The 115343-nt window shown below is 44.4% G+C and carries 94 protein-coding genes (1 of these 94 running past the window's edge); 47 read left to right on the top strand and 47 right to left on the bottom strand.

All coding sequences use genetic code 11. The features are described from left to right. The 4 genes from RID53_RS17330 to lepB form a co-directional block, all read right to left on the bottom strand. Positions 1-451 carry the beginning of a 5'-nucleotidase C-terminal domain-containing protein gene (locus RID53_RS17330; RefSeq protein ID WP_446389325.1) on the bottom strand. It extends 1988 nt beyond the left edge of the window, so the window shows 451 of its 2439 coding nt (coding positions 1-451); its start codon is at positions 449-451; its stop codon lies off the left edge, out of view. 596 nt (positions 452-1047) lie between these two features. Beyond that, complete coding sequence (locus tag RID53_RS17325) at positions 1048-1488, bottom strand: hypothetical protein (protein WP_446389275.1); 441 nt, start codon at positions 1486-1488, stop codon at positions 1048-1050. Then, positions 1485-2777 (bottom strand): AAA family ATPase, encoded by a 1293-nt coding sequence (locus RID53_RS17320; RefSeq protein ID WP_446389274.1) that lies wholly within the window; start codon positions 2775-2777, stop codon positions 1485-1487. The genes RID53_RS17325 and RID53_RS17320 overlap by 4 nt, the downstream gene beginning before the upstream one ends. Positions 2778-3290: 513 nt before the next feature. After that, positions 3291-3920 carry a signal peptidase I gene (gene lepB, locus RID53_RS17315; RefSeq protein WP_446389273.1) on the bottom strand — a complete coding sequence of 210 codons (630 nt, stop codon included), beginning with the start codon at positions 3918-3920 and terminating at the stop codon, positions 3291-3293. A gap of 194 nt (positions 3921-4114) precedes the next feature. On the opposite strand from lepB, the gene RID53_RS17310 reads away from it, so the two are divergent. Together RID53_RS17310 and RID53_RS17305 are read left to right on the top strand one after the other, a co-directional pair. Next, positions 4115-5434: a dihydroorotase gene (locus tag RID53_RS17310; RefSeq protein WP_446389272.1), complete on the top strand. Its 1320-nt coding sequence runs from the start codon at positions 4115-4117 to the stop codon at positions 5432-5434. A 148-nt stretch (positions 5435-5582) separates the two neighbouring features. Continuing rightward, a complete protein-coding gene (locus tag RID53_RS17305; protein ID WP_446389271.1) occupies positions 5583-6098 on the top strand; it encodes a DUF1499 domain-containing protein in 516 nt (171 codons plus the stop codon). Between the two features lie 484 nt (positions 6099-6582). Here RID53_RS17305 and RID53_RS17300 read toward each other — a convergent pair whose 3' ends face one another. Then, entirely contained in the window at positions 6583-6846 is a 264-nt protein-coding gene (locus RID53_RS17300; RefSeq protein WP_446389270.1) for a hypothetical protein, read from the bottom strand. Positions 6847-6988: 142 nt separating this feature from the next. Between RID53_RS17300 and RID53_RS17295 the strand changes: the two genes are divergently transcribed. Both RID53_RS17295 and RID53_RS17290 read left to right on the top strand, forming a co-directional pair. After that, complete coding sequence (locus tag RID53_RS17295; protein ID WP_446389269.1) at positions 6989-7942, top strand: UPF0175 family protein; 954 nt, start codon at positions 6989-6991, stop codon at positions 7940-7942. After that, on the top strand, positions 7939-8328 hold the full coding sequence (locus tag RID53_RS17290) for a hypothetical protein (protein ID WP_446389268.1): 390 nt from the start codon (positions 7939-7941) through the stop codon (positions 8326-8328). Before RID53_RS17295 ends, RID53_RS17290 begins: the two co-directional genes overlap by 4 nt. A gap of 9 nt (positions 8329-8337) precedes the next feature. On the opposite strand, the gene RID53_RS17285 is transcribed toward RID53_RS17290, so the two are convergent. Beyond that, positions 8338-8772: a KGK domain-containing protein gene (locus tag RID53_RS17285; protein ID WP_446389267.1), complete on the bottom strand. Its 435-nt coding sequence runs from the start codon at positions 8770-8772 to the stop codon at positions 8338-8340. Between the two features lie 400 nt (positions 8773-9172). Between RID53_RS17285 and rd the strand changes: the two genes are divergently transcribed. The 4 genes from rd (at position 9173) to lpxD (ending at position 12599) form a co-directional block, all read left to right on the top strand. After that, positions 9173-9334 carry a rubredoxin gene (gene rd, locus RID53_RS17280; RefSeq protein ID WP_006099872.1) on the top strand — a complete coding sequence of 54 codons (162 nt, stop codon included), beginning with the start codon at positions 9173-9175 and terminating at the stop codon, positions 9332-9334. 26 nt (positions 9335-9360) lie between these two features. Continuing rightward, positions 9361-10584, top strand: a complete 1224-nt coding sequence (locus RID53_RS17275; protein ID WP_446389266.1) for an NAD(P)/FAD-dependent oxidoreductase — start codon at positions 9361-9363, stop codon at positions 10582-10584. A gap of 515 nt (positions 10585-11099) precedes the next feature. Further along, positions 11100-11486 (top strand): hypothetical protein, encoded by a 387-nt coding sequence (locus RID53_RS17270; RefSeq protein WP_446389265.1) that lies wholly within the window; start codon positions 11100-11102, stop codon positions 11484-11486. A gap of 72 nt (positions 11487-11558) precedes the next feature. Further along, the gene (gene lpxD / locus RID53_RS17265; protein ID WP_446389264.1) at positions 11559-12599 is read left to right on the top strand and encodes a UDP-3-O-(3-hydroxymyristoyl)glucosamine N-acyltransferase; all 1041 of its coding nucleotides are present in this window, start codon (positions 11559-11561) and stop codon (positions 12597-12599) included. Between the two features lie 101 nt (positions 12600-12700). Here lpxD and RID53_RS17260 read toward each other — a convergent pair whose 3' ends face one another. The 4 genes from RID53_RS17260 to RID53_RS17245 all read right to left on the bottom strand — a co-directional run bounded on the left by RID53_RS17260 (position 12701) and on the right by RID53_RS17245 (position 21497). Continuing rightward, positions 12701-14692 carry a hypothetical protein gene (locus RID53_RS17260; protein ID WP_446389263.1) on the bottom strand — a complete coding sequence of 664 codons (1992 nt, stop codon included), beginning with the start codon at positions 14690-14692 and terminating at the stop codon, positions 12701-12703. A 516-nt stretch (positions 14693-15208) separates the two neighbouring features. Then, entirely contained in the window at positions 15209-16405 is a 1197-nt protein-coding gene (locus tag RID53_RS17255) for a hypothetical protein (protein ID WP_446389262.1), read from the bottom strand. 546 nt (positions 16406-16951) lie between these two features. After that, positions 16952-19966, bottom strand: coding sequence for a PAS domain S-box protein (locus RID53_RS17250; RefSeq protein ID WP_446389261.1), 3015 nt, complete (start codon positions 19964-19966; stop codon positions 16952-16954). A gap of 1408 nt (positions 19967-21374) precedes the next feature. Further along, on the bottom strand, positions 21375-21497 hold the full coding sequence (locus RID53_RS17245) for a hypothetical protein (RefSeq protein ID WP_446378589.1): 123 nt from the start codon (positions 21495-21497) through the stop codon (positions 21375-21377). A 354-nt stretch (positions 21498-21851) separates the two neighbouring features. On the opposite strand from RID53_RS17245, the gene RID53_RS17240 reads away from it, so the two are divergent. After that, positions 21852-23465 carry a helix-turn-helix domain-containing protein gene (locus tag RID53_RS17240; RefSeq protein WP_446389260.1) on the top strand — a complete coding sequence of 538 codons (1614 nt, stop codon included), beginning with the start codon at positions 21852-21854 and terminating at the stop codon, positions 23463-23465. Between the two features lie 36 nt (positions 23466-23501). Further along, positions 23502-23834 carry a hypothetical protein gene (locus RID53_RS17235; RefSeq protein WP_446389259.1) on the top strand — a complete coding sequence of 111 codons (333 nt, stop codon included), beginning with the start codon at positions 23502-23504 and terminating at the stop codon, positions 23832-23834. A 105-nt stretch (positions 23835-23939) separates the two neighbouring features. Here the strand turns inward: RID53_RS17235 and RID53_RS17230 are convergent, their stop codons facing one another. Further along, positions 23940-24119 (bottom strand): hypothetical protein, encoded by a 180-nt coding sequence (locus RID53_RS17230; protein ID WP_446389258.1) that lies wholly within the window; start codon positions 24117-24119, stop codon positions 23940-23942. A gap of 105 nt (positions 24120-24224) precedes the next feature. On the opposite strand from RID53_RS17230, the gene RID53_RS17225 reads away from it, so the two are divergent. The 7 genes from RID53_RS17225 to RID53_RS17195 all read left to right on the top strand — a co-directional run bounded on the left by RID53_RS17225 (position 24225) and on the right by RID53_RS17195 (position 35049). Further along, on the top strand, positions 24225-26603 hold the full coding sequence (locus RID53_RS17225) for an NACHT domain-containing protein (protein ID WP_446389257.1): 2379 nt from the start codon (positions 24225-24227) through the stop codon (positions 26601-26603). A gap of 426 nt (positions 26604-27029) precedes the next feature. After that, the gene (gene acnB, locus RID53_RS17220; protein ID WP_446389256.1) at positions 27030-29636 is read left to right on the top strand and encodes a bifunctional aconitate hydratase 2/2-methylisocitrate dehydratase; all 2607 of its coding nucleotides are present in this window, start codon (positions 27030-27032) and stop codon (positions 29634-29636) included. A gap of 401 nt (positions 29637-30037) precedes the next feature. Beyond that, entirely contained in the window at positions 30038-30895 is an 858-nt protein-coding gene (locus tag RID53_RS17215) for an HNH endonuclease (RefSeq protein ID WP_446389255.1), read from the top strand. 206 nt (positions 30896-31101) lie between these two features. Further along, the gene (locus RID53_RS17210; RefSeq protein WP_446389254.1) at positions 31102-31518 is read left to right on the top strand and encodes an endonuclease domain-containing protein; all 417 of its coding nucleotides are present in this window, start codon (positions 31102-31104) and stop codon (positions 31516-31518) included. 65 nt (positions 31519-31583) lie between these two features. After that, a complete protein-coding gene (locus RID53_RS17205) occupies positions 31584-31967 on the top strand; it encodes a hypothetical protein (protein ID WP_446389253.1) in 384 nt (127 codons plus the stop codon). An 8-nt stretch (positions 31968-31975) separates the two neighbouring features. Then, positions 31976-32431 carry a type II toxin-antitoxin system VapC family toxin gene (locus RID53_RS17200; protein ID WP_446389252.1) on the top strand — a complete coding sequence of 152 codons (456 nt, stop codon included), beginning with the start codon at positions 31976-31978 and terminating at the stop codon, positions 32429-32431. A 23-nt stretch (positions 32432-32454) separates the two neighbouring features. Continuing rightward, complete coding sequence (locus RID53_RS17195; RefSeq protein WP_446389251.1) at positions 32455-35049, top strand: DEAD/DEAH box helicase; 2595 nt, start codon at positions 32455-32457, stop codon at positions 35047-35049. A gap of 83 nt (positions 35050-35132) precedes the next feature. On the opposite strand, the gene RID53_RS17190 is transcribed toward RID53_RS17195, so the two are convergent. Beyond that, entirely contained in the window at positions 35133-35378 is a 246-nt protein-coding gene (locus tag RID53_RS17190; RefSeq protein ID WP_446389250.1) for a hypothetical protein, read from the bottom strand. 167 nt (positions 35379-35545) lie between these two features. On the opposite strand from RID53_RS17190, the gene RID53_RS17185 reads away from it, so the two are divergent. The 4 genes from RID53_RS17185 (at position 35546) to RID53_RS17170 (ending at position 37844) form a co-directional block, all read left to right on the top strand. Beyond that, the gene (locus RID53_RS17185; protein WP_446348247.1) at positions 35546-35767 is read left to right on the top strand and encodes a helix-turn-helix domain-containing protein; all 222 of its coding nucleotides are present in this window, start codon (positions 35546-35548) and stop codon (positions 35765-35767) included. A gap of 126 nt (positions 35768-35893) precedes the next feature. After that, complete coding sequence (locus tag RID53_RS17180; protein ID WP_446389249.1) at positions 35894-36238, top strand: hypothetical protein; 345 nt, start codon at positions 35894-35896, stop codon at positions 36236-36238. 11 nt (positions 36239-36249) lie between these two features. Then, complete coding sequence (locus RID53_RS17175) at positions 36250-36702, top strand: nucleic acid-binding protein (RefSeq protein ID WP_446389248.1); 453 nt, start codon at positions 36250-36252, stop codon at positions 36700-36702. A gap of 323 nt (positions 36703-37025) precedes the next feature. Beyond that, the gene (locus RID53_RS17170; RefSeq protein WP_446389247.1) at positions 37026-37844 is read left to right on the top strand and encodes an alpha/beta hydrolase; all 819 of its coding nucleotides are present in this window, start codon (positions 37026-37028) and stop codon (positions 37842-37844) included. A 222-nt stretch (positions 37845-38066) separates the two neighbouring features. Here RID53_RS17170 and RID53_RS17165 read toward each other — a convergent pair whose 3' ends face one another. Further along, complete coding sequence (locus tag RID53_RS17165) at positions 38067-38684, bottom strand: TMEM165/GDT1 family protein (protein ID WP_446389246.1); 618 nt, start codon at positions 38682-38684, stop codon at positions 38067-38069. 1081 nt (positions 38685-39765) lie between these two features. On the opposite strand from RID53_RS17165, the gene gap reads away from it, so the two are divergent. The 6 genes from gap to RID53_RS17135 all read left to right on the top strand — a co-directional run bounded on the left by gap (position 39766) and on the right by RID53_RS17135 (position 50355). Then, positions 39766-40788, top strand: coding sequence for a type I glyceraldehyde-3-phosphate dehydrogenase (gene gap, locus RID53_RS17160; protein ID WP_446389245.1), 1023 nt, complete (start codon positions 39766-39768; stop codon positions 40786-40788). A 556-nt stretch (positions 40789-41344) separates the two neighbouring features. Continuing rightward, entirely contained in the window at positions 41345-44746 is a 3402-nt protein-coding gene (locus RID53_RS17155) for a PAS domain S-box protein (RefSeq protein ID WP_446389244.1), read from the top strand. 114 nt (positions 44747-44860) lie between these two features. After that, the gene (locus RID53_RS17150; protein WP_446389243.1) at positions 44861-46480 is read left to right on the top strand and encodes an ATP-binding protein; all 1620 of its coding nucleotides are present in this window, start codon (positions 44861-44863) and stop codon (positions 46478-46480) included. 80 nt (positions 46481-46560) lie between these two features. Next, positions 46561-47868 (top strand): SWIM zinc finger family protein, encoded by a 1308-nt coding sequence (locus RID53_RS17145; protein WP_446389242.1) that lies wholly within the window; start codon positions 46561-46563, stop codon positions 47866-47868. 245 nt (positions 47869-48113) lie between these two features. Then, positions 48114-48722, top strand: coding sequence for a hypothetical protein (locus RID53_RS17140; RefSeq protein ID WP_446389241.1), 609 nt, complete (start codon positions 48114-48116; stop codon positions 48720-48722). Between the two features lie 97 nt (positions 48723-48819). Then, entirely contained in the window at positions 48820-50355 is a 1536-nt protein-coding gene (locus RID53_RS17135; protein WP_446389240.1) for a DUF5691 domain-containing protein, read from the top strand. A gap of 11 nt (positions 50356-50366) precedes the next feature. Here RID53_RS17135 and RID53_RS17130 read toward each other — a convergent pair whose 3' ends face one another. Beyond that, positions 50367-51338, bottom strand: coding sequence for an Rpn family recombination-promoting nuclease/putative transposase (locus tag RID53_RS17130; RefSeq protein WP_446389239.1), 972 nt, complete (start codon positions 51336-51338; stop codon positions 50367-50369). A 221-nt stretch (positions 51339-51559) separates the two neighbouring features. Between RID53_RS17130 and RID53_RS17125 the strand changes: the two genes are divergently transcribed. The 5 genes from RID53_RS17125 (at position 51560) to RID53_RS17105 (ending at position 60563) form a co-directional block, all read left to right on the top strand. Next, positions 51560-52666 carry an ATP-binding protein gene (locus RID53_RS17125; protein ID WP_446389238.1) on the top strand — a complete coding sequence of 369 codons (1107 nt, stop codon included), beginning with the start codon at positions 51560-51562 and terminating at the stop codon, positions 52664-52666. A gap of 66 nt (positions 52667-52732) precedes the next feature. Then, entirely contained in the window at positions 52733-53164 is a 432-nt protein-coding gene (locus tag RID53_RS17120; protein WP_446389237.1) for an FHA domain-containing protein, read from the top strand. A 1670-nt stretch (positions 53165-54834) separates the two neighbouring features. Further along, positions 54835-57453 carry an MHYT domain-containing protein gene (locus RID53_RS17115; protein ID WP_446389236.1) on the top strand — a complete coding sequence of 873 codons (2619 nt, stop codon included), beginning with the start codon at positions 54835-54837 and terminating at the stop codon, positions 57451-57453. Between the two features lie 501 nt (positions 57454-57954). Further along, entirely contained in the window at positions 57955-58143 is a 189-nt protein-coding gene (locus RID53_RS17110; protein ID WP_446389235.1) for a hypothetical protein, read from the top strand. 38 nt (positions 58144-58181) lie between these two features. Further along, positions 58182-60563 carry a DUF5682 family protein gene (locus RID53_RS17105; protein WP_446389324.1) on the top strand — a complete coding sequence of 794 codons (2382 nt, stop codon included), beginning with the start codon at positions 58182-58184 and terminating at the stop codon, positions 60561-60563. A gap of 196 nt (positions 60564-60759) precedes the next feature. Here the strand turns inward: RID53_RS17105 and RID53_RS17100 are convergent, their stop codons facing one another. Then, the gene (locus RID53_RS17100; RefSeq protein WP_446389234.1) at positions 60760-63138 is read right to left on the bottom strand and encodes an NACHT C-terminal helical domain 2-containing protein; all 2379 of its coding nucleotides are present in this window, start codon (positions 63136-63138) and stop codon (positions 60760-60762) included. 569 nt (positions 63139-63707) lie between these two features. Here RID53_RS17100 and RID53_RS17095 point away from each other — a divergent pair. From RID53_RS17095 to RID53_RS17075, 5 genes are all read left to right on the top strand, one after another. Then, a complete protein-coding gene (locus tag RID53_RS17095) occupies positions 63708-63974 on the top strand; it encodes a hypothetical protein (RefSeq protein ID WP_446389233.1) in 267 nt (88 codons plus the stop codon). Between the two features lie 48 nt (positions 63975-64022). Next, positions 64023-64271 (top strand): DUF1816 domain-containing protein, encoded by a 249-nt coding sequence (locus tag RID53_RS17090; protein ID WP_446389232.1) that lies wholly within the window; start codon positions 64023-64025, stop codon positions 64269-64271. Between the two features lie 352 nt (positions 64272-64623). Continuing rightward, a complete protein-coding gene (locus RID53_RS17085; protein WP_446389231.1) occupies positions 64624-64938 on the top strand; it encodes a hypothetical protein in 315 nt (104 codons plus the stop codon). A 44-nt stretch (positions 64939-64982) separates the two neighbouring features. Then, positions 64983-65165 (top strand): hypothetical protein, encoded by a 183-nt coding sequence (locus RID53_RS17080; protein WP_446389230.1) that lies wholly within the window; start codon positions 64983-64985, stop codon positions 65163-65165. Next, on the top strand, positions 65146-65514 hold the full coding sequence (locus RID53_RS17075) for a DUF1830 domain-containing protein (RefSeq protein WP_446389229.1): 369 nt from the start codon (positions 65146-65148) through the stop codon (positions 65512-65514). Before RID53_RS17080 ends, RID53_RS17075 begins: the two co-directional genes overlap by 20 nt. 46 nt (positions 65515-65560) lie before the next feature. On the opposite strand, the gene RID53_RS17070 is transcribed toward RID53_RS17075, so the two are convergent. Together RID53_RS17070 and RID53_RS17065 are read right to left on the bottom strand one after the other, a co-directional pair. Further along, positions 65561-66376: a PhzF family phenazine biosynthesis protein gene (locus RID53_RS17070; protein WP_446389228.1), complete on the bottom strand. Its 816-nt coding sequence runs from the start codon at positions 66374-66376 to the stop codon at positions 65561-65563. Next, positions 66373-67263 (bottom strand): Rpn family recombination-promoting nuclease/putative transposase, encoded by an 891-nt coding sequence (locus tag RID53_RS17065; RefSeq protein ID WP_446389323.1) that lies wholly within the window; start codon positions 67261-67263, stop codon positions 66373-66375. Before RID53_RS17065 ends, RID53_RS17070 begins: the two co-directional genes overlap by 4 nt. 255 nt (positions 67264-67518) lie before the next feature. Here RID53_RS17065 and RID53_RS17060 point away from each other — a divergent pair, with 255 nt between their 5' ends. Continuing rightward, positions 67519-67866 carry a hypothetical protein gene (locus RID53_RS17060; protein WP_446389227.1) on the top strand — a complete coding sequence of 116 codons (348 nt, stop codon included), beginning with the start codon at positions 67519-67521 and terminating at the stop codon, positions 67864-67866. Between the two features lie 102 nt (positions 67867-67968). Here the strand turns inward: RID53_RS17060 and RID53_RS17055 are convergent, their stop codons facing one another. Then, complete coding sequence (locus RID53_RS17055) at positions 67969-71541, bottom strand: NACHT and WD repeat domain-containing protein (RefSeq protein ID WP_446389226.1); 3573 nt, start codon at positions 71539-71541, stop codon at positions 67969-67971. After that, positions 71541-72053 (bottom strand): hypothetical protein, encoded by a 513-nt coding sequence (locus tag RID53_RS17050; protein WP_446389225.1) that lies wholly within the window; start codon positions 72051-72053, stop codon positions 71541-71543. The genes RID53_RS17055 and RID53_RS17050 overlap by 1 nt, the downstream gene beginning before the upstream one ends. Positions 72054-72495: 442 nt before the next feature. Here RID53_RS17050 and RID53_RS17045 point away from each other — a divergent pair, with 442 nt between their 5' ends. Continuing rightward, on the top strand, positions 72496-72651 hold the full coding sequence (locus tag RID53_RS17045; RefSeq protein WP_446354715.1) for a DUF928 domain-containing protein: 156 nt from the start codon (positions 72496-72498) through the stop codon (positions 72649-72651). Between the two features lie 166 nt (positions 72652-72817). Here RID53_RS17045 and RID53_RS17040 read toward each other — a convergent pair whose 3' ends face one another. Together RID53_RS17040 and RID53_RS17035 are read right to left on the bottom strand one after the other, a co-directional pair. After that, positions 72818-73201: a response regulator transcription factor gene (locus tag RID53_RS17040; RefSeq protein ID WP_006099434.1), complete on the bottom strand. Its 384-nt coding sequence runs from the start codon at positions 73199-73201 to the stop codon at positions 72818-72820. Positions 73202-73469: 268 nt separating this feature from the next. Then, a complete protein-coding gene (locus tag RID53_RS17035; RefSeq protein WP_446389224.1) occupies positions 73470-74093 on the bottom strand; it encodes a hypothetical protein in 624 nt (207 codons plus the stop codon). 682 nt (positions 74094-74775) lie between these two features. Here RID53_RS17035 and RID53_RS17030 point away from each other — a divergent pair. Then, the gene (locus RID53_RS17030) at positions 74776-75126 is read left to right on the top strand and encodes a Mo-dependent nitrogenase C-terminal domain-containing protein (RefSeq protein WP_446376396.1); all 351 of its coding nucleotides are present in this window, start codon (positions 74776-74778) and stop codon (positions 75124-75126) included. 38 nt (positions 75127-75164) lie between these two features. Here the strand turns inward: RID53_RS17030 and RID53_RS17025 are convergent, their stop codons facing one another. The 3 genes from RID53_RS17025 to RID53_RS17015 all read right to left on the bottom strand — a co-directional run bounded on the left by RID53_RS17025 (position 75165) and on the right by RID53_RS17015 (position 81093). Next, entirely contained in the window at positions 75165-77228 is a 2064-nt protein-coding gene (locus RID53_RS17025; RefSeq protein ID WP_446389223.1) for a prolyl oligopeptidase family serine peptidase, read from the bottom strand. A 648-nt stretch (positions 77229-77876) separates the two neighbouring features. After that, on the bottom strand, positions 77877-79220 hold the full coding sequence (locus RID53_RS17020; RefSeq protein WP_446389222.1) for a TMEM143 family protein: 1344 nt from the start codon (positions 79218-79220) through the stop codon (positions 77877-77879). 127 nt (positions 79221-79347) lie between these two features. Beyond that, positions 79348-81093 (bottom strand): LIC_10190 family membrane protein, encoded by a 1746-nt coding sequence (locus RID53_RS17015; protein WP_446389221.1) that lies wholly within the window; start codon positions 81091-81093, stop codon positions 79348-79350. A 772-nt stretch (positions 81094-81865) separates the two neighbouring features. Here RID53_RS17015 and RID53_RS17010 point away from each other — a divergent pair. After that, complete coding sequence (locus RID53_RS17010; protein WP_446389220.1) at positions 81866-83425, top strand: hypothetical protein; 1560 nt, start codon at positions 81866-81868, stop codon at positions 83423-83425. A gap of 91 nt (positions 83426-83516) precedes the next feature. Here RID53_RS17010 and RID53_RS17005 read toward each other — a convergent pair whose 3' ends face one another. The 23 genes from RID53_RS17005 to pyk form a co-directional block, all read right to left on the bottom strand. Then, positions 83517-84578, bottom strand: a complete 1062-nt coding sequence (locus RID53_RS17005; protein ID WP_446389219.1) for a glycosyltransferase family 2 protein — start codon at positions 84576-84578, stop codon at positions 83517-83519. A 57-nt stretch (positions 84579-84635) separates the two neighbouring features. Further along, complete coding sequence (locus tag RID53_RS17000; RefSeq protein ID WP_446389218.1) at positions 84636-85550, bottom strand: glycosyltransferase family 2 protein; 915 nt, start codon at positions 85548-85550, stop codon at positions 84636-84638. Between the two features lie 63 nt (positions 85551-85613). Further along, positions 85614-86462 carry a glycosyltransferase family 2 protein gene (locus tag RID53_RS16995; RefSeq protein WP_446389217.1) on the bottom strand — a complete coding sequence of 283 codons (849 nt, stop codon included), beginning with the start codon at positions 86460-86462 and terminating at the stop codon, positions 85614-85616. Beyond that, on the bottom strand, positions 86459-87634 hold the full coding sequence (locus RID53_RS16990; protein WP_446389216.1) for a glycosyltransferase: 1176 nt from the start codon (positions 87632-87634) through the stop codon (positions 86459-86461). The genes RID53_RS16995 and RID53_RS16990 overlap by 4 nt, the downstream gene beginning before the upstream one ends. A gap of 65 nt (positions 87635-87699) precedes the next feature. Then, entirely contained in the window at positions 87700-88509 is an 810-nt protein-coding gene (locus RID53_RS16985; RefSeq protein WP_446389215.1) for a class I SAM-dependent methyltransferase, read from the bottom strand. Positions 88510-88530: 21 nt separating this feature from the next. After that, on the bottom strand, positions 88531-89436 hold the full coding sequence (locus tag RID53_RS16980) for a hypothetical protein (protein ID WP_446389214.1): 906 nt from the start codon (positions 89434-89436) through the stop codon (positions 88531-88533). A gap of 8 nt (positions 89437-89444) precedes the next feature. After that, positions 89445-90404, bottom strand: a complete 960-nt coding sequence (locus RID53_RS16975) for a glycosyltransferase family 2 protein (protein ID WP_446389213.1) — start codon at positions 90402-90404, stop codon at positions 89445-89447. A 67-nt stretch (positions 90405-90471) separates the two neighbouring features. Next, positions 90472-91809, bottom strand: coding sequence for an ABC transporter ATP-binding protein (locus RID53_RS16970; protein ID WP_446389212.1), 1338 nt, complete (start codon positions 91807-91809; stop codon positions 90472-90474). Between the two features lie 69 nt (positions 91810-91878). Next, a complete protein-coding gene (locus RID53_RS16965) occupies positions 91879-92733 on the bottom strand; it encodes a sulfotransferase family protein (RefSeq protein WP_446389211.1) in 855 nt (284 codons plus the stop codon). 149 nt (positions 92734-92882) lie between these two features. Continuing rightward, positions 92883-93641 (bottom strand): sulfotransferase family 2 domain-containing protein, encoded by a 759-nt coding sequence (locus RID53_RS16960; protein WP_446389210.1) that lies wholly within the window; start codon positions 93639-93641, stop codon positions 92883-92885. A gap of 76 nt (positions 93642-93717) precedes the next feature. Continuing rightward, positions 93718-94584, bottom strand: coding sequence for an FkbM family methyltransferase (locus RID53_RS16955; RefSeq protein WP_446389209.1), 867 nt, complete (start codon positions 94582-94584; stop codon positions 93718-93720). Positions 94585-94643: 59 nt separating this feature from the next. Next, entirely contained in the window at positions 94644-95354 is a 711-nt protein-coding gene (locus RID53_RS16950) for a methyltransferase (RefSeq protein WP_446389208.1), read from the bottom strand. A gap of 61 nt (positions 95355-95415) precedes the next feature. After that, complete coding sequence (locus tag RID53_RS16945) at positions 95416-96294, bottom strand: sulfotransferase family protein (RefSeq protein WP_446389207.1); 879 nt, start codon at positions 96292-96294, stop codon at positions 95416-95418. Positions 96295-96352: 58 nt separating this feature from the next. Next, positions 96353-97669 carry an ABC transporter ATP-binding protein gene (locus tag RID53_RS16940; RefSeq protein ID WP_446389206.1) on the bottom strand — a complete coding sequence of 439 codons (1317 nt, stop codon included), beginning with the start codon at positions 97667-97669 and terminating at the stop codon, positions 96353-96355. 98 nt (positions 97670-97767) lie between these two features. Continuing rightward, a complete protein-coding gene (locus RID53_RS16935; RefSeq protein WP_446389205.1) occupies positions 97768-98670 on the bottom strand; it encodes an ABC transporter permease in 903 nt (300 codons plus the stop codon). A gap of 31 nt (positions 98671-98701) precedes the next feature. Then, positions 98702-100156: a hypothetical protein gene (locus tag RID53_RS16930; RefSeq protein ID WP_446389204.1), complete on the bottom strand. Its 1455-nt coding sequence runs from the start codon at positions 100154-100156 to the stop codon at positions 98702-98704. A 123-nt stretch (positions 100157-100279) separates the two neighbouring features. Continuing rightward, a complete protein-coding gene (locus RID53_RS16925; protein WP_446389203.1) occupies positions 100280-101215 on the bottom strand; it encodes a glycosyltransferase in 936 nt (311 codons plus the stop codon). Between the two features lie 27 nt (positions 101216-101242). Further along, positions 101243-102325 carry a glycosyltransferase family 2 protein gene (locus RID53_RS16920; RefSeq protein WP_446389202.1) on the bottom strand — a complete coding sequence of 361 codons (1083 nt, stop codon included), beginning with the start codon at positions 102323-102325 and terminating at the stop codon, positions 101243-101245. Positions 102326-102347: 22 nt separating this feature from the next. After that, entirely contained in the window at positions 102348-103619 is a 1272-nt protein-coding gene (locus RID53_RS16915; protein ID WP_446389201.1) for a glycosyltransferase, read from the bottom strand. 64 nt (positions 103620-103683) lie between these two features. Then, complete coding sequence (locus RID53_RS16910; protein WP_446389200.1) at positions 103684-104607, bottom strand: glycosyltransferase; 924 nt, start codon at positions 104605-104607, stop codon at positions 103684-103686. Positions 104608-104767: 160 nt separating this feature from the next. Beyond that, the gene (locus tag RID53_RS16905) at positions 104768-106228 is read right to left on the bottom strand and encodes an NAD(P)/FAD-dependent oxidoreductase (RefSeq protein WP_446389322.1); all 1461 of its coding nucleotides are present in this window, start codon (positions 106226-106228) and stop codon (positions 104768-104770) included. Between the two features lie 43 nt (positions 106229-106271). Next, positions 106272-107399: a glycosyltransferase family 2 protein gene (locus RID53_RS16900; protein WP_446389199.1), complete on the bottom strand. Its 1128-nt coding sequence runs from the start codon at positions 107397-107399 to the stop codon at positions 106272-106274. 739 nt (positions 107400-108138) lie between these two features. Then, positions 108139-109566 carry a pyruvate kinase gene (pyk, locus tag RID53_RS16895; RefSeq protein ID WP_446389321.1) on the bottom strand — a complete coding sequence of 476 codons (1428 nt, stop codon included), beginning with the start codon at positions 109564-109566 and terminating at the stop codon, positions 108139-108141. 98 nt (positions 109567-109664) lie between these two features. Between pyk and RID53_RS16890 the strand changes: the two genes are divergently transcribed. From RID53_RS16890 to RID53_RS16865, 6 genes are all read left to right on the top strand, one after another. Continuing rightward, on the top strand, positions 109665-109835 hold the full coding sequence (locus tag RID53_RS16890) for a hypothetical protein (protein ID WP_446389198.1): 171 nt from the start codon (positions 109665-109667) through the stop codon (positions 109833-109835). Between the two features lie 358 nt (positions 109836-110193). Next, positions 110194-111345, top strand: a complete 1152-nt coding sequence (gene tal, locus RID53_RS16885; RefSeq protein WP_446389197.1) for a transaldolase — start codon at positions 110194-110196, stop codon at positions 111343-111345. A gap of 538 nt (positions 111346-111883) precedes the next feature. Further along, positions 111884-113851, top strand: a complete 1968-nt coding sequence (locus RID53_RS16880; protein ID WP_446389196.1) for an AMP-dependent synthetase/ligase — start codon at positions 111884-111886, stop codon at positions 113849-113851. Positions 113852-113860: 9 nt separating this feature from the next. Beyond that, entirely contained in the window at positions 113861-114154 is a 294-nt protein-coding gene (locus tag RID53_RS16875) for a hypothetical protein (protein WP_446389195.1), read from the top strand. A 203-nt stretch (positions 114155-114357) separates the two neighbouring features. After that, positions 114358-114528: a helix-turn-helix domain-containing protein gene (locus tag RID53_RS16870; protein WP_446389194.1), complete on the top strand. Its 171-nt coding sequence runs from the start codon at positions 114358-114360 to the stop codon at positions 114526-114528. Positions 114529-114715: 187 nt separating this feature from the next. Further along, positions 114716-115060, top strand: coding sequence for a hypothetical protein (locus RID53_RS16865; protein WP_446389193.1), 345 nt, complete (start codon positions 114716-114718; stop codon positions 115058-115060). The last annotated feature ends 283 nt before the right edge of the window (positions 115061-115343 follow it).

The following is a 115343-nucleotide window of genomic DNA, read 5'->3' as shown; positions in this document are numbered from 1 at the left end:
CACCAACAACACCAATGCGTTCCCCATTAACGGTAATAATGGTATTGCCAGCAATACTGTTCGGAATGGTATCGGCTTCTTGTCCATCCTCAACCACAAGGGGTGCTAAATTTTCATCACGGCTAAAATCCAGGTTGGCGCTGAGATAGGGAAACTGAGTTCCCGGATAATCACCATCCGCCGCAATCACATCCGCGATCGCACCCGTACCCAGGTCAAATTCGTGGTTACCAAAGGCGATCGCTTGAAAGCCTAACTCATTTTGGATTAAGATATCGCCTCGTCCAGCACCACCAAACGCGGTTCTACTGGCGGAGAAAAAGGGACCCGGAATATAGGCATCTCCGGACGATAAAACCAGGGTATTGGGAAAGTCAACCCCAGGAATACCATCAATATCTTGCGTTTTCAGGGCGTTGAGAACAGCCGAAAAGCGGGGCGCGTCGTCTATCGCTGGGATTCCCCCTTCTTGGTCAGCCGCATGTAGTAACTGGAGTGTAAAGTTAGCCATGTTTAATTAACAAAAAACTCAGGTTGTTCAGGTGTTATCCTCAGCTAGGGCATAAAGGGGAAGAGAAAGCGAATCGAGGAATTTATGCACAGCGCTATCACGGCGGAATTGACCTCTTCTCGTTTTCCCGTCCTTTTCTGTAACCTAAATTACAGATGCCAAGCCGCTTACTTGGTAATATTTCTATTTTTTTTGAGTACAAATATACTTTGCCAAAGTTTTGTAAAGAAATGGTTAATTACTTTTTAAGAATTTACATCTTTATCAAGTCTTTATGTTAAGTGTTTAATCTTTACAGAATCTTCACATAAGTCAGGGTGGGCGCGAGTGCTAGCTTTCGCACCAAGGTGCAGGAGTATCGCCCAAATCCGGGAAGTACACCCTTGGTAGGGTTAGCCGGATTTTGGCTTGACAGGTGCGATCGTAACCCTTGAGGTATATTTCGTCAATATACAGAACCGTCAGACTCGGATTCACTACCCAATGATTGAGGCGACGTAGGGGCGCATAGACGTGCGCCCTTTTCCAGACGTGCGCTATGAATTCCCCTCATAAGTATAGGAAATTTCTCCATTCTTTATAAAGAGTTTAGCATTATATTTTTGTTTAAACTTTTTCTTTAGATTCTGTATTTCAGTTGAGTTGATGGGACATCTTGTGCTTGAAATAAAGCAGAGTTTAATCAGAGATTTGCAATTACAAGACAACACCTCAATCGCTCTTTCAATTTGCTCCACCGCATGCTGAACATTAGAACCTTTTAACTCAATATAAACCTCTTGTTCATTGGGCAATATGAGTAAATAGTCGCATCTGATACCGTCTTTAATCACACAATCATCTACCTGAACAACTTTTATGGTAGCCCGATTTGGATTATGTAATCGGAATTTACTTCGTTTATTTCGACTCCCAGGATCAGTAACAACAATATAGGTATCACTCTTAATCGTTTCACACTCGGCAAAATTTCTCATGGATTGATATCGAGAAGTTGATCAAACTGAATGGCTAGTTCATTCGATACGTCATCAATAATATTCGTATCTATTAATCCTGTTTCAAGATCGAGAATGGAATGGCAATAACCATCGGCTAAAGAATATACAGCCAGATCATTAGGCTCAAGTAATCTTGATGTAGGAACATAACGAGCTATTTCTTTTTTCTTTTCTTCAGTAGCATTAGCCGCCAAGAATCCGGCTTGAAGCAGATTATTGAAAGCCGTTAATATATAAGGACTATGAGTTGTAATAAAAAACTGCAAGTTATCTTTGCCAGAGTTATAGACTGTAGAAATTAGCTCGACCATATCTCTCTGAGCGGCTGGAAAAATATGTGCCTCTGGCTCCTCAATATATATGGATTGACCCCCTATTTTGGGTTTTGATAATGCAACTGCTCTAAGAATAAGAGCTAATGGCAATACTTCTTGTTGTCCCGAAGACGAATTTGAAACACTAATTTTTCTGCCTCTATCCATTGCCAGATAATCTTCCCCGTCTTCTTGAAAATACTTGCCGCAAAGAATTTTTGTGCTAAGTTTATCTATCTCCTCGTTTAATTGTTTGTTATTGACTCTTCCTCTCAACCTTTCAAGTCTAATCGGATTTTTCACGCTTTCATAGTAATTCCCGAACTCAACCAGAAACGGATCGACAGCTTTGTTCTCAGATAAAAAAGTGAATATACTACTTTTGAGATTGGCAAAAAAGGATCGTCCTGCTGGAATATATAATTGTGAAAACGTGACAACTTGAGGAACTTTTTTAGCTACATCCCGTAAAAAGGATCGCTGTATATCATAGATAATATTGAAACGAGAGAGAACACCAACTGGCATATCTTGTTCAGCGGCTTTCTCATTTTGTTTCTGAATGATATTTCTCAAATAAACAAATTCATCTTTAAAAAATTCTGAATAGTTAAGTACCACTTCCGGTGAGCTTTTCTTGTTTTTTCGTTTTCGGTAAATCTCAATAAAATCTTCACCGACATAATAACAAATTTTAAAGTTTGCGTTTCCCCAGGATGATGACGGGAAATATTCATAAAATCTGCTTTTGAAATCTTGATCAAGCTCTCTTTTATGTTTTGATCGTTCTGCGGCGTTAAGAATTTCAGATATAAAGCTTTTGAAGTAGAAGAGTAACTTGGCGACGACACTCTTCCCGCTGGCTTGGGGACCGATCAAAATATTAATGGGTTTGACATCTAGCGTAATATCTTTAATTCCCACAAAATCTTTAATTTCAATTCTTTCCATAATTCAATATCAGTAATATACTCTCAGCTTAGTGACAAAAGTGTTATCAGATAAGAGGTTCAGCCATCGCAGCCGAAGATTGTATCCAGTAGGATTTTAACCGATCATCGTTCACACTATTACTGGATAAGGCGTTAAGCTAATTGTAGTACATCAGCATCAGAGAAACTTCAGTATAAAAATTTCACCCAAATACAGCAAATTTCTCTGCGTACCTATGCGCCATCCTTTGCGTACCTCTGCGTTAAAAAAATATAATATGAGTGCGAAGTCTCATGTACGGTTCTCAGGGGAGGGGAGAGGGGCGACCCTCAAACTTTACCCGACCATTACGCCCAGAAAACATAAGAAATTAGGGCTAAGGTTCCCTACTACGAACCCAAGCTAATCTACCCAATTAGGTGTGCCACGCCACTACAAAAGTGACATGCGTATCAGGTCATACAGAAAAGGGGAGAAATTTCTCCCCTTCCCCTGTTCCTCGGCTCTCCTGCAAGCTTCACCGAAAACGTTTTAGTCTACTGGCTGTTGCATCTGGGTTGAAGGAGAGGCGTCTGGAGCCACAGATTCAATCACATCGACTTCACCTACCCGATCCAGGGGCCAAAAGCGGACGATCGCTCGTCCAATAATATTGTTACGGGGGACAAAACCCCAATAGTGAGAGTCGTAGCTATTATTGCGATTATCTCCCAAAACCAAATAGTTGTCCTCAGGCACAGTCACGGGTCCGTAGCTGTATTCGGCTTCCTCTTCGATATATTGTTCCCGCAAGACTTGACCATTGACATAAACTCGTCCTCCCTTCACCTCCACGGTTTCGCCAGGAAGACCAATCACTCGTTTGATAAAGGCGTCTTTGAAATTTTGTTGCTTGAGCGCATCTGTGGGAGAAAAGACAACAATGTCTCCGCGCTGGGGTTGACGGAAGTTATAGCTGATCTTATCAATAATCAGGCGATCGTTAATCTGTAGGGTGGGTTCCATAGAACCCGAAGGGATATATCGCGCTTCTGCCACAAAGCTGCGAATCCCGATCGCGAGAAAAATACTTAAGCCAATGGTCTTAAATCCCTCTACCCAGGGATTTTCCGTCTTTTGTACCGATTGTTTTTCAGAGTCTCGATTTTGGGCACGAGTCATAGCCGTTGAATCACCTTAAGCAATCACGAGTTGGACGATGGGGGAAAATCAGCGGAGGAAAATCAGCCGATTAGTAGGCTCATCTCTTCCAATGTAACCGAAGCGGTTGTAACCGCAGTGGTTCCTCTAGTAACTGGACAAAATTCGCTTTAAAGTAGGAATACTGAAGCTATTGGGAATTTTAGCATTTTCTTATGTCCTCTGACTCAAGCTTACTCATCCGCCATGCTCGTATTCTCATGCCCACAGGGGACATTTTGCTGGGAGATGTCCTCACTCGTGGTCGAGAAATTGTCCAGATTGCCCCAGACATCTCAGCTTCGGCAGATAGGGAAATCGACGCAACAGGGTTAACATTGTTGCCGGGAGTTATCGATCCACAAGTTCATTTTCGCGAACCGGGCTTAGAACATAAGGAAGACTTATTTACCGCCAGTTGTGCTTGTGCCAAGGGAGGCGTTACCTCCTTTCTGGAAATGCCCAACACTCGCCCCCTAACCACAACTCAAGCCGCCTTAGACGATAAGCTGAAACGGGCATCCGAGAAGTGCTTAGTCAACTACGGCTTTTTTATTGGCGCGACGCCAGCAAATTTGCCCGATCTGCGTGAGGCACAGCCGACCTGTGGGATTAAAATATTTATGGGTTCGATGCGTGGGGGGCTATTAGTGGATAGCGAGGAAGCCCTCGACCCAATTTTTGCCGAGGGAAGCCGACTAATTGCGGTTCATGCTGAAGATCAACAGCGAATCCGGGAACGGCGGGAAAAATTTGCTGGAATTAATGATCCGGCAATTCACTCCCAGATTCAGGATAATCAAGCCGCCCTAAATGCGACTCAACTGGCGCTGAAACTCTCGAAAAAATATCAGCGACGCCTGCATATTCTGCATCTGTCTACCGGGGAGGAAGCCGAGTTACTGCGTCGAGATAAACCCAGTTGGGTAACGGCTGAAGTCACCCCTCAACACCTGCTCCTCAATACCAGCGCCTATGAGGAAATCGGCACCTTGGCGCAAATGAACCCACCCTTGCGATCGCCCCAGGATAATGCCACCCTTTGGCAAGCGCTATTAGATGGCGTCATTGACTTTATTGCCACGGATCACGCCCCTCATACCCTAGAGGAAAAAGCCCAAACCTATCCCAATAGTCCCTCAGGAATGCCGGGAGTAGAGACATCCTTAGCCTTAATGCTCACCCAAGCCATACAAGGACGCTGTACTGTTGCCCAAGTCTCCAACTGGATGTCTACGGCTGCTGCTAAAGCCTATCGCATTCCCAACAAAGGCGCGATCGCTCCCGGTTATGATGCCGATTTGGTCTTAGTAGACTTAGAAAATTACCATCCGGTGCGGCGAGAGGAACTCTTAACTAAATGTGGTTGGAGTCCCTTTGAAGGCTGGAACTTAACCGGATGGTCGGTGATGACGATTGTTGGAGGTAAAGTGGCTTATGAACGGGGCAAACTGCACACAGATGTACGCGGTCAAGCCTTGAGGTTTGATGGGTAAAACTGTGACTCTTTTCTTGGCTCAAGAAGTAATAAACCGTCTGCCTTGAAGCCTTCTAGCCTCTGCCTTTTGCTATCCCTCAAACCCACCCTGTCTAAATGATTAATTAAGGCAAAGGACAAATAACGAATGACAAAGGACAAACACTATGACATTAGAAGCGCAAAAGCGATCACCACTTAAAGCTATTTTGATCGTCTTGATTGCTTTAATCTTCATTGTTTCTGCCTCTATAGGCGTAACCTTAACTGTTTCAGGAGGAGAGATGTTTGCTGGAAAACGACCCACGAATCTTGGTGTTGAGTCAGGGAAGTTAACTACCTGTCCCGAAACGCCAAACTGTGTCAACAGTCAAGCTCAAGATGCCCAACATAAAATTGATCCGTTAACCTACAAATCAGCACCAGCTAAGGCAATAGCTGACCTAAAAACCCTGATTGAGAACATGGAAAGAACCAAAATTATCACGGAATCAGAGAATTATCTTTACGCCGAATTCGCGACTAAGCTGATGGGGTTCGTCGATGACGTAGAATTTTTCCTAGATGAAGGAGCGAATGTTATCCATGTTCGTTCAGCATCGCGTTTAGGACAATCCGATTTAGGCGTCAACCGCAAACGGGTAGAAACTATTCGCGCCAAATTCAACGAACTGCAAACCTAAGTGCAAATTCTCTGATGGGGTGACAAGCCGATCAAAATTTTGCTGAATTTTTTTACAACAGAAGCATCAGTGAGGTACTTCAGATCCCCGACTTAGGATACTGCTGGCAAATCAGGGATCAGTCTGGTAGGGTGGGTTAGGCGGGACTCAATTGTAAGACATAACCATTTAATTAGATATCCGCCGTAACCCACCAATCCTTAGCTAATACAGTTTGTAGTAAGGGATGCGAGCCTATCAAATGCTCGCCTAGTCTGCTTTCAGTGCGATCGCACCAAGTTCCTAGTTCGTAGTAAAGGATGCAAGCCTATTGGCTTGACACAGCTAAAATTGTGGAATAGATTTTACCATTGAATCGGGCGCAAAGCTTTGCGCCCCTACGGTTTCCGGGCGTAATTCTAATTCATCTTGCTTAGGTGTACCAAGCCGCCATCTTAATTAATTAGATATCCGCCATAACCCAGCCATCCTCGGCGCTGAACCGTTAACTGTTGGAATTAAAAGTACGCATAAAGGCTGCGATCGCGCCTCTACCCCAAGGTGTCAACTTACCCTGAGTCGATCCCAGCGTTTCCCCAGGATTTGATTGTTGGCGTAACATCACCGGACGCAAGACCCACAGTAGAATAGCGATACTCAGAATAATCGCCGTCGGATTATCCCCATACTGCAATAACGGCGTCGGATCGATAGGTGGAGTCGTTGGGTTAGTTTGGCTGGTGGAAATCGTAGCTTGTTCCTTGGACATGAATTTGTCTTTCCTTTGCGTTCAACATCTTTATGATTCCTTAGCTACCCATATCTAAAAGCTGCACTTTCAGCTCATTCTTGCTGCTACCGTTGAAAGTGAGCCAAAATTGAGCCATCAACCGGACATTCAATAGATAAGCATGGCGGTTACTCTCAAAGCATCTAAACCCGGACTGGAAATAGTCGATCAGGCAAGACGAAAGAAAGGCTGGACAGCGACAGCCGCCGCTTGGTATCAAGATGCCAACACGACACAAGCAACCCTGAAGCGGTTCCGGCGGGGATTACCCATTCAGCAAGATGCCTTTATTGGAATTTGTCAGGCTGTCGGGATAGAGAATTGGCAAGAGATTGTTGATGATAGTCCACCGTCGCCGACAGATTCCAGACCCGAATTTTTTGCTTATGACGAAGCCTGGGTAGGTCGAGAACAGTTAGTTACTCAACTGAATCAGAAACTGCGAGGGACGTATCGGCTATTACTGCTGGTGGGTATCACCGGAATTGGTAAAACCGCCTTGGCTGAACGCTTGACGGTGGAACTACAAGACTGGTTTCAGGGGGATTGGAAAAATAACCTGCGGAGAGCTAATTTTGATTATCAAGACAAAACCACAGATTTTGCCAGTGTCGCCGCCAGATGGTTGGAAGAGTGGGGAGAAAGACTCTCAGCAGAAGAGAAACAGCCAGAACGATTGCTGTACAGATTAGTCAAACACCTGCACAAGAATCAGGTGCTGGTGCTGATTGATTCTCTGGAAAGATTGCTAACGGGAAATGAAGAAGAAGGTTGGGGGAATTTTGCTGATAAGTGGTGGCTCAAATTATTTTTGAGCTTGTTATCCGCCGAATCTTGTCAAAGTCGGTTAATTGTCACCTCACAAGATTTGCCAGTTCAGTTGGTAGATTCCCGTTATAGTAATTTTTGGCATTTACTCATGATTAAACTCTTTGAAACCGGACACCTCTCCCTTGGACAAGCGGCAAAATTAGCAGGCTATTCCAAAGCCACCTTTATCGAATTACTTGGCAAACGAGGAGTTCCTGTAATCGATTATCCTCCAGAAGACTTGCAAGAGGAGGTTAATCTTTGACCCAACCAGCCGTTACTAATAGTACTTGTCTGATTGGCTTAGAACGCATTGGACAGTTAGATTTACTCCCCCAAGTCTTTCCTGTTATATTTGCACCTCCCACCGTAGTTGTTGAAGTCAGAAGCACATTAAGCTGGCTGAGAGTTCAAGCTAAACAAATTGGATTAAAAGTAATTGGCAAAGTGGGGATGCTTTTATACCAAATCCGGGTTAGCTACCCCCGTTATAACCCAGTCCGCGCAGGCGGACTTTGTTTGTGTAGCAGCGATTTTAATCGCCTCTTCAAAAGGCTAGGTGGCTGGGAAGATGAACCCCAAGTCGTTGGTGATATAATCGCAGAAATTATGAGCGATCGCGCCGCACACCCATTGAATCAAAAATGTTGACTATCTGATTTATTGGTTTTCTGGCTGACTCTCATCCTGATGAACAATCTGACGCAGATTCGTAAGTGGGGCTTCAGATGGCTCAAGTTTTAAATTATTTCGGCGATAGGTTTCTACAGCACTCTGTTCTTCTATATAAAATTCCAGATTAATTTTCAGTTTCACCTTTCCTTTTTTCCAGCGATCCGCACCTAACTTGAGAATTTCACAATCGATTCCCTGGCTAAACCATTTCCCTGAGTCATTATCATCACCTGCGGATTTCAGAATAGTTTCATCGATAGTCACTCCATTATCACTTAAACTATCGTTGAATTTCGCTCCGATATCTGAAGTCAAGGATTGATTTAAAGCCTTTTTCAATTTATGAACCTTGTATGTATCCTCTCCAAACGACAGAACATCATTATCCCCACACTCTAATAAATAAAATTTACCGTTCATCTTACTCTCCAGTTGTCGTTGGCAAAATTCTCACTATAACTATCGCAATGCTAGACATGCGATACCACCCGATCAGATAGTATAGGTAGACAAAACTCCCTGGCTACCGACTGAATCAGGGAGTTCAGTCGGTAGCCATTATGCGCTTTCATCGCTTCAACGTCGCGAAGTTGACGCTCTAAATTTCGTTGAATGCTTAGATCCTGTTACTTTAGACGACTACTCAGCGGTTGTCAATCATCCCCTAGATTCGCCAACCCCTAAAAGCATTTTTCTTCGGTAAAATAGCAAATAATTGCTGTGCCAAACTCTTCCATCCCACTATAGCTAGCCTGAATCAGTTGTGCAATACGGTGTACGATACACTGTACGACGGAATCAGATAATAGGAGAAGACAATATGAAAAAATATGTTTGCACCGTTTGCAACTACGAATATGATCCCGAAAAAGGTGATCCCGATGGCGGTATCGAACCCGGAACCGCCTTTGAGGATATCCCGGATGACTGGGTATGTCCCGTCTGTGGGGCGGCTAAATCGGATTTTGAACCCTTAGAATAATCATAACCCTGACTACTGCAAGCACCTTGTCTCTTAGAATTGTCGTTATCGGTGGGGGTGCGGCTGGTTTTTTCGGCGCGATCGCATCTGCATCCGCCCATCCTCACACCCAAGTCATCCTGCTGGAAGCCTCGAAAACACCTTTAACTAAGGTGCGGATTTCTGGTGGGGGGCGCTGTAATGTTACCCATGCGTGTTTTGACCCCGCCCTTTTGGTACAAGCCTATCCCAGGGGGGGGAAAGCCTTGCGCGGCGCGTTTACGCGGTTTCAACCCAAAGATACGATCGCCTGGTTTGAGGCGCAGGGGGTACAGTTGAAAACCGAAGCGGATGGGCGGATGTTCCCGGTTACGGATACGTCGCAAACCATTGTGGATTGTCTCATCCACGCGGCTATAAGCGCAGGGATTCAGATTCGCACCGCGACTCCGGTTAAATCCATTCGCTTTACCTCTGGGTTTCAACTCCAGTTAAAAACCGGAGAAATAATTGAGTGCGATCGCGTGCTTTTTGCGACAGGGAGTAATCCCCTTGGTTATCGCTTTGCTAAGGATTTGGGTCATTCGATTCAAGCCCCTGTCCCCTCTTTATTTACGTTTACGATATCAGACCCACGCTTACAGGATTTAGCCGGAATTAGTGTGAATGATGTTTGCCTTAAACTACCAGAAGCGGGGAAAACTGTCAAGGAACAAACGGGTTCCTTACTGATTACTCATTGGGGATTAAGTGGTCCAGTCGTCCTCAAACTGTCGGCGTGGGCGGCTCGATTTTTCCATGATTGTCGCTACCAAACTCCCTTGATTATCAATTGGCTTCCCCAATACAACCAAGACTATCTACGCCAGCTATTACTATCGGTTAAATCTCAACTTCCGCACCGTCATATCAGCACGAGTTGCCCAATTCCGATTCCGAAACGGTTATGGCAGAGTTTAATTAGCTATGTTGGTATTGACCAAAATAAACGCTGGGCAGAACTCTCGAAAAAAGCTCTAAATCAATTGGTACAAGAATTAAATCAGGGACGTTATTTGATTCAAGGGAAGGGTGTTTTTAAGGAGGAATTTGTCACCTGCGGCGGGATAAGTTTAAAAGAGGTGAATTTTAAAACAATGGAAAGTCGCTGCTGTCCAGGGCTTTACTTTGCGGGTGAAATCCTGGATGTTGATGGAATTACGGGCGGATTTAATTTTCAGAATGCTTGGACAACGGCTTGGTTAGCAGGTCAAGCAATGGGGACAATGTAGGGGCGGGTTTAACCATAATTGTAGGGGCGGGTTTAGGGACTCAATTCGGATATCCACCGATAAATGAACAACAAAACCCGCCCTAATTCCTAATTCAGATCAAATCCGTTACAAAATTATATTTTTTCAACGCAGAGGAACGCAGAGGTTTACGCAGAGTAACGCAGAGGGGGTAAGTAGGTGGGGACAATTAAAGTTAACGGCGGAGATCGTCATTCGTCATTCGTCATTTGTAAGGGTTTGAGGAACATTCACAGAACTTAACATAATTCGGTTTATTTCCACCAACCTACTTAGAGGACTTGAGGGACAAATTTATAGGATTTATAACCAAACAGAATGATATTAATTTTTTAATTTATGGAATATTTTTTTGTGCTGGTAAATAAACAATAAAACTATCCCTGTCTCACGTAGCCTCACAAGGCTTGCGCCCTCAAAGTTTGCATACCCTAGTTCTTATAAAAAACGCTATAATATATAATCTATGTCTTCAAACTGGTGAGGATAGAAGTATGTATAAAATCCTAATAGTTTCTGCCCTAAGTTTGATAACGTTTACAGGAAATACCGTCAATGGCATAGCCCAGACATCCCCGCGATCGCCTGCATCATCTCCAGATATAGATCCCGGATATTACATTGACCTGAATCGGGCGAAAAATCTAGCCCGACAAGCGGCTGAACGGATTAATGGTGGATTGAGGCAATATCGGGCGGAAGCGGCGATGCATGGTCCGGTACAAGATGCACCTTATACAGAGAACGACGATAATACCATAACATTTACCTTTAAAGGACGTCCTCCCGGTGCAAATGTGTTTACCGTAGAAACCAGCGTCACTGTCAATCAAACCAATGGCAGGGTAACGGTTAACTATAATAGACCGATTAGCAATTAATTAAATCCTTTGCTAAAAACGTCCATGGCTGAACCATGAACCATGAACGATCAACCATGAACCCTGACGACGATGAAATTTAGTGAACTGGTAGAAAAGCTTAATATAGACACCGATCGCACAAGTCTATTAGCTAATCCAGAGGGTGATCCAGAGATTCAGGGGATCGCCCCAATTGATCAAGCCACCCCCAGTACGATCAGCTATATTGAGGGGGCTAAGTTTGCCGCTAGGGTGAAAACTACCGAGGCGAGGGCGTTAATTTTACCCTTGGATGACGGGTTACAACGACAAGCCACAGAACGCGGTATTGCTTGGATTGGCGCATCGGAACCCCGACTATTATTTGCCCGGGCGATCGCACTTTTCTATCAACCCTGGAAACCTGCACCGGAAATTCATGCTAGCGCTGTGATTCATCCAGAGGCGCAGGTAGGGGATGGGGTTTATATTGGGGCGCATGTGGTGATTCAGGCGGGGGTGAGGATTGGTGATGGGGTTTGTATTCATCCGAATGTGGTGATTTATCCCGATGTGCAAATTGGCGATCGCACAATTTTACATGCTAACTGTACGATCCATGAACGTAGCCAAATTGGGGCGGATTGTGTGATTCATAGCGGTGCGGTAATTGGTGCGGAAGGGTTCGGTTTTGTCCCCACCAAAGAGAGGTGGTTCAAGATGGAACAATCGGGGTATACCGTATTAGAAGATGGGGTGGAAATCGGCTGTAATACGACGATTGATCGTCCGGCGGTGGGAGAAACTCGGATTGGTGGTCATACTAAAATCGATAACTTAGTCCAAATTGGTCATGGGTGTCAAGTGGGAAGTGCTTGTGCGATCGCGGCGCAAGTTGGTTTAGCTGGAGGTGTGAAAATCGGGAATCGGGTAATTCTCGCTGGTCAAGTTGGGATTGCCAATCAAGCTAAGATTGGAGACGGCGCGATCGCCTCGGCAAAATCGGGGATTCATAATGATGTCGAACCCGGGGCGATTGTCTCGGGTACTCCTGCTGTTCCCCATAAATTATTTTTGAAAGTATCCGCGATTTATAATCGGTTACCGGAAATGTATCAAACATTGAAGCAATTACAGAAAAACAAAGGGTGATATTATGCCCGCCCGGACAAGATTCCCTGTTCCCTGTTCCTTATTGGGATCAACTGATGTCCTAACCTATCCCCATAGTGCTATAAAAAGGGGTGAATCCATTACCCCTCTTTATGACGGCTCAAGTCGATCACAAAAATTTCGCCGTCGTCATAGATTCTTTCTCTTAAATTACCCAGCTTTTTCAAATTGTCTTGGAAATCTAATGTGTACTGAACTTCGCTTCTGAGAGAAGGACGAAGAACGTTTATAATCCGATCAGGTTCAACCCAGGGATAAATCTCGTCTCCCAGTTTTCGCACCCAATAGTCTCTTTGATGTGCGGGTTCGGGATTATAAGAATAGGCGACATATTGAATGGATTTGGACGCTAAATAGTCACTCAGGGCTTCAGCACCTTTAAATAAAGGCATACCTGGTGGTAAACTCGCATGACCTGGACTATCTACAATGTAAATTGTATTACGACTAAAATCCAGTAGAAATGGTTTATCGAGTCGGGTTAAAAGAAGTTCACCTTCGGGAATTGACTCCTGTACATTTTTATATTGCTCAGCTTCCTGTTTTGGCGCTAAAACTAAAGGCGTACCCGATAAGCTGCGCCGGATATTTCCTACATGACTTTGATAAAACTCTCGGCTGGCATTCCAACCACTGCCTTTACCAATAAGCATACCCAGTACCAGCATAGCAACGAGGGCGGAGGTATATTTAGTAAATTTGTGATCATTCTTCTCTTTGTCTTTGACTTCAATGTTGCTGATTATTTTCACCACCAAAACGATAATCGTTACGTATGCGAAAGGAAAGGTATAACGTTCAGCTACTACCCCAGCCAAACCCAATAAAAGGGCGATCCCCACCGCCGAACTAATTAGTAGTGATAAAGTTGCTCCGCGTTCTTCCTTCTGCCATGTTTTCCCAGGGTTCAATCGTAGATAAGCCCCAGCCACCAATAGAAATCCAATGTGAGTTACTTCCAGCGCTGCTTTAATCATTTCCGAGAACCCTTTTAAGGTCAGCATATCGCCAGTACGCTGCGTATAATGATCGTAATAGATGGCGGCATGATAGCCTTTGCCTAAGAAAGGATAAAGCAACGTTCCGGATGATTGGTATAATGAAATCATCCAGGGTAAAATAAATAGTAAAGTCAATGCTCCGGCGGCACACAACTCATAGAATGCTTTTTTGATAGGGCGATAATTCTTAATATAAAAGTAGTAACTTGCTGCCAATAAAATAACAGCGGCTATAAGCAGAGTATATTTTGCTGAAAAAATAGCGGCTGTAATCAATGCAATAATAGATGCCCTCTTTAAAAAGTGGTAAGATTTTAATTTTTGCCAATCTAGAGTACGAAAAAGACTCAAAAATAATACAGAACCTACAACAATACTGGTCGTATTCCGTGCAGGGGGAATCACCAGTAGCAATGGGCATAAAATTAAAAGTCTTTTTTTAGGGGGAATATTGTTATCTTTAAAAAGACCTAAAACACCTAAAAATAAGATAAGCCAGGAAATTCCCGGATCAATGATCCGAATATTACGTTCAGGTAAAATGCTTAAAACAAACGTATGGAGAAAAGACTGAGCGCCTAGGGAAGATTCTAGCCTCCTACGACTGAAAGGATCAAGACCCATTGAACCCATATCTAGCATTTTATTGGGAAAAACCAAATAAGCAAAATAGTCATCAACTGAATGAAATTTATCCGTAGCAACCCACCCGGCATATTGGATGATAAGCAATCCGAAAATTAGACAAGCTACGATGATTATCCCAATGTTATTATTCAATTTTATTTTGGCTTTATTTAAAGAATTAAATCCGATAAACTTGGATTGATAAATATCAAGTATAAAACCAATAATACCTAAACCTAAATAGAGCAGTATGCTAGTTGTTGAAATTGTCCATGTCAGATTTAATAATCCGCCAATGACCATACTGAAAGCCATGCCCCACGCCGCTTTTTGCCCCCAATCAACTTGATCTTTGGGAAACAAAATGCGATTAACAGTTCCGCCCCAACCGCTGAGGGATAACAGAATAAAAATTTCCCAGAAAAATGCGATACAGTATGACATCACTCCTCGTTAGTTTTCTTATCGTGTATGTTGGTGATTCAACTATTAATTAGGTCGGCATAATTAAAGTCCGAATGAACGACCGTGACTCTACATAGGTGATGAATCAATATTATACAGCAAACTGGAGAAACTTATTCATCTCTGTTTCATGTATTTGTCCTGAGTGCAGTACATCTGTATTACGAAACTTTAGATTAATAGTAACCTTTGTACAAAACCTGCCCTGACCGAGTTTTGAATTTCTATAAAATTATTTTTTGAGAATTCATCTATAGCGCTTCGCGCTAGTATATTTACACATTAGAGCATGGATGCTTGATCAGGAGTGCATTAGAAAATTTATCCTGTAACTACACCAGAGCGAACAGCTATATAGCACTACGGAGATACGTTAGGACATTTCTCTGTTGCCTGTTGCCTTTTTACCCAATTTTATTGTCCTAACCTCAATGCGTAGTGCCATATAGATTATATTGACTAGGTTTGCCTATGGCTTTTATCCGTTTCCAATGATCAATTCCCATTGTCAGATTTAGCCGAGTATTTCATTGTCAGTCGCATTGAATCGTCAACGAATTTATACAATCCTTGACTAAGTTCATCGGCTTTCTGCTCAAGATTGGAGAAGATTTCATTCATGGTGTGAGCATAGGGTTGTACTAGATACTTTGAGTTTGCTGGAATACGATCGAGGACTTCATCTATGAGTAATTGGGTCATATCCGCTACCAGATCCCAAGCTACATCTACGCTAGGAAAAACCATCACACATAAAGGCACGAGTTCTTGTTCAACGGCTGCCATACTTTCCTCTAGCACACATAACCATAAATAGCTTTGGAACATATTCAGATCTCTGGTTGTCGAGGCTGTTACACCTGGGTCAATTAGTCCACCTCGACGGCTTTGATGATGAGGGAATAATTCGATGCATTGATTGTAAACTTTGTTGGCAATTTCGTGACTGAGCGGTAGCATCTGTTCGACAATGGCTAAGATAGGTGAACTTGGCTCATGCTGGGCAGCAGCTGAACACACCCGTCTCCAGGGAATACAAGCTTGCTCTTCGATAAACTTCAGATAGGGGCTGACTAACACTTGCTCGGCAAGGGTGAGTTTGTTGAGGATTAATGCGGCACTGAAGTGAAACTGGGTATTGATAAAGCCAATTGTGCGCGGGTCTTTTGAGACTAAATGTTGCTGTTGAAGTTCCAATAATGAGGGTTCAAGTTCTGTGTAGAGCTGTTCAATGGCAGGTAATTCTAAGGCTTGTTTCGCCCAATTTGCAAAGACTTTGCTTGATAAATCAATTACTTTTTTGGAGTTATTTTGAGTCAGTGTCAATCGCATTGCAGCTAGGGATGAGGTAGATGGCGATTGCTGCAAGTAAACATCCATTGCCTTGGAATAAGCCTTTGCTCCAAACAGAGCCAATCGCCGAGCTTCAGCTAAATTCACAACATTAGGGACATAAGAGAAAAGAGCATTGGTTTTCATCCCAGCGCGTTCACAGTGGATCTGGACTAAGCGCCGTATTTCGGCAACGGTTTGAATTCGCCCTTCTCTAGAAGATGCGGCGATCAAATCAGTGGGAGTCAACCCCCCTTCTATTGAGGATAGAGTTGACAAGTCTGGCATGTAACGCTGCGCCCATAGCTTGACGAGGCGTTCGACTGAACTTTTTTTGACCAGTTGGGTAGTTTTCAGCATAATTCAGGAGTCGGGTTATCAGAGCAATGGTTGTGAGCAAGCTGTCCTAATTTCAACTTCGCCGCATTTCAGATTGTTTTTTTATATCCACATCATAACTTCAGCGCAAAAAAGTGATGTAAAGCCTATTTAAATATTTCTGTGTGTTTTTTTTAATTCCGGTTAAATCTGTGACGGATGAAAAAACTGCCTGACTTAACGTGGCGATTAGCGCGGATAGTATTGCCATGATGGGTAGTGGCTAGAGCGTATAAGCTGTCATGCATTTAAATTGGGTATTAGTAGCGAGCAAGATGCTCGCACTACAAGGGAGCATCCCAATTTGGCACGTTGGCTCTTTGAATGGGGCTGAAACCCTTGCAATTGCGTTACTTGAATAATGCTTTGTCCAAAACGGGATGCTCCCCACTACAAGGCTTTCGCCGTTATTGATATTAAGGTTTAAATGCCGAACAGCTTATTATACCAAATCCGATGAAGTGACACTCCCTTTATCTCTTAGGTAGTAGATTTGTAGAGACGTTCCGGCGGAACGTCTCTGCTAACTCATGCTGACGACTGCACAAACTTTGGTGGTAAGGCTAAAGATTCCCCAAAGGAAAACTTAAGCGGAGACGAGAGCAATTGTTGCTTTATTGGTAACTCAATTACAAACTCTGTCCCTTGATCCGGTTGGGAAAGACAGGTCAATTGACCCCCATGTTTATCCACCACAATTGAGTGAGAAATCGATAACCCTAAACCTGTCCCTGTGCCAATGGATTTGGTAGTAAAGAACGGATCAAAGATTTGTTTTTGAATCGCTTCGGGGATACCTGGACCATTATCCTTGATCCGAATAATTACCCGTTCAATCGGTTGCGAGTTCTGGGGTTCCTTGTCTGGTGACTCCTCCAATGGGACAACGGGTAATTGAGAACTCACTGCCGTAGATATCGTAATCCTGCGGGGTTCCGGGTGGGTGTCTAAGGCATCAATCGCATTCCCCAGGATATTCAAAAACACCTGATTAAGCTGACTGGCGTAGCATTCCACCAATGGCAAGTTGCCATAATGTTTGTCAACCTGAATTTCTGGACGATTCAGTGTTGATTTGAGCCGATGCTGTAAAACGAGTAAGGTGCTTTCCATCCCGTCATGGATATCCACCGGCTTAATTTCCGCCTCATCCAAACGGGAGAAATTCCGCAGGGATAAGACAATTTGGCGGATGCGATTGGCACCCTCTTCCATGGAGTTCAAGAGTTTGGGAAAATCTCCCCTAACAAAGTCTAAATCAACAGCCTCAATCTCGTCTTGAATTTCGGCAACGGGTTGGGGATAGTGTTTGGCATAGAGTTGCAACAACTGCAACAATTCCATCCCATATTGACGAGTATAGGTAATATTCCCGGCAATAAAACTAATCGGGTTGTTGATTTCGTGGGCAATACCCGCCACCATCTGACCCAAACTAACCATTTTTTCCTGTTGAATCAGTTGGGTTTGCGTCTTTTTGAGTTGATCTAAGGTGTGCTGGAGATCCTGGTTTTTGACTCTCAACTCCTGTTCTGATTTCCGCAAGGCTTCCTCGGCTTGTTTGCGATCGCTAATATCCCGGATAATTGTGGAAAACACCTCCACCTCTCCCGTTGCGCCGGGATGCGCCATCACTACTTGAGACACAGGAATTTCCCAATCCTGTTGGTGCAGGAGTGAGGTTTCACCTTGCCATACTTTGTCCTGGATCACGGTGGGTAAGGCTTCGGCGAACAACCGTCGGTTCACTGACTGGGGATGGAAATCCCACATCCGTAGATGGCTGATCTCCTGATCTGGATCAAGTCCCACTAATTGCCGCCCCGCCTTATTAATATAGAGGAGCGTCCCATCTGATTCACACATACTGACAAAATCGGTGGTACTTTCCAAAATCGCCGTCAATCGCGCCGTTTTTTGTTCCGCTTGCTTGCGCTGGGTGATGTTGGTACTGGTACTTACTACCCGATAGATCTGTCCGTGTTGATCGCGCAGGGGGGTTAAGATAGTAATCCACCACCGTTCTTGTCCCTGTACACAAAAACATTCTTCATAGGATAGGGATGTTCCCGTCTGGACACAGGTTGTGTAATGATCGGTCATCGTGATTGCCCGATCCGACGGTAAGATCGCACCGAGGGGTTGATTCCGTAACTGTTCGGCGGGGATACCGATTAACTGTTCGTAAGCGGGATTCACATCCACATAACGAAATTCCCAGGATCGATCAGGTTCACTCTGGTGTTGATGAACATCGACGACACTAATCGAGTTTTCCACACCATTGAGGATGCTGCTTAAAAATTGTTCTCTCTCCTGTAAGGCTTCCTCAGCTTGTTTGCGATCGCTAATGTCGGTAATCATTCTTAGTACGCCGACAAACCCCCCTTGATCATTAAACAGTGGCGTCGCCGAAATAATCGCCCATAGATTTGATCCATCTTTGCGGCGAAACTTGAAATCGTAGCGTTCCTGGATTCCTTGACGGCGACGATCTAAGTAGGTTTGGATTAGCGCTTGGGATTCGCTGTCAATAAAATCAAACAGCGATCGCCCCTGCATTTGTGAGATCGTATACCCCAGCATTTGCGCCATGCGACTATTGGCGAAGGTGATTTGGTTATTCTCATCAAACACCCAAACCCCCTCGGATGCGGTTTCCACGATACAGCGATAATGACGTTCCGATTTTCGCAAAGCGGCTTCGGCTTGCTTGCGTTCAGTGATGTCTTCAAAAATCCCTAGTAGATACTGAGGCGTACCCGTTTCGTCCAGCAACGGGACTTTTTTGGTATTGACGATGCGTTCACCGCGATGGGGTGTGTTCAAGGGGGCTTCAGGAATATCGACTAATGTACCCCCCATGAGTATTTGTCGATCCTTCGCCCGTAAGAGTCGGGCTTCTTGGTAGGGTAAAAAATCATAGTCACTCTTACCCAGAACTTGGGCTTTCGAGTAACCCAAGAGTTCTTCGCTGGTTTTGTTCCAGTACATTACCTGTAACGCTTTGGCATCTTTAATAAAGACACCCACCGGGAGATTCTCGATCACGGAGTTGAGGAAGGCTTGCGTCTCTCGCAGTTGCACTTCTTTTTGTTTGCGATCGCTAATATCCAGGATCACGCCATCCAGCCATTGGACGACACCATTCTCATCCCGCGTCCCTTGACCTTTATCATAGACCCAAGCGATTTTGCCATCGGCGCGGACAATCCGGTACTCCAGCACGTAGGAGTGCTGGTTGTCAATACTTTGTCCCACGCTTTCTTTCACACGACGGCGATCGTGAGGGTGGATAATACTGTCAAAGGAACGAATGCGATCGTGAATAAACTCTGACGCCTCATAGCCAGAAATATCCTGAATCGCTGAACTCAGAAACGTCATCGTCCCCGTCGAGTCCCAGGTACAACGATAGACAGCGCCTGGAATATTGGCAACTAACGCCTGAAATTGGGCTTCGCTGTGTTGTTGCGATTCCGGTGTCTGTTGGTCTTTGGTGGAGTTGGGGGTAGATTCAAGGGAATTGGGTAAAATAGCCATGATTTTCTCCACACTCAGATGCGTGGCTCAACTATTGCGAGGGTTTTGCGGGAGTGAACGGTTGAATGCTTAAAATTTTATTAAATTTTCTCGCCTTTAACATAAAAAATGTTAATAGATGTTGCTGCTTGCTATTATCCACATTCATGTAACTAATTGTAAAGTCCTTAGCTCAAATCGCCTGTCATCTACCACACACACCCAGTTTCCTCAGTGGTAGGTGTTGTCAGTGCCAGGAATGGTCAATGGAAAGATTCTGATTCGAGGAGAGGTTGACCATTAGACACGAACCAACTCACTCATGATAAGGCAAGTTCTTAAATCGAGCTACATCTACTGATTTTTCTCTGATGAAAGCGATTTCACCGTCGGAAAGCCCACCGGATTTTCCAGACGTGCTGTCATTTATCGTTCGTCATTTGTCATACTCGCTCTTCGAGAAGCAAGCTACGTCCTATGTAGGGTTGGCTGCACAACCCTCTAACCCTTATCTATCAAGAGTTAGAGGACGAAAAGCACTACTGTTTCCTCATCTCCCCCTCACCCCCTCACCCTCTCACCCCCTCATCTCATCTCCCCAATACTTATTCAGCAAGCCCTATGTAAGGGTTTGAGGAATGTTTACATAACTTAAAATAGTTGGGGTGATTTTCACCAACTACTTGCTGGCTGTCATTAACGACCTGGACATAAATTCTGTCCGCTGTACTAAAACATCTTAACCGTCTAATCTTTCCTGTTCCCCGTTGAGCGTTTCCAAATCTCAACCGTCAACTTTAATTTTGTCTGACTCCTTACAGGTAACAATTAAACAAGGATGATCGGGTAGCTTTTGTGACGTTGTTTTTGCGCTCGTCTGAAAGCTAGAGGGTTGATTGCGATTTTCCCCCTAATCTTATTCAATTCCACTTCACTATTATCCTAAATCTCGCCTAAATTTTGTTAAAATTGATACCAAAGGTTGTTCAATAAAAATCAAACTTGAACCTCATAGCTTGTTTTGTTATATATTTCAGTTAATTAGACTACAAAACAACCCTATTTTTACAGAAAAATATTCCTCTATCTAGAGATAGACAACTTGCCACGCTCGGACTGTTTGATTGGTGGATCAGTCAACGATTTAACAAAACCAATAGTGTTCTACAAACTCTGAATCCTCTGTATTTATACAGTTCAAGAGTGGCAAGCTGCCAATGTAATGGGATCACTATCTTGTCACTGTTTAGTAACCTACAAGTCAGCTTTGCATAAAACTGATGCAAGTTTCAAATCGCTGAATATGACGCTTCATCGCCAAAATCAATCAGTCGAGATCAAAATAGGTCAAATCCTCCTCTCAGACATTAAAATTGGGCATTTACTAGCAAAAACAGCAATTTTGAGCCAGGATTGAGATTTACCTGGCTTAGAGTAAGCCAAGTTTCACTTTGATATAGTTTGACAGCGTTCGCTTGTCTTTCTCTGCTTCCTGTTTAAGCTGTTGCTTTTGCTCGACAGTCACCTTGATCGTAATTGTGGTTCGTTTCATCTACGTCTAGCCATCTCAGATTCTCTACAGTAATACTTTAATATAAAAAAGTATTAAAAAGTGTTACCTAATAAAAGAAATCTTAAGAAATCGATAATTGCTCAGGTTGAACAAATATCCTGAACATAACAAGCGAAAATTTGATTATAAAGATTTTTGATAAGCATAAAGAAAATGCCATGAATCCATCAGTGATTTGAGGCAAGGCTCTATAGCTAGTCATCGGTGGCAGTTGTCTATTGTCGGATCGACCGTTACTCAATCCCTATCAAATTAATAAACAATCTAAAGGTTCCGCTGGAGTCCAGAATTTTACCGATTAAAGATTAAAGTTTGCAGTAGTTTCCTAGCATTATGGCTTACAAACTCTCACAAAGTTGTACTGGGTGTGATATCTGTCGTACTCAATGTCCAACGGGTGCAATCAAAGTCAAGGATAACCAGACGTGGATTGATCCGAATCTGTGTAACAACTGTGAAGGATATTATCCTGAACCTCAATGTGTGATTCACTGTCCCATCAGTTCTCCCGTTCCTGCCCATGGGAAAAAGGGACGATACAAGCTGAATCAAAGACCTCCTACCAGTCCGGACTTATTTGCCGATGACAAAACCAATCCCTTTGCCTCCTCCATCGTTATCTGGGAAGCGTGCAACCTATTGGCACAGCGCCTTTCTCTCCCTTGGCACACTGATGCGTCTGGAAAACTCTGTTATCAGCGCCAGGTGCGTCAAGGTAAAGGGAAAGTGGACTTTTGGCTAACCCCTACCCTCGATGCCGACTCAACGGATACGTTATCGGCTGACGAAGCCCAGGCGACGCTTGAGGCGATGGATATCAAAGCCACCTGTCTCCATTTAATATATGCCGCACACGCCACAGGGTTAGAGAAACCGTGGCAGGAAGAGTTTACTGTCAACGATGTGCAAATTGAGAACTATTTAGGATTAGAGAAACGCACAGATTTGAGTAAAGCGGCTAAATTGAGTCTAATCAAACAGCTTGCCCAGCAGCCCTGCCAAATTAGCATCGGCGCTCATTGGTCAAAGCAAGGTAAAGTCCCAGAATTTAGCCTTCCCCAAAGCCGTTTGTGGCATCTGCAGCCAATTGAACATCATTTTCAAGAAGACGAACAAGGATATAAACATTTGGTTGGTTTAACCTTTCGGATTAGGGCAGGCATTTGGGCAAAATACTTCTTAAATAGGCAAGGCTGTCAAAACCGAACTGCCTTCTATCAGTATGGTAATCTGCCTCAAACTTTACTCAGCGCTGTGATGAGTAACTGGCAACATCATGAAGGGGCGACGCGGATGATGTTGTGGTTGCTGTTTAAAACCAGAATCGGCAAACGACAACGGATTACTGTACCCACATTAATGCGGGTGGCGTATGGAGAGGACAAACTTCTGCGGGCGTCTTCCCAGCGAGATGAACGAAAACGTCTGGTGCGGACATTTGAAACCGATTTAGAAGTTCTCAGTCATTATGGACTCAAACCTGTGTTTGATCCGGTGACGTACTTACCAGAGATTCAACCCATGTGGGCGAAATTAGGGGAACTTCCCGACGATGCGGATGCGGCGTTAGAGTTTTGGATTCAAGATGGAAATAGTAATAGGCGGTTAACGGATGCAGCGCCCCGTGGTAAATGGAACCTGTTAATGAAAGCCCGGATTTTATGGTTTGAACTGAAAGCAGAATGGGAACATGCGCTGACTACCGTTGAGCCGAATAAGGTACGATTGACCAAACGCAAAACTAAATCCCAGTCATCTATACTTTCGGGCGCAGATGTTATCGCAGCGAGACAACGTAACAAACTCAGTCAACGCGACTTAGCGCAATTGACGGGTAAAAGCCAAAGCTGGATTCGAGATATCGAGAAAGAACGGTTTCGGATAAAATTAGAAGACCAACGGCTGTTGCAGGAAGTGTTGGGTTTGGCGGAGTTGAGTTCTGGATAAGGGTTCAGGGTTGATGGTTTATCGTCTATAAAAACTATGATACTAGGACAACGCAGACGGAAAGTTATTGGTCTAATTGCTCGTTCTGGCGGTGCGGCGATTGCCGTAACCCTTGCTGGGGCGTTTGTGAACTGGGTAGGTGTAGCGGGAACTGGGGCAGTTGCTGTGGCAATTAGCCGTGCGGATACGGGCGTATTGGCTGGGGTATTGGCTGGTATTTCAGCCGTCGTTGGTTGTGAGGGATTGGTTCGGTTATTTCAAGGAGAGATTGGGCGAGGATTGGCTCTGAGTATTGGTTCTGTTATTGGGTTAGGGTTTGCCGCGATTATCTTTTTTGAGGTGGTTAAAGGGATTGAAGCGTCTGAATAAATAGTGAGGGAATTGGGTAGAACATTATCTCTCTAAAATTTTGGAATAGATTTATCGTTAAACCGGGCGCACGTCGGTGCGCCCCTACAGACGCGCTAGGTTCTTCTACTCAGAACGCCTATCAATCAACACTTCACCCCCATCGCGGTTTAACTTCAATTGAATCACTCCCTGGAAATCAGAATTAATTACCCAATAACTAACCGTTCCCAGTACCACAGGAGTCAGCAGAATATTCAAGGAAATAATAATTTTAGCCGCACTCAAATTCCTTTGTTTGGTCATTTCGATTAACCTTTGAACTCAACTGCTTCTTACTATCGCCCTTGCAGTTAAGAGATTACGCTGAAACTTAGGCTAACATAGCTAACATAGGCTAACATTCGTCTCATGCAACTGCTACCCCCCGACTTTCTAACCAAAATCGCTCGCGACTATGACCTTTCCCTGGAACAGGAAGAGGCGTTTGTGGCACGTTTCAGTCGTCAAGAGAATGTAGACGCGATCGCGGAATCTCTTCATATCTCTCCCGGTGCCTTTCGCACTCGTATGAGTCATGTCTATAAGAAGTTCAGCATTGGCGGTAAGAGTCCAAATAAGGTTCCGAAACTGAATCATTTTCTCATCCAGAAGTATCAAGCCTCTCGTCCAATTTCAACTCCTCAGACTCCTACTCATGAGGTAGACATTGATACCCTGGTGCAAGAAATACGCCAGAAAATCAAACCCAGCATTCAAAAGCAGTGCGGCACAATGAAAGTGCTGGATATGACTCAACCTATTGGGTTGAAGGATATTTATACCAAGGTCAATATTCTGGAAAAAGTCATTGGACGTAGGCGGTTACCGATTAATGAATTGATGCAAGGTTGTAATCTAGACGTCGAAAGCTTTGACCGTCTGGGATTTGGTAAAGTAAAAGAGGAACGAATACCGGGACTAGAAGCCGTCCAAAACTATGACAAGTTGATGGTATTCGGTAAACCAGGTGCGGGAAAAACAACGTTTCTTAAATATTTAGCGATTCAATGTGCTAAATCTAAGGTTTTAACGGATAAGGTTCCTATTTTTATTACGCTGAAGCAATTTGCTGAAACTCAAAACCAGCCAAGTCTGACAACCTACATTAATCAAATTTTCGATAACTGCAATGTTACCGAAGCCCAAGTTGCTGAAATTCTTCAACAGGGAAGCGGGTTAATTCTGCTGGATGGCTTAGATGAAGTTAGGGAAGAGGATGCTGATCGGGTTTTAAATCAGATTCAAGCCTTTACCGAAGACTATGATGCTAACACCTTTGTCATTACTTGTCGGATTGCTGCACGAGAATATATCTTTAAAAAATTCACCGATGTTGAGGTTGATGATTTTGACGACAAGCAGATTCGTACATTTGCTACCAAATGGTTTCAAGCTAAACAATTAGATTTAGCTAACTATTTTATAGAACAGTTAGAAGATAACGAACCCATCAAAGAACTGGCAAGTAACCCGCTGCTGTTGACGCTACTGTGTATAGAATTTGAAGATTCTGGAGAATTTCCAGCTAACCGGGCTGAATTGTACAGTCGAGCCATTCATACACTTTTGCGAAAATGGGATGCGAAGCGGCGGATTGTACGAGAGCAGGTTTACAAAAAATTGTCAGTCCAGCGTAAAGAGGATTTATTGAGTGAAGTTGCTTTTGTTACGTTTGAGCGGGGAGAGTATTTGTTTAAGCAAAGAGACATTGAACAGTATATTGCTGATTACATTCGGAATTTACCCGATGCTAAAACAGATCCAGATGCGTTGTTATTAGATAGTGAGGCAGTTCTGAAATCGATTGAAGCCCATCATGGGTTGTTAGTAGAACGAGCTACAGGCATTTATTCGTTTTCTCATCTGACGTTTCACGAGTATTTTACGGCTAGAGAAATTGTGGCTAAATCGGACATTGGTTTGTTAGTCAGTAAGATTATGGAAAAGCGTTGGCGTGAGGTATTTTTGCTGACGGCTGGCATGATGCGAAATGCTGATGAACTGGTGCAGCAGATGAAGCAAAAAATTGATGGGTTGGTGGCTAGTGATGAGAAATTACAGCAATTTTTAACATGGTTGGATGAAAAGGCGCGATCGGTTAAAAGTTCTAAGAAATTAGTCATTGTTAGAGCAGTCTATTTAAACCTTTTCTATTCTGTAGAGCTTGATCGGAGAATCAATTCTGTTTTTCACCCAATAATAATTGATTTTCCCATGATTAATAGCGAATCAAGTCAGTTATTAGAGAAAGAAATCTACTCAAGTCATGATATGATGTCTCTGGATTATTGGTTGACGACTACTCTTGAATGTGTAAGAATAGGTATTCAAGAATACTTGGATGAGGCAGTATGGTGTCTCTCAGATGCATCACTATGTAACTTAAGTACAGAATTACAGAAGGCACTTTGTAAGCTCAGTAAAGCACTTCCTTTTTCTGGTGACAAAGATGCTTTTAATAAATGTAATTTATTTTTAGATTCTGACAGATATATCTGGATTAAAGGCTTGAGAGATGTGATGATGCAGTATTGCAATTTTGGTCACAATTGGCAGTTTAGCAAGAAACAGGAGCAATTATTTCAGCAGTATTACGACGCCAATAAACTGCTAGTCGATTGCCTCAACAGCGATTGTTACATCAGCCAGGAAGTACGACAGGGAATAGAAGACACCTTACTATTACCCATCGCTGAAATTAAGAAGCGCAAATCCCATTGGAAGCCAGGAAATAAATTTCCGGCTTAAAGCTCAAGTAAGCTAAAGCTTACTACATGATAGGGGTTTTCAAGTTGGTGAGGTACATTATTTAATTTATACCTTATCCCTGAGTAATCATCCTTTTCTCGTCGTCCAACTGTATCTGATAAACCGACAATCTGCTGTCAAGGCTCTGAACCCGTTTTAACGGGTTTTAGCTTTTAGCCCGAACTTGAGTTCCGGGCTTATGTCTTGGAAGCTATGATTTAGCCGTGAGCGAAAACGCCAACGATACGTCAAATCAGATACAGCACCGAGAGAAATTCTATGGTAAGCGTTCACTGCCAACAATAAACAGCTTGAGAAGACAGTACCCTTTACCTATACACCAGGCAGAACAGAACAACCCCACTTGAAAAATTCTAACCTGAACTGCCAAAATGCCAGCAAACGCTTAGAGAGGAGACAACTAGAATGCTAGAAGCCTATCGCCAACACGTTGCAGAACGCGCCGAACTCGGCATTCCCCCCCTACCCCTAGACGCCAAGCAAACCACTGAACTGTGCGAACTGCTGAAAAATCCGCCACCGGGGGAAAAAGAAACCCTAATGCACCTAATTCGCGATCGCGTTCCTCCCGGTGTTGACGAAGCCGCCTACATCAAAGCAGGCTTCCTCACCGCCATTGCCAAAGGCGAAATCACCAGCCCCCTAATCAGTCACCAAGGTGCCGTAGACCTTTTGGGGACAATGGTAGGCGGTTATAACGTCCAATCCTTAGTCGATTTACTCAAATCCCCAGACAACCCCTTAGGGTATGAAGCCGCCGTGGAACTGAGTAAAATTACCTTGGTTTATGACGCCTTCAACGATGTCCTCGCCCTCTCAGAGGTCAATCCCTACGCTAAACAGGTGGTTGATGCTTGGGCAAATGGGGCATGGTTTATCCGCCGTCCCAAACTTCCCAAAGCCATCAACGTCACCGTCTTCAAAGTTCCCGGAGAAACCAACACCGATGATCTTTCTCCCGCCACCCACGCCACCACCCGCCCGGATATCCCTCTCCACGCCTTAGCCATGCTGGAATCCCGGATGCCGGATGCCTTAGAAACCATTGCCAAGCTCAAAGAAAAAGGCTATCCTGTGGCTTACGTTGGCGATGTTGTCGGTACAGGTTCCTCCCGTAAATCCGCGATTAACTCCGTACTTTGGCATATTGGCGAAGATATTCCCTGCGTTCCCAACAAACGCGCAGGCGGGTATATTTTAGGGAGTGCGATCGCGCCTATCTTCTTTAACACCGCCGAAGACTCCGGTGCATTACCCATCGAGTGTGATGTCACCAAGATGGAAACGGGAATGGTGATTACCATCCATCCTTATAAAGGCGAAATCACCAACGAAGCCGGAGAAGTCATTTCCACCTTTAAACTCAAACCCGAAACCATCCTGGATGAAGTTCGCGCAGGTGGGCGTATTCCTCTATTAATCGGGCGGAGTCTCACCGATAAAACCCGTGAAGCCCTGGGATTAGCCCCCAGTACCCTCTTCACTCGTCCCACCTTACCAGAGGATAGTGATAAAGGCTTTACCTTGGCACAGAAAATGGTGGGCAAAGCCTGCGGCTTACCCGGCGTGCGTCCCGGAACCTCCTGCGAACCCTTAATGACTACCGTTGGTTCCCAAGATACCACAGGTCCCATGACACGAGACGAACTCAAAGAACTCGCCTGTCTGGGATTCAGCGCCGATTTAGTCATGCAGAGTTTCTGCCATACCGCCGCTTATCCCAAACCCGTGGATATTACCACCCACAAAGAACTCCCCAACTTCTTCTCCACACGCGGCGGTGTCGCTTTGCGTCCAGGGGATGGGATTATCCACTCTTGGTTAAACCGGATGTTATTACCGGATACGGTAGGAACAGGTGGCGACTCTCACACCCGTTTCCCCTTAGGGATTTCCTTCCCCGCTGGTTCCGGGTTAGTCGCATTTGCAGCAGCGTTAGGCGTAATGCCCTTAGATATGCCCGAATCTGTCTTAGTCCGGTTTACGGGTGAATTGCAACCCGGCGTCACCCTGCGGGATATTGTTAATGCAATTCCTTATGTGGCGATTCAACAAGGCAAATTAACCGTTGCGAAAGAGAACAAGAAAAACGTCTTCTCTGGACGGATTATGGAGATGGAAGGCTTACCGGATTTAAAAGTCGAACAAGCCTTTGAACTCACCGATGCCACAGCCGAACGGTCTTGTGCCGGATCAACGATTAAGCTGGGGAAAGAGACAATTTCCGAGTATCTGCATTCCAACATTGTGCTGTTGAAAAACATGGTAGCGCGAGGCTATCAAGATGCCCGTACCCTGATGCGCCGTGTCGCTAAAATGGAGCAATGGTTGGCAAATCCAGAGTTAATGTCAGCGGATGCCAATGCCGAGTATGCCGATATTATCGAAGTCAATTTGAACGAAATCAAAGAACCCATTGTCGCCGCCCCCAATGACCCCGATAATGTTAAATTAATGTCCGAATGTGCCGGAGACAAAATTGATGAGGTGTTCATTGGCTCTTGCATGACCAATATCGGACATTACCGGGCGGCTGCCAAAGTCTTAGAAGGTGCAGGAAAAGTAAAAGTTCGCCTCTGGATTTGTCCGCCTACCCGGATGGATGAAAAACAACTGCGGGAAGAAGGAGTTTATGATACCTTTGCGGCGGCGGATGCACGGACAGAAATGCCGGGATGTTCGCTATGTATGGGGAACCAGGCGCGGGTTGAAGATGAGGCGACGGTTTTTTCGACATCAACTCGGAATTTCAACAATCGCATGGGCAAGGATGCGCGAGTTTATCTCGGTTCGGCAGAATTAGCTGCCGTTTGTGCGCTGTTGGGACGGATTCCCACGGTTGAAGAATATACGGCGATTGTGACGGAGAAATTGAATCCTTTTGCTGGTGATTTGTATCGCTATTTGAACTTTGATCAAATTGCTGGGTTTGAGGATGAAGGACGGGTGATTCCGTTGGAAGAGATGCCCAAGATTGAGGATATTTTGGGGATGCCGACAGCGGCGCGATAGGTTGAAACCTAACCCCCTAACCCCCTTCCCTGCCAGGGAAGGGGGAACAAGAACTCCCCTCTCCTTGCAGAAGGTAGGGTGGGCAATTGCCCACCTTATCCATTGTTAAGGTAGGGGAAGAGTAGAAGAAGGTGGTGTTTCTATTTAAGGTGATTTTGCCTGAATTGCCTGTGAGCTATATTGGCTATTGAAATATATAGGACTAAACCATGGCTGTCACAAAGTTGACCCCAGTCAGTAAGATAGTATTTTAGCAAAGAGACTCTGAAATATTTAAGATACCTGATACAAGAACACGTCTCGACACTTTACAAAAGTATTTCTTTCCTCGCCTAGAAGTATTACTTAGACATACTTTAGATGTAATACAAACAGTCTATGATGTAAATCCCTATGAGCGAATGACCTTTGTTTACGCTCCAAGTCATAGGAAAACAGCACGTCAGAATTTTGACTATGGTCAAGTGCATATTGGATTGTCTGGGAAGCGTAGAACAGATAGGACACTTACAATCAAACGTCGAGACGGAAAGCCATTTTTCCTCCATCCAACTTATTTGACATACAACATAGATTTAGATTTACAAGGTGGGATGTTTGTCAAGCTGCTTCCCTTTCGCCAAGGAGTAGATTCTCAATTTGTCTCTGCTGTAGCTGATTTAATTCGCGATAATCTTGATGCACTTTCTCCAATTTTTGCACTTACCCATATTTCACACAGTAGTGCTGAACAATTCGTTCATATCAGGGATGCTTTTACAGATGAAGAAGTGGGATCTGACGGAATTAGGCTATTATCTCCTCTGTACTACTTTCCGCTCGATATAAATCGCGGTCTGGTTAATCTAATTTTGGCATTTATAGCTCTCTATCCTGTGCTGGATTCCCTGTTCTCTATTGCAGAAGGTGAACCACCTAAACTATCTGAAATGTTGGAAAAGTTTAAGAACTGGTATCTATCGGATGAGGAAGAATATGAAGATCAGATAGACTCTGATTACAAAAGCAGCGATCTCACTGACTTACCAGAGCTGGACAGTTATTCCTTTGTAAGAGCAGGTCTATGGTGGTCTGTTCTGGCTCGTGATAAATGGAAGTGTTGTAGTTGTGGGCGCTCAGCAAAAGATGGAATAACGCTGCACGTCGATCACATTAAGCCTCGTTCACTAGGCGGTACGGATGATATAAAAAATCTTCAAACATTATGCTTAAAATGTAACATTGGTAAGAGTAATAAAGACAGTACGGACTTGAGATGAAAGAAAAAAGGGTAATTAAATGGAAGAGATAGAGGTGCGATTACACTCCCCCATATTCCGAAAAAACCTAACCCCCTAACCCCCTTCCCTCGCAGGGAAGGGGGAATAAGAGTTCCGGCATTCCGGCTCCCCTCTCCTTGCAGGAGAGGGGCTGGGGGAGAGGTCATTTAAAATGTAACGATAAAACCCTATCTTAATCCTTTATTATGAATAACCCAACTCCCTCGCCACCCCCCATACCCAAAAAGGTGTCAACCCATAATATTGTTATCGGACAAAAAGTTACCTCAGCTAAAGTGCAGCGTGCCAAGGAACTCCGTTGCCAAATGACCCCAGAAGAAACCATCCTCTGGCAACACCTTCGCACTAATCGCTTGAATGGTTTTCATTTCCGTCGTCAGCAAATTATTGATGGATTTATTGCCGATTTCTATTGTCATGGGGCAAGATTAGTTATAGAAGTGGATGGAAAGATTCATCAACACCAAGCTGACTATGACGCCGAACGCGATCGCGTTTTGTCTGCACGGGAACTGCGATTGCTGCGAATTAAAAATGAAGAGGTGAGACAGAATCTCGATAGTGTCTTGGGGCGTATTTCTCAAATTTGTGGAGAAACCTAATTTACCCCCATTCCATACCTTACTTATTGTTAAGCTAGGGAAGAGAAGAGATAAAGGAGAACACTATGTCTAAGCAAGATTTAAGCAGCATAACCAATACACCGAGTACCGAAAGCGCATCTTCTAAAGAAAACACTCCTGTCAAGGAGAATCACGCCCTAGCCAAGCTAATTCTTGAAATTCAGCAAACACCGGAAGACCATTTGCCGAATTTACTGCAAATCGTGCGCCTATTCCGTGAAAGCGTCACTACGAAGCCAGTGCGATCGCAGGTTTCGGAACAGGCAATGGACGAAATAAAAAATCCTGATCCTGTAAAGAAATCAGTACGACAGATTGCGCTGAGTGAACTGCTTAGGCAATGGGAAGAAGAGGGAGATGAACAGGAGCAAACGGAAACGGCTGAAATTCTCCGTAAGGCACTAGAAGAAGATCCGGTATCTATCTAAACCATTCTATGAGCAGAATAGTATTGTTAGATTCTGGCCCTTTAGGAATGGTGACAACTCCTAAAGCTAAATCCCCTATATATCAGGAGTGTAAACGTTGGTTCAATTCTTTGGAACCAAAGGGCTACACAGTAGTGTTGCCAGAAATCGCAGACTACGAAGTTCGGCGTGAATTGCTTCGCGCAGGTAAGGTGGCAGGTATCAGGCGACTTGATCAACTCAAAGCTGCAATTACCTACCGTCCCATTACTACGGAGGTAATGCTCAAAGCGGCTGAACTTTGGGCAGAAGCACGAAGGAGAGGAAAACCAACGGCAGATTCCAAAGCACTAGATGGGGATGTGATTTTGGCGGCTCAGGCTATATTGGTGGAAGAGGAGGGAAATGAAGTGATAGTTGCTACGACTAATGTGAGGCATCTGTCTCAGTTCGTTGATGCCCGTGAATGGCGACTAATTCAGTAATGTTTTTGTAAAGGTAGTGAAATATGCCATTTAAACTGACACGTCACTCTCAAATTTCGACTGAAACCCCTGAAGCGCTTTACCGAGACTACAGAAATCGCAAAATTCAAGGTCTACTTGCCCACCAAGCCGATATTATTCGGGAATATCATAAGCAGGCTGTAGATGAACCAGATGTAGCCCTACAGCTTTCAACTGGCAGTGGTAAAACCCTAGTTGGGCTTTTGATTGGAGAATGGCGTCGTCAGCGTTTTCAGGAAAAAGTTGTATACCTCTGTCCAACGCGCCAACTGGTTAATCAAGTCGTTGAAAAAGCGGTAGATGAATACGGTATAAAAGCAAATGCCTTTATCGGAAAGCAAGCAGAGTATGCTCCTAATATTAAAGCTGAATACCGTAATGCAGAGACTCTAGCTGTTACCACTTATAGCGGTCTATTCAATACTAATTCCTTTTTTGATGATGCAAGTGTAATCATTCTTGATGATGCTCATGCGGCTGAAAACTATATAGCTAAATACTGGTCTCTTATGATTGAGCGTAAAGCACACGAACTTCTCTTTAATAGCGTAGTTTCAGTCATTCGCTCAATCATATCACCTTCGGATTATTCTAGATTAAGTTCCACGTCTCCTGATTTAGACAGCCAGTGGATCGAAAAAATTCCTACACCAGACTTATATGACCTACTACCAGAGTTGATAGCGTTACTTGATGCACAAACTGGCAACTTTAACCTCAAGTATCCTTGGTCTGTCCTTCGAGATCATCTTCTGGCTTGCCATATATATATCAGCTTCAATTGTATATTAATCAGACCTGTAATACCGCCCACAAGAACACATAAACCATTTTCACAGGCAAAACAACGCCTCTATATGTCTGCAACATTAGGCGAAGGAGGGGAGTTAGAGCGCCTTTCGGGTGTAGATAAGATAGTCCGTTTGCCTGTTCCAGAAGGCTGGGATAAACAGGGTATTGGTCGTCGATTATTCTTTTTCCCAGAGAGAGCGCTTGATGAGGAATCGGCGCTAAATCTGACAATCGAGATGATTAAAACAACAGGGCGATCTCTTGTTCTGGTGCCATATAATACCATAGAGAATGACCTAAGTAAAGAGATTTCGGAGAGGACAGGTTACGAAATTTTTAATGCAGCTCAAATTGAGGAATCGAAAAAGACTTTTATATCTAAGGAGAAGGCAGTTGCCATTGTTGCAAATCGATATGACGGCATCGACTTGGCAGGAGATGAATGCCGCATTCTCATTGTCAAGGATCTTCAACGAGCAACAAATCTTCAAGAAAAGTTCCTTGTAACTCGTTTGGCTGCTGGTGTCCTGCTTAATGACCGAATTCTCACTAGAATTGTCCAGGCAGTAGGACGGTGTACAAGATCCGCTACGGATTATGCAGCAGTAATTATCCTTGGGAACGATTTAAACAAAATTCTCCTCGATCGGGATAGAAGGAAGTTCTTACATCCTGAGTTTCAAGCTGAGATTGAATTTGGAATTGAAGAATCTAAGGGGGTTGAAGAATCTGCTTTTCTCGACAACCTTCGCATATTTCTTGAACATAAGAAAGAGTGGAATGGTGCGGACGAGACGATTGTCTCGCTTAGAGACTCATTGCAGCAAGAAAAGCTTCCTGCTATGGACAAATTAATAGACGCAGTTCCTCATGAAGTGAGATACCAGTATGCTCTATGGAACCGCAACTTTGAAGCAGCAGTTGATGAGTGTCGAGATGTTTTAACCTCTCTTAGCGGAGATGATGTTCGCGGCTATAGAGCCTTCTGGAATTATCTTGCTGGTAGTGCAGCGTGGATGGGAGCAAAAAATGGAATTACTTCTCTGGAGAGTACAGCAAGAGACAACTTTAAGAGGGCTGCTTCCACTGCTCCCGAAGTTGTATGGTTCTCACGGCTTTCTCGGCTATCTCTTGAAAATGACAGCAACTCCCAAGTGGATAATAGACTCATTAGAGTAATTGAAGGTCTAGAGACGCAACTTGAGAAACTCGGCACAACAAATAACAGAAAGTTTGAATCAGAGGTAAAGGTAATTATTGAGAATTTACACAAGGATAGTGAAGAAGACTCCAAAAAGTTTGAGGATGCACACGAAAGATTAGGTAGACTACTAGGATACGAGGCAGGTAATTCTAAATCGGATGCCGATCCAGATCCTTGGTGGATTGCTGGTGATGACCTGTGCATAGTATTTGAGGATCACTCAGGTGGGAGTAAAAAAACTATACTTGGAGCAAACAAAGTTAGAGAAGCAGCTTCACATCCGAACTCGATTAAAGCTAAATTTGCTCATCTCCAAAATGCGGAAATTATTCCGGTAATGATCACCCCTTGCAAAAAAATAAAAGATGGTGCATTACCTCATGTTCAAGATGTGTGTTATTGGAATATAGAAGAATTTAGAAATTGGGCAAATAGCTCAATTTCTGTTGTGCGAGGATTGAGGCGTAGTTTCCCAGGTGAAGCTAATTTGGAATGGCGAAAACGCGCTATCCAAGAGTACCAAGATGGTGGTATTGATCCAGCCTCTTTAGTGGAAAAGTTACGTAAGCAGAAATTACGTGATCTTCCAATACAAAATTAAATATATTTAGCGATCGCACCTCTACTCTCTCCAAAGGCGATCGCACTCTCATATCCAGAACATGCGATCGCCTCCCCTCATCCTCAAATAACTGCTTTTTGCGCCGTTGTAACAGACACAGATACCGTTTCTTCATCCGGTTGCGGGTCAAATACCACGACAAAGGACGCATGGGGTATAAGCTGACGCAGACACCGCAAATGACCATCCGCATCAGACCGACTGCGGAACCGACCCACAATAGTTCGTTGCATATTCGGTAGGAGTTGAGCGATCACCCAGGGAGTTAGTCGTTGTCGGTAAGTGATTTGATTGGAATTGTATGGCATGATTAGATAGTCCGTAAGGAACAAAGGAAAGGGCGTTAGTCAGTCTCTTGGTGGGGATGTACTAACGCTTTTTCTTTTATGATTAAAGAGCCATACACAATATTTGTCAATTGTCAATACTTGACGCTAAGTTTTAACGCTACTTTAGTGGGAACATTCAGTCACTTATGAACCTGAGAGCCTTGAGAAAACGCGCAGGGCTGATTATCCGTAATGTCGCTCGTGAACTAAAATGCTCCGAATCTTCAATCCGCAACTGGGAAAAGGGGAGAACAACACCAATGATGGAAGTTTGGCAAGTATTTCGCTTGCGTGACTTGTATCAATGCACGGAAGAAGAGTTAGTGCAGGCGGTGAAAGAGTCGATGCTAGAAGAAACACAGCCTTGATGTTTAGGAAGTGTGATCGCATCTTACCCTTCCCGCCTCTGGGATTGAGACAGGGTGTGTGTAATGAACTCTGGCTCACCTTACTTATTGTTAAGGTAGGGAAGAGAACAGATAAAGGAGAACAGTATGTCTGAGCCTGATTTAAATAATACGATTCTAGCCACTGAAATTGACTCAACAGAGGCTTTAGAACAGATAAGCACTCTCGTCGCCAAAATTCCTCAAGCATACTTACCCAAATTACTTCAGATGATTCGCCTGTTTCGGGAAATTGTGGTTGTGGAGCAAGAATCATCAGTTTATGCTAAGTTAATAGCTTTTAGTCAATTACCGCAAGAAGAACGAGTCAAAAGAAATCAAGCCGCGATCGCACTGCTAAATTCATGGGTAGAAGAGGGCGATGAACAGGAGCAAAAAGAAACTTGGGAAATTCTTAATCAAGCTCTCAATGAAAGCGGCGTTTCTATTTAAATTGTCTTGCCATGAGTCGATTCATAGTTTTGGACTCAAGTCCATTGGGAATGGTAACAAATCCTAAAGCTACACCCCTGACGTTGGAGTGCAAGCAGTGGCTAAATTCTTTACTAGCAAAAGGGGAGATAGTCGTTATACCTGAAATTGCTGACTATGAAGTGAGACGTGAATTGCTTCGGGTGGGTAAGGTAGCAGGTATCCGACAACTTGATCAATTGAAGAATGCTCTGATGTACGTCCCCATTGAGACACCTGCGATGCTTCTGGCGGCTCAGTTATGGGCGGAAGCACGCAAGAGAGGACAACCAACAGCCGATCCTAAAGCACTTGATGGGGATGTAATTCTGGCAGCTCAGGCTACATTGATGGTAGACGAAGGAAATGAAGTTATAATTGCTACAACTAATGTAGGGCATTTGTCTCAGTTCGTTGACGCCCGTGACTGGCGGTTTATCATTTAATTTTAAGGGAGTTGGCATAAAGTTTAAAAGCGAAATACGAGATAGTCAAATTAATCGTCTCTTAGAAAAGGTACAAAAGAAGCGTTATGAAAGTTTTAAGGGCGCATAGCGATGCGTCCCTACGATGATGTCTGTGCAAGAAAATGTACTCCCCTCCCCGTGTCGGGGAGGGGCTGGGGGAGGGGTCAATCCCTGGAATTCCCACTCCGCGATCGCACCTAACCCTCCCAAACTCTGTAATTGAGTCAGAGCGAGTAAAATAGACTCTTCCCCGCCTTATTGAAGAAAGATAAAATATCTACAACGTCGCCAACTGCTATATAATGCATCCCATTCTCGACAAACCCGATATTTTGCAAATCCTGTTCCATCCTAAACCGGACACAACAGGAAAACCGCGATCGCCTAATATCCATCTCATTGATGTTGAAATCGAACCGAGACTCTTTCTCAGAGGACGATTATACGCCGCCGCTAGCAATTCCCCTGCGATTCTATTTTTCCATGGCAATGGTGAAATTGCGGCTGAATACGATAGTATTGCCAAAGTTTTCACTGTCTTGGGCATTACTATTTTAGTCATTGACTATCGAGGCTATGGTCAAAGTGATGGCACATCCACCGCGTCTAATCTCCTAGCTGATTCCCTCAAGGTATTCGACGCTTTTAGTAGCATTTTAACGGCGCATCAACTGTTTCCCCAACGACTTTACGTAATGGGGCGCAGTTTGGGTAGTGTCCCCGCCATTGCGGTTGCTAATCACGCTCAAGATCAATTAGCTGGATTGATTATCGATAGTGGTTTTGCCGATACCTTTGCTTTGCTCAAACGTCTTGGCTGGCAGGTTAGAGATTATGAGGATGAGCGTTTTGGATTTAGAAATACTGAAAAAATTAGCCACATTCTTGTGCCAACGTTGATTATTCATGGTGAGAAAGATTCGTTAATTCCTATCCAACAGGGAGAAAAGCTCTATCATTCTTGTGCAGCCGCAAATAAGCAGTTGATACGGATTAAAAATGCGGATCATAACACCTTGTTTCGCATGGGTATGTGGCAATACTTTGAAGCGATCCAGAAATTTGTTATCGGTAAAATAGTGTTAGACGAAGCCTCACTATTTCAGTTGCTATTAGATTAAAAAGGCGGGTCACCCTATCAGAATCTCCCTGGATCACAACCATTTTTTTAATGCCATTCAGCAATTTGTTGGCAATTCAGAGTCCTAAGTAGGGCTTGCTGCAAAAGCCTCAAACCCTTACAAAGGATGTAGCTTGCTTCTTGCTTGCGCGAGTATGACGAATGACGAATGACAAATGACGAATGACGATTCCCGCCGTTAACTTTTATTGTCCCTACCTACCTAAACTTGTTCTAACATCGCTATGACACCGAAAATCAGAAATAATACGCCTCCTAATGCTGTTACCAACCGTTCAGAAATTCGTCCTGCAATTAATCGTCCACCAATTACTGCGATCGCGGTGCAAATCCCATGACCTAAAATTGCCCCCACAGTAACGCCAACAGGTTGATGGGCGGCGGCTAAAGCGATGGTGCTAATTTGAGTGCGATCGCCCCACTCCGCCAGAAATGTCATGGTAAAGGCTTGCAGTAGAATCGCGAGATTGGCAGACTGTAACTTATCTTTCTTATTCTGTTTGGCGACTTCCACCGCCGCTTCCTTTGCGCCTGTATTTTCTGCTTGAGCTGGCATTTTACTGGCATCATACAACAGTTTAAAGCCAAATCCTAAAAATAAGGCAATTTCCCCATAATGGATATAATAGTCAGGCAGCAACGACACCACCTGTCCCAATAATACAGATAGTACTGTCATCGCTGCTAACGCCGCTAGGACTCCCAAAAATACCAGCCGCCGCGAATAACGCATGGATAAGATAACGCCAATAAAAAACGTCTTATCCCCTAACTCAGAAATCGTAATTAGTAATAATCCGGCGGTAAATGCAGTTAACATTTTTACAAGCTCCTTAATCAATTGCCGTTGATGGAGCTTGATGAGAAAAGGCAGACCCCACCAAGCTCACATCAACTTGTGAACTTAGTGAAAGTCTCGCTACCAAGGAACTAACTATTCAGCTCAGATTCTGTAGATTCAAATGACCTGAAGCTTCAATCCCTTGTCACCTGAACCAGGCTCATTACCAGTATGTTGATTCAGGTATCCTGGTAATCTTTGACCAGGAGCTACTCCCTTTCATTCTTTTTTAAGATAGCACAATTTAATTGTTTTATCGAGTCTTCTCAGAGATTCAATTCAGAAGCTATTTTCCATATCTATTCATTTTTTATTCATATTAATTTCATTTTTTCGAGTAAGTAGTCTGACAAAATTCCTTAATATACAGTAGGGTGGGCATTACCCACCCGTCAAAATATCAGTAACATTCTATGTAAGGTAGCTTTGAGTTAGATATTCGACATCTTGAAGAAGTCAGGAATCTGATCAAACCCGATCCAGTTAAGAATGAGTACGACTTGCACAGAAGCGAAAGATTACCTTCTCTTAACGTTATCCATCAGGATTATTTGTTATAGTATAGAGTTTTATCCACCATCCAGATTCCCGTTCCCCAGAGAGTAAATCGGTAGACAACTCTCTTCCAGAAGGATAATGGAGCTACTCAACGGCTCAGGGCAAGCTGATCAATCAAGTTTTTCAATCGTAGAGATAGACACAGGCAACATCTGTCTATACCTGATCAGCTTGACTAATTTTTCAGTATCAGTTGTAGCAAATTTAGGTTCAAAGTCCTGGACAATGATTCTGCAAAAACCAATTGACGAATCTTGCCGAAACCTGCAAGCTTGAAAAGAACTGACAATCCGTCTATAAACAGTAAGGGATAGCTAACCGTTAATTAGGGAGCAGTCTAAAGAAAACCTAAAGCAGACGCGGGTACAGTTCATGTCAGATGGTCAGACGAATGCTACGTCAGAAGGCTGACACTGGCTAATAGTAGTAGGCTTCCCTTTGACGCTGTACCCAATAGCATTCCCTGGCATACTCTGTACAACTTAACCAAAAGGAGAATTTTATGGCACCTATCAAAGTTGGCATTAATGGATTTGGTCGCATTGGACGCCTAGTTTTCCGGGCTGGACTAGAAAACCCCAATATCGAGTTTTGCTGCATTAACGACCTGGTTCCGCCAGAGAGTATCGCCTATTTGTTAAAGTACGACTCCACCCATGGTCGGTTCAACGGTACGGTAGAAGCCAAACCCGATGCCATTGTGGTCAATGATAAGGTAATCCCCTGCGTCTCGATCAAGAATCCAGAGGAACTACCCTGGGGGAAATATGGCGTCGAGTATGTGGTTGAGTCCACCGGTCTATTTACCACCTATGACGGTGCATCCAAGCACCTCACCGCCGGAGCGAAGCGAGTCGTCATCTCGGCTCCCACCAAAGAAAAAGACCCGGAAAAAGTCCCCACGCTCTTGATGGGTGTGAATCATGAGAGCTACGATCCCAACAAGCATACGGTTGTATCCAACGCCAGTTGTACCACCAACTGCCTCGCTCCTGTGGCTAAAGTCATTCAAGACAACTTTGGTTTGGCAGAAGGTTTAATGACCACCGTTCACGCCATGACTGCTACCCAACCCACCGTAGACGGACCGAGTAAGAAAGACTTGCGGGCTGGACGCAGTGCGGCGCAAAACATTATCCCCGCCTCTACGGGTGCAGCCAAAGCCGTTACCCTGGTTCTACCGGAACTCAAAGGTAAACTCACTGGGATGGCATTCCGCGTACCCACGCCCGATGTCTCGGTCGTTGACCTCACCTTCCGTACTGATAAAGCCACCAGCTATCAAGAAATCTGTGACGCGATGAAGAAAGCCTCGGAAGGAGAACTCAAAGGGGTTCTGGGATATACAGATGACTCCGTGGTGTCCACAGACTTCACCACTGATCCCCGTTCTAGCATCTTTGACGCGGGGGCGGGTATGGAACTCAACTCCAACTTTTTCAAAGTTGTGGCTTGGTATGACAACGAGTGGGGCTATTCTAATCGCATGATTGACCTAATCCTGTCCATGGCAGCGAAAGGGTAGAACCACCTCAACTTCACGGGGTGACAAGCTAGCTGAAGTGTTGAGCTATCCTGCTTTTAGCCCATTTCTTCTTGTCACAGATAGGGTCAAAGATAGCGGTTGTTTCTGGGGAACCAGCCCCCCAGACCCTAAAAGAAAAGTTCCTCCTTATCTTCCCCCCGCGTCGGGGGGATTGAGGGGGGTGGGGGGACGAGCGCCTCCCCCATACCCCCTGTGCAACGCTTCGCTAATCCCATATCTCATGGCTGTGGTCTTCATCTGTCAATAAGGGTGTCAATAAGGCTTCATCTTTGGAGATACTAATGTCACTCAAAGCCAGATTTTTAAAGGTTTTAGACGGCTTGTCACCCCTTCAGCTCCTCGACAAAATCAACATAATTCGCGGCAATCCCCGCCTTCCCGAGGTAAGGCGGGGTTAAGTTTGGTTGACAGTCCCGAACCGGATTCCGTAAAATCGTATTTTTTTATTAGGGCTGCCGAAGACAACCAACCGGGTTGTCTTTAAAATTTTTCTAGGCAGATCTTTTTTAGCCAGATCCAGATCAAGGATACAGTGATGACAGAACCTTTTGCGGATGTCTTTTGGTTGACCTCGGTAAATCGGCATCAATTATTATACGCTAATGCGGCGACTGAGCAGATGTGGGGTCACACCCCTGACCAATTATCCAGTCATCCGGGAGGGTATATGCCGTGTATCCTGGATGCGATCGATCGCCGGGATCGAGAGCGAGTAGCGGCGGCTTGGATGCAACACCCCACCAGTGAATCTCCACAAGAGTATCGCATTATCAAATCCGATCGCTCAATCCGATGGGTGCGATCGCGCTCTTTTCTCATCCCGAATCCCTGGGAAGAAAGCCAGCCAAATGCTCCTCAAACTCTCCTCGCCACGATTACTGAAGATATTACCGAAGACAAACAGGTTAAGGACACGCTCAATCAACGAGAACAGGAATTTCGAGTTCTACTGGATCATTCTCCGGATATTGTCGCTCGGTTTGATCGCCATCTGCGTCATGTCTACGTCAACCCTGTCATTGAACAGGAAACGGGTATTCCCTATCAAGAGTTTTTAGGCAAAACCCACCGGGAATTAGGATTACCAAAAACTCTTATTCCCATCTGGGAGGACTCCTTACAAACGGTGTTCCAAACGGGTGAGGAAAATGAGAGTGAATTCACGTTTTTGACTCCCCATGGACAACGGTATTATCAATCGCGTCTGGTTCCCGAATTTGCCCCGGATGGTTCCGTTGAATTTGTCCTCAGCGTGTGCCGCGATATTACCGACATTCACCAGGCTCAACAAGCGGTGCGGGAGAGTGAAGCCCGTTTCCGCACGGTATTTGAGTTGGCACCCATTGGTATGGCGATCGCGAATACTCAAGGGCGGGTTCTGCATACCAATCAGGCACTGCAAGATATCCTCGGCTACAAGGCTAACCAATTATTAAATCAGCCGTTCCATCTGTTTATCCATCCCGATGAGATAACCCAGTGCTATCAAGACTTACATAAACTGATCACCGGGGAAATCACTCACATAAACGCCGAAAAACGCTATATTCATCACCAAGGTCATCTGGTCTGGGTGCATGTGTCAGCGTCAGCCGTTCGGGGCGCGAATGGGTTATCTGAGTACACGATTGCTCTGATTCAAGATATTAGCGATCGCAAACAAGCGGAATGCCTGCTGCAACAGGCTCATCTCCATTTAGAACAACGAGTCAGCGAACGCACCGCCGAACTTGAACAAACGAATACTCGCCTCCAGCAAGAAATTACTCACCGTCAAACCATAGAGATACAATTACAACAAGCCAAAGAGCAACTGCAAGCAGTTTTGGATGCAGTACCCGGTTGTGTCTCCTGGATGAGTCGCCAAGGACGATATCTGGGAGTGAATCAATATTTGGCAGATATGTTCAACCTGTCACCGGACGACTTTGTGGGTCAACCCCTCGGCTTTCTCAATAGTAATCCGACGTTTGTCAACTATATTGAACAGTTTATCGCAAGTTCGGCTCAAACTGACCAAAATATCCTGGAAATCAATATCAATGGTTCCTGTCACTATCACTTAATTGCCACTCAAAAATATCAGCAAGGAACCCATATTGTTTGTGTGGGCATTGATGTAACTCAGAGCCAAAAAGCCCAGCAAGCCTTGCAGAACCAAAAAGACTTCCTGCAAACCATCATTGACACCAACCCCAATATCATTTATGTCAAAGACCAAAACGGTCAGTATATTTTAGCCAATCGCATGTTTGCCGAACATCGGGGGATTCCTGTCGAGGAAGTGCTGGGAAAAACAACCGCCCAACTCCATGATGATGCGGCAGATGTGGAACGCTTTATGGCTGAGGATCAAGAGATATTGACTACCTTACAGCCGAAATTCATTCCCGAAGAGTTTTCCTGGGATCAAAACGGTAAAATTCGCTGGTATCAAACCATTAAAACCCCGTTGGTGGCTCCCGATGGACAGGTGACTCAAGTCCTCGGCGTGAGTACCGATATCACCGCCCGTAAACTGGCAGAGGATCTCTTACAACAAAGTGAAGCCCGCTTACGGCTTGCCCTCGATGCCGCACAGATGGCAAAGTGGGATTGGAATTTGCAAACTGGAATGATTACTTGGTCTTATCGCTTGGAACAACTCTATGGATTGGCATTTGATCGTCCAGAAATTCCCTATAAAACCTTTTTAGAAAAGGTTCACCCGGAAGACAAAGAACTGGTTAAGCAAAGCATGGAATGGGCGATTCAAACTGGAGAGGATTATGACCTTGAATATCGGATTATTTGGCCCGATCAGATTGTGCGCTGGATTCAAAGCAAAGGTCAGATTATTTATGACAAAACCGATCAGCCTATCTGGACAATTGGATTGAACCTAGATGTGACAGAACGTAAGCTGGCTGAAGAACAGTTACGCCAGCGTGAAGAACAATTACGGTTAGCCCTAGATGCGGCGCGTATGGGATTCTGGGATAGAAATCTGGAGACGGAACAAATTACCTGTTCCTATCACCTGCAACACCTATATGGGTTAGATGCCAAAACCACGCAGATTAGCTACAAAATGTTTCTGGAAATGATTCATCCTGAGGATCGCGATCGCGTTCACCAAGCGGATCGCCGAGCGATTGATGAGCAGGAAGATTGCTATGATATTGAATTTCGGATTATCAGAACTGATGGGAACCTGCGCTGGGTGGAAAGCAAATCTCAAGTATTTTATGATGAAACCAGTCAGCCTGTGCGGATGATGGGAATTAATCTGGATATCACAGAGCGCAAGCAAGCGGAAATCCAAATTCAAGCCTCTTTGCGGGAAAAAGAAGTCTTGCTCCAAGAAATTCACCATCGGGTTAAAAATAATTTGCAGGTGATTTCCAGTCTTTTGGATTTACAATCTCAGTACATTACCGATCAAACGACAGTGGAACTGTTCCAGGAAAGTCAGAATCGGGTGAAGTCAATGGCGTTGGTTCATGAAAAATTGTATCAGTCTCAAGATTTTGCCCGGATTAATTTTGCTGAGTACATTGAGAATTTGACCAGTTATTTGTTTCAGATCTATATTTTTGAATATAACCAAGTTAATTTGGAATTTCATATTCATGAGGTTGATTTAACGATTGATGCTGCTATTCCCTGTGGTTTGATTATTAGTGAATTAGTGTCTAACGCGCTTAAATATGCCTTTCCGAATGGTCAGGAAGGGACGATTGAGGTGATCCTGACCGCAGAATCTGAGGATCGATGTCACCTAACGGTCAAAGATAATGGCGTTGGATTTCCACCCGACCTAGAATTTGCCAACCCTAAGTCATTAGGCTTACAATTAATTAATGTTCTGACTGAACAATTGGAGGGTGATCTCAGTTTTAACCTGGATAAGGGAACAGAAGTGAATATTAGTTTTCCAATCGAAAGCTGTAACTAAACTGTAGAGACGTGTCATGGCACGTCTATCTTACTTATTGGACATAGCTGGCTCTGGTGTTAAATGCCGAGTTGATTTAATTTTATTATCTATGTGTGGTTTTCAATTAAACAAATGGTTAAAGCAAAAATTTTAGTCGTTGAAGATGAAAGAGTTGTCGCTCTCAGCATTCAAAATCGCCTGGAATCCCTCGGATATACTGTAACCGCCAATGTGATATCTGCCGAAGCCGCGATCGCGGGAATTCCTCAAAATCCTCCCGACTTGGTGCTGATGGATATTCGGCTCAAAGGTAAAGTCGATGGCATTGAAGCGGCGGCTCAAATGCGCCAGCAGTTTCAACTCCCTGTTATCTATCTGACTGCCTATAATGATCAGGAGACGTTGGAGCGGGCTAAACTCACCGAACCCTATGGTTACTTGCTCAAGCCCTTTGAATCCAAAGATTTAGCAACCACGATTGAAGTAGCGCTCTACAAACATAAAATGGAGCAACAGCTTCGGGAGCGAGAGCAATGGCTAGCCACGACGTTAAAAAGTATCGGTGATGCAGTTATTACCACTGATCCGCAACGGGCAATCACGTTTATGAATCCGGTAGCTGAGGCGCTAACAAAATGGACACAACAAGACGCCTTAGGTCAGGATTTGAATCAAATCTTTCTGACCATTCATGAAATGACACGAGAAGCCATTCCGAACCCCGTCACGTTGTCTCTAGAACGGGGGACAACCGTAAACCTAGAAAATCATACGCTGCTGATTAATAAAGAGGGTGAAGAAATTCCCATTGATGATAGTGCGGCTCCCATTAAGAATGATAGCGAACAGATTCTGGGAGCTGTATTGGTGTTCCATGATGTCATTGAGCAACGACAAATCCAAGCCTTGCTCAAGCAGACTAATGCCGACTTAGAACAAAGAGTCGCTGAAAGTACCGCCCAATTAAGACAGCAAAACCAACAACTAGAAGCCGAAATTGCCCGACGCCAGCAGCTAGAAGAAGAGTTACGGGTAGCGTTAGCTAGAGAACGAGAATTGAGCCAATTGAAATCTCGAATTGTTGCCACAGTTTCCCATGAATACCGGACTCCCCTGACGACAATCTTGTCGTCTACGGAAATGTTACAAAGATATAGCGATCGCTTGACGCCGGAGAAAAAACAGAAACATTTCCAACGGGTGAAACAGTCGGTTGAGCATCTGACGAATCTAGTCAACGATATGATTTTCATTGAGCAAGCCGAAATTCAAGCCCTGGAATTTAATCCCACTCCAGTGAATGTTGAGGAACTCGTGGGCGAGGCGATTGAAGCGGTGCGCCCCAAATCCGCCGGAAAACATACCCTGAACCTGATCTGCCCAAGTGAGTGCGATCGCGTCGTTTTAGATGGCAGTTTGCTGCGACTCATTCTCGATAACTTATTGTCTAATGCGATCAAATATTCTCCAGAGGGAGGATTAATTGAGGTCGAACTAAGTCCTCAAGCCCAGGAAATACGGCTGCGGGTTTCTGACGAAGGCATTGGTATTCCCCCGGATGATCAGGGGAAATTATTCAAGGCATTCTATCGCGCCAGTAATATTGGCATTACTCCTGGTGTGGGCTTGGGATTAGTGATTGTGAAAGAATGTGTAGAATTGCATCAAGGTAGAGTGGAGGTTGAGAGTGAAGTTGGCGCAGGAACCACGTTTACGATAATCTTGCCCGTGGCGGAATCAGTTGAAGGATGAAAGAGGGCAATGGGCAATGGGCAATAGCCTGATCCTTCCTAATCTCAACCGTTAACTTTAATTGTGTCCACCTACTCAACATGCCTATTACCTGGACTCCGGAACAAATCCTTGCACTCGCCCCCGATGCTAAGTCTGCCCAAAATGGTCAAGGCTTGGCACGTTTATCGAAATGGCAAGGATTGGGACGAAATCAGGAGGCGGTGTGGGGAGAGTGTAAAGGAAGTGGAAGTAACCCCTATCAAACCCAAATCGATTTAGGTGAAACGGCGTTTAAATGCAGTTGTCCGAGTCGTAAATTTCCCTGCAAACATGGACTCGGACTCTTATTACTCTTCGCCAATCAACCCGATAGGTTTAACCAAAATCAATCTCCTGATTGGGTAAACGATTGGATTAGCACTCGCCGTCAAAAACAGGCGAAAAAGGTAGAAAAATCAGAAAACGTTGCTGATCCCGCAGCTAAAGCCAAACGCGCCGCCAAACGGGAGGAAAATGTTACCGCCGGGGTGCAAGAATTAGACCGTTGGTTGCGTGATTTAGTCCGTCAGGGATTAGCCAACTTACCGGAAAAAGACTATCAGTTTTGGGATACGGTAGCCGCCCGGATGATTGATGCTCAAGCCCCAGGATTGGCGCGTCAGTTACAGGAGATGTCGGGGATTCCCTATACGGGAGTGGGTTGGCAAGAACGCCTCTTGGCACGGTTGGGACGTTTGTATCTGTTACTGCAAGGATTCCAACGCCTAGAAACATTACCCCCAGACAGGCAAGCCGATATCCGCACGGCGATTGGGTGGGGGCAAAAAGAAGAAACCGCTACCTCGATGATCCGCGATCGCTGGTCAATCTTAGGACAGTGCATCGAAGACCAGGATAACCTGAAAGCGCAACGGATATGGTTACAAGGACAACAGACGCATCGATTCGCCTTGATCCTGACCTTTGCCCATCATACTCAACCCCTAGACACCAGTCTCATCCCCGGAACTCTCCTCGACGCCGATTTGGGATTCTTTGCCAGCGCTTATCCGTTGCGGGCAATTGTCAAAACCCGTAACGCCCCAGCCATACCGTTTACAGAAATGGAAGGGGAACGCGCGATCGCAACTGCTCTAAATCAATACACAAATGCGTTAGCTTGTCAACCCTGGTTAGACCAATTTCCCCTCAGCTTACAAGGAGTTATTCCCCAGAAATATAACCAAGGATGGGCATTGCGCGACGATTCTAACCAGGTATTACGCCTCACCCCCAGATTTACAGAGGGTTGGCAGTTATTTGCCCTGAGTGGGGGACATCCCATCACCGTATTTGGTGAATGGAATGGTGATCACTTTTTTCCCTTAAGTGCTTTTTCCCAAGAGCAGTTTATTGTGTTTCGATAATGTTCGTAGTAAAGGCTTTAGCCTTATATAGCACTACGCACACACGTTAGGACAAAATGAAGAAAAATTAAAATCGCTCAATCCCTTTTCAGGTAAGCTTTTGTCTTCACTATTGCCTATTGCCTATTGCCTATTGCCTAGCGCGTAGCGCTATATTTTGTTAGGTTTGCTGGCTTCAACCTAAATCCTGTTGGGTTTTGCTATCGCTCTACCCAACCTACAATACCTAAAACTCAGGAGTATTTATGTCTAAGCCCAAAATTTTGCAAGAGGGAACCAGCTATAGTTTTCGTTCCTACTTTGAGCTACCCAATGATACCGATGAAATCCTGGCAGAGTTTGGCTATAAGTTTGAACGCCAGCGCATTCACTTACCCAAAACCACTCGTGAGATTGAGTATCTTTCGGAGTTACAGCAGCAGTTAGAAGACACGATTCCTTATGTCACTCTCAGTAGTGAAACAGCCAAGCGGGAAATTTTGATTGCGCCAGTGTTGGCGCGAGTGGCGGTAATGTGCCGCCGTTTGCTACGCATTGAGTACCCGTTGAAGGTTAATGAGCAACTTCAGGGGAATTTAGATTATTTTATTGAGTCGGAGATGGGATTAATTGTTATTGAAGCGAAGCGGGATGATTTGACGCGGGGGTTCACTCAACTAGCGGTGGAGTTGATTGCGTTGGCAATGCTCCAGGAATCACCGGAGGTGTTGTATGGAGTGGTGACTATTGGGGAGTTGTGGGTTTTTGGTAAGTTAGAGCGAAGTACGTTAACAATTATAAGAGATATTGGGTCTTATACGTTGCCCGATGATTTGAGAGAGTTAGTAAATATTTTAGTGGGAATTTTAGAGTAAAAGGGTAGAAGGGTTAACTAACAGTAATAGAGTAATCAATTCAGAGGAACCTGTTCGATTAAAATCGGTTTAATATCCTATCTTCGGTAAAGCCTCAATGAGTCTCTGGCAAGACGTAATCACCACCGCCTTAGTTGGCACCGAGAGACGAACTCTCACCCTTACTCCAGCCACTAACCCACTCAGTCAACTTTTATGCCAACTTAATTCTACTGACCCAGAAGCCACATTACTCAGCGCGGCTGGGACAATTTCTCTCTATCACCGCGCCGGACAACGCCCGATTACCGATAACCAACCTTTACCCCAACCTTGTCCACCTGAGGATAAACCCCCTTGTAGCCCCCGCGCCGCCCATTATCTGAAATTGATGTTACAAAAAGACCGGGCAAAACTCTTACCGGAATGGTTAGCCGCCGCCGCTACAGCTGGATACCGTGTGCCCGACTATTATTTGCCAGAGTTACTGGAAGTTGGACGCACCTCACCTCAGTTACGCCCCGCCATTCTCCCGGTTTTAGGTCAACGGGGACGGTGGTTAGCCGCCCATAATCCGGATTGGAATTATGTGGGAGATGAGGATATCGAACAAACGTGGACAACTGGAAGTCTAGACGCCCGCAGACTTCTATTGCAACATCTACGGCATGAACATCCCGCCTCAGCACGGGAACGACTTGTGGCTGTGTGGCAACAAGCATCGTCAGATGCCAGAATCGCGTTGTTAGACACCTTGCAAATTGGCTTAAACCTGGAGGATGAGGCATTTTTAGAGGTTGCACTGGATGACCGTCGTCAAGAGGTGCGACGCCAAGCGGCTACTTTATTAGCACAGTTACCGGAATCGGGGTTATGTCAGCGGATGAAACAACGCATCCAATCGGCTATCACATTTCGGCGCAAGCGTAACCGTTTGCATCTAGATTTTCTCCTCCCGGATAATCATGACCAAGAGATAACTAGAGATGGGATTGATAGCAAACAGCCGCCTCAGTTATTAGGCAATAAAGCCTGGATGATTTTACAAATCGTCGCCGCGACTCCCCTTTCTCTGTGGTCAGACCTTCAGGAAGAATCCCCGACTGAATGGATACAAGCCGCAAAACGGAGTGAGTGGGATCATTCCGTGGTTGAAGGCTGGGCGGTAGCGGCGATGCGCCAACAGAATCCGGACTGGGCAGAGGCTTTACTGCCGTTTAATGGTACGTTTAAGGGCTATTTAATCCCGCAAAAGCAATTAATTTCTGGATTAATTAATGTCCTCTCTCATGAACAACGAGATAGTTTTTTCCTGAATTTATTCCCATCCAGTAAGGTTCCCTTTAATAGTAAACATCCGGCGTTTACGTTATTAACCCATTGCCATGTTCCTTGGAGTATAGAACTAACCGAGATTGTTTTAGACGGTGTGCGCCGCTATCTGAAGAAGACGGATAATCCTTACGATTGGTCGCTGTCTACTGGATTAAAAGAGTTTGCTTATTTTATGAGTCCTGATATTGTCCCCGAACTCTCGACCCGTTTCAGCAATATTGTACCCGAACGGTTGGCTTTAGCCTCCTATTGGACGGAGGTGATTGATGAAGTATTGGCAATTTTGCATTTACGCTATGAAATGGGCAGAGAAATTTGAGCGTCAACAGTTTATTGGTCTATATCTGCCAATAAAGTTAACAAATCATCCCAATTATTCAACTCAAACATAGCATCGCTTAACCCTTCTAAAGCTGACAACGACAAACCTTCTACTAAGCTATTGAGTTCCGCTGTCTGGTCTGGAAATCGCTTGTTCAGCAGACGCAGGACTAAAGCGCGTGCTTCTGTAATGCGACCTTCTTGGCGACCTTCTTGGCGACCTTCTTGACGACCTTCTTCCCGCGCCTCCTGCGATGCTTCTTCGGTAGCATATTTGAGGCGTCCTATCTCATCTCGCAACTGCATGGCTCTACGACTGACTTCCTCAGCTTCTGCTGGTGTCAGGTTCGCTTGATTGGCTATCGTTAACGCTTTTTCTATTGCCCTAACTTCTGCCAAACTTTCTGGGATTTCTTCTAAGTCTTGAGCTTGCGTCATAAAATAAATCCATTTCTCTGCCAAGGTCTGTAACTCTGGCAATTTTTTCACAAATCTCGGTAATTCTACAAAAATTAGCTGCAATTCATGTTCAGGATATTCCGATGAGTTTTCTTTGTCTTTGAACACAAAATGATGAATACATTTATGGCTTTCTTTGAATAGAATGAAATCAGTGATTGTTACGGCAATAACTGGCGTAATCTCCAGGTAATAGTCTTTTGATGTCAACTGATTAGCATAAGCTTTGCAGAGATTGTAAATCCCTCGCTTATGAAAAGCGGCTATCCGTGCGACCTGGATTTCAATGAGGACAATTTCTCCACTGTTTAGAACAGCCCTGATATCCAAGTAACTATCTTTTAAGGTTTCAACCTGACCAGGGTTGTAAGGGTTAACAATGGTTAAACTAGAAATGACACTCTCTCCATTGTAGACAATTGCATTTAAGAAGCTGATGAGAATATCTTCACTTTGGTCTGAACCAAATATTTTCTTGAAAGCATAATCAATCTTTGGACTAATAAATTTTTTCTTAGTCATAAAATATTACTCTTTTAAGCTATTGGCTTTAATTGCCTGAATACAAATTTTGTAGGCGGTACTAAGTTTTGCAAATAGTCCTCAAAGGCTGACAAAGGTTGTAGCTTGCTTGGCGCTTCATGAGGATGACAAAGGGCGAATGACAAGTGACAAATGACGAATAGGGAGAAAGTTAGTTTAGTATAGCAGGTACGGAAGAGTCTTTTTCAGGACAAACAACTGTGAATCGTGCAAAGCTAAACAATCAAAACTTTTTATTGCGTGAACATGCGGAACAACAGTTTGCCGAAGAATTAGCGGAATTGGCAAAAGCAGATCAACGCCAGCGCCCGCCGAACTGGAATTTATCCCCCTGGGCAGTCACAACATATCTATTGGGAGGTACACTAGAGAACGGGTTTGTGGTATCGCCCAAGTATATTGGCGATCGCAGACTGATTGAAATAGCTGTAGCCACTCTCACCACAGACCGCGCCTTATTACTGATGGGGGTTCCGGGAACGGCTAAGTCTTGGGTATCAGAACATTTAGCCGCCGCTATTTCTGGGGATTCAACGTTACTGATTCAAGGAACAGCCGGAACCAGTGAAGAATCCATTCGTTATGGGTGGAACTATGCCCGATTACTCGCCCAAGGTCCTTCGATGGAGGCGTTAGTGGCAAGTCCACTGATGGTGGCGATGGAAGCGGGGAAAATTGCCCGGGTGGAAGAATTAACTCGGATTCCGGCAGATGTCCAAGATACCCTAATTACCCTTCTCTCAGAAAAGATGCTACCAATTCCCGAATTGGGGGATGAGGTGCAAGCGATTAAAGGCTTTAATATTATCGCCACAGCGAATAATCGCGACAAGGGGGTCAATGACTTGTCTAGCGCCCTGAAACGCCGCTTTAATACTGTTGTCCTTCCTTTACCGAAAACCATCGAAGAGGAAGTCGAGATCGTTCAACAACGAGTCGCAAGCTTAGGACGTGCTTTAGAACTCCCGGTGCAAGCCCCCGCCTTAACTGAAGTCCGCCGGGTGGTGACGATTTTCCGCGAACTGCGTAGCGGTATCAGCGAAGATGGTAAAACTAAACTAAAATCTCCCAGTAGTACCCTGAGTACAGCTGAGGCAATTTCGGTGGTGAATAGTGGGTTAGCCCTAGCCGCCCATTTTGGCGATGGACACCTCAGCGCTAAGGATATTGCGTCTGGATTGGTGGGGGCTGTGGTTAAAGATCCGATTCAAGATACGTTAGTGTGGAACGAGTATCTCGAAACTGTGGTCAAAGAACGCAAAGGCTGGACAGACCTGTATCGTGCTTGCCGAGATGTTGGATCTTAGGATCAAGTTGTTTCAGTCGGCGACTCCTGTCGCTACCATTACCTGTAGTGCTTGAGCATAAGTGAGATGTTGCCCATAGAACCTTCTCCAGATTCCCCACCCTCATCGGATCAGTCATCTACTGACGCGGTGAGTTCTGATACGTCCGATTTTGCAGAGGGACATGTTCTCATTGTTCAAGATGACCGAGGACGACATCGGTTTGTTTTAGATGGTGAACTCTATTCCATTGGCAGAGACCATGATTGTGATATTCGTCTGTTCTCACAGTTTGTCTCCCGTCACCACGCCACGTTAATGCGAGTAGAGGGTGAGGATGGGCATGATGCCTATCGCATTGTTGATGGTAATCTCAAAGGGAAGTTAAGTTCTAATGGCTTGTTAATTAACGGTCAAAAGCACCAAAGCTATGAACTGCAAAATGAAGAGGAGATTGTCTTTGGTCCTAATGTGAAGGCGATTTACTACCGAGTGCGTCGGGATCAGGTGGAGGGTTAACTGGTCATTGGTCATTGGTCATTGGTCATTGGTCATTGGTCATTGGTCATTGGTCATTCGTCAGTGTTTGAGGACTATTTGCAGAACTTAATCTCAGTCTAAATAAGTCAAACCTTTTGGACATAAGGGTTCTGTTTTAATTTTCTCAAGTTTATTCGGTTTTTCCTGACAATGTTAAGTAAAGTAAACACCTGGAAACCTTTATCTTGTCGTGAGATGGCGAATGTAGTACGATCAGATTTTCGGTTAGCTTAAGATAATTTGGGGTTTTATTGACTTCTTTCAGGTATTTGTGTCTAACTGTCGCTTCAAACCCTAACTATTGGTTATATCGGACAGTCCTCAGGTCAGACAACAAAAATACTACATCTACCCCTCAATGACCTAATTTTGGCAACGAATTCTGTCGCGGAATTGACAAGAATAAGGTTGTATGCATTAGAAGCCAAAATCAGAACTATTGATGCTAAAAAAAAACGAATTAGCCCTTGACTTTTCGGTACATTTTAGGTACTTTTATATCATGGGAAAATGTGCCGTCCTATAGACCCCGATCAACCGTAATTCGTAGGGTGGGTTAGGCGGTAATTAATTCACAACACAAACCCTTTAATTGGCGCTTCGCCGTAACCCACCACCTTATTCGTGCCAACGGGTGAACTAAGGATGAGAATTCCTCAACGAAATAATGGATTTCCCGGTAACGATAGTGGGGCGAGTCGAGATAATTAATGGATTTCCTCGTAACGATAGTGGGGCGAGTCGAGATAATTAATGGATTTCCTCGTAACAATATGCAGCGACTCGCCCCTACAGCCCATACAGCGTCGATAGGAATAAATGTAATACTAAGTTGCGTTCAAAGATAGCAGATAGAGTAGATGGGGTGAGGGGGAGATGGGGTGAGGGAGAGATGGGGGAAAAAGAAAGTTCTACATTAGACTGCAACTTGGTATAAGGTCGAAAATTATCTCAATCTTAAATTGTCGCTTGGTGCTATATTTATAGCTTTACCAAGGCAGGTTAAGACATTTTCTACTGTTAAAAGTTCTTGGTTCCCGGTTCCCGGTTGGGATTAACTGATATCCTAACGTATCCTCGTAGTGCTATACCCTCAATAAAGGCGAGAGAGTGTATAGGAGATTGAAGGCGCGATCAGGAGATTGAAGGCGCGATCGCAACATTTCCCGCCAGATCGCAACATTCTCCTGCCATCCCCGATAACCCTGTTCTCATGTACGTAGATAACGGTTATTTTACGCCTTAAGATACAGTCTCATCTAAATCTTAAGAGTCATGGCAAGAACGGGTTTTTTTTCTTACAGTTAGATATAGTCAGTTTTACTGAATAGCTATCCCCATTGTCTCTAAACTTAGTTGTATCGAACCGCATCAAACAGATAGCCAGGTTCAACATAGATTTTGGGATTCAACGTGAGGTTGTAGGCAATAGACAGCAGCAAACCTGTCATGATTTCTTCTGCTGAGGCAAAAAAAGCAGGGGTGATTGGCGTTGGTGAGTCATTTGAAACCCTACTGCACGAACCGCCGTGATTCAACGCTTTAGTGAATGTTGGATTCGTTTCACCCTTAACAACGATTAAAGCTATCGCTATTTTAGACCCCTACCAACGGGATAAAACCTAATCTAACTCACATGGATATAACTTATGAATGCTACCTATAACTTCAACCTCGTTTTTCTTTCTATTGCTATTGCCATTATTGCGTCTTACACCGCACTCGATTTGGTGGGGCGAGTCACCGTGGCAAAAGGGCGAACTCGCCAGTTTTGGTTAGCTGGGGGGGCTGTGGCGATGGGGATTGGCATCTGGTCAATGCACTTTATCGGTATGTTGGCGTATAACCTGCCTATCCCGATATCATACAACCTTTCTCGTGTCTGGGTGTCAATGCTGGTGGGAATTCTGGGTTCTGGAGTGGCGTTGTGGCTAGGTTCTCGTCCTCATATAAGGTGGCTGCAACTATTCTTGGGTAGTGTATTTATGGGATTAGGGATTGCCGCGATGCATTATACGGGGATGATGGCAATGAAATTAGAAGCAATCGCCCATTATAACCTGACACTGGTGGCGGTTTCAATAGCGGTTGCGATCGCGGCGTCTTTTGTGGCGTTAGGGTTAGCGTTTCAATTGCGGCATATCCAGACTGATGCGAGAACCTTACCCAAGCTGGCGAGTTCGATTGTTATGGGTTTGGCGATTTCGGGGATGCATTATATAGGGGTGGCGGCGGTTCACTTCCAAACAACAGATTCCGTTGTTCTGCCTTCATCTTCAATGATTGATAACGTATTGCTGGCTCGATTTATCGGTGTGGCGACGTTGTTTATCTTAGCATTACCCCTAATTGTCTTCTTATTTGATCTACGCCTGAATGTGGAGAAGGCAAAAGCCGAAACCTTGCGCCAAAGTGAAGAACGGTTTCAGGCGTTGCTGCAAAATGCTTCTGATTTCATCACCGTGGTGACAGGCGAGGGGATGATTCGCTATACCAGTCCCTCCTTACCGCGTGTGTTGGGGTATGACACGGAGGAGTGGTTGGGTAAAACCATCGGGGAATTTGTCTTAAATGAAGATAATCCCATCGCTGATAGTCTGTTAACCCAAGCCCTGGATTCCCCCAACCGTAATGTAACAGTGGAACTGCGTGTACCTAACGTCTCAGGTGAGGTGCGCGAGTTTGAAGTCATCGCCAATAACCTGTTGCGTTTGCCGAGTGTGGCGGGGATTGTCCTCACCTATCACGATATTACCGACTGTAAGCAGACGTTTCAGGCACTGCAAGCGTCGGAACAGGAAGCTCATTCCCTTGCCCAAAGGGAAGCCTTACTCAATTATCTAGGGCGAGAGATTCGTAATTCTTTGGATGTGAATACGATTCTGGATACGGCTGTTTTCTCGGTTCGCAGCTTGTTAGATCTCGATCGCTGTCAATTCCTCTGGCGTACCCAAAACCAAGAAAAACTCAGTATTGCCATCACTCACGAGGCGCGAAAATCGAATTTACCCAGTCGGTTAGGGTACTACTCGAATCCCGAAGTCCTCTCTTTGATCCAATCCATCCAGGATTTAGAGATGATTCAGATTAATGATGTCACCAAAGACCCAGACTTGGATACCGCTCAACGGCAACTCCTAACTCGGTCTCAGGTTACAGCGCAACTGATTCTCCCCCTGAAAACGAATTCCGGTCAAATTGGTGCTTTAGTTTGTACCGATTATCGAGAACCCCATACCTGGAGTCAAAGTGAAGTCGAACTCCTGACGGCGGTTGTCGATCAACTGGCGATCGCGATCGACCAAGCCCAACTGTATGCCTCTGCCCATAGCACCGCAACGACGGCGACGGCGCAAGCGAAGGAATTGCAGCAAACCTTGCAGAAGTTACAACAAACTCAGGCGCAGTTGATTCAAAGTGAAAAGATGTCCAGCTTGGGTCAAATGATTGCCGGGATTACCCATGAACTGAATAATCCGGTGTCGTTTATCTATGGGAATATCAAACCCGCTAATCAATATGCTCAAGACTTGCTGCGGCTATTAAAGCTTTATCAGCAGTATTATCCAGAACCCCCGGCTGCTATTCAGGAACAAGCTGAAGCAATGAATCTGGAGTTTGTGATCCAAGATTTTCCCAAACTTTTAGGGTCTCTGAAAATGGGGGCGGTGCGTATCCGAGATTTGGTGAAATCTCTGCGTAATTTCTGCCGCTTGGATGAGGCGGATATCAAGTCGATTGATATCCATGAAGGAATTGAGAATACGTTATTGATTTTGGGTAATCGACTCAAAGCCAAGGAGACACATCCTCCGATTGAGATTATCAAACAGTATGGTCAATTGCCCCAGGTGGAGTGTTATGGCGGGCAATTAAATCAGGTGTTTATGAATCTCCTAGATAATGCGATTGATGCCCTGGATGATCAATCCCCGCCGTTACAAATCACGATTACCACTGAGGTCCTAGAAGAGACGGATCAGGTACGGATTCGGATTCAAGATACGGGTCCGGGTATCCCTGAGAACGTTAAAACTCATTTGTTTGACCCGTTTTTCACGACTAAACCCGTGGGTCAGGGTACGGGGTTAGGATTGTCGATTAGTTATCAAATTGTCGTGGAAACACACAAGGGTACATTACAGTGTTTCTCCCAACTTGGCGAAGGAACAGAGTTTTGTATCGATATTCCCATTTCTCAAACTCCAAGCCGAAAATCAGATATTTCAGTACCTCCCAAACGGGTACGTGAAACCTGTGAAGTTTAATTGTCATTGGTCATTGATCTTATGTCATTTATTTCTCATTGATCATGACATCATTCAAGTCAATCAATAGAATCTAGAGGTTGCATCCATGAAGATATTACTGTTTAGCCACAGCATACAATAGTTTAACCCAGCACACTCATTTAGAGTTGGCGTATCGGGGTGATCAGGTTTCGATTGAATTAGGCTTAAATGATCAGGTAATGATTGAAGCTGTGAAACTCTATCAGCCGGATTTAATTTGTCTATCTACTCCTCGACATTTTCCCCCTCATCCCCTAACCCCAACTCCGAACCGTGGGGAGAAGGGGAACAAGATTCACCAATGACGATCCTCCTATTTTATTTTGAAAGGGTATTAGTATAAGTGAAACTTTATAGTCTGTCGGTTAACCGTTTAAATCTGTCAAGTAAAGCAAATGATACGTTTTATGTTAAGGAATGTGAACAGCTAAAAAACAACTGGAAACCCTTATCTTGCCGTTGTGCGGGGACTGTAGTATGATTTATGAAGATAAATTAACCATGAGATATTGGGTTTATATTCGCTTTTATCAATATATTGAGTCAAAAAATCCTCTAATTGCTGATTCTGCCAACAATCTGGCAGTTTTAAGGATCAAGCACTACAAATATTACACGCCGATCTCAACGACACAATTTTGGCAACGCCATCGGTTGCTGATTTGACAAAAAAAACGCTATATGCAGGGGAGTCAGACGAAAACATGAGCATCCATATCTTTGGTATACGTCATCATGGACCCGGATGTGCGCGATCGCTCTGTCATTCTCTGCATCGTCTTAACCCGGATATCCTTTTGGTGGAAGGTCCCCCGGATGGGGATGGGATGCTCCCGTTAGTCACCCATCCCCAGATGCAACTGCCTGTAGCGTTATTGGTTTATAGACCCGACCAACCCCAACGGGCGGTTTATTATCCTTTTGCTATTTTTTCCCCAGAATGGCAAGGGATTGATTATGCCTTAACTCAAGGGATTCCGGTACGGTTTATGGATTTGCCTTTGGTGCATCAGTTGGCTGAGGGAGATGAGAGTTGTAGGGGTTTGGTCTCCAAACCCCATTTCATAGATGGGGGAGAGGATGAGATTTACTATGATCCTTTGGGTTATTTGGCAAGAATTGCTGGGTATAGTGATGGGGAACGCTGGTGGGAACAGTTAGTTGAACATCGCCAGGAGAGTACGGATGTATTTGAGGCGATTTTAGCGGCAATGACGGCGTTGCGCCAAGAGATACCCCCTAGAGATAACCCTAGGGAAGCGCAACGGGAAGCCTATATGCGGAAACAGATTCGGGCGGCGCAAAAAGAAGGATTTCAACGCATTGCTGTCGTCTGTGGTGCATGGCACGCTCCCGCTTTGGTGGATATGCCTGCGGCGAAAGCGGATAATGCGTTGCTGAAAGGATTGGCGAAAACGAAAGTTGAAGCCACTTGGATACCTTGGACTTATGGGCGACTGGCATTTAAGAGTGGCTATGGGGCGGGTGTTGAATCGCCGGGTTGGTATGGTCATTTGTGGGATTGTTATCAGGATGGGGGAGATGAGGGAGATGGGGAAGATGGGGAAGATGGGGGAGATGAGGGAGTTGATTCAACCCTGATTCAGGGCGGGTTTTGTACCAACGTTACTATCAATCGTGACCAGAAAGTCCCTAAACCCGCCCCTACACTATCAACAATCAACCATCAACAATCAGCGATCGCGATTCGGTGGTTGATTAAGGTGGCGCAGTTGTTGCGTCAGGAAGATTTAGATGCCTCATCTGCCCTTATGATTGAAGCGGTACGGTTAGCGGAATCTTTGGCAGCATTGCGCGATCGCTCGTTACCGGGTTTGCTTGAGTTAAATGAAGCCACGCAAACGGTTCTCTGTTTTGGCAGTGATCTGCCGATGGGTTTAATTCAGGATCAACTGATTGTGGGTGAACGATTGGGAGAGGTTCCTGATGATACGCCCATGGTTCCCTTACAACGAGATTTACAGCAGCAGCAGAAACGCTTACGCCTCCCCGCTAATCCCACCGAGAAACAGTATGAACTCGATTTACGCAAAACGAACGACTTAGCGCGATCGCATCTTCTCCATCGTCTCAATTTACTCGGTATTCCTTGGGGGATACGGCAATCGACAAGGGGGAAAGGAACCTTTAAAGAAGGATGGCGGCTGCAATGGCATCCGGAATTTGCGGTGAAACTGATTGAAGCCGGGATTTGGGGGAATACGATTGATACAGCGGCGACAGCATACACCCGAAATCAGGCACAACAGGCGCAAGCGTTACCCAGTCTGACTCAGTTAGTCGAAACTGTTTTATTGGCAAACTTACCTGATGCCTTACCGGAGGTGATGCATCGCCTGCAAACTGAAGCCACCCTTAACCGAGATGTCGCCCAATTAATGGAGGCGTTACTCCCATTGGCGCAGGTATTACGCTACGGAAATGTGCGCCAAACCGATACCCGGATGATTACCTCGGTGGTGGATGGGTTGGTGACGCGGATTTGTCTGGGTTTACCCCTGGCTTGTGCGTCTCTGGATGATGACGCGGCGCGACATATCGATCAGCGTATCCAACAGATGAATTACGCGATTTCTCTGTTAAATAATCAGGAGTATAAACAATCCTGGCAACAGGTGTTATTGCAACTGGCAGATCAAGCCAACCTGAATGGGTTACTCGCGGGTCGAAGTTGTCGATTATTATTAAATGCTGGGGTATTTAAGGGAAATGACGCCTCCCGTCGGTTAGAATTTGCTCTATCTCACGCCAGTGAACCCCCTCAAGCGGCGGCTTGGATAGAAGGGTTTTTGCAGGGGAGTGGATTGTTACTCGTACATGACCATACCTTGTGGCAGATAATTGATGATTGGATTACTCAGCTTCCGGGGGAAACCTTTACCGAGATATTACCCTTATTACGCCGCACCTTTGCCAGCTTTTCTACGGCTGAACGACGACAAATCGGTGAACGAGTTAAACGGGGAACCTCAGTTGAGACACCGGGGATAGGGGAAGAGGAATTGGATAGCGATCGCGCGAATGCAGTTTTACCAATTGTGGCGCAGTTATTAGGATTGAAATAGTAGGGGCGGGTTTAGGGAATCACGTTTCACTATTGATAATATCGTTAGTACAAAACCCGCCCAAATGACCAAATTGTGATGGTGTAGGGGCGGGTTTAGGGAATCACGTTTTACTATTGATGCTAACGTTGGTACAAAACCCGCCCTGACTCAGGGTTGAATCATCTCCCCCATCTTCCCCATCTCCCCTATCTCCCTATTCCCGATACATAAATAACTCGTCCTCAATGTGTTGCTGCACCTGAGTATTGAGATCATCACTGATCCTTAAACAATCCACCAATAATTGATTGGCGTCATAATAATCCCATAGCGATCGCCTCTGGTTTCTGCTAAACTGCCAATCATGTTCCCCTTGGTGATGTTGTCCCAGGAAAAAGCAGACTCGCTCGATCCAAGAGTGACGATGATTCGACCACCATTGGTTCAATATCTCCAGGTTAGATTGAAACTCAAACACCGGATGGAGTAAAGTGTTGAGCGATCGCGCTAATTGACCCAGACGCTCAGGATTAAGAGCGAGGTTAAACTTGAGACTATAATCCAGGGTAGCGTTAAGGATTAAAGCCCGATATAACGGTGGCGGAAACGACTCCTTGGGTAAATATTCCTTCGTTTTAAACGCTAACGCCTCCGGTAATGTAAACTCAACGTCCAATTTTTGGGGTAAGGATAAGCATGAGGGTAATTGCTGTAACGGTGGCGCTTCCAAAGGTTGATTAAGCCGATATGAATTGAGTGTTTGGACTAACGCCTGATCCAAAATTAAAGCCAGGGCAAAATCAAAGGCACGCACGGCGGCTGACTTGTGAGATAATGGGCTAGATTTGGAGCGATGATCTATCCAGTTCACGAATTGCCCTAACCGCTGATCCGGTATCAATAACTGATCCACCCCTTGTTTCATCGCCTGGATTAATCCTTCAGGGTGACGCAATCGGGTGACGGTGAATAAAAACACCTCCCGCCAGGATTGTTCGGTCAAGTGCGTCACTAATTCCGCGATCGCGTCGGGGTTTTGGGCTGTTTTCGTGGTAAACTCTCTAGCGGTGAGGTATTGCTGAATACTCCAATTCGCAAAGGAATAGAGTCGCCGCGATCGCTCTACCAATACTCCATGGTGACATTCAATCGCGTTTAAAATCCCTTGACTCTGTATTTGTAAGCCAACTGGATCAACGTCTTGATAATCTGGGAGTGTTTGCAGATAGTCACCAATATAGTGTTCCACCTGAGATTGAGCAAAGCAATACCGCTGTTGAGTAAAGGTAACAGACGCCACTTGATCCAACAACTTCAACCGATTCACCAAAGACAAGGGTTGTTCAGCGGAATCTCGCTCAACCCCTTTGCCATCATCCCATTTCTGGAGCAGAATATCCAATCCTTCCTGATAGAGTCTAGCCTGTTGGCGAGGAAAATGGGCTTGGGATTGGAAGACATGACAGATGAAACTGAGTAATAGAGGGGTTTTTGCCATGTCCTGAATCGTCCGGTTTTCCGGATACTCCAGTTGTACCCTAAACTCAGCCGCTTTCGCTAACCCCTTCTCCCAATTCACACCAGCCACCGCCACAAAGTACTTCTGGGCAAAATCGCTAATTTGAGTCAACGTCCAATCGGCGAGTTCCACCTCAGTAAATCGACCAAACCGATACAAATCCGCCCCAGTGCGACAGGTGATCACATAGCGATTTTTAGGATAACGATTACAGAACCACCGCAGTTTGTTAAAGAGGGAAAAACGCCTCGACGGGGAGACTTCATCCCAGCCATCTAGCAAAATCAGCAGTTTTCCCGCTTGGAGTAAGGTTTTCACCGTTTCCCCAGAGACACCGCGATCGCTAAAGTCTTGGCAGATATAATCCAGCAAACTCAGCGTATTGGCATCTTGCACCAAATCCCTCAATTCAATATAAATCGGCACCCGATCTGGGGCAAAGTTGCCGTGATTACACTGAGTCGCTACATACTGCAAAAACGTCGTTTTACCCGTTCCCGGTTTCCCCCATATAATCAGGTTGGTAAGTCTAGCCAATACCGCCATTGCCAACACTCGTTCCTGAGAGGTTCCATCCGGACTCAACTCATAAAACTGATCCCGATTCACCTGAAAATGTCGCCGCCAATCCGCCAAGTCGAACCAGCGTCGGTTGGGGATATCTTGCCAAACCTCTACATCAATATAAATATCCGCTAGGGAAATTGGTTGAGGCACATCCCATAATTGCACGGTATCCAATTGAGTCTCAATCTGATCCTGGCAGCAAGCACGAACCTCAGCCACTAAGGCGTTGAGTTCAACAGGCTGATTTGCCGCAGGATTCCTCGCCGGGGATAGCCTCTCGTCTGGAACCTGAGTCGCCACCTCTTGCCAGGATAAATCCAGTTGTCGGCAAATCTCAATGAAAATCCGTCGCTCAACGGGACGACCCGCAAAAAATTTACTGATGGATAGGCGAGTCTTCACGCCAACTTTTTTCGCCAGCACTTGATGAGTCCACTGTTTCCGCGCCATGGCTTCTTTGGCTTGGATGATACCCTGTGCATTTGCCGACAGCGATCGTTTACCCATATCATACCTCCACCGTTCTCAACTTCCGATTCCGCGATCGCATCCTGTTGGGGAGGTTCTGAAGAAACGGTAACACTGCTATACAATAATCCCTTTGTTGATGTTGAATGGACGCGACAAGGTGCATTTCAACATCCAATCTGGCTCTCCTAAACTGGGATGATTGAATTGGTAGTTGATGAACCTCAATTCGGTTATCGGATTGGCGCTAGTTATGTAGGTGATCTAGAAAAAACACGCCAAATCATACTAACTTATACATATTGATAATCAATCTCAACGCGATGTTGATAGATCACCCTATAGACTAGGATAAATCGGCTCGAACTGGAGTCTAGCATAAGTTTACCTAAAGTAGCACTTTGTTAAATCCATTAAAAAACAACCTAATAACTATTAAGTTATGTGAAAAAAAACAAATGCAAACGTTTTTAATTTAAATTCAACAAATTCAGAAAGAAAAAACAAACAAAAACCTTGACGAATTCTGGGGATCATGTAGTCTATAAAACAGAAAAGGATTACAAGCTTCCAAGCTTTTGAAAAATGAGAAGGTAGGTTTTCAGAAAATGGAACTCTTGCAACAGGTAAGACCGACTAACTCCCCTCCAACTAACTTGAGTCACTTAAAGTATGGATTTACCTATAAAATCTCCCAAGAGCTAGAAGAGCAGATGCTCCTGATCAAGATTTTCCTCAAACTCCTAGAAGATTCCCAGGGACACCTGAGCGACGATCAACAGTTAGAGTATCTGCAAATGATTCAAGACTCGGTACACCAGATGACTCAAGCCTTACACGAGGCGATCGAGGATTTTGTCGCCGAAACTACTTAACCTTTGCTTAACCAGTCCGCCGATAACATTGAGGGAGATAATCATGATATGAACTTAAAAACAGAACTGTCTTTAGAAATCTTATCCAAACTGGGATTAGCCTATTGGTTGGAAGTCATCACCGATCATCCTTGGTGTGTTTACTACTTTGGTCCCTTTGGCACAATCCAAGAAGCTGAATTATCCCAGTTCGGTTATCTGCAAGATATTCTCGAAGAAAGTGCCCATCTCATGAGTGTCACAATCAAACAAGTTTGTCCTCAAAACCTAACCCTTTTTGAAGATAGTCTGGATTGAGGTTTGGGGGAACCTGAGTCAGTTGTCTCTGAATGTATGGCATTGATTACTGTTTAAACATGAGGCAAGAGAGCCAAAAATACAGTGTTCTTTTGCCATTTTGATAACTCAACCATTTTTAATAAATCAACCCGTTTAAATTTTTGCCCAAATTCCCAAACAACTGGCTCAAGTTCTCCAAACAAGTCCGCCGTCGATTCAGGTAACTACCATTAGGGATGACCAGCTATCCAGTATAGACATGAGATACTGTGTCTATTCAAGGGAATTTTAGGCTTAAAATCAACGACTGAATCGCTGTGCTTGACTTGTGTTAAAACCTAAACACCCGAATCAATTTTGGAGTATAACCATGATCAAAAATTTGCCAGTTGAAAACCGCCTGTTGAAAGTAATCCAAGAAGAAATTGAAAACGCCTTAGACGCTTATCCAGACAAATTTTGCCGAATTTTTTTCACCTGTCCCAATCTACGCCAGGATTTACTATTCTACGTTTTGTGTAAACTATCGAATGATCCCCAGACTGTAGCTGTTGAACAAGGCAAAAAACTGTGCAGTAAGCATACGTTTCCCTATTATTCATTGGAAATGCGATTACACATGGAATCGTATATTCGTGAAGGCATGAATTATTTATTGTCAGATAGCTGCCACTGTCTCAACTAATTTTTAATCAACCCATTTTAATAAAATCATGAGAACCATCAACCATGCAGTATCAATCTGTCGTCATTGTGGTCACTATCAACCCCAAAAAGGCTGGGGAGGTTACTTGTCAACAGCTAGGCGTGGCTGTACAGGGAAAATGGAAAGCTTGTCCTTTAGCCATTTCCCCCTTTACCACTTATGCTGAACACCTTGATGGGGTGGACTGTGGCTTCATTCATCGATAATTGGTTCCTTCCTGTGGTATCACTTCCCATGCTTAATTCCTTACCGACTGAATACACCAATCGAATTCTCTGTTACTATACAAATACCAGCCAACAGATTCAGCTCATTCGGATCACTGATATTCCCAATTGGTACTTTGAACGGATTCTATTTCCCCAACAGCGCCTCCTGTTTGAAGCCATTCCCCACGCTCATTTAGAAGTCTATAAAAAGAGATTTGGTGTGGCGGATTTAGCGGCTACGATTCTGTGCGATTTTTTGCAAGTGCAACAGGAAACAGAAACGCCTTCTCCTTTATATCAGAGCGATCGAGGTTATCAAGTAAGCCGTTCGGCAGCCAAACCGTAATGTCAATCATAACGAAATCTTCGTAGTGCGAGCATCTTGCTCGCTACTAAGTCCTCTGATTCTCCATTACCGTCAATTCCCCCCGCATCACGGTAACCGCTTGTCCGCCCAAAATGACGCGATCGCTTCCGGTATAGCGTACCTTGACGACCCCTCCTCGATGGGAGGCTTGATAGGCTAAGAACTCATTTTTACGGATGCGATCGCGCCAGAAAGGTGCTAGACAACAATGGGCTGCACCCGTCACCGGATCTTCATCAATCCCTAACCCTGGTGCAAAGAAACGAGAAACAAAATCATACTCCGAACCCGAATCAGTCTGACTGGTAACCATAACATCAGATATCGGTAAAGTTTTGAGTAAGCCAAAATTGGGCTGTAGATGTCGCACCCTCTCTTCCGATTCCACTTCCACCAAATAGCCCAAAGAATTCTGCCAAACGGACTGAATCGGTACACCTAAGGCTGACGCAAGGTTTGGGGGGACGGTTGTGGGTTGGGAATGATTCACCGGGAAGTCTAACTCAATCCATTCACCCTGACGCTGGGCGATGAGTATGCCGCTTTTGGTATAAAAACGGGCGGGTTTCTCCGGGGACAGATGACCCTCTGACCACAAAACATGGGCGCTAGCTAAGGTAGCGTGACCACAAAGAGGGACTTCTACTGTCGGGGTAAACCAACGCAGATTAAACCCATCCTCTTGAGGAACCAAAAAGGCAGTTTCAGACAGATTCATCTCCTGTGCCACATTCTGCATCCAGCTATCCGGTTGGGGAGTCGGTAGAACACAGACAGCGGCTGGATTACCCGTAAATGGGGTACAGGTGAAGGCATCAACTTGAATGATTGGCTGGTTCATAGTTCCTCAATCTCTTCCCTAGTCAGTCCGGTTGCTGCTGTGATGGTATCAATATCAGTCCCTTGTTGTTTTAAGATTCTGGCTATGTTCGTCTTTTCCTGCTGTTTACCTTGCTCCATACCCTCCTTGAGTCCCTCTTCTAAACCCTCCAATCTTCCCTCTGAGCGAGAACTTTCTATTAGGCTAATTTCGTAGCGTCGATTCTCCATAAATCTCAGGTAGTTAGCTCTTTCTGCTTCACTCAAACTATCGACTAGTAATTTTTCCTTCGCTTCCGCTAACCCTTGGGCAGTAAATTCTTCTTTGATTTGGCTCTTTTTCAGGAAATATATCCATTCATCTAGGGTATCGGAAGCCACCTCGTTAAAGTTGTTGATTTTAATCACATAATACTCCGGGAAAATCTCATAAACATCTTGACTATTAAACAACTTCCGCTGATTAATTGATAGACCTAATTTATCATCTAAATGAAGCCCCCGAAACTCTAATGTCCCGTGGTAAATATAATCATCTCCCTGTCCCAAAGAAAAGTAGACGATATTCACTGAATAGACTTTTTTGACGTTCCCGTAGGGTTCTCCTTTTTCCAGAAAGTCGGTAATTAATCTGGATGTGCCGTAGAGCATCCGGTGAAAATAATCTTGCTCTGTACTGTTTTGCACTTCAATGAGAATTAATTCTCCCTGGTCATTTTTCGCGAGAATATCGACTCGATTTAGCTTGTCATCCTCGGCTTGTTGATTGCTTTCACCTTCGAGTATTGATTGAATCGTAATTGGTTTCCTCAACAACTCACTCAAGAAACCTGCCAAAACACCATAATTGGCTTTGTTTCTCAGTAATTTTTTAATCGCCCAATCAAATCGGATGTGTGTTTGGGGCATAACGGCATCGATGGGAACGTCTACTGCATCTATTTTGACAGATTTTGTCCTATGTTGATACATTGGATATCAAAAAGATAGAGTTGATAATTCTCAACACAATATACTGTAAAAGTATATAGGTGCAATCTTATCAAACCTCTATCACAAGCACAATCGTGAGGAATTATACCCAATAACGGGTCGTTCAAAAATCTCGACAACTAGCCTTGTAGCAATCTTGAGCATCATTTTTCTGATAGGTAATTCAAATAAATGTACAAAGACAAACCCAGTAACACAGCGCGTAAGGTAGCACTGAACATTGTCACTCTGGGCGCGAAGCCCGGAATGGAAAAGATACTGCCAGCCGGAATTGTCAACGCGACCGCAGATTTACTGGTAGCATCGGGTGCGGTTAGTGCCACTGCCGTTCAATGGTCTCGTTCCCGAAGAATGGTTTGGGTGTACGAGGCTTTTGACTTGTTAAACGTTGATCAATATATATATAGATGCGTTGATATTCATGTAGTAGCTACCTATTCCGTTCAAGACGAAGTCTGGAGTCTAGTGAGTTATGTAGGAAAAGTACAGGACTTGATGCAAAGCGAAGAACTGTTTTGAGGCTAGCATACAATGCCAAACTTCATTGAAGCGGCGATGATTGCCTAGTCAATCCTTACTACCTCACCCGTTCTAGCATAATAAATTCCTTACCTCTTACAATCACTTGGCTTGCCAGCTTGGAGCATAACTCTGACACGTTTCCCTGGCACCTCTGGCAATCTCGTCTTGGGGATTAGTCAAGACAGGATGATGACGAAGGCGATCGCAGAGAATTTCTAAGGAGGCTTGCCAATTAGCAGGAAATAAATGAATTTCACCGAATTTCTCAGTTATAACGTGTCTGCTGTCAGAACTAAATCCTAACACGCTTACTATACCTTCATTCTCAAAGTTTGCTATAGCTTTGCCTTTCATATCAAAGAGTTGTAAAGCAGTAGCGCGGAAACCAGGACTAAAATGCTCTTTAGCTATTGCGAACATTCTCCCATCGGGGCTAATGGCAGCAACATTAGCTTCTTTGTCGTTTGGGAATGAATCTAATTGTGTCCCTTGGAAGTTGAAAATCTCAATTTTGTCTGGTTTGATTACTATGAGCTTATTCTGTTTATGATTAGCGGCTGCAAACCAAACTTCACCCGACAGCTCAATTTTTCCTAATTGAGAATTTGTTTCTCTTTGATTGATTAGAATTAATTGTTGGAGAGTAGCAGGAGTACCTGGTGTTTCGCTTGAAGATGCTGAGATAGTTTCTACTGTTATCACTGTCTGACCATCGTACCCGAAAAACTTCTTGGGATATCGTTGCTGAGAAACAAATGGAGTGCTTTTACCATCTGTCTTAATTAGACTTTCGCTTTTCCCTTGAATTTCAATTGCTTCGTCTTGTTTCTTTAGATTTAACTGACGACCAACTAAATCCCAAACCTCTAACTGCTCATTGAATTGATTCCTAAAAAGACTAGCAACATCGTTAGGAAAATTTTCTACGCTCCACAGTCTAACTGTGCCATCACTACCTGCACTGACAAGATGCTTTTTATCGGAACTCATTGCCAAGGCATTCACCCTGCCTTTATGACCAATAAATGAAAATAAATCTCTCTCTTTCCATGAGATGAAGGTAACTAAATTACTACGATCACCCCGATCATTACCACCGCTAATAATCCTGTCAGTCTCAGAGTCTACTAAAACAGCGCGAGAACAGTCTTCATGTACTGTGAATCCTTCAGGAGTTCTAAAGTCACTATGAGATTTATCGAGTGTTTTAATCGTTATTGAATTACCCTCTGCCCATTCACCAATACAGATACTGAAGAAGATACGATTTTTAAAAGATATCGACTCAACTGGTTCTGCAGATCTTCCTTCCCATAAAACTTGGGTGGTCTCATTTAACAGATCATGTAATATTAATCCAGAATCATAGCCAATAGCTAATTGTTGTCCATCAGGGCTAAATGCGATAGATCTCGCTAATGGAGGATATACTTCGTAATCGTGATTCTGATCTACATTTTTATCTTCTAAAGTCAAAATATTTTGTTTCTTGCAATTTCTATTTCTTAGTTGTAATTGATGTATCTGATTGTTGGGACCTGCATTAACTAAAAAAGTTTCATTTTTAGGATTAAATTCCACTATTGTCTTAAGGTCAAGACCGTATATTGATTGATAATAAATGTTATCATCCTCGCTTGGAGAGTCACACACAAGAGAGTGATCTTCCAATCGACGAATTTTTACATTTCCATTGCTATCAGCACTTGCTAAAAATTGCCCCTTGTGACTAAATGCCACACTTGTAGCTGAAGAATCCTGAAAATTTTCTATGACTTCTTTTGAAAAGTCTAGAAGATCAATAAGTATTACCTTGCCATCTGCCCCAGCACTAGCGATTGTTTGACCATCAGGACTCATGGCAACAGATAAAACTTGTCCTTCATGTTCATTGAAAACATTTTCCTCTCTTGCTCTCTGAATACCATCCAACAAAACACTCTCTGTTGAACTCAAAAGATTTGTGTAGTGAGCTGCGCTTTGTCCTGCGACGTAGATGGATCTAACTGCTGCTTGAGTTGGGTCTGTGGTCAATAGATTTCTTGCCGTGGCAATATTTTCTCTCAATACTGTCTCTTGTCTTAATCGCTCAGAGCGCCACCAGAAACCTCCTAGTAAGACAGCAACACTGATCGCCGTTATCACCGTCAGTTGAGTTCTTCTAAGTTTTTCTTTTTCTAGCTGATCGCGCTTATCCCGACTTTGCTCTAAAAACTGATTGGCTGTTGGACTAAAACCACCAAGAACCTGATTAAAGGTTTGATTCTGCCTCAGTTCTAAAGCCTGCTCTAAGCGAGATCCCGACCACAAGTCCTCAGATGATGTTGTCTTTTGCCACTGAATCACATCATCATTTAAACGATTCCGCAGGGCGATCGCCTGACGGTTTTCCGCGATCCAAATATTCAGCGTTTTCCAAGAGGTAAGTAATACTTCATGGGCGATCTCGATTGTGCTGTCTTGAGACTCTTTTACCCGATTACTCACCAGCAGGTTTTGATTCACTAACTGAGTTAAAACAGTCTGCTCTAGCGGCTCACTAAATTCCGAGCGGTTAGCACGTCGTCGTACAGGTTTCCAGTCTGTTCCAGATTTTGTATCTGCACCAATATCAACTAACTTGAGACAAATTCTCCGGGTAGCGACTTGTTCGGCGTCAGACAAAGCACTGTAGATGCGATCAACATGCTGCTGAAGTGCGCCCCGCACCCCACCTAACTTGTGATAGTTGCTGAGATTGAGCGTCCGATCCTCAATGCTCTCAGTCTGAACTTCCATCTCCCAGAGCAAATTCAAGGTGTATTGCAACAGGGGTAAATATCCGGCTTGTCCCTGTACATCATCAATAATTTCCTTCACTAATCCTGATTCAAACACCACGCCATGATGAGCAGCAGGTTGCTCAATAGCTAGGCGTAACTCATCTGCTTGCAAATCAGCAATCATCGGACGATGCTTATCCGTCAGTTTAATCAGAGCCGGATAGGGACTCAAGCGATCTAGAAAGTCTGTCCGCATGGTTGCTACCAGTTTAACTGAGTGATCGCTCTTTTTACTTAGGGTATTCACAAGGTTGACTAACCCTTGGATAAAAACATTCCGCTTGTCTGATTCAGTAGTAGTAAATAACTCCTCAAACTGATCGATCAGGATAAACCAGTAGTCATCTTGATGTTTGAGCGATCGCACCACTTGAGTTAATGTTTCCGGCTTGACAAGACGAGCAAGCTGTGAATCTGATTGTTTATACCTGCCCAACAAACTGGCATAGAGTGAATCAAAGGGGTCTCGATCCGGCGTAAAGACTAGACTGACAAAATAACTGCCCCACTTTTGAGCCAACCAAGGAATTAAACCGGCTCGAATGACTGAAGACTTGCCACTTCCCGATGCTCCCAAAAGCAAAATCAGATTAGTTTGTTCTAGCTCGTTCACCAAGCCAGTAAGACATTGATCTCGCCCAAAAAACCGCTCCTTATCCTCTAACTCAAACGTTTTCAATCCCTTATAGGGTGATGTCGTAATGAGTGTCCGAGTCTTGATCTCTTCCACTGAGATCTGGATAATTTGCGTCTGATTGAACGTCACATTTTGACTATTGACCACAGATACATCGTGGATAGCCTGTTCACTACCGCCGTCACCGGGATTTAGGGGAACTTCCTGTATCATCAGACCACCATCCAAGCTTTCGCCACTAAACTAGCCACTTTAGTTACGGGTTCTGCTAGTTCTTCCACCCCTTCCAATCCTTTTTTCAAGGTTGAAATTGCTTGGCTGACTAAATCTTTATCAGGTTGTGCTTTTTCTACTTCTTTCTGGATAGTCTGGATCTTTTCCTCTGCCGCTTCTTTGACCAGAGGATTAAGTTTATCATGGCAGGCGATCGCCTGCTTCAACCTTTGTAACAGCTCCAGGGCTTCCTGCAAATCAGCATTTGGCAATGTTGCTTGAGCCTTGCTTTGGTTGATCTGGCTCCCCCCATCAGCTTGAAGTTGACTCAGATCAATATCACTACTTCCCGTAATATTGACTCCACTCATGCTTTGACTCTTCGCAGGACGTGTTGAGTCCGACGGGATAGTCGCTAAAACACTAGGGAGTTGCCCCTGTAATTCTAGCTTCTGTTCAGGAGTTAAAGTTTTGATGATGTCTAAAACATCACCGACACTGTAAGTAGGCATAGGTCAAGTAGGCATAGGTCAAAATCTTGGAAGCATTTACCGAAAAATAACTCATCTTCCTCTCAAAGACTTCTAGAGGGTGTATGCAACTTACTTTTTAAGGAAAAATGGTCTGCCCCGTGAATTGTTAAGCTTGGAGCTAGGATTTACAGCACTTTCTAACACAGTGTAGTCCAGTCACCAGGGAATAGTTTTTTCCTACTCTTGTGTTGGTGGATTATAAGCTGTCATGCATTTAAATTGGGTATTAGCAGCGAGCAAGATGCTCGCACTACAAGGATTTTGCCATTCTTGGCATTTATAAGGTTTAATTAAATGCCGAACAGATGAGCAAGTCGGAAAACGCTGTATTTAGAGCGGTGCTACTTATACTTATTATATTCTACCTCTTCAAAAATAGAGTAGCGTCGAGAATTAGCCACAGAATTAGTCCGTCAGTCAGTTGGAGACAGGAGATTTCCTCCAGCAAGCCCAACTCTATGCAGAAGCCGGAATTTGGCATGAGTCACTCGCTATCGCGCTACAATTACGTCATACTCATCCTGATGTGTTGGCAGGGCTTTTGCAATCTGTGGGGTTAGGACGTTTTGAGTGTTGAATGTAGAGATGTGCCATGGCGCGTCTTTCTGGCGCTTCTTTCTGGGGCGGTTTTACTCCTATCATTGTCTTCCCAGATGTGACGAAACCCGCCCTGACTTAATGTTAAGTTCTAGAATTAGTTAATTGTAAATATTCCTCAAGCCATGACGAATGACGATTGCCCATCAGCTTGCCGCTTGATGATGGGACTTTAATAATTTCTTTACAGTCTCGACAATTTCTTGGGGATGACAAGGCTTGGCTAAGTAAGCATCCGCGCCTTGCTTCATTCCCCAGTAGCGGTCAAAATCCTCTTTTTTCGCCGAACACATTAACACCGGAATATTCTCAGTCTCAGGTTCCGATTTCAGACGACGACAGACTTCATAGCCATTCATCCGGGGAAGGACAATATCCAAAATCACCAAATTTGGGTGAAATTGCTGAATTTTCTCCAGCGCCTCCACGCCATCCCCAGCCACAATCACTGTCAGCCCTACACGCTCAAGCAGCTTAGAGAGCAAATGTTGTTGGGTGAGATCGTCCTCTACGACTAACACTGTACTCATAACAACCTATACCTACTATGGCTCTCTAGCTTTTAGGTATTATAACATTTACTCTGAGCGGCAAAATATCGTCATAAGGCTGATTTCAGGTCACTCAAGTTCCGCAATCTGGCTGAATTTGGGAGTGCAGGGTGCAGGAATGATCGTGACGTACCCAGCACCGCTGTTCCTTCGCTTCTCTCAGGAGGATAAGGGAGATGGGGACGTTCCAGAGGTAGCCGACTACATCTGGAACCGTCACTCAGGCATCCGTTAAATAAACTTAAGATTACCGAATCGGCGGACAATTCAAATCAATTAAATATCCCCCTGCCTCAATCACAAAATCATCGAAATCATCATCATTGCCAACCTCTACCCGTCCTCCATCTTCCCAAGACACGCGACTTCCTGTAATATTACCCTTTCTTCCCCCGTCCAAACGACCATTAAACTGAGCCAAGTTTTGGGTCGAAACAATACGGCGTCGGGTTTGACCCGTAGGACTTACCGATTCAAGAAAGAAAACATAGCGGTTATTGGCTTTAAACATAAACTCGTTGAATTGATTTGATATCGTTCCCCCCTCAACTGTTCCGACAAAATCCGCTTGCGTCCCCAGATCGTTTTGACCACGAGAGGGTTGTATTGGCTGGTTTGTGCCAAAAGCATCATAGGGTTTGACTTCCTGAAACAGAATCGTTTCTTCTCCGGTTGTTTCATTCCGTACACCAAACGCGGCTTGGTATGATCCATGAGATTGCAGGAATTCAAATTCCACAATCGTATCCTCTGGGAATTGCACAGCCCGATTATCAAAGATATCCTGAGCTTGCACAGACGTTGCCAAGGTACTCATTAATCCAGTCGCGATCGCGCCAATGAACCAAGATTTGCTGTAGAGTTGTCTCATTGCGAATTATCCTTATTATCAAAACCCTGTTCTTGAGCGAAGCGAAGGATCAAAACTTAATCCTTTACCACGCCAACAGCGCCAGATTTGACCAAGAACATGTCGCCTCTAGTCCGGTATTCTGAATCATCTTTTAGCTGTAGTTCTCAGTGTTCTAACGCTGACAAGCAACAGGTACTGGTAACGTTAACATCATCATCGCGCACCCTAGCTTAATAACTACTATTATAAAGTGTTGCGATCAGTACAATATTCCACGGAAATATAAACACTTAAAGTTATAAACACTTAAAGTTGGCGACTCGCCCAACTTTTAATTCATAGGAGATTTTCTACTTAGGGTTTACTGCACAACTCCAAAACCATTATCTATCAAGGCTTTGAGTAACATGGAAATTGGATCATCTTCAAGGACATAAGGTAAAACTTTTTCATACCCTTACACCGCTATCAGGGAAAATGTATCATTGCTCTCTCAGCTTCCCCTGCTCCCTCAGCTTCCCCTGCTTCCCCTGCTCCCCCCGCTTCCCCCGCTTCCCCCGCCGCCAATCTGCCCCCAACAGGACGATGCCTACAAGCAGAGCTAATCAATGATAATAGTTTTTTATATTTGTGCTGTCGCTAAATTGGGTTAAATTATGAATAGAGACAAATAAACCACACATACGGAGCAAATCAAACCATGTATACCACCTACCAAAACGGACTGATCAATTCTACCCCTGTTGAAGCCAAGACAAACCCCATCACCCCTCCCACCTCGCCCCAACAACCCATCAAGCCACTGCAAACCATCAAGCAATGGTTAGAGAACATCGAAATTCACAACCCCACCAAAGCTAGATTCTTCTGCAAAATGATTCCCGCCCAATGTCCTTTTGAACGCGATATTTGCCTCTTTGGGCGTCGGGTTGCCCACATTCCTCCCTTGTGCAAACTCAATCCTTTCTACGACGAATTTGTTAGCCTTCGCTTTCGCGCCCTTTGCTACTTGGCTGACCAATGTGGGGAAGATATCAGTGCTTATTGTTAATCATTTGTCATTGGTCATTCGTCATTGGTTATTCGGGACTAGACATCCATAACTCGCTGCAAAAATGCCCACTTATCGGCAATTTCTTCAATAATCTTAGCCGTCGGTTTTCCCGCACCATGACCCGCCTTAGTTTCAATGCGAATTAAGACCGGATTATCCCCAGCATGTGCCGCTTGTAACGCTGCAGCAAACTTGAAACTATGGGCTGGAACCACGCGGTCATCGTGATCCGCCGTCGTAATTAATGTAGCTGGATAAGCCGTCCCTGGCTTGAGATTGTGTAACGGAGAATAGGCATAAAGCGCCTTAAATTCCTCCAGATTTTCCGGTGAACCAAAATCAGAACACCACGCCCAACCAATCGTAAACTTATGGAAGCGCAGCATATCCAGAACCCCAACTGAAGGAAGGGCAGCACGGAATAAATCGGGACGCTGAGTCATACAAGCCCCGACTAATAAACCGCCATTACTTCCGCCACCGATTGCTAGTTTTTGCGGGCGAGTATAGTTATTCTCAATTAACCATTCCGCTGCGGCAATAAAATCATCAAACACATTTTGCTTGTTCAGCTTTGTTCCCGCTTGATGCCAATCTTCGCCATACTCTCCACCGCCTCGGAGATTCGGAATCGCATACACGCCTCCCATCTCCATCCACACCAGATTACTAATTGAAAAGCTGGGAGTTAGGGAGATATTAAATCCACCGTAACCATAGAGATAGGTGGGATTATTGCCATCTAATGCCAACCCCTTTTTGTGGGTAATAAACATCGGCACTTGTGTCCCATCTTTACTCCGGTAGAACACTTGTCGCGTTTCGTATTGAGTCGGATCAAAGTCTACGGTCGGTTGGCGAAATAGGGAACGTTCCCCGGTTACCATATCGTAGCGGTAAATCGTGGCTGGGGTGGTGAAACTGGTAAATACATAGAAGGTTTCCGTATCATACCGCTTCCCGCCGAATCCCCCGGCTGAACCAATTCCCGGTAATTCCACTTCTCGGACAAAGGCACCATTGAGGTCAAAAATCTTAATCGAAGAACGGGCATCTTTGAGGTAATCGGCGACAAACTGGTTATTCAGAACACCGACATCTTCTAATGTTTCTTCAGATTGGGGAATCAGTTCTTGCCAGTTCTCGCGCCCTGGGTTATGAATATCAATGGCAATCACCCGACCTCGTGGTGCGTCTAAGTCAGTTTGAACCCAAAAGATTGACCCGTCATTGTCAATCAGACTGAAATTCGCTTCAAATTCTGAAATTAATTCGACGATAGGAGAGTCGGGAGTTTGTAAGTCTTTGTAGAAAACCAGATTCTTGGGATCAGTTCCTTGACTGACATAAATAATCAGATAATGTCCATCTTCTGTCACCGACCCATTAAACATCCATTCCTTCTGGTCAGGGCGATGGTAAATTAACAGATCATCGGATTGGTCTGTGCCGAGTTTGTGATAATAGAGTTTGTGATAATAATTAGCATCTTCTAATTTTGTGGCATCATTGGGTTCATCATAGCGGCTATAGAAAAAGCCTTGATTATCCGTTGTCCAGGATGCACCGGAAAACTTCACCCATTTAAGATGATCCGATAAATCGTCTCCCGTTTCCACATCCCGTACTTTCCATTCTTGCCAGTCGGAACCGGAGGTAGATAAACCATACGCCATGCGGTTCCCATCGTCACTAATCGCGATACCCGATAGGGCGATAGTCCCGTCTTCGGAGAGGGTATTGGGATCAATCAGGACTCTGGGTTCTCCATCCAGAGAGGTTAAGGTGTAGAGAACGCTTTGGTTCTGGAGTCCATCATTTTTGAAATAGAAGTAGCGATTCCCTTCTTTATAGGGAATGCCATATTTTTCGTAATTCCAGAGTTTGGTGATGCGCTGTTTCAGGGATTCCCGTTGGGGGATGTCTTCCAGATAGCCAAAGGTGACTTTATTTTGTGCTTCTACCCAGGCTTTGGTTTCGTCGGAGTCGGGATCTTCTAACCAGCGATAGGGATCAGCGACGTTCGTGCCATGATAGTCGTCTACTTGATCAGCTTGGCGGGTGGTGGGGTAGTTCAGAGGTTGGTGAGAAGATGGCATAGTCGGGAATATGAGGCAGTGTTTTCTAGGGTAGCACTCTTTGGGTAGGGGTTAGGAAGCGTGTGGAGGATGGGATGCGATCGCGTAAAGATTACCATAAGTTGTCATGCATTTAAATTGGGTATTAGTAGCGAGCTTTCCGGCTCGCATTACAAAGATTTCACCATTGTTAACATGAAGGTCTAAATGCCGAACAGTTTACCAGAACACAAGTAACGTAGTAACGTAGGGTGGGTTAGGCGGGATTTAAACGGAAGCGATAACCATTTAATGAACAATCCGCCGTAACCCACCGATGTTTGTTAAGGCTCTCCAGTATCACACAAGGGCATTGGAAAAATAACACAAGCATCTAAAACCTAACCGTTTGATATGTGGTGTTTCACGCTCCTCAGCCGTAAACTGCACAGAAGTCCTATGTTCTTTTGGCATGATTCTTGCGTAAGATAAGGCATTAGGTGGAAGTACCGAAGTACAGTATATAACCCTATTTTATAACGATACCACCAGATAATCGCAAGATCCGAAACAAAAGTTACGTTTGACAGAAATCTCTCACGTCTTTCACCTCAAACCCTAATGCCTCCGCCACTTGTTCCACACTCAACCTATTGCCTGTTTCCTGTTCCCTCAGCGAAGCTTAATGATTCAGGTGTAGAGAAAGATATGATCCCAGATGTAATCAATTAATCGTTTAGCATCATCTAAAGGCAGAACCTGACAACATCCTCGCTTATCTTTCGTCAATAACGGAATTTCCGGGAGACTTGCCGTATCTTTGCCATCTTGCATCAGTTTACCCCGGATCTTCTCTAAATTCTGAATTGGACCATTGATATCAAAATCAATCTTGGTGCCAAACTTATTATCCATCCAAGTTTCAATTCGGTTATCCAACTGGGCAGGAGTTAGGGAATTCTGGCTAATTAAAAGATGGTAATAAACTAGAATAATCTCTTTACATTCCTCCTCTTCCGCCGCATCAATTAAGGCATGAAATACGCTGGCATTATTTGCCATATTCTTAAAAAACAGGGTTTCGGTCACAGTTTGGCGGAATTTAATCTGCTTACTCTTATAATTGCTATACTGCTTATAGGCAAACCCCCCTAATGTCACCAGTAGCGATAACACAGCGACGAGGACGGGCATAATATCACGCACCTCCTCTTCACTTGCCTGAATCGTGTCCAGAACCGATGGTCCCATGGTAAAAAATAAAATAGCTGCAATCACAACAAGAAGTTTAGGCAGAACTCTCAAGATGACTGGAATAGCAGCGCCAATAGCCGGAACGATTAAGAAGAGGCGGTCTTTCCAGGTCATGCTAATTTTGATATTGGGGAAAAGGAGTTCCAAGTCAAACTTAGGGATATTCTTGTAAAAATAGAGATACATTTTCCCTGGTGTGAACTGGAGAGAATCTAGTTCATCGCCTTTGTGTTTGAAATAATCGGTGTCTTTGAATTTAATCAATAAAACAACTCGTTCAAAAAGATTTATTGTTTTGTCTTTTTTCTTTAAAAACTTTTTTACCTGAATTGTTTTTTCATAATCTCCGCGACAGTAGCAGACGAGTTGGTCAAATTCATCAAAATCAACATCAGTTTTCAGTTGAATTAAAGACTTTTCTTTAAAGGCGCGTTGTAAACTATTCGGAGAGAGGGGAACATAATTGGCGCGTTCAAGAATCGTCTGAAAGTCGGTCACCACATTCGCTTCGCGTTCGGCTAATTTATCGGGAGTGAGTTCAATCCTCGATTGAGTATCAGAATCCGGGTTGAACGCATCAGGGTTGAACGGATCATAATTATCCTTTAATCGTTCCAAATAGGCATGAAACTTAAAATGATAATAGGCGGAAAGTAAAGTACAGAAATCCCGAAACTGTTGCACCTTCTCGTTAGGTAACTGTCCATCGTCTATGCACAGTTCGATTAAATCGCTACGACGATAGGGAATAAACGCTTCTCGGTCTTGATAAGTCGCCATAAGTAGTCGGACAAAATTAAAGTTAACGGTTGAGATTAGGGAACAGGCAACAGGCAACAGGCAACAGTAAGGGTTTGAGGCTTGTTGACATTTCTTAGTACAGCGTACAAAATTGATGTTCAGGCACTTATTTCACAGACACAAACCCAGCACCAATTCCCCGTGATGGGTTGCGAAGCCTGATATTTTTAATCGGTACGGCTGAACAGGGTAACGGAGATGCCCAGCATCGGACTGTCCAGTTGGCTGGATAGACATACGTAACATCATTTACTTGGTCAGATACTAGATTAACGCTGGGTAAGGGAGGAGGTAAAATCAACCGCGATTGAGCATTATCCTGAATCAGACCAACAGTCGTCAAACCAAGTAAAAATAGGGAAGTCAACAGGATTGTTTGAGGTTGTTTTAGGGTATGAGTGAATCGAAACAGCGGCTGGGTCAATTTAGAGGGAATTTTCTCAAACAGACGTTTACCATATATCGCCCCAAATAAAGCTGGAATAAGCAGAAAATAGCCCAAGCCAAACCGGATTAAAGGACTTTGCAGCATAATAAAAGTAATGCCGAGTAATCCTAACATTAATATCCAAGCAGTTCCTAATTTGAGATGTTTTCTAAATTGTCTGAATATGGGAATAGAAAATAGAATAACAAAAATTGTAATAAACGCCATTATTTGAGACTTGATTGAGCCTTTTAACCATCGCCAAACACCTAACGCGATAGCCGTCAATCCCGACTCATCTGAATCCGAGAACACCCACCAAAAATTGATGGGTTTAGCTTCCTTCATGGCTTTCTCGATGGGAACTGACCACGGCAGGTCGAGGCACATAAAAGTTGAAGGATACAGGGGACATCCGGATGTCGTCAGGCTATATAAAACCATGGGTGATAGGATTAATAGAGTAATAGCACCGCCTGTCAAGAGCCGCTTAATTTGGAGTTTAAACTGATTACCCATCAGATAAAAAAGAAATCCTATGGGGAGCAGAGGTAGCGCCGAAAGCTTAACAGTTACGGCTCCGGCTGATAGAATTAGGGGAATGGTTCTGGCATCGACAAGAGGCGTTTTGGTATCATTATTCTGTAACGAAGATTGAGCGCTGTGGGAAATAACTAGAATTGACCAGGCTGTCACGCCAATAAGAAACGCTACGGTTACATCAGGGGAAAATGAGATGAGGATCGGTGAACCCGTAAACGCGGTTCCTGTATAAACGAGAATGGCAATAGCGGAAAATATTAATAAAAACCAGTCTGATAAGCGTCCTTTCCGGCTGACTATTTGGTTGAGGGTAATTAGAGATTGTAAAATAGCGATAAGGAAGACAAAACCATTGGTAATCGCACTGACTCGACTGCCAAAAATTGGCGATGTAAGTGGTGCGGCGAGAGCAAACCAAGAGGAGGTAAAGCCAAACTTGCCATGAATTAGTGCTAATCCATTAACCGCGCCAAATTGAGACATCCATCGCATAGAACCAAAGTGATAGAGTCCGGTGTCAAACCAGACTATTTTTTGACTGGTAAAAGCGGCAATAATTAATTCTAAGGTAATAAATCCAACGATAAGGCTGGGAGAAAGAATTGAGCGAAATGTCACCAGTTCACGCCGGGTGGGCTGAGACAGGAGAGATAGGGCGACTAAACCGAGGACAAGGACAAAGCCAACGGCGCTAGATAACGGTAAAATCAGAGAGGTTGCTAGCATAGAGACGCACAGGACAACGATTCCCAGCCAGACGGCGGCGATGAAGCGATCGCCTCTGCGATCAATGCGATCGGCTTGCAACCGATGCAAAATAGCTGTGCCAATTGAGAAACAAACACCAATCAGAAAAAGCCAGGTAATCATAAAATAAAGCATTCAGCACCTCTAGTCATGACTAGCGCGATCATCGCTATTTCTCATTGTTATCTACTTTACGCCCAAAAGGTACGTTATTAGACCGCGTGGATTGTAGCAATTTTATTGCTAGTGCCACATTGTTATAGGCTTCCAGATGACCGATGAGGGCGAGTCGATCAAATTAATAGGCTTCCCCATGCCAGATAATCCAGCGACCATTGGTGTCAACTTAAGCGCTAAAAGCAGGGGAAGCAGGGGAAGCAAGAGAATGTTCTTGCGGATTGCTCTTGCTCCTGTAATAGCTTAGGGAGAAGCAATACGATCAGTTTGTGTCGAACTGCTCGAAACAATAATTGGCAAGGATTGTGGCTTAAGTTGACAAAAATAAAGATGAGAATATCTGCATCTGAATCATATTTAACATTCATCAGTTTACCCCTGCCAGTATCGATTGACTTGATTTGTCCAGTACAAGGTCAAAATTCGTTTGGTTTTACCAATTTCATTTTAAATATCCTTCCAATTCTATAAAATTGCGCCGGATTCACATAGTATATAGTTTTGTATCCCATATATTGTACTTCAACTTGACGTGTATTTTGTAGTACAATAAGCTTAAAAAGGTTGCCAGCAGGGAGACACACAGGGCAACAATTCTCAGCCAGACGGCGGCGAAGCGATCGCTAATCAAGTTATGCTAATCAAGTTATAGCGTTAATTGCACCCTGTTTGGGACTATCTCCCCAAAAATTTGAACCATCAACCATGTAACAGGTAACCAGGAGGCTAGATGAAAACGATTTCCAAGATAACGTTGATTGCCTTCTTATGGATTACCGTTATCAACTCCGGAACATTGGGTGTCCTAGATACAGAACTCAGGTTGCAGATGGCTCATAGTTGGTGGACAGGAACCGAAGAAGTACAAGTTGCTCCCGATTATAAACCCAGAGGGCGAACCGACATCCGGTTAGGAGTCGTCGGCGTTGGGGGTAAGCGTTACATCGCCTATGAACCGGGACAGTCTATGCTGATGCTTCCGGGTGACTGGTTGGGAACTCAGCTTCATCAATGGTTCCCCATATTACCCGCCAAGGATTTTCGAGCTTTAGTTGTCAGTCTGTTAATTTTTATCCCTTTAAATGTGGCGGTTGTCGTCTCTTGTTTCTGGTTGCTCAGACTGTTTAACTTTGAAGAACAAATCGCGGGTTTAGCGAGTATTGCTTGGTTACTGGGGACAACAGTTTTGCATTACTCTCAAGTGCATCACCAGAATAATCAAGTCCTGCTGTTTGTCACTCTCGGTTACGCTAATGCACTGGCTTTTCTACTACGCCAAAATCCTCGTTTTCTGATCTGGAGTGGATTATCACTGGGGGCGGCTATGCTGATCCGGGTGACCAGTGCTATTCATGCGTTAACCGTCGTCTTGTTCTTATTCGGCTGTGCTGCTTATCAAAATCGGAATACGCGCAAAGTTCTCAAAGTTATCGGATTGTGGATTGTCGGTTTTATTCCCTTGGCGTTCCTCGGACGCCTTTTGGATTACATTCGCTATGGTAATTTTTTGACTCATGGACAAGGTTTACTATTGCATCAAATCAACCCCAAATCCAATTCGTCGAATGCCGCTAAAATTGGCATGCCTGATGAGTTTTCTAGCAATCGATATCCTGGACTCTGGGGCGTGTTTTTTTCACCAGCCAAAAGTTTTTTTATCTATGATCCATTATTACTACCGGGCTTGGTGTTAGCCATCAGATTTTGGCGGCGACTTTCTCCCTACCTACAGTGGTATCTGGTGACGGGAATCCTCAACTTAGGTATCCATATCATTCTCACCAGTCGTCTTGGTTTCTGGCACGGGGATAATGCTTGGGGGGCAAGGTATCATCTGACGTCTGTTCACCTATTACTTATTCCCCTGACTGGTCTGTTTATCCAGCATCTTCTATCGGCTAAAGGGGTAAAGGTGTGGCTACTACGGGGAATCTTCACATTAGCGATTCTATTCCAAATTGCGTCGGTGGCAATGCCGATGAACTTAGAAATTTATCAAGCTAGAGTGGGAATGCCGGGGTCTCGGCTTGAATTCCGCATCGGTCAGCGTTTGATTAATATCGTTTGTTTGAGCAACGGCTCATTGTCTAAGTTTTGTGTCAATAGTAATCCGGACAAGAGACCCTATTTAAACCATTTGAATCACCTCAACTTTCTCCCGTTTACTCTTCGCCAAGAGGCTGCCGATAATCCGGCTTTAGGTAAAGTTTCCCTAGTCTTATTGATTGTTTGGGGATTCGTATTAATTCTAGCTATTGGTACAACAGTATGGTTCTGTGGTTTTGGGTAAGCACCATTTAAGGGCAGGGCGGTTGAAATTGAAGTTATGAGAAAACTGTTCCCTGTTGCCTACCCTCACCACAATACTTATTCAGCAAACCCTACTTAGAAGGATTAGTACTTGCTGGAAACGGTTGCATCTCTAAGCCTTGAGTGGGAGCGCTCTGACGTTGGCTTCGGGCGTAGCGATCGCTGACATGACGGTTCACCATTCTATCGAGACGGATGAGAATTTTTTCTAATGTCAGACTGCGCTGTCCAAACAGAAGGCTTTTGGCTAGAGGTTTGACATAAGCTTTATGTCGGCGGAATCCTAGCTTTTTATATCGGCTTTGGAAGTAATGATCTTCAGTCAAGTCCCACTTTTCTCGGAAATGTTCCAGACTGGCTAAATCCCAAGCATCACTCCAGCGCAGCATAAAGAAGCCCAGGTCAGACCATTGCACAGGCGGTCCGGGAACATAGGTCACAATCACCTGTCGCTCTGCATAAATTTTGCCTCCAGCACGAGCCACCATCATGCAAAAATCGAGGTGTTCGCGAGTGCTGAACAAACCTTCATCAAGGGGACCCGTCTTTTCAAAGATGTCAGTGCGAGCCAACATACAGTGAAACTCTACGTAGTCACACTCTGCTCGTTGGAGGCGATCGCGCACGTCATCCACTCGTCTTTTAAAATGGCACTTGTGGTGAAAACGCCGTATTTGCTCCTCGCCAACCTGCTCCTCCTTGATCGAGATGCTTCCGCCAGGATTATGGATCATGTCATGAATTGGCGTGCCAATGCAGATTACGGGTCCAACCACTGCTGCTCCTGTCTCATTGGCACATTCGACTAATCCCTTCAGCCAACCGGGTGTGACAACAACATCATTGTCGATGAAAACAACATACTTTGTCTTGACCTGACGCAATCCTAAATTTCTGGATTGGTTAGGCGACAGGTAGCGATCGACTCGAATCCGCTGAAAATCCTTCTCCTGTGCTTTATCTGCCAAATATTGCTGGATATGCTGAGGCGAACCCCCATCGACATAAACCAAGTTAAAGGGAATTTCCGTATAGTCATAAATGCTCTCCAGGGATTCACGAGTATAGCTGAAACGCTCTCGTGGGGTAACAACCACTGTGACTTGCGGTTCGTTTGTACGTGCAGTTTCCATTTTTGAAGTCTCCTAACAATTGGATTGAGTAGAATTAGCGTTCACGTTTAGACAAGTTTAATTGCTCTTCAACGGTTCTGTTAACATTCGCACGGTAGATTCGCTTAGTCTGTGCCAAAAGGACTCAGTAACTTGACTGAGGGTATAAGTTGGATGAATCCGCAGCGCCAATAATACGCTCAAGAACGCTGCCCGTTTTTGATTCAGCTCGTAGGACTTAAGGGCGTGTTTGTAGACAAAATCAGCAAACATCTTTGGGTGCGCCTGAAAAATTGCACCATGCTTACGGAGCAGTTGATTAAAACTGACTTGACGCAGCGATGGATCGCGAGAAATACGTGAACCCTCATGGACGAACATTTGATAGGTGACAATCGGCAGACCAAGGAGCGAGCAAACTGGATTAAGTCTCAGGAAAATTTCAGTATGAACGCGAGAGTTGAATGATTCGTCATATCCACCAATACCTAAAAGCAACTCACGCTCCACCATTAAAGTTTGCTTCGAGAGAAAGGATTGCTCTGGCTCGATCTCTTCGAGGAAAAAATGCTTTCCGCGTGGCAGCGTCGGGGGAATCCGCCTCTGAGTCACGTTGCCATCGAGATCCACGACCTCCAAACCAGACAGCACCGCCACGGGTTGGGGAAGCGTTGTATTGGCAAGGGCTGTGAGTGAAACCTCTGCCATTTGGGGTAACAGTTGGTCGTCATCATCCAAGTAGGTGATGTAGCGTCCGCGAGCGGCTTTTGCCCCAGCATTGCGGGCGGCGGCTGTACCTCGGTTTTTAGGTAATCGCACCACTCGCAGTCGCGGATGCTCCGGTAAATTAACTGGCTCTGGCGAACCATCATCGACAACAACCACCTCAAAATCCTCTATCGTTTGAGCTAGCGCACTCCGAACCGCCCGTGGCAGTAGTTGAGGTCGGTTATAGGTGGGAATGATGATTGAAAATTTCAGTTTGTTGTCCATACGAATATGGCTTTTAGCGTCTTTACAGAGTAGGTCATAATTTTTAAGGGTTAGCAACCAAAATTAAAGGAAGTTCCTTAGGGTCTGGTTTGGGTTGATTCTCAAAGCCCAACCCATCGCCAGCAGGGCAGCTCGAAACTGCCTTTGTCGCCAGGAGTTTCGGGCATGCCGATAAACAAACTGAGCAAACTGGCGAGGATGGGATTCAAAGGCAACCCAATGCTTTTCAATTAAGCGGTGAAAGCTCTCCTGTCGCAGTTTCGGATTGCCTGATACGCGAGTACCACTGTGGCTGCGAAGTTGATACGTTACAGTAGGTATTCCAATTAAGGTACAGACGGGGTTGAGCCGTAAGAAAAACTCTGAGTGTACCCGGGAGCGAAACTGTTCATCCCACCCGCCAATCTGCAAGACTACGGCTCGTTCTACGACCAGGGTTTGCTTGGTGGCGTAGGATCGCCCAGCTTCGGGATCTTCGAGAAAAAAGTGGCTACCTTTCGGACAGAGTGTTGGTGGCACTCGAACCTTGATCACCTCTCCTTGATCGCTGACTTTTTCCAGCCCGGAAATGACACCTATCGGTGGGGTTGCCGAGGAGCGAGCGATCGCCGCCAGCGAAACCTCCGCCATCTGGGGCAGAAGGCGGTCATCGTCATCTAAGTAGGTCACCCAACGCCCTTGCGCTGCTTCAGTGCCGACATTACGGGCTCCAGACCCACCCCGCGACTGCTCTAGGCGAATCACCCGCAGCCGAGAGTCTTGGGGCAGTTGAGCCATCTGAGTCGAGGCATCATCCACGACAATGACCTCTAAATCGTCTAGGGTTTGTGCTAACGCACTGTTGACAGCATGGGGGAGCAAGTGAGGGCGATCGCGAGTTGGGATAATGATGCTGAGTAAAGGTTTCCTCATTGTCCAAGTCCTTGTGTGAGTGATGGCGTATCTTCAAGGGAAAATGTTGTCCCGTAGACCGATAATCCACAGTACTTGAGAATCGCTTCCACCCTTTTCTCGTATGACAGCGCTTGTGCTTTCTTGATCCCAGCGACTCGAAGCTGCTCAACCCTGGATTTGTCACTTAACAGACGACCAATCCCTTGAGCCAACGCTTCCGGATTATCAGGTTGGACGAATTCTACTTCCTCATCCGTTAACCAGTCTCTCAGGGCGAGGATATCTGTCGCCACGACTGGCGTTCCTGATGCCAAGTACTCACCCAGTTTCACTGGACTCGTCCAAGCCGCACTGGGATGATGTTGCGAAGGTGGAAGCAGTAATATGTCTGCATGCCAAAGAAAGTTGGGTACTTCGACTTGAGGCTTAAGTCCGTGAAAAATGACATTTTGTAATCTCAGTTCTTCTACTCGTTTCTGGTGTCGGTCAATGTCCTCTTGCCATCCCCCGACAAAATGGAAAATAACCTCCGGTAGCTTGGCTGCTGCTTCTAGCACAGTAGGGATACCCTTGTAATCATATAAGTGTCCCACATAAGCAACATTGGCACAATTTGCAGGATAAGGACTGTCTGGTAAGCAGTCTGGGCGCTGGTAAAGCTTGAGATCGACTGCATCGGGGAGTACAAGCAGCTTTTCCTTAGGCACACCTTGAGAATGGTAGTAATCAGCTAAACGATGGGAGATCGTCAGCCAAGCCAGGAAAGCGCGATGGTGGGTTCCTTTGACTAAACGAAAGAAGCGAGAATTAACGACTCCCACCCGTGAATGCTTTTCTGCAACAGTAGCCATGCCCAATTTACTACTTAACCAAGGAAAAAGGTAGCCACGAGCAAAAACCAAGTCGGGTCGGATTTGGAGTGCAGTTGGTAGAGTTAATAGCGCTGTCCGCCAATAGGTATCCGTACTCCAGCCCAGAATCTTACGAGGCAATTGCACCCAGCGTAGCGGTTCGGTTAACCCATAAATTTTGGCTAGCTTATCCGGGGAGACTCTACCCTCTGGGGGTTCGCGACAAACAACAATAACGTCATGCCCCAGTCGAGCAAGCCCCTGAGCCATCTTAATCGTATTAATCGCGTGAGCTTTTTGGGAGGAGGCTTCAAACACACAAGAAACCAGGATACGCATGGCTATCGGTCTTAAAAAAAGAAAACACGGCTAATGGCATTGAATATAGCAACGGTTAACCTTAGTCAACTCTGCTTAACGGCAAAAAAGATAATTTCATCCGGATTTAACCCATATTTATTTTTTGAGCCACCAAAATATTGGGGATATTTTGACCAAATGAATTCGTTAACTATAAATCCGACGCTTTGCAATCTTTGAATATAATCACGCCCATAGAGTCTGACATGATTGTACTGACCATAGGCTCGCTCTCGCTCCTCTGGACTAGATATTGATGGGTCTTCAAACGTCCTATCCAGAGTGAGAGAAATAGGCACCTGAAGAATCGCCCAGCCACCAGGGCGAAGCACTCTATACAGTTCAGACATCGCTACTCTATCCTCTGGCACATGTTCAAGGACGTGATTACAAAGAATGGCATCAAAAGATGCATCGGGATAATGGATATCGGTTATGTCCATCTGTTCCATAACACGAGACGGACTTGAATCGAGATCGGCAGTCAGATAATCTAAGTGGGAGAATTTGGCAATCAGTTTGGTCAGACGTTTCTCTGGAGCAACGTGTAGCAGCTTAGTTGGGCGTGAAAACAAGTCAGTTTGATATAAGAGAAACAGATAAATCAATCGTTCGCGATCTGAAGATTTACAGCAAGGACAGCGAGCATTCCGTTTCCTACCGCCAACAACATTTTTTTCAAATAGGATGGGAAAATTTTCACCTAATGGGTGCAAAGAACCAAGCCGAGCCTGACAAAGTGGACACTTATATCGGAATCCGAGATTTGCCAACTTTAGGCGTACTGATTCAAATCTCGATTGGCGAGGGATAGGAACAAAGAGCCAAAACAGAGTTTCGATTGTGCTTTGCATAGTCAGCTTCATGGAGGATTGCTATCTATTCTTTTTGGTGAATAATTGTTGAATCAAAGATTGTTTTACTTCAGATTGTCTGGGCTGAGGAACGGGTAAATGACTCACCCTGTATTCGTAACCCAACCTTTTAGCGATCGGCTCCACCTCTGCCTCAAACTCACTAATCTCTGAGGGAGTCCATGTCGCAATCGTAGGAACGCTAGATTTTGCATTGGGACGACGTAGCGCCAATTCTTCATAGATTTCCTGTGAAACCATAGACTGGAAGCCAAAAAATTGAGCAATTTCTAGATAGCGGCTATAGGATAAGTGTTCCAGCTTTTCTATCCGCCAGTGGGTTTCTGGTATGCTTTCAAACTGTTCCATAATTTTGGCATTGAGTGCATTCCAGTACCAAGCAATCTTTCCCACTCGGCTCATTTGGTTCCATTGCCGGAATTTGTCCCCAGAGGGCATAATTCGACCGAGAACGTGATGAAAATTATGGCAGTAGTCTTGATAGCCTGGTGCTAAGTCAGGATTCGCTCTCACTGCGGGTTTTTCATACCATCCTTTACGCAAATAAGAGTTAACGACTCGCTCTGGGCTACGCACTAAAAGAAGAAACTTGGATTCAAAGCGATTATAGAGTTCTAGCAGTGAGAGGGAAAGGTGAGCGCTTGCTTCAAAAGAAAAGAGATGATTTTCTAAGTCTTGTTTAATTTCACCTTCTTTTGTCTGCAAAAAACCCTCGTGATCTACAGGCAAATCATACCATTTACAGTAGCGATGAAATGTTTCATTTAACGGATTCCGTTCATGAACGGATGAAACGCTTGATTCTTGATCTATAATTTTGGCAATAAATTTAGTGCCGCAGCGCCCCGTACCAATAGCAAAACCGATTCGCTCTTGACTATTTTTTCTTGGCAATAAATTATTCATTGGTTGGCTTAAGTTGTTTTAGTTTTGAATTTTATTGTTTTTAGATGATGCAACAGATACTTCATTAACAGATTAGCCCGTTCTAAGACGCCTACTTGACTTAATGAAATCAGACGCCAACACTCAAGAGGTTTAAAACCTGATTCATCCTGTATCCATTTTTCAAATCTTTTCTTATGAATCTTTTTAATCGATAAATCATCACCTTGATAAATTTCTAAAACTTTTTGATTAAATAAGCAATAATTTTCCGTTACTTTTCTATGTATAGACCGACTTTGATGAAGTCTCTTGGCGATAACTTTTTTTCTCCAGTATCCCACTGATCCCAAGGTGTTTGCAGTTAGAAAAAATGCTTTATCATGTTTGGCTCCAGTATCTGTAGGAAAATTGATGTTATATTTTCCCATCAAAAAGCGATTAACAAGTACTCCTGAGGCTTTACCGCCTATACCTTCCTCAACAAAATACTTTAGGTACTCTCCCTTAGCAAAAACTTTCAGATTCTCTTTAATATCAATTAAATCGGGTACAGTTATAGGAAGATCGATGAGTTTGTTTAACTTGTCCTCATTTTTAAACTTGAACGCATGAACATAAACTCCAAATACATCAATATCAATATTATCCAGATAGTTGACTAGAGATAGATAAGTATTAATAGAGGTGGGGAGAAACCGATCATCATCATGCATAATAACGACATACTTAGTAGACGAATTACTCAACACGATATTGAAATTTTCGGCTTGGGATATACTAAATTCCGTATGTACATAGTTTATCTTTAAACGTTCAGCATATTCTTTGACTACCTTAGCTGTATCCTCGGGTCGATCACTGTTATCAGATACAACCACTGGTAAATCGGCTTGATATTTTTCAATGTCACTTAGTAATTCTGCCAACATCAAAGGACGATTTTTTGTCGGGATTCCAATCGTTAGTTTTGCCGTTGTTTTTGACATCATTTTTTCTTAGTGTCTTGTATTAGTTTGAACTTACTCCGCCATTTTTTATTATTTTATTAAACAGTTATATATTTTTTACTACCCATTCTTTGTCTTGATAATATAAATTCCGACTCATCAGTAAATTAACATCCTCCGATTCCTCAACCTTAAACCTAAAATTTTGAATGATATCAAAACAGTATTGAGGCTTCTTCACCAAATAAATTTCCATACTGTATGTGCTTGGTTTTAAATTACAAGATGACATTTTAATTTGTATTTCCGTATTTCCTGTCTCTAGACTAAACAAATTGTTATCATAATCACTATTAAGATCGAGAATAATTTCATTTTCTCGAGCCATGTCACAAACTTTACATTTAAGGTAAACATCGTCAAACTTACGATGCACTCTACAGCCAACACAAAAATAAGCAGGTTTTCCAGTTTGAGGAAAATCTATGATATCATTGCCTTCGCCTCTAAAGCAAAGATAAGTAATATCAATCCCTCCACTTTCTGTCTCATCTTTCTCTGGCAAAACCACCTTCCCTTTTGAATATTCAATTCCCTTGATCATCAAATCTTCTTCATACTGTTTGATGATCAAATTCGTTTCCCCTTTCAAAACCACTTTTCCCTGAGAAAGGTAAACGGCTGAGTCACATATAGATAAAATTGCCGCTGGTTTATGGTTCACCAATATAAAAGATGTTCCCTTTTCCCGAATCTCTGCTAGCCTGCGACCACATTTTGCTCGAAACTTTATATCCCCTACAGCCAACACTTCGTCAAGCAACAAAATATCCGGATCTACATGAATTGCACTGGCAAACCCTAACCGTGCTGCCATACCCGAACTATAAGTTTGTACGGGTGCATCAATGGCATCCCCAATTTCGGCAAAATCTACTACCGCATCAAATCGCTCCTCAATTTCTGTTTTAGACAACCCCAAAATTGCCATATTGGCATAGATATTTTCTCTTCCTGTCAGAATTGGATTAAATCCGGCTCCCAAAGCAATGAGCGGAGCCACCCGTCCCTTAACCTTGATCAAGCCAGTGTCTGGCTTAATCAAACCACTAATAATCCGTAGCAGCGTACTCTTCCCCGCACCATTAGCGCCAACTAAACCTAGCGCCTCGCCTCGCCGTAACTGAAAACTAACATCTTTTAACGCCCAAAACTCAGAAGGACGTAACACTTCACTCTGGCGCCGTCCTCCGACTAAATCAGTGGTGATATCTTGCACGCCATAGAATAATGACCGCTTTAAGTCGCGACAAAACTTCTTAGAAACCCCATCTACCGAAATGACGACCTCATTGTCGCCCGGTTGATTGGCACTATCTTTATCTGTACTTTCACTAATTGTTCTATTCATTAAAAACTTACCGTCTTCAGAATCATAAGTCATTGAGTAGCCTCTGTATAGCCTCGTACAGTAGTTTACTCTTTTTCAAATCAGAGAGCAAACACCAGATAATTATAAACACCAATCCTCGAAAGCCAGTCCAGTATAGTCTCTCAAACGATTGATATCGGGTCGGAGATAGTCGATTAATTCAGCTTCCAAAGTCTTGTCCAATGTTGGTCGTTGAACTTTTTGGGAAAACGGAAAGTACAATAATGTTTTGGCTTTTTCTCTAATCGGGCGGGGCAGGTGTTCAATTGTCTCTCCTAGTGGACTTTTTTCTAAAGACTTTCCCAGGGCGTTGTTGCGTCTCTTATTGCTAGAATTATGATGAATACGCGATAATTTATGATCGTAAAATGAATTATCTACCTCTAAAAAAGTGAATAGTTTTTGCATAATTTTTTGAGGCTTATTATACAAATCTTCACTCGTCATGATGAAAATATTAGATTTAGCGAAATAGTTTAAATATTGCTCTAGTTGCATATAATAGAGGCAACGACGTGTATAGCGACTCGATTCTATATTCCTCAAAGCATCTGATAGACTTCTATTTTCTAAACCAGCACTGTACCAGTGCATGTAATGAGAAATTATTCTCTTAATTGGATCTCGCAGAATATAGACAATTTTTACCTCCGGGACGATAGAGTGCATCCTTTTTGGCACTTGAGCATACCGAGGATAGTCTGTGTAATTGGGGGATGATTCTCCATAAATCTTTGCTTCACCGACAAAATTTTTCTTATACCATTCAACACCTCGTTCCCAGTTGCGTTGAGCAATAAAAAAATCCAACTCTTTCTCTCGACACATATAAATTTGTGGATGGAGAGATAAGTAGTAATGCAAGCTGCTTGTCCCGCCTTTTTGTGTGCCAATAACAATTAAATTTGGTAAATTTCCCGTTCTTTGTTTTAGCATTTGTCAAGTTTTTAGTGTAAGTCAGCAGAAAGCAGATTGTCCAGTTCAGTTAACCCTGTAGGCAAGTTGCTTATCCTTCAGATCAATTAGAACTTGGCATCATGACTAAAAAAACTAATAAATATCCCTATACTCATTGAACGGTAGAACTAAGCTTGTTTGAGACAATGCAATTTCATAAACTCATAAATCTCTATATCAGGTTGACAAAGCTCTTGAATTACCTTCAATATATTAGGTTCAACAAAAGGCTGAACAACAGGATTTTTGTTTTGATGAGGAATTCTCAGCGTTAATCCGAACCGCTGTTTAAACTGGGCTTTAAATTCTTTTAAATCTTCTAAAATGCCAACACAATCAAATTTCAAAATATTTTGCTTGGCAATTTCAACTCGTTGGGAAAGCTTACTCAAATTATAGTCGCGCTCGATGGGGAATCCCGAAAAATAGTTGATATATAAGTGTCCCCGCCTAATCCCTCTACGAGTTTTCAGAAAATCCAAAAGACTCTGTTCGACATAAGAATGGTCTCCTTTGACTTTACTAGCATCAAAAAAATAGTTAGATATATATCGTTTGACTGGATCTCGAAGCAGCGTCACATAAGCATAGTTTTTTGAATAACGTTCCCAAATTTGTTGATTAAAGTGAGCGTGTCCGGAAATATATGAAACATCTCGATTCATGGCATCTAAGATAAAGCTATCTCGCAATAGGTATGTTCCTCTTTCAACAGCAGGAACAGACTGATAAAGCAATTTTGCCATCGCTTTCGTTCGGATTGGATCAAGGATATAACTCTGGCGACCATAATGTCTTTGGATGGCTGAATTTACCGAAGTTCCACCTGTCTTGGGAACATGCATGAAAAAAATTCGGGGTTTTTTAGAAAAGATATGAGGCGACATAATCAAACATACGGGTAGTCCTGGAGAAGTCGTATTGATGTATCTTCTGCCTTGTCAATCGCAGCGCGATCGCTCGTTATTGGCGGACGTAGAAAAAACTTTGACCAGCACGCTCTATTTCCAAGAAGCCCTGATTTCGCAATTGTCGGCGTAGTGCATTGACGCGGGAAATCCCTAGTACATTGGGATGCATCTCGACGAGAAGTTTACGAACGGTAGAGAGATCCGCGAAGCTCAACAGTTCACCTTCGCTACCTTGAACATCCATAATCAAAACCGTCGGTTGGATGCGCTGGATCTCATCGTTGAGAGGCTCAACAGGTACTTCGCAAGCTGTGGTTTCTTGTTGAGCTTCGAGTTTATAGGCTGACGAACGGGCAAAGTGTTCAGAAACATAAAACGTGCAGGTATCAGCCGTCCGACCGAGCATACACATTTTTAGGTGTGGGTTCACCTCATTGAGGGCGTAGTTATCACGGATTAAAGACTCCAGGAAGGGATTAGCTTCGTAGGAATGAACGCGATCGCCGCCGATTTTCAAGGCGCAGGCGGTTGCCAACATGCCAATTCCACCGCCGAGTTCCATCACAATATCGTCAGGCTCTAGCCGAGAGATTACCAAGTGACGTTCGTGTCGAGTGTGGCGCCCCGATAGGAGCTTTCGCACTTGAAAGGCTGACATTTTCGGATCGATACGCATGCGGATACCCTCTACCGTGACGACCGAGCCATACATCTGGGAAGATATTGTTTCTTCTGGTAGGGGTCGCTGGCGGCGATAAGCTGTTTGTAGGTTGTGATAGAGCGACGGTGTTGCCGACTCCCAAGCGGTAAGAAACTGCCACCATAGCCGTTTTCCTTGTTTGCTTTGTTGTCGCCGAAGATGGCGCATCAGTAGAGCGGCATCCCACCAGTAAGAACGTAACGTATGATAGATAGTCATCTTTTCTTATTCTCTTAATGTTTGTTTTATTACAATCTTATGCGTTTTCCACGGCGCTGCTATTTAATTGCCAAAAAGCCTTCAAAGCAAAGGTGCTTAAATACCGTCATGATATCCACAAAGCCCGCCCGCTGCATCAAGTCAATATTTCCCTGAGTGGAAAAGGGTTCGAGTATACCCTTTAAACTACGACTCTTATTGACAATCTCTTGCTCAGTAAATCCCTGCTGTAATTTGAAATCTACGTAGAGTGACGACATCATATCCTGAAAGCGAGCATCAGGAGCCCGCACTTTTTCAAACAGGAGAAATCCACCACCCCAGTTCAAGCTGTTGTAAATTTTATTGAACAATAGCTGCCGAACGGCGGGTTGGACAAACTGAATGGTATAGTAAGCAACAATCAAATCAGCCGGCTCCAGCTCCGCATCGATAATGTCAGCCTCTCGGATTTCAACCCGGGGTAAATTCGAGGTTTTGCGCTTTGCCGCTTCCACCATTGCTGGTTCAATTTCCAGACCGATAAAAGAGACATGGCGATCGCTATTCGCTTCAGCCATCTTTCTCGTGAGTTCGCCTGTCGAACAGCCCAGTTCATACACTCTCGAACCTGGACGGATAAAAAAATCAGACAGCGCCACCACAATTCCGTGACCTTGTTGATACTGGGGAACTGAGCGACCAACATGGTTATCGAAGGTTTCCGGTACGCTACCACCGAAAGACCAACGAGCATTTGCTACAGATATAGTATCACCAACTTCAGACATAATAGACCTCTTCCGTGAATCAATAATTTCAATTAAATTATTCTAACTTATTCCTCATCTCCTAACGTTCAAATGTATACCCTTCCAGGAACGGAAATAAATGAATTTTGTTTTCAATCTCTTGCTTTAAATCTACAGTCCACTCTATTTTATGCCGACTTTTCTTCGGTGATTCAAAAACGATACTGGCACAGGCATCTAAATAACTTGATGATGGCTCTACTCCCAACCAGAGACACAAGTTACGCAGTTGCGCTTTGGGATCGCTGACAAAATCTTCGTGACGCAGATCAAATACATCTCCTGAATCCGCCATTTCTTTCACCTTCATAACGGATTCACAAACCCGGAAATAGCGATCTGTAGTTGCCTGAAGATCTAACGAATTATGCTGGGCGTTCTTCTGGGCTTTCTTGAGCGCCATTGTTGCTATATTATCAAACGGATTGCGGACAACGTGAATAAATCGTACTGGTACTTTGACCACATCTCGAAGCTTCTGAAGTAACTCTGGGTTAGCCGCCAGGTTATTAACTGTAAACTCGCCATGCTTATTACCAATAACCCGAATCTTTTTAAAAGAACCCTGCCATTGATCGGGCACATCGTAGGTATACCCACCCCCGCGCATCCAAGAATGTCCTCTAATTCTAGTCATTTGAAACAGGAGATAATATAGGGCATCTCGCTCAAAGCCAGCCTGAACATATTTAACAGCACGCAGTTCATGAGCCATGACAATATTGGGGTGTGCATCAAGTAAAGCGGCGACGATACTATGTCCGCTTCGAGAATAGCCGATAAACGTGCAGTAGGTTTCTATATCTGTGAACCAGTGAGCGAATTTCTGCCTTGTTCCCAGAGTGGCTAAATGAGCTAGACTCAATTGAATGGGTAAAGGGAGTTTTTTACGTTTTTTCAGTAGAAGTCTTAATAACATTAAAATTTATCCGTAGTTTTATTATTATAAAATTATACCGAATCGGACTAGCATTGGCTTAATTAATCTTCTCTGGGTTGACTACCCTCCAGCTTCGAGGTTGATAGAACATGCAACGACTAGTATTCTTCCTGGAGTCTACCCGGAATCTAAAAGAGCGCACAATATCAAAGGAACGCACTCCCTGCTTGACATAGATTTTGGCACTGTAAACCCCCGGTATTAGACAGCAGTAGGGCATATACATTTGTAGTTCAAACTGTCCAGCAGGCACATCCAATGTGGCATTATCATTGACAGACGTAAGGTTGAGAATGCGATTACTTTCTCCCGATAAAGAGGTCACTAGAACACCGAGATTAACTGAACTAATATCTTCGTAAGCTCGGCATTTGACACAAAAAGAAGCAGGTTCTCCTGTCGAAGGAAATTCTATTATATTGTCCTGTTCATCCCGAAAAAACAGTGCTAAAATATCTAGACCTATACTTTGATGTTTAGGTTTTTCGGGTAAGGTCATCATCCCCGGAACCGGGCTAGTTCCAGATAAGGATAGATCCTTTTCATACTGATGAATCACCGATTCTGTTTCTCCCGCCAGCACTAATTGACCCTTTCGCAAATAGATAGAGTTTTCGCAAACATTCAAAACTGTGTATGGGTTGTGGGAAACTAAAATAAAGGCAGTGCCATTTTCTTTTAACTTAGCCAGCCGATGATGGCACTTCATTTTGAATTTTACGTCCCCAACCGCCAACACTTCATCAATCAATAAAATTTCGGGTTCAACGTGAATAGCACAGGCAAAACCTAATCGCGCCGCCATACCAGAACTGTAGGTTTGCACAGGCGCATCGATAGCATCTTGAATTTCGGCAAACTCAACCACATCTTCAAACTTTTCTTCTATTTCCTGGGTTGATAAACCTAAAATTGCCATATTGGCATAAATGTTTTCTCGTCCTGTTAAAATTGGATTAAACCCAGCCCCTAACGCAATTAAAGGAGCGATTCGCCCTCGAACTCTGACGGAACCTGTATCGGGTTTGATCAGACCACTCAGAATGCGTAATAAAGTACTTTTTCCTGCACCATTCGCCCCCACTAGACCGAGTGCTTCTCCGCGCCGTAGCTGGAAGCTAACGTTATCTAGCGCCCAAAATTCTCCGGTTCGTAGCGTGTTACTCTGGCGACATCTACCGGTTAAGTCGGTGAAGATATCACCAACCCCATAAAACAAAGATCGCTTCAAATCTCGACAAAACTTTTTCGACACTCCATTGACATAAATTACCCCATCTGAGTCGGGAATGAAGGAAGATGAACTGTTTTGTATCAATGATTTTTCGACGGTCTGTGCTTCATCAAGAGTCATTTTCTTTTACTTGCCTTATTTTTTCTTGAGATCCAATTTGGAGTTTTTCACTAACTCAATTAAGAGCATGGGGATAAATCTCTTCTGCCTTCCTTCAGTCATGAGCTTACCCTTTCTATAACATACGGAAGCGCAATCCGGAAAGCAATCCAGGTGAGAAGCAAACCAATCCACGTTAAGATACTGACGACCCAAAAGTTTACGGGTTCGGTAATAATGCCAGTTGTGGCTAACTCTCGTGTGGTTACCAATAAGGGAGTAACCGGATTGAGTTGAACGAAAAAACCAAATAAACCTGATTCAGGAACGGAATAGACAACTGGGGTGAGAAATAGCCAGAAGCCTGTCACCATTGTTAATCCCTTTTGCACATCTTGGTAAAGCACTCCTAAGGGAGACAGCAATGTCCCGAAAAGAGTACCCAACATAATTAAATGAATAAGAGCAACTGGAGCTATGATTAATGTCCAACTCACGGAAATGCGATACCAAATAAATAGCCCGATAATCAAAACTAATTTAATCATAAAGTTAAAGAAAACCTCTCCAACTTTAGCTAAGATAACCGCTTCGCGGGGAAAATTAACACGGGCAAGCATTGGCTTTGCCTTGGTTACCGCCTCGACTGGACCATTCAACGATTCAACAAAGGTTTGCCACAAGGCAGTACTGAACATGACATAGGCAGGATAAGGAAAATCGGTTTGACCGACATTGACAATGTTGGCTTCACTTGCCAGGGTAAATCCGACTGCCATGGCGATGGGAGGAATAAATGCCCAAGCAATTCCCAAGACTGACTGACGATACTTAGCGCTGATATCGCGCACCATTAGCCGCCACGCTAACTCGCGAGAAGCGAGTAAGTCATACCACATTTGCCGAAACAGTTGTCGGGGGTGTCTGAGTAAGCTTTCGGGAGTATAAATTATCTCAAGCTGTAATTTTCTTCTGTCTAAGGTATTCGCTGGTTTTCTGTTCCAGTTCGATGGTTTTTCCATTTCTATTTATATCTATGAATACTGAACATGATCATTTCTGGAATTTATTACTAATTTTCTTGAACAAATATAGGGGGTCATCGAGTAATCGTATATAGAGTCCTCTAACCATGCCAAAATACCAATTATCTGGATTAATCGGATAGTTAAGTAACTCAGGGGCAATTCTTTGGATCAATTCCACCTGATGCTGGAAATTTAGGCGCCGCTTTTCTTCTATGCTTAGTAGGAGGGAGTAATTACGACTAGAATTGATTGGGAAAAACCTCTCAACATCATCAAGGTCGTATAGCTGCTCCTTAGAACTCTGCCAGCCAGCTAGCCGTTGCTCAATGTAAAAACGATCGCGCCAGTCAAGATGTTCGTGGGGAGTTTGGAGTACCCACTCTAGCCATTCTGTGAGGGCTGTTAGTGTACTGGATAGTAAGGGTTCTTGCCTAATGTGCAGAATGTGACACGCCGTCTCTTCTGGGTCAGAAATCTGCTCAGGGAACGAGCGATAGAGAACTTTACCAACTCCAAAGCATTGTCCCCCTATACAAATTCCTTGGAGAGAAGACCTGACACCATGAATAAAGGGTTGTGCATCTCCCTGTGATACGTGACCGTTTGTGTGTGTAGTGGCTAGGTGCTGGCGTTCTGGATGTCCTTGACGCTTTTTGAGGAAAAAATGCTCGTATCCCGATAGTTCTGCCAGTTGAGGCGGCAGGATACGGTCTGCTAAAGACATACGAGGGGTTACCCGGGTAAATGTCTTGAGATCGATGCCTGCATATCGAGCAATGGCTAAAACCACACGAGAGTCGTATCCTGCCGATAGTCCTAGCCAAAGTTGATTCTCTTGGTTAGCCAGCCGTTTGAGACCGGTTACCAAACTAGATTTCAACAGTTCTAAAGCGTGATTATAATCTAGAGAAGGATTAATCGGTGGCATCAAAGCTCTAGGGTCAAGGGTAGCATCCCGAATGGTTAGGACTTGGCTGGGTAGGAGGCGACGGATGCCTTCAAAGCGCGATCGCGGCGGGATAAACCAAGCAATGCCCGTTTTGTACTTTAAGGTCTTAGGGTCGGTTTTTGGGGGAACCTCTGGGAAGAGAATGCTGGTTAGTAGTGATGGGCTACTCGAACACCAACCTTCGCGGTTTTGGTCTACTCCATAGAAGCAACCCAACAAACCACTGGCATCTAGATGCATTTGACCTTGACCGATTAAAACCCAACGACCTGCCCAACTTGGGTACAGACTGGGAACGTCTCGGCTGGAAGTTTGAGGAATGGCGGTAAGAGGATCGGCTTGCGCTTCTAATGTTTCCACAGCTCGTCCGACTAGACACCATGGTATGCCTTCAGCATCAGTGGTCACACTAAGACGCAGTTCGGGACAAAACGAAATCCAAGTCAATGGGTCAAGCTGCTTGCTACACCAATGGTCTAGAGTAAATGGTTTTGAACCAACAACGAACTGTCTACGATGGAGAGAATACATTTATACCATATCCGGCTAATCAGCCTTGATGCTCGATTTAAATTAGGCGTTCCGATTGTCTGACGTTTTAAGTGTTGAGTTTAGTAAGGGATCGCGCCTCAGTAAGAGTTTGGGTAACCCGAATCATGGGGAAAGTTCGGATTCCTCAAATTTGAGATTCTTGGCTTGTCCATTGAAGCGTGATGCTTTTTTGGACTGAATCATTTCCCAAAAGAAACCCGCCGCGTTTGCCACCTGGGATACAAACAAGACGGCTGTTAGCACCAACCCTTGTTTTCCCTGCCCATTTTCAAAGGGATAGCGGAGAAGATTAAGATAATAGTTCCCTTCAATCTGGAAATTTCCCCAGCCTTTCTGTGCCCTAGTTTTATGGAAGCGGAAGGCTCCCTGTCCGTAGCTAAAATGCTGCTTCCAGAAGCTGCGAAGTGTCATCGGATGAGCATGATAAATGACGACTTCAGGTGCATAGGTCATCTGATAGCCCTGATGCAGCCAGCGATCGCACAATTCCCGATCTTCTGAGGTGGTGAAGCTTTGATCAAACCCGCCCAGTTCCCGAAAGCGATCGGCAGGTACAACCATGTTGTTGGAGGCAAAGAAGCGGGCTTGGTCGGCAATGGCGTTATAGTGGGCGTACCCCATACTAATAATGTTCTGACTCGTTGTGGAGTAAGGATTATCAGCTAGGGCATTCACCGTTCGACCGCCGACAATGCGATCAGGTGTTGCCGTGAAGCAGTTTTCTAGCGCTTGTAACCAATTCGTCGCTGGTCTACAGTCATCATCGGTGAAAGCAAGATACTTCCCGTGTGCCTGTTGAGCTGCACCGTTGCGTGCTGCTGCAGGTCCGGCATTGTTCTGTCGAATCAGCCTTAGGTTGAGTGAGTCTTTAAAGGGAGCCACCACTGTGTCCAAGGGGCTGTCACTGCCATCGTCCACCACAATCACTTCAAAGCGATCGCGCGGATACTCAAGCTGAGTTAGAGATTCCAGACAAGCCGTAAGTTGCTGGGGGCGGTTATAGCTGGGGATAATTACTGAAAAGAGAAATTGTTCCATGTATCTGATTAACTAAGGAAATTGTCATTAATGATTAGCTGGACTGGAGACTAAGTTTGGCGCAGGTGAAGTGGCAGACTGTTGCTGTCGTTGTTGTTTAGCATGGCGAGTGGTTAAGGTTTGATTCAGTAACTGTTCTGGCTTAATTAAAAGACTTTCCAATTTGCCGCTGCCGATACCAAAGGTTAAAAAACGAACCAAAGGAATAATAATCGTGCCTCTTCTCCGCCACCCCTTTTGCAGCTTTTTGTATTTCGTTTGAAAATAGCTGTCTTCAGCCAGATCCCATTTCTTTTGCAGATGCATCAAGCTAGCGAATGTCCAAGCATCGCTCCAGCGCAGCATATAGAAATGCAAATCAGACCACTTCAGAGGGGGTCCGGGAACATAGGTAACGATACAAGCGGGTTCAAAATAAACGGCACCTCCGGCTTGGCGAACGCTCATGCAAAAATCTAAATGCTCTTTGGTGTTGAGCATCGCTTCATCCAGTTGACCCACCTGATCGAAAATAGACCGACGGACTAATACACAGTGAAATTCGGCTAACTCTGTTTGAGTGCGCTCAAGGCGATCGCGAACTTCTGTAACAGGTTTTCCCTGGTCATACATTTTCTCCCGCAGCCGCCGCCGTCCCGTTTGATCGACCCAAATATGAGATTCTCCACCAGCGAAATGGACAATTTCATGAATCGGCTCATACTGACACATCAGAGGACCGACGACCGCCGCATCTGTTTCCTCCGCCGACTGTACTAAAGTGGTGAGCCAATTGGGTGAAACAATGACATCATTGTCTAAAAAGACGACATATTTGGTATCGACTTGAGATAAACCTAGGTTTCTTGCCTGGTTGGGGTAAAGGTAATACTCTGTGCGTAATAGCTGAAACCCTTTTGCCTCCGCTTGCTGTTCCAAATAGTGTCGAACGGGTGCAGGAGAATTCCCATCGACGTAGATTAGCTTATAGGGCAATTGAGTGTGAGCAAATACACTCTCTAGAGACCGACGCGCACAGCTAAATCGCTCGCGGGGAACAACCACAATCGTAACCTGGGGTTGCTCTGAGGATAGGGTATTAGAGGTAGATGGGTGAGTCGTGAGAGTCATATAAAATCCTCCGTGATAGTTGTTATGTACTTAAGGGGAGTGCCACCTCGGGGTGAGGAACTGAGTCACCCTGAAGTAGCGATTGATAAAGGGCGACAAGGGCATCATTTAAACGATTAAGATCATAATGTTGTTCCACAAACAAGCGTCCGGCTTGTCCCATTGCCGACCAACGTTCAGGATGCTCAATTAAGTAAATTAACCGATCCGCGATCGCATCGGCATCTCGTTCTGGGACTAAGAAGCCAGATACCCCCTCTTCAACTAGCTCTGGAATCCCTCCATGAAGGGTACTGATCACAGGTAGACCCATCGCCATTGCTTCTTTGAGAACGTTAACGGGAGCATCCTGATTGCCATCAGCCGCCGTCACGCTTGGTGCAATAAATAAGTGAGAATTCTCTAGTAATGTAATTAATTCCGCTTGAGATTTTTGCCCCACTAACTTAATCGCTTTTTCAGCGTTAAGGGACTGAATGAGTTGCTCTAATTCCGGGCGTAATAGTCCCTCCCCAATAATGATGTATTCCAAGTTAGAATACTGGTCTAAAACTTTCGCCACTGCTCGAATAGCATATTCAATCCCTTTCTTTTCCACTAAACGTCCTGTCGTGGCGATGCGAATTAAACCATCTTGAGGAAAGTGACGAGGTTTAAAGGGGAAACGGCTATAGTCTAACCCCGAACCATGCACTCTGATTTTTTCCGGAGGACAGCCTAGTTTGATCGTGCGGCGCTTAAAAAACTCGCAATTTGCCAGAAAATAGTCTCCCCTTTTAAATAAAGGATTATAAATAGTTTCACCGTGTTCTTGAACAAAATTGCTGATATCGTGTCCTCGAAAAATCGTAATTAACTTGGCATTCGGCGAATTGACAGCCCGGAACGCCATACCTCTGAAGCTAACGGTTCCGAACTGACAATGGATAATGTCATAGTTTTGTTGAAAATTAGGAATCAGCGTGTAAAGCAACCAAAGTGATATCGCTTGCTCTCCATGTTTGAGAAAATTTAGGGATTCCCAGGTATCTCTAGGCGATTGCACAAATTTAGATAGGAATACACCGCAACCTTTAACCACACGCCAGAAAAGATTAGCTGGAATTTCAGGGAGATAGTAAGTGCGATCAAGCAGACGGTAAGTCACCACATCATCATGCAGCTTAGTCAAATCACCGGGGTGATCCGCGTAGATATCAACCTCATGCCCTCGGTCGAGAAGACCTGTAATCTGATTTAAGATAAACGTCTCCGATAACGTGGGAAACTGACCGACTATGAACGCAATTTTCATAACATTTTTTTCTTTCTCAATACGGCGAGATTGCTCAACCTTTATTTTCACAACTCCTAGACAGCTATTCTCGAATTGAAGCACCCCCTATCATTAATCGTATCCTTTCCCAAGCACTTACATACCTAACAAAAAACATAACCAAAGACACTCTTAGCTTTTCCTCAATTCCCTTTAATCGAATATCTCGAAATGTTTTAACTACAAAATTTAGTGGTGGCAGTAGATCGGCTAAGAGTGCCTGGATTAATATCCTATTGCGCTGTAAAATCAGATGATTTTTATTCCAGTGTAGATCATAAAACCCACCCACGATTCGAGTTGTTCTTTTATAGAGCTGTTTAAAGGAATATCGCGCCGGATGAGCGACACAAGCATTGGCAGCATAAACCTGTTGATAATTAAACGCAGCAACCCGCTGTCCCCACTCTACATCTCCGCTTGATTTCAGACTAGAATTAAAAGATCCAACCCGCTCAATTACGGTTTTGAGCGTAAATAAGTTGGCTGTTGCCCCATATTTGTAGTTTTCCAGATAGTCTTTTTGCTCAAAAGCGGTAACTTTTTCAAAAAGTTCTACAGGTGTGAGTCGCTCAGGATTTTTGAAGAAAATTTTGATTTCTCCTGCCACTAAACCACAGTTGGGTGTATTGAGTAAATGTTGAACTCCCTTTTCAATCCAATCCGATGCTGGAATACAGTCAGCATCAGTAAAAGCAATCACCTCACCTTTCGCCAAAGATATCCCTTTGTTCCGAGCTGCATAAGAACCAGGCGTGCTTTCATAAGCCGCGATCGCTTGACCAAATTGAGCGACTACCCCTTTAATATCCGCTGCTTCGTCAGATGCATTATCGACAACAATCACTTCATATCCTGTTTTGGGATAGGTCTGATTTTCCAAAGCCTCTAAACAAAGCTTCAGACGCTCGGCGTCATTATAGACGGGAATGATGACGGATACAAATGGATGAGAATGAGATTCCATTTCCTTGGCGAGAAAGCGGTGATTTGTTATCAATGAAATTTTTAGGGACAGGCGGTTTATAGTCTAGAAACCTGAGTCGGGGCGGGTTTAGTCACATCTGGGTGCAACCGAAAAGATAGTAGTGAAACCCGCCCCTACACACTCAAAACTCAAAGTTTGTTTACTTTGTCACAAGCTGTCGCTGGGGCTTTTTAGGCGACTCCTTTGTGGTAAACTCCTCGTGGTAAGACCGCTCAACATTGACATTCCACAAATCGTGATTTTCGCCGAGGATGTTTTTCACGGCTAGCATCGCTGTCAGCATGGAGTGGTCTTGATTGTTGTATCGGTGCATCCCGTTCCGACCCACTGTTTGCAGGTTGTCAAAGGTCTCGATATACTCTTGCAAGACTTGAAGATGTTTACGGTACTCGCCGTCATAAACGGGGTAGGCTTTATGTTGACGGATAACCACGCCGTCTTCAACATCACCCTCCTGAACGCCTAAATTGAGGTTAATCACCTCACGAGTCGCTAATTTAATCAACTCGACATCTGATAATTCCCAAAGCGGATCACCTTCACTGCAAAAATATTCCATTCCCAAGCAGGTTTTACTTGAATCAGGCACCATCGCCGGACTCCAATTTTTGAAGTTTTGAATGCGTCCCACTTGGAATTCTGGGCTATGAATATAAATCCAGTTGTCGGGAAATAGGTCTGGCTGATTCACAATCAGTGAGACAATCAGAAAATCTCGATATTTTAGACCCTTTGCCGCTTCTAATACATGGTCAGGGGGCGGGGGGTCGAGTCGATACAGTAGGGCAGTTACAGGCATACTAGAAATGAAATGATCGCCTGTGAATTGCAGGGTTTCATCCCCTCGTTTTGCTGTGATACTCTTAACCCGAGTCCCTTCCCGTTCGATGCGAGTCACGGTTGTATGCAGATGCACGGGAGCGCCTTGACTCTCTAGCTTTTCCTGGCAACGTTCCCACATCATTCCCGGTCCTAATACCGGATACTTAAATTCCTTAATTAAGCTTTTGGCATTTTGACTTTTGAAAACGGCATTGATCACCGCTCGTTTGAGAGACATCCCTTGAATGCGCTGTGCTGCCCAGTCCGCGCGGATTTGGCTGCAAGGAATTCCCCAAACTTTTTCGGTGTAAGTCTTGAAGAAAATTCTATAGAGGCGACGCCCAAAGCAGTCAATCACCCACTCTTCAAAGGTTTCCGGTTCAAAATCCGGGTTTAATTTAGCGTGGAGTTTTGCTCGTAAGTAACTCACCAGAATTAGGAAACTTTGGACGATGCCAAGATTGGATAGGGCGTTGAACAGAGAAAGGGGATAGTTGTAAAACTTGCCCTGATAATAGATGCGGGACAGACGTGGGACTTTAATAAATTCGTCTGCCAGAATTTCATACCAAAACTGATCGACTTCGCCTACCTTGGTGAAAAAGCGATGACCGCCAATGTCAAAGCGATAGTCTTTGTAGGTTTCGGTGCGGGAAATCCCACCCACTTTATCGGCTTTTTCCAGGACGATGGGTTTAATTCCCTGTTTGAGTAGTTCGTAACCCGCCGTCAAGCCAGCAGGACCGCCTCCAATAATTACCACTGGATGATGGGTCAAGGATTTGCCTCCTAATGCTTTATTATCTTCGAGATGTAGAGGACTAGAAAGAATTGCCAATTACTAAAGAAACGAGAATTGAGGTACCGACTAATTCACGAGAAATTGACGCAAAGATGCGTTGTTCAAGCGCGAACAAGTTGCTGGGGACTGTTTGCCAGGTTGGGATAGTCGGTTGATAAGTTTGCCAATGGTGACGAACGAGTCCGATCGCAAAGGCTAATCCGCTATAAAAATAGTACAGCCAGTGCCAGGGTACGGTTTGCAAGGCGAAGAGGAAACCGCGTTTTTGATAAAAGAATTGATAGACGGAGGCGTTGATTGCCAATAGTGCCAAACTCAATCCCGCGATGCCAACCCATGCAGCCGATACCCACCAAACGGCGATTAGAGCCGCTAATAAGGTATAGACTAAGACTACACTGATGCGGTTGGAGAGGTTGAGATTCAAATCATTGACCATTTCGCGATCGCGTAATATGATCGCTGTCCAAGGGATTGCCCGATAAAAGATATCCGCTCTCAGCAGGGAGTAGGTTCTCCAGCACTTCAGATGCTTGACTTGGATGGTTTTTCGCAAGCCAATTTGATACCCTTTGCGTTTAAGTCTATTGCCTAATTCAATATCTTCTACACAAGGGAGGCGATAACTCTCGTCAAAGCCACCGACGGCTAAGAAAATATCCCGCCGGATTGCACCACAAGCCCCCCAGAAGGTTGAGGCGTCTTCTGATCCGGTTTGATGGGTATAGTGATGGAATAAATTTTTATACTGGGATAAGAAATTAGGTGCCCCCGGCTGATCATCGTAGGAGCCAATTAGGGCGGCGAGTTCAGCTTCTTGGTGGAAGGTTGTCGCCACTTTACCGATGGTGTTATCATGTACCTCGACATCGGCATCGACGAAGAAAAGAATATCACCGCTCGCTGCTTTAGCACCTAAGTTGCGAGCTTTCGCCGGTCCGCCAGAGGTGGGAACTCGGATCACTTTAGCACCGAAGTCTTGAGCGAACTGCCCAGATCCGTCAGTATCACCGTCAGCGACGACAATCACTTCAAAGGGTTGAGGTGAGGTTTGTGCAAGCCTGGTAAGGCAACGACGAAAGGCTTCGCCACCGTTATAGACAGGGATGATTACCGAAATAGTCGGTGTTGCGGTAGAGTGTGTCATCTGGCTCCTAGTCGTGGGGGTTGTTGGGGCTAGCTTAATAGTTAGCTTGGCTGACAGCATCCATCTGGGGTCAGATAGACAGTGTTTCTGGCACTCGTGTCAAGCTATATGCCAGAAATCCTGAAGATATACTTTTAAAATCTTAATCAAGCTTTGGGGTGAGCGATCGCTCATATTGAGCATCTTTACGGAATCTTCATAAAATTCGCGTATTTGGGGTGATTGTATGAAGTTTTCGTGAAGATTGATCGGATGTAACGTCTGATACGGAAATAAAATTTAAAATAACTTAAGCGTTCAGAGTATTCAAATCTGGTTATTTTGGGGAAGCAGTCTTGTTCCCTCCCCTTGACAAGGGGAGGGTTAGGGAGGGGTTTATCTCCAGTCGATACCAATGGATCAGAGGGCGACCCGAGTTTTTGGATAGGACTACCGTTGCGAATTAATGGAGGCGGGTCGCCCCTACATGGGCATTGACGCGGTGTGGGTCGCCCCTACATGGGCATTGATGCGGTGTGGGTCGCCCCTACATGACATAAGACCAATCACCAATCACCAATGACCGATGACATTTTACGCGATCGCTTGAACCTTTGGGCGGAGGGCGACCCGATTTTTTTGATAGGACTACCGTTGCGAATTAATGCAAGCGGGTCGCCCCTACATGGACATTGATGCGGTGTGGGTCGCCTTTACATGACATAAGACCAATCACCAATCACCAATGATCGATGACATTTTACGCGATCGCCTGTCCAATCTTGTGGACTTTGATCAAACTGGTGGTTCCTGGCGTACCAATGGGAACACCGGAGGTAATCACCACCTTGTCCCCGTATTCGGCTAACTCCATCTCCACCGCAGCATTTACCACATTGGTTAACATCTGTTCAGCATTGTATACCGGGGTAATCAGATAAGGTTGCACTCCCCAAGACAAAGCCAACTGACGATAGGTACTTTCTTCTGGTGTAAACGCAATAATCGGAGTTTTGGGGCGATACTTAGACACCAGTCGGGCGGAACTGCCGGAGGAAGTATTACACATAATTCCCCGTGCGCCTAATTGACTGGCAATATGACAAGCGGCTTCGGCTACGGATTCGGTGGTGCTAATACTGCAACTGGGAAACTCAGAGGAGGGTTGCAATCCTTCGGCTAGGGCTTTTTCCGTCTGGATAGCAATATTGTTCATCATTTCCACGGCGGCGATGGGATATTGTCCCACAGCAGTTTCACCTGAAAGCATCACCGCATCCGTCCCATCTAAAATTGAGTTGGCGACATCGGTGGCTTCAGCGCGAGTGGGATCAGGAGCGCTGATCATCGACTCTAGCATCTGGGTGGCTGTAATCACAGGTTTACCGAGTTGGTTGCAGCGACGAGTAATCTCTTTTTGGATTAAGGGTACTTGATCCAACGGCGTCTCAACTCCCAAGTCACCACGAGCAATCATAATTCCATCAGCAACATGGAGGATTTCCTCTAAGTTTTCCACCGCTTCCCGTTTTTCAATTTTGGCAATCACACGGGTTTTAGCGCCTGCGGCTTCAATCATCCGCCGCACGGGTTCTAAATCACTGGCGCTTCGCACAAAAGACACCGCCACCCAGTCAATCCCCGATTGCAACCCAAACCGTAAATCGGTCATGTCTTTTTCGGTGACGGATGTAACGGGTAAATAGGTTTCAGGTAAGTTAACTCCCTTTTTAGAGGACAGGAGTCCACCAATTTTCACCAAGGCGCGAATACTATCTGTATCCCGTTCTGTGACAATCAACTTGACTCGACCATCATTAATCGAAATCGGTTCACCCACGCGCACCATAGCAAACAGGGTGGGAATGGGTAAGGGAATCTCATCCGGGTTATTGCCTTCCTCGTTTAACACAAAGGTTACTTCATCCCCCGTTTTCACATTAATCCCATCGGGAGGTAGTTTTCCCAGACGAATTTTCGGTCCGCATAAATCTTGCAGCAAGGCGAGGGGTTTGCGATGTTGGCTGCTAATTTCTCGGAGTTGCTGAATCGTCTGTCCGTGAAACTCATGGGAACCGTGGGAAAAGTTTAACCGGGAAACATCCATCCCCGCTTCGATTAAGGCATCAAGGCGTTCGGGTGAGGCGGTAGCGGGTCCAATGGTACAGATAATTTTAGTGCGACGCATAGGATACTGGGTCATAACGGCAATAGAACTGATGTTCTCTCTAGCGTTTAATTTTCAGGGTCTACACACCCCTACCAATTGAACGTCTGCCTAACCGGATGATTTGTAATCCGGGATGGCGCGTGAGAACACCTGTCATAGAAGATAGATCAACTTTCTGGAAAAGGGGGTGTCGGGTGTGGGGAGCTGGGGAAGCTGGGGGAGCTAGGGAAGCAGAGGGAGCTGGGGGAGCTGGGGGAGCTGGGGAAGATGAGGGAGTAAACGAATGACGAATGACGAATGACAAATGACAAATGACCAATGACCAATGACCAATGACAAATGACAAATGACAAATGACCAGTTACAACTATGGGCAGATTTTTCCGGCAATCCTAATCAGCAACCCTTCCCTTAACCCTGACTTCAGGTAGACGTAATCCTCTGATAAAAATTAGTAGGCTTGTTATTGAGTGTCCAGCATTTTCCCGTCCTCTCAGAAATCTGAGGTGGGTTAGTGAGGTGCTGAACCCTTGTTTTAAAACCTAACGAGCATCAAGTTATATAAATTGCCAATATCAAACACTTGGCATCTTGTCTTGAATAACTGTAAGTAGCTCAAGTAATTAAGGAGGATATAAAATCATAATGGCTAATAATCCAATTTTTCAAATCAAGGAATACGGTCAAAGTATCTGGATGGATTATCTGGATCGCCAGCTAATCGAATCCGGTGAACTGAAAAACAAGATTGAGACTCGTGGAATCAGCGGGATTACCTCAAATCCCAAGTCCTTTGCTAAGGCGGTGGCGAATAACCGCGTCTACGATAGCGATATCGAAGCGGGGATCGAGGCTAAAAAATCTACATCAGAGATTTACGAATCCCTGATCTTTGAAGATATTCGTAACGCCTGCGACATTTTCCGCCCCATCTACGACGAGTCTGGCGGAACCGATGGCTTTGTTAGTATCGAAGTCTCCCCTCACTTAGCGCGGGATACCCAACGCACGATTGAAGAAGCTCGACGCTTTTTTCGCGCCATTGACCGGGATAATGTGTTTATTAAAATTCCGGGAACGAAAGAAGGATTCCCGGCGATAGAACAGGCAATTTCTGAAGGGATTAACGTTAATATCACTCTCCTGTTTTCCGTAGAGAGTTACGTGGAATCGGCTTGGGCTTATGTTCGTGGCTTAGAAGCACGAGTTGCTGCTGGTAAACCGATTGAGAATATTGCGTCAGTAGCTAGTTTCTTCCTCAGTCGCATCGATACTAAGGTTGATAATCGCATTGATGAGAGACTCAAACAGATCGGTACTGAGGAACTCAACGAAGAAGCCCGCTTACGGGAACTGAAAGGAAAAGTCGCGATCGCGAATGCGAAGGTTGCCTATCAACGGTTTAAGGAAATTTTCGAGAGCGATCGCTTTAAAGCCCTAGCTGAACAAGGGGCAAATATACAGCGGGTTCTCTGGGCAAGTACCAGCACCAAAAATCCGGACTACAGCGATGTGATGTATGTGAATGAGTTGATTGGTCCGAATACGGTGAATACTCTACCCCCGGACACAATTGAAGCTTGTGCCGATCATGCTGATGTCGCCCCCAATCGGGTAGAAAGTGAGGCTGATAAAGCGCAGAAGACGCTGGAAAGTCTGGCTGAACCCGATATTCAGATCGACTATGACCAAGTTATGGCAGAACTGGTTGAGGAAGGGATTGAAAAGTTTGCTAAACCCTTTGATTCGCTGATGCAATCGATTGAAGATAAAGCCAAGCAGCTTACGCCAGCTTAATGTTAGGTCAACAAAGGGCGGGTTTTGTACAAAGGTTACCATTAACAACCAAACGAATGTCCCTAAACCTGTCCCTACAGATGCAAACGTCAAACCTAAACAAAGGGCGGGTTTTGTACAAATGTTACCTTTAAAAACATATCGTATTTCCATACACCTGTCACTACAGCTTCAAACGTAAATCTTTAACAATGGGAGTGTTTTGTACAAAGGTTACCATTAACGAACACTCTATTGTCCCTACACCCGCACCTACAGATGCAAACGTCAAACTTACACAAAGGGCGGGTTTTGTACAAAGGTTATCATTAACCATCAAACGAATGTCCCTAAACCTGTCCCTACAGATACAAACGTCAAACTTAAACAAAGGGCGGGTTTTGTACAAAGGTTACCATTAACCACCAAACGAATGTCCCTAAACCCGCCCCTACAGATGCAAACGTCAAACTTACACAAAGGGCGGGTTTTGTACAAAGGTTATCATTAACAACCAAACGAATGTCCCTAAACCCGCCCCTACACAATCAAAATTCCTATGAATGCCCCAGCTATTGCGATCGCGTCTAAACCCACACCCCCAGAACGCCAAAATTTGGAACACCAAGCTGATTACAACACCATATCATCCTTACCAGAGGTTTGGTCGTTAGCTGCCCAGCGATTTGGGGAGACTGTCGCCTTAGAAAACCCTTACGCTAAACCCGATGTTAAGCTAACCTTTGCCCAGATGTGGCAGCAAATTCAGCAGTTTGCGGCTGGATTACAAGCATTAGGCGTCTCGACGGGCGATCGGGTGGCGTTGTTTTCGGAAAATAGTTCCCGCTGGTTTGTAGCTGACCAAGGTATTATGACCACTGGGGCGGTTGATGTGGTGCGAAGTTCTCAAGCGGAACAAGAGGAACTTCTCTATATCCTTAAGGATAGTGAAGCGACTGCCTTAGTGGTGGAAAATCAGGATACTTTAACCAAGTTAGATCAGCATTTGCATGATTTGCCGATTCAGTTGGTTATTTTATTATCCGATCAGGAACCCGACGCTGAGTCGGAGTTAAATATCCTCAATTTTTCCCAAGTGTTGGAACAGGGAAACAATCACACATTCCAACCCATTGAACAAACCCCTGACACCCTCGCTACCCTAGTTTACACGTCTGGCACTACCGGGAAACCCAAGGGCGTGATGCTAAGTCATGGCAACCTGTTACATCAAGTCACTAGCTTGGGTGCAATTGTACAGCTAGAAGCAGGCGATCGCATCTTGAGTATTCTCCCATCTTGGCATGTTTATGAACGCGCCATTGAATACTTTGCCCTATCCCAAGGCTGTACCCTGATTTACACCACGCTGCGTCATGTTAAGCGGGATCTGAATGCCCAACACCCGAACTATTTTGTCTCGGTTCCCCGTTTATTGGAATCGATTTATGAGACGGTGCAAAAGCAGCTAAGTAAAGAATCTGCCCGCAAGCAACGCCTAGTTAATATCCTATTCTCGATTAGCGATCGCTATATTAAAGCCCGTCGCCTTGTTAATGGCTTAAGTTTAGAACAGCAGCAGCCCTCTCTATTCCAACGCCTCTGGGCTAGACTTCAATCCTTGACATTGGTTCTCATTCATGCATTAGCAGACCGATTTATCTACAAGAAAATCCGCGAACAAATCGGCGCCAACTTAAAACAAACCATCTGTGGTGGCGGCGCACTTTCCCAGAAATTAGATGATTTTTATGAAATAATTGGCATTGAGGTACTCGAAGGCTATGGTTTAACCGAAACCTCGCCCGTTCTCACTGCCCGTCGTTCTTGGCATAACCTCCGGGGTTCTGCGGGTAAACCGATTCTAGAGACAGAAATTCGCATTGTTGATCCAGACAGCAGAGAAACCCTTCCCCAAGGAGAAAAAGGATTAGTTTGGGCGCGGGGATCTCAAATCATGCAGGGTTATTATCGCAACCCAGAAGCCACGGATAAAGTAATTGATGCTGAAGGGTGGTTTAATACCGAAGACTTAGGCTGGTTAACGGTTCAAGACGACTTAGTTTTAACTGGGCGGGCAAAGGATACAATTGTCCTGAGTAACGGTGAGAATGTCGAACCGAAACCGATTGAAAATGCCTGTATGCGAAGTCGGTATATTGATCAGATCGTGGTAGTGGGTCAAGATCAGCGATCGCTAGGCGCTTTAATTGTACCAAATTTCGATAACTTACAAGGGTGGGCAGAACAGAATCAGTATCACCTGCAACTCCCGGATAAGGAATCTGCTTCTGGTGAGGAAACGATTGATTTAAATAGCAAACCCGTCCAGGAATTTTTCCGCCAAGAAATCAATCGAGAAGCGAAAAATCGTCCTGGTTATAATCCCAATGACCGAATTGGTGTATTTCGCTTGATTACAGAACCATTTTCTCAAGAAAATGGCATGTTGACGCAGACGCTAAAAGTTAAGCGTCATGTCGTTAGAGAACAGTATCAAGATTTGATTGACGAGATGTTTGCTTAAGCCGCGCTTATGGGAATTAAACGTGGAATTCAATCCTTACTATTCGCCTTGGTTGTGATTGGGCTATCTGCCTGTTCTAGTTCTCTAAGAGTAGGTTGGTTCAGTAGGAATCTCCCAACTCAGACAAAAGCCTCCTATAACACCTTCACGGGGACAGAACGACGGAAAATTGAGGTTGATGCCGGAAATGAAGTTGTCCTCGACGTTCAGTCGGAGGTGACGAAAGGCGATTTAGAGATCAGAATCCTCGAACCCGATAAAGAGGTGCTAAAAAGGATAGAAACAAATCGCGATCGCGAGTAAGCTGTCATGCATTTAAATTGGGTATTAAGTAGTCGGACAAAAGAAAACGGCACTGTATGAAGTTTTGTAATGAAGAGTTCCAGATGGCTTGTTGTGGATTAGATGTGTAGGCTGACTTTATTGGTGTAAATGTAAAAATGTGTCCCTAAGACTACGCCGCCGCCCAAGAAATAGCCGTTTATTTAAAATGGTCAAAACAACGAGTGCGAGAAACAATACATAAATGGGAAGAAAAGGGGTTAGTCGGATTGTGGGATGCACCAAAAACGGGAAGAAAAAGGAAATGGAGTACGGAAGATATAGCCGAAATAGAGAAAAAAATAGAGACAGAATCAAGAAGTTATAATAGTCGCCAGCTCTGTCAATTTTTGTGAAAGGAAAGGAAAGTAAAACTGAGTGAACGTCAGTTACGAATAATTCTAAAAAAAAATTATATCTGGAAAAGAACAAGAACGTCTCTGGTGAATAAGCAAGACTCAAGAGCAAGAGCGATCAAGAAGGCGGACTTAGAGATGCTCCAATGGGCAGAAGCCGCCGGGGAAATTTGCTTAAAATACTTAGATGAGTCAGGTTTTAGCTTGTGGTATACGCCAATATATACTTGAGGAAAAAGAGAAGAACTTGCAAAGAATTGAACAAACAAAAAAGAAAGGAAAAAGGTTAAATATATGTGGCTTGTTAGAAGTGGGAAAAAGTTTTGAGTATGGTCTGGTATTAAAAAGTTTTAAAAGTGAGAGTTATATAAAATTAATGGATTGGCAAGCGACTCAAGCTAAAGAAAGATGGGAAAAAACCGGAAAATTGACAGTAGTCGTTCAAGACCAAGGCTCTATACACATAAGTAAACTCACGAAAAGCCATTATGAGAAAGACTATAGCGCCAAGCCTTATCCCATAGTAATTTGAGCCTTCCGACCAGGAGGGGAGAATTACCCCTAGAGCGCCAGTCCAGTAATCACGATGGGGGTAAAGCATGAGAAAATGGGTTGACACAACAGTTGTCAGAGGTCTGATTAGATGAAGTTTTATAAAGAATTTCTCATTCTCATTGGCTCTCCCGTACATAAGGTGATAAATTTTCCTTATATGTGTAGCGATTGGCTTGATTTGAAGAAAACCTAGCTTAATCGCTTAATTAGTTGGGTTCCCTTCGTCAACCTAACCTACAAGTATTACACCGTGAGACTTT

Source organism: Coleofasciculus sp. B1-GNL1-01, assembly GCF_040220235.1.
Taxonomy (GTDB): Bacteria; Cyanobacteriota; Cyanobacteriia; order Cyanobacteriales; family Coleofasciculaceae; genus Coleofasciculus.
The sequence above is the reverse complement of the archived record's forward strand: the minus strand, read 5'-3'. Positions and strand labels throughout refer to the sequence as shown.

What these genes read in the sequence shown, in the direction of transcription:
- RID53_RS17295 (WP_446389269.1), top strand. Translation starts at nt 6,989, where the DNA reads ATGGCGGTTACTCTCAAAGCATCTAAACCCGGACTGGAAATAGTCGAT.
- RID53_RS16925 (WP_446389203.1), bottom strand. Translation starts at nt 101,215, where the DNA reads ATGGAACAATTTCTCTTTTCAGTAATTATCCCCAGCTATAACCGCCCC.
- RID53_RS16915 (WP_446389201.1), bottom strand. Translation starts at nt 103,619, where the DNA reads ATGAAAATTGCGTTCATAGTCGGTCAGTTTCCCACGTTATCGGAGACG.
- RID53_RS17195 (WP_446389251.1), top strand. Translation starts at nt 32,455, where the DNA reads ATGCCATTTAAACTGACACGTCACTCTCAAATTTCGACTGAAACCCCT.
- RID53_RS17085 (WP_446389231.1), top strand. Translation starts at nt 64,624, where the DNA reads ATGATCAAAAATTTGCCAGTTGAAAACCGCCTGTTGAAAGTAATCCAA.
- RID53_RS17090 (WP_446389232.1), top strand. Translation starts at nt 64,023, where the DNA reads ATGAACTTAAAAACAGAACTGTCTTTAGAAATCTTATCCAAACTGGGA.
- rd (WP_006099872.1), top strand. Translation starts at nt 9,173, where the DNA reads ATGAAAAAATATGTTTGCACCGTTTGCAACTACGAATATGATCCCGAA.
- acnB (WP_446389256.1), top strand. Translation starts at nt 27,030, where the DNA reads ATGCTAGAAGCCTATCGCCAACACGTTGCAGAACGCGCCGAACTCGGC.
- RID53_RS17170 (WP_446389247.1), top strand. Translation starts at nt 37,026, where the DNA reads ATGCATCCCATTCTCGACAAACCCGATATTTTGCAAATCCTGTTCCAT.
- RID53_RS17150 (WP_446389243.1), top strand. Translation starts at nt 44,861, where the DNA reads ATGGTTAAAGCAAAAATTTTAGTCGTTGAAGATGAAAGAGTTGTCGCT.
- RID53_RS17320 (WP_446389274.1), bottom strand. Translation starts at nt 2,777, where the DNA reads ATGGAAAGAATTGAAATTAAAGATTTTGTGGGAATTAAAGATATTACG.
- RID53_RS17270 (WP_446389265.1), top strand. Translation starts at nt 11,100, where the DNA reads ATGTATAAAATCCTAATAGTTTCTGCCCTAAGTTTGATAACGTTTACA.
- RID53_RS17135 (WP_446389240.1), top strand. Translation starts at nt 48,820, where the DNA reads ATGAGTCTCTGGCAAGACGTAATCACCACCGCCTTAGTTGGCACCGAG.
- RID53_RS17240 (WP_446389260.1), top strand. Translation starts at nt 21,852, where the DNA reads ATGGCTTACAAACTCTCACAAAGTTGTACTGGGTGTGATATCTGTCGT.
- RID53_RS17120 (WP_446389237.1), top strand. Translation starts at nt 52,733, where the DNA reads ATGTTGCCCATAGAACCTTCTCCAGATTCCCCACCCTCATCGGATCAG.
- RID53_RS17110 (WP_446389235.1), top strand. Translation starts at nt 57,955, where the DNA reads ATGATTTATGAAGATAAATTAACCATGAGATATTGGGTTTATATTCGC.
- RID53_RS16935 (WP_446389205.1), bottom strand. Translation starts at nt 98,670, where the DNA reads ATGGAAAAACCATCGAACTGGAACAGAAAACCAGCGAATACCTTAGAC.
- RID53_RS16890 (WP_446389198.1), top strand. Translation starts at nt 109,665, where the DNA reads ATGATTTGTAATCCGGGATGGCGCGTGAGAACACCTGTCATAGAAGAT.
- RID53_RS17000 (WP_446389218.1), bottom strand. Translation starts at nt 85,550, where the DNA reads ATGGACAACAAACTGAAATTTTCAATCATCATTCCCACCTATAACCGA.
- RID53_RS17235 (WP_446389259.1), top strand. Translation starts at nt 23,502, where the DNA reads ATGATACTAGGACAACGCAGACGGAAAGTTATTGGTCTAATTGCTCGT.
- RID53_RS17215 (WP_446389255.1), top strand. Translation starts at nt 30,038, where the DNA reads ATGACCTTTGTTTACGCTCCAAGTCATAGGAAAACAGCACGTCAGAAT.
- RID53_RS16985 (WP_446389215.1), bottom strand. Translation starts at nt 88,509, where the DNA reads ATGCAAAGCACAATCGAAACTCTGTTTTGGCTCTTTGTTCCTATCCCT.
- RID53_RS16965 (WP_446389211.1), bottom strand. Translation starts at nt 92,733, where the DNA reads ATGCTAAAACAAAGAACGGGAAATTTACCAAATTTAATTGTTATTGGC.
- RID53_RS16955 (WP_446389209.1), bottom strand. Translation starts at nt 94,584, where the DNA reads ATGACTATCTATCATACGTTACGTTCTTACTGGTGGGATGCCGCTCTA.
- RID53_RS17130 (WP_446389239.1), bottom strand. Translation starts at nt 51,338, where the DNA reads ATGACTAAGAAAAAATTTATTAGTCCAAAGATTGATTATGCTTTCAAG.
- RID53_RS16980 (WP_446389214.1), bottom strand. Translation starts at nt 89,436, where the DNA reads ATGAATAATTTATTGCCAAGAAAAAATAGTCAAGAGCGAATCGGTTTT.
- RID53_RS16940 (WP_446389206.1), bottom strand. Translation starts at nt 97,669, where the DNA reads ATGACTCTTGATGAAGCACAGACCGTCGAAAAATCATTGATACAAAAC.
- RID53_RS17015 (WP_446389221.1), bottom strand. Translation starts at nt 81,093, where the DNA reads ATGCTTTATTTTATGATTACCTGGCTTTTTCTGATTGGTGTTTGTTTC.
- RID53_RS17205 (WP_446389253.1), top strand. Translation starts at nt 31,584, where the DNA reads ATGTCTAAGCAAGATTTAAGCAGCATAACCAATACACCGAGTACCGAA.
- RID53_RS17310 (WP_446389272.1), top strand. Translation starts at nt 4,115, where the DNA reads ATGTCCTCTGACTCAAGCTTACTCATCCGCCATGCTCGTATTCTCATG.
- pyk (WP_446389321.1), bottom strand. Translation starts at nt 109,566, where the DNA reads ATGCGTCGCACTAAAATTATCTGTACCATTGGACCCGCTACCGCCTCA.
- RID53_RS17165 (WP_446389246.1), bottom strand. Translation starts at nt 38,684, where the DNA reads ATGTTAACTGCATTTACCGCCGGATTATTACTAATTACGATTTCTGAG.
- gap (WP_446389245.1), top strand. Translation starts at nt 39,766, where the DNA reads ATGGCACCTATCAAAGTTGGCATTAATGGATTTGGTCGCATTGGACGC.
- RID53_RS17055 (WP_446389226.1), bottom strand. Translation starts at nt 71,541, where the DNA reads ATGATACAGGAAGTTCCCCTAAATCCCGGTGACGGCGGTAGTGAACAG.
- RID53_RS17115 (WP_446389236.1), top strand. Translation starts at nt 54,835, where the DNA reads ATGAATGCTACCTATAACTTCAACCTCGTTTTTCTTTCTATTGCTATT.
- RID53_RS17140 (WP_446389241.1), top strand. Translation starts at nt 48,114, where the DNA reads ATGTCTAAGCCCAAAATTTTGCAAGAGGGAACCAGCTATAGTTTTCGT.
- RID53_RS17060 (WP_446389227.1), top strand. Translation starts at nt 67,519, where the DNA reads ATGTACAAAGACAAACCCAGTAACACAGCGCGTAAGGTAGCACTGAAC.
- RID53_RS16875 (WP_446389195.1), top strand. Translation starts at nt 113,861, where the DNA reads ATGGGAATTAAACGTGGAATTCAATCCTTACTATTCGCCTTGGTTGTG.
- RID53_RS17155 (WP_446389244.1), top strand. Translation starts at nt 41,345, where the DNA reads ATGACAGAACCTTTTGCGGATGTCTTTTGGTTGACCTCGGTAAATCGG.
- RID53_RS17245 (WP_446378589.1), bottom strand. Translation starts at nt 21,497, where the DNA reads ATGAAACGAACCACAATTACGATCAAGGTGACTGTCGAGCAAAAGCAA.
- RID53_RS16880 (WP_446389196.1), top strand. Translation starts at nt 111,884, where the DNA reads ATGAATGCCCCAGCTATTGCGATCGCGTCTAAACCCACACCCCCAGAA.
- RID53_RS17305 (WP_446389271.1), top strand. Translation starts at nt 5,583, where the DNA reads ATGACATTAGAAGCGCAAAAGCGATCACCACTTAAAGCTATTTTGATC.
- RID53_RS17325 (WP_446389275.1), bottom strand. Translation starts at nt 1,488, where the DNA reads ATGAGAAATTTTGCCGAGTGTGAAACGATTAAGAGTGATACCTATATT.
- RID53_RS17035 (WP_446389224.1), bottom strand. Translation starts at nt 74,093, where the DNA reads ATGAGACAACTCTACAGCAAATCTTGGTTCATTGGCGCGATCGCGACT.
- tal (WP_446389197.1), top strand. Translation starts at nt 110,194, where the DNA reads ATGGCTAATAATCCAATTTTTCAAATCAAGGAATACGGTCAAAGTATC.
- RID53_RS16960 (WP_446389210.1), bottom strand. Translation starts at nt 93,641, where the DNA reads ATGTCGCCTCATATCTTTTCTAAAAAACCCCGAATTTTTTTCATGCAT.
- RID53_RS17100 (WP_446389234.1), bottom strand. Translation starts at nt 63,138, where the DNA reads ATGGGTAAACGATCGCTGTCGGCAAATGCACAGGGTATCATCCAAGCC.
- RID53_RS17050 (WP_446389225.1), bottom strand. Translation starts at nt 72,053, where the DNA reads ATGCCTACTTACAGTGTCGGTGATGTTTTAGACATCATCAAAACTTTA.
- RID53_RS17065 (WP_446389323.1), bottom strand. Translation starts at nt 67,263, where the DNA reads ATGCCCCAAACACACATCCGATTTGATTGGGCGATTAAAAAATTACTG.
- RID53_RS17210 (WP_446389254.1), top strand. Translation starts at nt 31,102, where the DNA reads ATGAATAACCCAACTCCCTCGCCACCCCCCATACCCAAAAAGGTGTCA.
- RID53_RS17105 (WP_446389324.1), top strand. Translation starts at nt 58,182, where the DNA reads ATGAGCATCCATATCTTTGGTATACGTCATCATGGACCCGGATGTGCG.
- RID53_RS16990 (WP_446389216.1), bottom strand. Translation starts at nt 87,634, where the DNA reads ATGCGTATCCTGGTTTCTTGTGTGTTTGAAGCCTCCTCCCAAAAAGCT.
- RID53_RS17260 (WP_446389263.1), bottom strand. Translation starts at nt 14,692, where the DNA reads ATGTCATACTGTATCGCATTTTTCTGGGAAATTTTTATTCTGTTATCC.
- RID53_RS17025 (WP_446389223.1), bottom strand. Translation starts at nt 77,228, where the DNA reads ATGCCATCTTCTCACCAACCTCTGAACTACCCCACCACCCGCCAAGCT.
- RID53_RS16900 (WP_446389199.1), bottom strand. Translation starts at nt 107,399, where the DNA reads ATGACACACTCTACCGCAACACCGACTATTTCGGTAATCATCCCTGTC.
- RID53_RS17040 (WP_006099434.1), bottom strand. Translation starts at nt 73,201, where the DNA reads ATGAGTACAGTGTTAGTCGTAGAGGACGATCTCACCCAACAACATTTG.
- RID53_RS16910 (WP_446389200.1), bottom strand. Translation starts at nt 104,607, where the DNA reads ATGGAATCTCATTCTCATCCATTTGTATCCGTCATCATTCCCGTCTAT.
- RID53_RS17145 (WP_446389242.1), top strand. Translation starts at nt 46,561, where the DNA reads ATGCCTATTACCTGGACTCCGGAACAAATCCTTGCACTCGCCCCCGAT.
- RID53_RS16950 (WP_446389208.1), bottom strand. Translation starts at nt 95,354, where the DNA reads ATGTCTGAAGTTGGTGATACTATATCTGTAGCAAATGCTCGTTGGTCT.
- RID53_RS16920 (WP_446389202.1), bottom strand. Translation starts at nt 102,325, where the DNA reads ATGACTCTCACGACTCACCCATCTACCTCTAATACCCTATCCTCAGAG.
- RID53_RS17200 (WP_446389252.1), top strand. Translation starts at nt 31,976, where the DNA reads ATGAGCAGAATAGTATTGTTAGATTCTGGCCCTTTAGGAATGGTGACA.
- RID53_RS17010 (WP_446389220.1), top strand. Translation starts at nt 81,866, where the DNA reads ATGAAAACGATTTCCAAGATAACGTTGATTGCCTTCTTATGGATTACC.
- RID53_RS17230 (WP_446389258.1), bottom strand. Translation starts at nt 24,119, where the DNA reads ATGACCAAACAAAGGAATTTGAGTGCGGCTAAAATTATTATTTCCTTG.
- lpxD (WP_446389264.1), top strand. Translation starts at nt 11,559, where the DNA reads ATGAAATTTAGTGAACTGGTAGAAAAGCTTAATATAGACACCGATCGC.
- RID53_RS16930 (WP_446389204.1), bottom strand. Translation starts at nt 100,156, where the DNA reads ATGTATTCTCTCCATCGTAGACAGTTCGTTGTTGGTTCAAAACCATTT.
- RID53_RS17095 (WP_446389233.1), top strand. Translation starts at nt 63,708, where the DNA reads ATGGAACTCTTGCAACAGGTAAGACCGACTAACTCCCCTCCAACTAAC.
- RID53_RS17020 (WP_446389222.1), bottom strand. Translation starts at nt 79,220, where the DNA reads ATGGCGACTTATCAAGACCGAGAAGCGTTTATTCCCTATCGTCGTAGC.
- RID53_RS16975 (WP_446389213.1), bottom strand. Translation starts at nt 90,404, where the DNA reads ATGTCAAAAACAACGGCAAAACTAACGATTGGAATCCCGACAAAAAAT.
- RID53_RS16865 (WP_446389193.1), top strand. Translation starts at nt 114,716, where the DNA reads ATGAGTCAGGTTTTAGCTTGTGGTATACGCCAATATATACTTGAGGAA.
- RID53_RS17070 (WP_446389228.1), bottom strand. Translation starts at nt 66,376, where the DNA reads ATGAACCAGCCAATCATTCAAGTTGATGCCTTCACCTGTACCCCATTT.
- RID53_RS17285 (WP_446389267.1), bottom strand. Translation starts at nt 8,772, where the DNA reads ATGAACGGTAAATTTTATTTATTAGAGTGTGGGGATAATGATGTTCTG.
- RID53_RS16995 (WP_446389217.1), bottom strand. Translation starts at nt 86,462, where the DNA reads ATGAGGAAACCTTTACTCAGCATCATTATCCCAACTCGCGATCGCCCT.
- RID53_RS17190 (WP_446389250.1), bottom strand. Translation starts at nt 35,378, where the DNA reads ATGCCATACAATTCCAATCAAATCACTTACCGACAACGACTAACTCCC.
- RID53_RS17175 (WP_446389248.1), top strand. Translation starts at nt 36,250, where the DNA reads ATGAGTCGATTCATAGTTTTGGACTCAAGTCCATTGGGAATGGTAACA.
- RID53_RS16970 (WP_446389212.1), bottom strand. Translation starts at nt 91,809, where the DNA reads ATGACTTATGATTCTGAAGACGGTAAGTTTTTAATGAATAGAACAATT.
- RID53_RS17080 (WP_446389230.1), top strand. Translation starts at nt 64,983, where the DNA reads ATGCAGTATCAATCTGTCGTCATTGTGGTCACTATCAACCCCAAAAAG.
- RID53_RS16945 (WP_446389207.1), bottom strand. Translation starts at nt 96,294, where the DNA reads ATGTTATTAAGACTTCTACTGAAAAAACGTAAAAAACTCCCTTTACCC.
- RID53_RS17250 (WP_446389261.1), bottom strand. Translation starts at nt 19,966, where the DNA reads ATGGCTATTTTACCCAATTCCCTTGAATCTACCCCCAACTCCACCAAA.
- lepB (WP_446389273.1), bottom strand. Translation starts at nt 3,920, where the DNA reads ATGACTCGTGCCCAAAATCGAGACTCTGAAAAACAATCGGTACAAAAG.
- RID53_RS17180 (WP_446389249.1), top strand. Translation starts at nt 35,894, where the DNA reads ATGTCTGAGCCTGATTTAAATAATACGATTCTAGCCACTGAAATTGAC.
- RID53_RS17030 (WP_446376396.1), top strand. Translation starts at nt 74,776, where the DNA reads ATGTATACCACCTACCAAAACGGACTGATCAATTCTACCCCTGTTGAA.
- RID53_RS17300 (WP_446389270.1), bottom strand. Translation starts at nt 6,846, where the DNA reads ATGTCCAAGGAACAAGCTACGATTTCCACCAGCCAAACTAACCCAACG.
- RID53_RS17225 (WP_446389257.1), top strand. Translation starts at nt 24,225, where the DNA reads ATGCAACTGCTACCCCCCGACTTTCTAACCAAAATCGCTCGCGACTAT.
- RID53_RS17005 (WP_446389219.1), bottom strand. Translation starts at nt 84,578, where the DNA reads ATGGAAACTGCACGTACAAACGAACCGCAAGTCACAGTGGTTGTTACC.
- RID53_RS17185 (WP_446348247.1), top strand. Translation starts at nt 35,546, where the DNA reads ATGAACCTGAGAGCCTTGAGAAAACGCGCAGGGCTGATTATCCGTAAT.
- RID53_RS17255 (WP_446389262.1), bottom strand. Translation starts at nt 16,405, where the DNA reads ATGCTGAAAACTACCCAACTGGTCAAAAAAAGTTCAGTCGAACGCCTC.